Source organism: Marinobacter bohaiensis (assembly GCF_003258515.1).
In the GTDB taxonomy this organism is placed as follows: domain Bacteria; phylum Pseudomonadota; class Gammaproteobacteria; order Pseudomonadales; family Oleiphilaceae; genus Marinobacter_A; species Marinobacter_A bohaiensis.
Window position 1 is genome coordinate 1534094 of the sequence record NZ_QGEH01000001.1, and the last position, 115343, is coordinate 1649436.

A 115343-nucleotide genomic window follows, 5' to 3' on the forward strand; every position below is an offset into this window, starting at 1 on the left:
TGAACGTGTGCGAGGAAATCTGCGATCGCCACGCCGACGACCCGGGCCGGATCGGTTTGCGTTACGAGCGGGCTGACGGCACGGCCGGGGAAGTCAGCTTCGCCGAGCTGCAACGGCGGGCGGCGCAGTTTGCCGGTTTTTTGCAGGCACAGGGCATTGGTCGGGGGGACCGCGTGGCCTGCCTGCTGCCGCGCACGCCGGAACTGCTGGTATGCGTATTGGGCACCCTGCGCGCCGGTGCGGTTTACCAGCCGCTGTTCACGGCGTTCGGTTCCGGCGCCATCGAGTACCGGCTGGAGAAGGCCCAGTCGAAGCTGATCGTTACCAACCCAGCCCAGTGGCCGAAGCTGGCCGATGTGAATGGATTGCCGAAAACCATGCTGGTGGCGGAGAGCGCCGAGGCGGTCGAGGGCCAGCCGGACTTCCTGTTCCGCGAGGAGATGGCCAGGCAGCCGGACGCCTTTGAGCCGATCAGGCTGGGGCCGGACGCGCCGTTCCTGCAGATGTTCACCTCCGGCACTACGGGCAAGTCGAAAGGCGTGGCGGTCCCGGTTCGTGCACTGCCGGCGTTCTGGATGTACATGCGTTACGCGGTGGGCCTGCGCGAGGCGGATAATTTCTGGAACGTGGCGGACCCGGGCTGGGCTTACGGTCTCTACTACGCCATCGTCGGGCCGCTTTTACTGGGTTGTACCACGCACTTTAACGAAGCGGGATTTACCGCGGAAAACACCTTCGAGTTCCTGCGCAAGTACCGCATTACCAATCTGGCGGCGGCACCCACCGCCTATCGTCTGCTGAAGGCCAACGAACCGCTGTTGAAGGACTATCCGGGCATCGAGCTGCGGGTGGCCAGCAGCGCCGGCGAGCCGCTGAATCCGGAAGTCATCGACTGGGTCGCGCGGGCGCTCGACTGCACGGTGTGCGATCACTACGGCCAGACCGAAACCGGCATGACCTCCGCCAATTTCCACGGGCTGGAACACCCTCATCGCGATGCCAGTATGGGCTACCCGATTCCGGGATACCGACTGGTCGCATTGGACGCCCAGGGCAACGAAGTGGCGCCGGGGGAGACCGGCGAGCTGGCGGTGGATCGCGAGCAATCCCCGCTGTTCTTCTTCCAGGGATACACCTGGAACGAGAAAGACCCGTTCCGCGGTCGGTACTACCTGACCGGGGATGTGGTGGTCAGCAACGATGACGGCTCCCACTCCTACACCGGTCGCGACGACGACATCATCGCCTCCGCCGGCTACCGCATCGGTCCGGCCGAAGTGGAGAGCTGTCTGCTGGAGCACGAGGCCGTCGTGGAAAGCGCGGTGGTTGGCAAGCCGGATGAGAAGCGCGGCGCCATCGTCAAAGCCTACGTGGTGACCCGGCCGGAATTCGACGGCGTGGACGATCTGGCCGAGCAACTGCAGCAGCACGTGCGCCGGCGGCTGTCGACCCACGCCTACCCGCGTGAGGTGGATTTCGTCACTGAACTGCCAAAAACCTCCAGCGGCAAGATCCAGCGCTTCCTGTTGCGCAAGCAGGCGGAGGAAGAGGCAACCGCCTGAAACATCGGCTGCGCTTTACTGCAGCAGCGGGATGACGTCCTGCGCGTCGGCGGCCCGGGCCCGATCCAGGGCTGTCTGACCGTCGGCATCCACCGCGTCCCGGTCGGCGCCGGCCAGCAGCAGTCGTTCCACCAGCGTCCGGCGGTTGTGCTCCGCCGCGACCATCAACACCGTCTTGGCCCCTTCGGGCCGACTGTTCGCGTCGGCCCCTTTTTCCAACAGCGCGTCCACCAGCGCTTCGTTGTCCTGGTCCACAGCGACCCGCAACGGCGTTTTCCCGTCGTGGTTGGCGAGGTTGGGATCGGCCTTGCTGTCGAGCAGCAGTTTCACCGTCTCCACATGACCGCCGCCGACGGCGAGCATCAGCAGACTGTCGCCGTCGCGGGTGCGCAGGCCCACCGGAACGCCGGCGTGGAGGAGGGTGGCGAGCATGCCGGCACCGCCATTGCGGGCCAGCTCGAACAGGCCCTCGGCGAAGGCGACGGCGTCCTCATCCTTGTTGTTGTCGGGTTGTTGCGGTTGATCGCTCATCGGGGTAGCTCCTGAATCGGCGGTGCGGCTGCAAAGGTGGACACGGGCGATGGATTGTCCAGCGATGTCGGCAACGGTGCAAGGTGTTCGCTGCTTTGCCGTCCGTCGACGTCAGGCGCTGTTCAGGTAACGCTCCAGCTCCGGCCGGAAGGCCGCCTGCACGCCCAGTCGCTTCATCATCCAGTAGTGGCCGGCGATCATGCGGTCGATGAACAGGCTCTCCACCGGCGGCTGGAAGTAGTCCAGGTACTTGAAGACCGTCGGAGTCTTGGCCGCGACGTCCTTGTGGATCTCCGACTCGGCGAAATCGTAGGGGGCGTCCGTGGCGAAGGGTTTGATCAGGATGTCCCGCCACATGGCGTAGTAGGCATCGTCCACCGCCGGCTGGCTTTGTACCCGGGCGCCCAGGTCAATCAGGTGCCGGTCCAGCGCCTCGTAGTCCTCTTCCAGCGCCGCGATCAGGGCCTTGCGATAGGACTCGACAATGGCGGGTTTGAGTTTCTTGACGCAGCCGAAGTCGTACATGATCAGGGTGCCGTCCGGCCGGAAGGCGAAGTTGCCGGCGTGGGGGTCGCCGTGGATGGCGTTAAAGCGGAATAACTGGTCCGCCATGGTGCGGAAGATGCGGTTGCCGATGTCGTTGAGGGTGGCCTGGTCGTAGTGCTCGGCGGTCACCTCGCTGATGTGGTCGCCTTCCACCAGTTCCAGCGTGAGCACCCGGCGGGTGGAGTGGCTGTCGATCACCGCCGGGATGACCACTTTGGCGTCGTCCCGGTGGAATTCGCCGAACTGGCGCAGGTTGCGGGCTTCGTTCTCGTAGTCCAGCTCTTCCTGCAGGCGTTCGCGGATCTCGCCGAAAAGCTGGTCCACGCTCTCTTTCGGCATTTTGAGCAGCCCGCCGAGGCGTAGCGCGGTGCGCAGCTGTCGCAGGTCCGAATCGCAGGATTCGTCCACCCCCGGGTACTGCACCTTGACGATCACGTCCTCGCCGCTGTGCAGGCGGCCTCGATGGACCTGGCCGATCGAGGCCGCAGCGTAGGGTGCTTCCTGCAGGTAATCGAAGGCCTCCCCCAAAGGCTTGCCCAGCTCGGTTTCGATCTGCTCGACGATGACCTCGAACGGCATCGGCGGCGCTTCTTTCTGCAGCTTCTGCAGGGCGTCGGAAAACTCCTGGGGCAGGAAGTCCTGGGTCTGGGAGGCGATCTGGCCGACCTTCATGACCGCGCCCTTGAGTTCGCCCAGGGTGTCGGCGATCTGGCCCGCCATGCGGGTGTAATGCTCGCTGCGGGCCTGTTCGTCCTCTTCCCGGCGAAGCAGGCGACGCGCCCGTTGTCCGGCGTACTGGCCGGCCACCGAAGCCGTCATGCCGGCGAGTTTGAAAAAACGTCCCCCTCGGGTCGTTACCGGTTTCCTGGCCATACTGGTCACCCAAACCCTCGTTGCAGCCGCTCGGGTGCGGCTGGTCGGTCCCTGTCTATACGGCGATTTCGGAGTCCGAGTTTAACCCCGTCGCCGTGCGAGGGCGACGGGAAGCGTCACATCCTTGCCGCGGCTGCGTCGGACCCAGCAGTCAACGGCTGACCTGGGTCTCCACCATCAGGCTCTCGTTCAGGGCCAGGCTCAGCTTCTGGCCGGGATAGAGCGGACCAACGCCTTCCGGCGTGCCGGTGAGCACCACATCGCCCGGCATCAGGGTGAAATGCTCGCTCATGTGCGCGATCAGCGGCACCAGCGGGAACAGCATGTCGCGGGTGCTGCCGGTCTGCTGACGGTGGTCGTCGATGTCGAGGGAGAAGGCGATGGGATCGCCATGATCCAGCGCCTCAGCGGGTACGAAGGGCGACAGCGGGCAGGCGCCGTCGAAGGCCTTGGCGCGTTCCCAGGGCTGCCCTTTTGCCTTGAGCTGGCTTTGTACATCGCGCAGGGTCAGGTCCAGTGCCAGGCCGTAGCCCAGGATGGCCTCTCGGACGTCGGCTTCGGTGGCGTTGGTGAGCGGGTTGCCGATCAGTACGGCCAGCTCGGTTTCAAAATGAACCTCGCCACGCCCCTGGGGCAGCTGGATGGATTGCTCCATGGCTGTGGCGGCGGTCGCCGGCTTGATAAACAGCAAGGGGGTATCGGGAATCGGGTTGTTCAGCTCCCTGGCGTGGGCGGCGTAGTTACGGCCGACGCAGACGATCTTGCCAAGGGGCAGTTCAATGGGGTTTCCGGTGTGCCAGAGATGTTGATAGGCGTGCATGACAGGTGCTGTCCTTCAATTGCACATTGAGGACAGCACAGTGCCACCACCCGAGTCGGGAATCAATTGTCTGAAATCAATCCCCGGCGAATTCGCACACGGTGTAGACGTTGAGGCCCTCATCCCGCAGCTTGGCGGAGCCTCCCAGGTCGGGCAGATCGATCATGGCCGCCGCCTCGAAGATCTCCGCGCCGATGCGGCGGATCAGCCGGGAGGCCGCCAGCATGGTGCCGCCGGTGGCGATCAGATCGTCCACCAGCACCACCTTGTCGCCAGGCTTGAAGGCGTCCTTGTGCAGCTCCACGGACGCCGTGCCGTATTCCAGCTGGTAGTCTTCCACCAGGGTGTCGAACGGCAGCTTGCCTTTCTTGCGCACCAGCACCAGGCCGGCGTTGAGTTCATACGCCAGCGCTGAACCGATGATGAAGCCGCGCGCGTCCACGGCCGCAATGGCGTCGATTTCCTGGCCGTGGTAGCGGTGCACAAAGGCGTCGATCAGTTTGCGGAAAGCGGTGCGATCCTGCAGAACCGTGGTGATGTCGCGGAACTGGACGCCGGGTTCGGGCCAGTCCGGCACGGTGCGGATGGCTTGCTTGATGCTTTCGGAAAAGTAGTCCATGGGATTGACCTTTGGCCGGGCGGGCGCAGCGCGGGCTGCGCCCTGCGCCGGTTTATTCGCTCAGGAAAATGAATTTCAGGATGAAGATAATGGCGATGATCACCACACTGGCGTTCAGATGGGACCAGCGTCCGCTCAGGGCCTTGATCAGGGCGTAGGTGATGAAGCCCATGGCGATGCCGTTGGCGATGGAGAAGGTCAGCGGCATCACCAGCGCGGTAACGACCGCGGGCGCTGCATCGGTGACGTCGTCCCACTCGATCAGCTTCAGGCCGCTGGTCATCAACACGGCGACATAAAGCAGGGCCGGTGCGGTGGCGTAGGCCGGGATGATGCTGGCAATCGGCGACAGCAGCAGGCACGCCAGGAACAGGATGGCCACCACCACGGCGGTCAGGCCGGTGCGGCCACCGGCGGAGATGCCGGCGGTCGACTCGATGTAGCTGGTGGTGGTGGAGGTGCCCAGCGCCGCGCCGGACATGGTGGCCACGGAGTCGGACATCAACGCCCGGCCCAGGCGCGGCAGCTTGCCGTCCTTGTCCAGCAGGCCGCCGCGCTGGGCGGCGCCGATGAGCGTGCCGGAGGTATCGAACAGGTCCACGAACAGGAACGCGAAGACGATGCTCACCAGACCCACGTTCAGGGCGCCGGCGATGTCCAGCTGCATGAGGGTGGGCGCCAGGCTGGGCGGGGCGGACACGAAGCCGTCGAACTCGACCAGACCCAGCATCATGGCTACGACCGTGACGGCGATGATGCCGATCATCACGGCGCCGGTAATCTGGCGGTAGGACAGGGCGCAGATCAACAGAAAGCCGCCGGCGAAAAGCAGGGTTTCCGGCGTTTTGACGTCGCCCAGACCCACCAGGGTGGCCGGGTTATCGACGACGATGCCGGCGTTTTTCAGGGCGATCAGGGCCAGGAAGAAACCGATGCCGGCGGAGATGCCGAAGCGCAGGGACATGGGGATGCTGTTGATGATCCATTCCCGGATGCGGAATACGCTCAGCAGGAAGAAAATAAAGCCGGACAGGAACACCGCGCCCAGCGCCACCTGCCAGCTGTAACCCATGCTGCCGACCACCGTGAAGGAGAAGAAGGCGTTCAGGCCCATGCCCGGCGCGAGGGCAATCGGATAGTTGGCCCACAGACCCATGATCAGTGTGCCGATGGCGGCTGCCAGACAGGTGGCCACGAATACGGCACCGAAGTCCATGCCACTGCCGGACAGGATGCTGGGGTTGACGACGATGATGTAGGCCATCGTCAGGAAGGTGGTGATACCGGCGATGACCTCACGACGCACATCGGTGCCATGGGCCTTGAGCTGGAACAGTCTTTCGAGCATGGGTCTGCCTTGGAATGGTGAATGAAAGCTTGATTAAGGCTCCGCTCCGGGAGCCGGTCGGGACAATCCTTTCCGCGTCAGTCGGAACGGAAATCTTAGCCGCCGTCCCGGGTTATGGCCAAAAACGCGTCTACGTTTCACGGTATCCGTCAGTGGGTTCTGGCATCCCGTTGCAGGCGGATGTCGAAACGCACCGCCAGCAGGCGGACCGCCACAATGAACAGCAGGCCGATGCCCAGGGCCAGGGTTTCGTTCTGCAAGGCCCACAGGCAGGCGAAGTAGACCCAGCAGCCGGCAAAGGCAATGGAGGCGTAGATCTGGTCCTTGCGGAAGATAAACGGCACTTCGTTGCACAAGGTGTCTCGCAGGGCTCCGCCGAAGGTTCCGGTCATCACGCCCAGCAGCGAGGCGATAAAGAAGGAGTGACCTAGGTCCAATGCCAACTGCGCGCCAAGGATGGAAAAAACGGCCAGGCCGATGGCGTCCGGCAGCAGGATAAAGGATTCGCGGATGCGGGCCAGTCGCTGGTAGTAGCTGAACACCACCGCCATGAGCAGGATCAGGATGGGCATCTCCTCGTGGCGAATCCAGTACACCGGGTGGTTGTCCATGATCAGGTCGCGCAGGGTGCCGCCGCCCAGCGCGGTGACGAAGGCGATGGTGAAGATCCCCACCGGGTCCATATTGGCTTTGCGTGCGGCGATCATGCCGGAAATGGCAAAGGCGATGATCCCGATGGTTTCGAGAAAATAAAGAATATCAGGTAGATGCATCTCTAAAACCGGTCGTTCTGAGTCGGCGCGTCCTGGCGGGTTTGGACCGTTTGGTCAGTTCCTGAGCAGAAGGGCGCGCAGGATACAGGAAATCGCGGAGCGCTTCACCCCGAGTGGGTACTGAATTTCCGCAGGTCAATCTGGAGGGCGGGTGATCCGGATCCAGCTTTGCGGGGTAGGAATGGCAAGGCGTCCTGAAACATCCCACCACAGGAGACCGTAATGGCATTGATTCGCCTCGCCTACGCCAGTAAGGCCAATTTCCACCCCCGGCCGGACAGCCAGGGTGTCGAGCCGCATGTGGCGAGAATTCTTATGGCCTCTCGTCGTAATAACCCACGTCAGGGACTGGTGGGCGGTCTGTACTTCGGCGACGGTTTCTTCTTCCAGTGCCTGGAAGGCGAATCGGACAAGGTCCACGAGCTGTTCAACCGGCTGCGTGACGACGAGCGCCATCGCGAGGTGACCCTGCTGATGGAGGAACCCATCAAGCGCCGCTCCTTCATCGACTGGTCCATGAAATACGTCCCCATCGACGCTGAGGTCAACCACCTGTTGGAGCAGGCCGGAATGGAGCGGTTCAACCCCTTCGTGTTTGACGGGGCGCTGGTCCAGTCGATGATCGACCTGCTGCGTGACGGGCGCGAGGGGCTGCCCGGGACCGAGCGCAAATCCGGATCGTTCGAGCGCTTCGGGCTGGTGCTGGCGGGCGCGGTGATCGTGGTCGGCGCGCTGGCGTCGGCCGCGATCCTGTGGTGATCGTCAGCGTCCGCTGAACGCCCGCAGTTGACGGTCGTGCCACCGGCTCAGGGTGAGCAGGGCCACGATGGCGCCGCTCAGGCACCAGAGCATGTCCGACTGGGTGTCCCAGACGTAGCCCTGGGTCCCCAGGAAGGCTTCCGCGTCCTGGCCGCTGGCCAGCGCCACCCACCATTCGATCAGTTCGTAGAACGCGCTCAGGGCCAGGGCGAAGCAGACGGTGAAGAAGTTCGTCCAGGCGCCGGGGCGAATCACCTCCAGCCGCAACACGATTTCCCGGGCAATCATGACTGGCACGAAACCCTGGGCAAAATGCCCGAGCTTGTCGTAATTGTTGCGTTCCCAGCCGAACAGGTCGCCGAGCCAGTCGAACAGCGGCACGTTGGCGTAGGTGTAGTGGCCGCCCACGATCAGGATCACGCAGTGGGCCAGGATCAGGACATAGAGCAGCGGCGTCAGGGGAAAGCGCGACCGTGTCACCGCCAGGGCCAGTGCGCCCAGCACGGCGGGCAGGACTTCCAGCACCCAGGTCAGCCGGTCAAACGGCTCGATCCCCGACCACAGCAGTACAGCGGCGAAGAGCCCGCTCCAGACGTAAACCATCGTCCTCTCCTTAGATCCGCATAAATACTGTTTATGCGGAAGAATAACTGATATTGATTTGCCTCATCCTGACAATCGCATTAGCTTGACCGCATCCATTCGCCGAATCAATCACAACAAGAGGGCATGCCATGCGCGCCATTCTGTGTAAGGAATACGGCCCGGCGGAAACGCTGGTGATCGAGGATGTGGCTTCACCGGAGGCCAAGGCCAGTGGTGTCAAAGTCCGCGTCAAGGCGGCCGGTCTCAACTTTCCGGACACGCTGATTATCGAAGGCAAGTATCAGCTCAAGCCGACCATGCCGTTCTCTCCGGGCGGTGAAATGGCCGGTGAAGTACTCGAGGTGGGCGAGAAGGTCACCCGCTTCAAGCCGGGCGACCGGGTCATGGGGCTGACTGGCTTCGGCGCTTTCGCCGAGGAAATCGTCGCCGCCGAAGCCAACCTGCTGCCGGTGCCGGATGGCATGAGCGATGAAGAAGCCGCGGCCTTTACCATGGTCTACGGCACCTCCTATCACGCCCTCAAGCAGCGCGCCAACATCCAGCCGGGTGAGACCCTGCTGGTGCTGGGCGCTAGCGGCGGTGTGGGGCTGGCGACGGTGGAACTGGGCAAGGCCATGGGCGCTCACGTGATTGCCGCGGCCAGCAGCGCCGAGAAGCTGGCCATCGCCAAAGAGGCCGGCGCCGACGAATTGATTAACTATTCCGAAGAGCCGCTGAAAGAGACGATCAAGAAGCTGACCAGCAACAAGGGCGTGGATGTGATCTACGACCCGGTCGGCGGCGACTTCACCGAGCAGGCCCTGCGCGCCATGGCGTGGAACGGGCGTCACCTGGTCATCGGTTTCGCGGCCGGCGACATCCCCAAGGTGCCTGCCAACCTGACCCTGCTGAAAGGCTGTGCGCTGATCGGCGTCTTCTGGGGCAACTTCACCCGCATGGAACCGGAGGTCAGCGCCCAGAACATGATGGATCTGCTCAAGCTGTATGGCGAGGGCAAGATCAAGCCGAAGATCAGCGAGACGTTTGCGTTTGAGGATTACGTAGGGGCGCTGAATGCGCTGACCGGGCGCAAGGCGACGGGCAAGGTGGTGTTGAAAGTCGGCTGAGCTGTGAGGTTGTGATCGTATCGCTCGACCTGCGGTCACGATCTTTAATGTAGCCGACGCTTCAGCTTCGGAGGGCCCGTCAGGGCCCCGGGTCTATCGGGCAGGCCTGCGGCCTGCTCGGAAGCTGAAGCGTCCGCTACATTGTTTGGCGAACGCCAGTGTTGTCGCCTTTTAAAAAGGGATCTCCCCACCCTCAATCCGTTTCACCAACGCCTCATCGACCTGCGTGTAGCCCGTCTCCCTCGGCAGCCAGGCATACACCCGCTCACCCGGCCGATCCACGGAATACCCGGCGGTCTTCAGATCCGCTTTCTTGTACTTGAACGTCCCGGTCTTCTCGATAGCGGACGTCACCCGAACAAACACCGGAATGGCGTAGGGTGGCAGGTTATCCTGCAGGTAGCGAAACAGGGCATCGACGTCGAAATCGTCGACGCCGCCCTGCTGGGGTACCAGGGTCACCATCCCGGCTTTGCCGTTGGTGCCGGGAATGTCCACGCCGTAGACGATCGCTTCTTCCACCATTCCGGACTCGTCGATGATGTTTTCCACCTCCGTGGTGGAGACGTTCTCGCCCTTCCAGCGGAAGGTGTCGCCCATGCGGTCGACGAACTGCAGGTGGCGCCAGCCGATTTCCTTGAGTACGTCGCCGGTATTGAACCAGGCGTCGCCCTTTTTGAACACGTCACGCAGGATGGATTTCTCCGTGGCGTCTTTCTGGGTATAGCCCTCGAACGCCCACTTGGCGGTGATTTCCCCCAGCAGCAGGCCCGGTTCGCCCGCTTTGACCTTTTCCATGCGGCCTTTTGCATTGCGCACCGGGTCGCGGGTGCCCTCGTGGTATTTCACCAGGGCATAGGGCGCGGTGGTGAAACCGACGGTGTTTTCCATATTGAAGAAGTTGCTGAAGCCGATGTTGCCTTCACTGGAGGCGTAGAGTTCGGCCACGGTTTCGATGCCGAAACGTTCCTTGAACGGCTTCCAGATCGACGGGCGCAGGCCGTTGCCGATCATCTTGGTCAGGCCGTGATGCCGGTCGTTGGGGCTGGGTGGCTGGTTGAGCAGGTAGCGACAAAGCTCGCCCACATAGCCGAACGTGCTGGCACCGTAGCGGCGCACATCGTCCCAGAAGGCGGATGCGGAAAACCGGCGGCGCAGGGCAATGGCCGAGCCACCGGATAGCACCGAGCCCCAGCACACCAGCAGCGCCGTCGCGTGATACAGCGGCAGAGTGCAGTAGAGCACGTCGTTGGGCCCCATGTTCAGGGTCATCAGACCGAACCCGCCGTAGGCTTTGATGAACTTGCGATGGGAGCCCGGCGCGGCCTTGGGCAGCCCGGTGGTGCCCGACGTGTAGATGTAGACCGCGGTGTCGCCGAGCGTGGGCGGGGTCTTCACCGTGGGGTTGTTGCCGCGATAGCCGCTGATCATTTGCGCCAGGTTGATGTACCCGTCCGGTGTGGCGCCAGAATCCCGCAATGAGTCGGTGTCGGGCATGAACAGGCAGGGTGACGGGTGGCCCAGCGTGACCTGGTGGCGGACGCCCTCGAAGACTGACGCCAGCTCCTCGCCGACCACGATCATCTGCGGTTCGATCAGGTTGATGCTATGGGCCAGCACCTTGCCCTTCTGGGAGGTGTTGAGCATGGCGCAGGCGACACCAATCTTGGCGGCGCCGACCACGGTGGCCAGCAGTTCCGGTCGGTTCTCCAGCAGCACTGCGATGCTGTCGCCTTTTTTCAGGCCCTGGGCGTGCAGGTAGTGGGCAATGCGGTTGGCCCAGGCGTTGAATTCGGCGTAGCTGATGCGGCGGTCGTCGGCCAGGATGGCGGGCCGGGTGCCGTACTTTACGGCATTGTGCTCCACCAGGGTGCCCAGGGTCAGGGGCTTGCTGTCGTTCTTCAGGGAGTAGTAGTACAGCCCCTTGGCAATCGACGGTGCCCGGCGCACCACGCCGGGCAGTTGTCGGGCAATGTCGCGTACGGAGATGGTGTCTTGGCTCATGCGTCGTTCCGTGTGTCTTGTTATCGTCTATTCGACCCCGGAACCATCGCCCGGAGCTTTAATCGAGAAACAGGTCCGGCAGCAGCGGCTTATCACCGGGGGCGTAGCGATAGCCCTCGAAATCCGTCACGCCGGCCTGGCGCAGCACGTCCTCATCAATCAGCGCCTGCCCGGTCAGAGCGTCGGCATCCTGATTGAGAATGGCCACCGCGGCATCGGCCATGATGTCCGGCTTGCGGCCCTGGGCCATCATCGCGGCACCGCCCACTTCGAACTCAATGGCGGCGGTCGAGATCAGCGTTTTCGGCCACAGGGCGTTCACCGCGATGCCGTAAGACCGGAATTCCTCGGCCATGCCGAGCGTCAGCATCGTCATGGCGTATTTGGTCGTTGTGTAGGGGCCGTATTGTGCAAACCATTTCGGCGCCAGGTTGATCGGTGGCGACAGGCTCAGGATATGCCCGCGCTCCGACTGTTTCAGCCAGGGCAGAGCGGCCTGTGAGCAATTGAACACCGCTCGCGCGTTGACCTCATGCATCAGGTCGTAGCGTTTGACCGGAAGCTTTTCCACGCCCTGCAGGCGAATCGCCCCGGCGTTGTTGATCAGGGCGTCGATGCCCCCGAAATGTTCGCCCGCCTCGTCGATCCGTTCCCGGACCAGCGTCTCATCGCGCACGTCCAGCACCAGCGGCAACGCCCGGCCGCCGGCGGCTTCGATTTCCTCGGCGACGCTGTGAATCGTGCCCGGCAGCTTCGGGTGCGGTTGGTCCGACTTGGCGCCGATGACAACGTTGGCGCCGTCCCTGGCGCAGGCCAGGGCAATGGCCCGGCCGATACCCCGACTGCCGCCGGTAATAAATACGGTTTTGCCCTGCATGCTCATGCCGTTGCTCCTTCGTTGGATGCGTCGTCGCTGGCGAGTTCGACCAGCAACTGGCGACGTTTGACCTGGTTACCCGCGCTGACGTGGACTACGGCAATCTCGCCGTCCCGTTCCGCCACCAGCGGGTGCTCCATCTTCATGGCTTCCAGTACCACCAGCGTATCACCCCGTTTGACCGTCTGACCGGCTTCCGCGCGCACGTCGATGATGGCGCCGTCCATGGAGGCCAGAACCCGGTCCGACGCGCTGCCCTCAAGAGCAGAGGCAGGCGCGTGGGTGACGTCGCGAAGGCAGACGCTCCGGCTGAGCTGCTGCCAATATAGGTGATCCCCATCACGCAGGTATTGGCAACGCTGACGAACGCCATTGTCGATATAGTCCAGCTCGGATTCGGAGATGGAAACGATCTGGAGAGGGATGCGACGTTCGCCCTGAACGACGTCAACGCCGCTGTGGTGCCAGTGCAGGGCAATCTCATGGTGCGCGTCGCCCGCCGCCAGACAAAACGGCAGCGGCGTGGGCAGGCTATTGCTCCAACGGCTCCCGGTCTCGCCAGACTGGTGGGCAAAGACGATCGCCGCCAGACCCAAGTCAGTCAGGGACGGCTCGGCTGGCTGGAGGCTCTCGTCATCGGCGAAAGCCTGCTCCAGAAACGCCGTGGTTGCATCGCCGTTCACGAAAGTCGGGTGGCCCAGAATGCGACTCAGGAAGGCGCGGTTGGTGGTCACGCCCATGACGCGCATGTCCTCCAGGGCCCGACGCAGCCGGCGAATGGCATCGGCGCGGGTGCTGCCGTAGGCGATCACCTTGGCCAGCATGGGATCGTAGAAAGGCGTGACAGTATCGCCGGTCTGCACGCCGCTGTCGTAGCGAACGCCGTCGACGGGGGCCGGCGCGTAGTCGGCCAGCGTCCCGGTCTGCGGCATGAACTGGTCGGCGGGATCCTCGGCGTACAGCCGGACCTCCACGGCGTGGCCGGTGAGCGCGACATCCTCCTGGCGCAGAGGCAGCTCAGCGCCTTCGGCGATCTGTACCTGCCAGTGCACCAGATCCTGGCCGGTGACCAACTCGGTGACGGGGTGTTCGACCTGCAGTCGTGTGTTCATTTCCAGGAAGTAGAAGTTCCGCTCCCGGTCCACCAGGAACTCGACGGTACCGGCGCCCACGTAGTGGCAGGCTTTCGCGGCTTTGACCGCCGCTTCGCCCATGGCCGCCCGCAGTTCCGGGGTCATGAAGGGAGAGGGGGCCTCTTCCACCACTTTCTGGTGGCGGCGCTGGATGGAGCAGTCGCGTTCGCCGAGGTGAATGACGTTGCCTTGGGTGTCGGCGAAGACCTGGATTTCGATGTGGCGCGGCTCGATCACGGCTTTTTCGAGGATCAGCTCGTCGTCGCCGAAAGCGTTTTGGGCTTCCGAGCGGGCCCGCTGGATCTGGTCGGCCAGTTCGTCGGGTTTGCGGACGAGGCGCATCCCCCGGCCGCCGCCGCCGGCTGACGCCTTGATCATCACCGGGAAGCCGACGGATTCGGCCGCCTGCTGGAGTGCGTCATCGCTGGCGCCGGCTTCCTCGAATCCGGGTACGACGGGCACGCCGGCTTCCTGCATGGTCACTTTGGAGCGGCGTTTGCTGCCCATCAGCTCAATGGCGGAGGCGGGCGGACCAATAAAGATCAGGCCCGCTTCGGCGCAGGCCTCGGCAAACCTGGCGTTCTCCGAGAGAAAGCCGTATCCCGGATGGATGGCATCCGCGCCTGTGCGGGCGGCGGCGTCCAGAATCGCGTCGGCATTGAGATAGGATGCATTGACGGTGGCCGGCCCGAGGCGCACCGCTTCGTCGGCGAGACGAACGTGCAGGGCGTTGGCGTCGGCATCGCTGTAGACCGCGACCGTTCGGTACCCCTGGGCGTTGGCGGTGCGCAGGATCCGCACGGCGATTTCGCCACGGTTGGCGATCAGGATCTTGTGGATCATGGCCGATTCCTCATGGCGTGTCGTCGGTTGTTGCCCAGGCGGGCGGCCGCTTTTGCATGAAGGCCGTCGTGCCTTCGGCGCCTTCCTCCCCCCGGACCGCATCGGCGAACTGTTGCGCGGCGTCGTCCAGCAGGGACGGCATCGGCTCGTGGCCGACCCGGTGCAACAGGGCTTTGGTGGCCGCCGTAGCGTGTGGCGCACAGCGGATCAGGCTGGCGAGGGCGTCATCGAGCGCACCGGTCAGGGCCTCTTCGCTGTCGTGCACGGCATGCGCGAGACCCAGGCGGCACGCCTCGTGGCCATCGACCTTCAGTCCCAGCAGGGCCAGCCGACGGGCCTGGGTCAGGCCGATGCGCTCCACCACGAACGGCGCAATCTGGGCTGGAATGATGCCCAGGCTGGTTTCCGGCATGGCGAACTTTGCGGTATCCCGGGCCAGGGCCAGGTCGCTCACGCAGGCCAGCCCGAAGCCGCCGCCCATCACAGCGCCCTCAAGAATGGCAATGACCATCTGAGGAGCCGTGTTGACGGTCTCGATCAACCGACCAAAGGCCCGGTTCAGGTCGCGGAAGGGATCGTTGTACGCCGTGGCCTTCTGGGAGCGGGCAGCCGCCATATCGCGGATATCGCCGCCGGCACAGAAATGGCCGCCGGCGCCGCGCAGAACCACGCAGCGGATAGCGGCATCGGAGGCGATGGCCTCGAACACCGCCGCCATCTCCCGGACCATCGCCAGGCTCATGGCGTTTCGGGCGTCCGGCCGGTTCAGGGTCAGATGCAGAATCGGGCCACGCTGTTCCAGGGCCAGGGTGTCGCAATCGGGCAGTGTCGTCATGGGATCAGTCCTTGCGCTTGCCGGGCAGGATGCCCATCAGCTTGCAGATGATGCCCAGCATGATCTCGTCGGCGCCGCCGCCGATGGACACCAGCCGCACATCGCGGTAGGCGCGGGACAGCGGGTTGTCCCACATGTAACCCATGCCGCCCCAGTATTGCAGGCAGCTGTCGGTGACTTCTCGGCCCAGCCGGCCGGCCTTGAGCTTGGCCATGGACGCCAGGCGGGTGACGTCCTTGCCCTGGATATGCAGCTCGCACGCCTGATAGGTAAGGGCGCGCAGCGCTTCCACTTCGGTCTGCAGTTCGGCGAGGCGGAAGTGGATGGACTGGTTGTCGATCAGCGGCTGGCCGAAGGTCTGGCGCTCCCGGCAGTAGTCGATGGTGACCTCGATGCAGTGCTCCAGCGCCTTGATCACATTGGCGGCGCCCCACATGCGCTCTTCCTGGAACTGCACCATCTGCATCATGAAGCCGGTGCCTTCCGCGCCGATGCGGTTGCGCTGCGGCACCCGCACGTCGTCGAAGAACACCTGGGCGGTTTCGGAGGAACGCATGCCCAGCTTGTTCAGGTGCGGCGAGAAGGAGATGCCCGGCGTGTTCATCGGCACCATGATCAGCGACTTGTTCTTGTGGGGCTTGTCGTCCGAGGTGTTGGCCAGCAGGCAGATGAAATCGGCGCTGGGGGAGTTGGTGATCCACATCTTGGCGCCGTTGATCACGTAATCGTCGCCATCCTTGCGGGCGGTGGTTTTCATGCCGGCCACGTCGGACCCGGCGCCCACTTCGCTGACGCCGATGCAGCCGACCATGTCACCCGCGATGGCCGGGGCCAGGAATTCCCGCTTGAGTTCGTCGGAGCCGAACCGGGCGAGAGCGGGCGTGCACATGTCGGTTTGCACGCCGACGGCCAGCGGCACGCCGCCACAGTGCGCGGTGCCCAGCTCTTCCGCGACCACCAGGTTGTAGCTGTAGTCCAGCCCCATGCCGCCGAATTCCTCGGGCTTGTGAATGCCCAGTAGGCCCAGTTTGCCGAGCTTGCCGAATACATCATGGATGGGGAACGTGCCGGCCTCTTCCCATTCGTCGCAATGGGGGTTGATCTCCTTTTCGACAAAGTCGCGGACGGTTTTGCGCAGAGCGTCGTGTTCTTCGGTGAATAGCATGTGGATCCCCTTTGTTCTTGTGCCTGTGGTTGGCTGTTGTTCTTTGTGTTCTGTTTCTTTGTTTCTTGTGTAGCCGACGCTTTAGCTTCGGAGGCGCCGAAGGTGCCTGCTTTGTCCCCGGGGCGTGAAACCAATGGGCATCATCGCTTCCGCCGCCCTAGAGGGCCATCCCTGGCCCGCTATTGCGGTCAAGGACGTCCGTGTCCTCTTCTCCAGCGATGATACCCATTGGTTTCGATCTGACCTTTCGGTAAATCGCCGGGGCCCTGGAGGGCCCTCCGAAGCTAAAGCATCGGCTACATTGTTCGTGCTGTCCTGTTACAACCGTGCCACGCCGAAGCTGTTGGGGCGCAGTTCCCGTTGTTCCGCCTCGCGACAGACCGACAGCACCATCGCCAGTACTTTGCGAGTGTCGCGCGGATCGATCAGGCCATCGTCCCAGAGCCGGGCGGTGCCGAAGAGGGCGGTTGAGCCGTCTTCCAGCTTCTTGGCCGTCGCCTGCTCCAGGAAATCGAGCGTTTTTTCTTCCGGCTCCAGACCGTTGCGCCGTTGCTTTTCCTCGGCCACGATCCGCATGACTTTGCCGGCCTGGGCCGGGCCCATAACGGCGGTGCGGCTGTTGGGCCAGGCGAAGATGAAACGCGGATCCAATCCCCGACCGCACATCGCGTAGTTGCCGGCCCCGTAAGAACCGCCCACGACCACCGCCAGTTTCGGCACCCGGCAGTTGGCCACCGCTTGGATCATTTTCGACCCGTGCTTGATGATGCCGTGCTGCTCGGCGTGGGTGCCCACCATGAAGCCGGTGGTGTTGTGCAGGAACAGGATGGGCGTGCCCGCCTGGTCGCAGAGCTGGATGAACTGCGCCGCCTTGGTGGCGCCTGCCGGCGTGATCGGGCCGTTGTTGCCGATGATGCCGACGTGATGCCCGCAGATGCGGATCGTGCCGCAGACGGTCTGGTCGTCGTAGCCGGCCTTGAAGTCCTGGAAACGGGAGCCGTCGGCGATGCGCGCGAGGATCTCACGGACGTCGTAGGGCTTCTTGGGATCGGCCGGGATCACGCCGGTCAGTTCGACGGGCGAATAGAGCGGCTCTTCCCAGTCCGGAGATTGGGCCGGTGGCCGATGTTCGTTCCAGGCCAGGGCGTCCAGCACGTCGCGGGCGTGGCGGATGCCGTCGGCGTCGTTCTCGGCCAGGTATTCGGCGGTGCCGGCGATGTCGGCGTGCATTTCCGCGCCGCCCAACTCCTCGTCCGTGGCGATCTCGCCGGTGGCGGCTTTGAGCAGCGGCGGTCCGGCCAGGAACATCTTGGCTTTGTTGCGCACCACGATGACGTAGTCGGACAACCCGGGCTGGTAGGCGCCGCCGGCGGTGGCGTTGCCGTGAACCACCGTCACCTGCGGAATGCCGGCGGCGGACATCCGGGCCTGGTTGGCAAAGCCCCGGGCGCCCAGCACGAAGATGTCGGTCGCGTAGTTCAGGTTGGCCCCGCCGCTTTCCGACAGGGAGACCACCGGCAGCTTGTTTTCCATCGCGATCTGCTGCAGGCGCAGGGTCTTGTCCAGACCGGCCGGCGTAATCGTGCCGCCCTTGATGGCGCAGTTGCTGGCGACCACCAGGCAGCGAATGCCGCTGACGGTGCCAATGCCGGCGATGATGCCGCCCCCGGCCAGGCTCCCGTCCTTGTCGTCGTACATCTTGTAGCCGGCCAGGGAGCACAGCTCAAGAAAGGCGGTGCCGCGATCCAGCAGGCGGTTGATGCGGTCGCGGGGCAGCAGCTTGTCTTTCTTGGTGAACTTCTCGCGGGCGGATTCGGCCAGCGCAAGCACCTGCTTCTCGACGTCGCGGAATGTCTCGATGTGCTGCTGCATCGCTGCGGCGTTCTCGGCGAATTCTTCGGACTGGGGATCAATGGCCGATTCGAGGATCTGCATACACGACTCCCTCAGTCTTCACTGAAAATCTTGGGGGTGACGGCGCGGTGGAAGCCGTTGAAGGTCGCCACGTTCTTCGCCTTGGGCAGCGGCCAGACGCGGCCGCCCTGGGAGGCGGCGCCGTCGATGCGCAGCGTGTCCCCGCTGATGAAGGCCGCCGCCGGGCTCAGCAGGAAGCAGATCGCGGCACTGACTTCGGATTCGGTGCCGAGGCGTCGGCTGGGCACCGCATCGGCCAGGCCGCGGATCCAGGCCTTCATCTGTTCCGGATAGGTGTCCATGCCGCTGGAGGCGATCCAGCCCGGGGCCACGGCGTTGACCCGCACACCGGTCGCGGCCCATTCCACGGCAGCGGTCTGGGTGAAGTTGACCATGCCCGCGCGGGCTGCGCCCGAGTGCCCCATGCCGGGCATGCCGCCCCACATGTCGGCCACGATGTTGACGATGGCGCCGCCGGTCTGGCTCAGGGACTGGTTGTAGAGTTCCCTTGCCATCAGGAAGCCGCCGGTGAGGTTGGTGCGCACGACCGTTTCCCAGCCTTTCTGGCTGATGCCGGCCAGGGGGGAGGGAAACTGCCCGCCGGCGTTGTTGACCAGTCCGCTTACCGGGCCATGATCGGCGAGGATCTGTTTGACGGTGGTGGCCACGATCTCTTCATCCCGAATGTCGCAGGGATGGGCCGACGCGCTGCCGCCGTCCTCGACGATCTCGCTCCGGACGGTATCCAGTTTTTCCGGCTTGCGACCGACCAGTGCCACGTGGGCGCCCAGGGACGCCAGTTCGTGGGCCGTGCAGCGGCCGATGCCGGAGCCGCCACCGGTGACGACGAGGGTCTGGCCGTCAAACAGGCCGGGGCGGAGTACGGATTGGTAGCTCATGATCGGGTTCCTTTCAGCACGGCTTGGGAGATGGGGATGGGCATGTCCAGCAACTGCTGGGCAAATGCCTTGCCCTGGGGGTCGATGCGAAGACTGGCGACGCCGCCGCCTCCGAGGCTGTGTTCCAGCAGGAAATTGAACGCGTGGAAGCCGGGCAGGGCCCAGCGTGTCACGCGGCCGCTTTGTGGGTTCAGGACATGGCCCATCCAATGGGCCACGGCGTCTTCGGTCAGGGCGGCCGCCAGGTAGGGCACGTATTCCGGGTGTCGGGCGATCACGCCGATGTTGCTGTGGTCGCCCTTGTCGCCGCTGCGGGCCCAGGCCAGTTCGATCAGCGGGACGGTGGTGTCCGTATCGCTGATGGTCGGGAAGGGCGTCGTGTCCTCGCCATCGTCGATGTCGGAGGCACCGTTGGCGCGGGCTGCGACGGGCGTTGTCTCGCCGGCCATGTCCACGCTCACCGCGACCTGATCCTTCGGCACCAGGCAGGAGAACAGGCGGATCTTGGGCCAGACCGTGGGGCGGCCGCCGACAATGCCGGTCAGGCCGGGCGCCATGCCGGTCGCCGCCTGGGCGATTTCGCGCGAGAACAGCACCAGCGCTTCTTTTTTGGGGTGAGCCGCGCTGATCTTGACGACCACTTCCCGTGTTTGCCCGGCGCGGCTGTGCGGTCCGTAGGTAGCTTCGGTACCCAGCAGTTCCACGCTGGTTTCGGTGTAGGGCGGCAGGCCGCGTTCCTCGAACAGTCGACTGGTCTTGTCGAGGATGGCATCGGCCACGCATTGGGCCTTTTTCGGGGCATCGATGCCGCCGATCAGGAAGGTCACCGTGCATTTGTGGCCATCGGGCCAGGTGCCGGAGACCTTGTAGCGGTTGGTGGGCGCGCGGCCGGTGGCGCCGGAGACGGCAACGCGGTCCTGGCCAAGATCGTCGAGATGGACCTGGGTGAAATCGCAGGCCACGTCCGGCAGCAGATAGGCGCGCGGGTCGCCGATTTCATAGACGAGTTGCTCGGCGACGGTGCCGACGCTGACCCGGCCGCCGGTGCCTTCCGGCTTGGTGATCACGAAGTCGCCGCTTTCCTCGACCTCGACGATAGGAAAGCCCATATCCGCGAATCCGTCCGCCACGCTTTCCCAGTCGGTGAAATTGCCGCCGGTGGCCTGGGCGCCGCATTCGATCAGGTGGCCGGCCAGGCTGCCCTGGGCCAGCTTGTCGTAGTCGTCCCAGGCCCAGCCGAATTCATGCACCAGTGGCGCCAGGACCAGGGCGCTGTCGGTCACGCGGCCGGTGATGACGATGTCGGCGCCGGCTTCCAGGGCAGTCACAATGCCGGGAGCCCCCAAGTAGGCGTTCATGCTGACCATCATCGGCGGCATCGGGTCGCCGGTGGTCATCTCGCGGATGCCCTGCTCGTCGAGCTGTTGCTTCTGTGGCAGCAGGTTGTCGCCCAGGACGAGTGCGATTTTCAGATCAACGCCCTGTTCCTCACACAGTGCCTGGAGGGCGTCACGGCAGGATTCGGGATTCACGCCTCCGGCGTTGCTGACGACCCGGATGCCCTGGTTTTTGATGTCCTTCAGCAGCGGTCCCATGACCGTCTGCACGAAATCCCGGGCGTAGCCCGCCTTCGGGTCTTTCATGCGCTGGCCGGCCATGATCGACATCGTGATTTCGGCCAGGTAATCGGAGACCAGGTAGTCCAGGTTGCCCTGGCTCACCAGCTGGCGGGCGGCGGTTTCCGTGTCGCCCCAGAAGGCGGCGGAGCAGCCGATGCGCAGGGTGCGGGATGGGTCTGCCATGGGGTGTCCTCTCACTGTCTGTTGTGTCTACGCGCTGTTGTGTCTGCGCGACACGCTTGCCGGTTCGTCCGGTTGTTTTTATGGATGATTCGAAAACTGATTTAACGCCTTTTCACGCTGCCAAGCAAGCGCTTGGTTTGTAAATGAGGTGGTTGCGGGTACACTGGCCCGAGCAGACATCGGCTCCCGCAGGAGCCGATGTATCGGATTCATTCCAGCAACCACAGGAAGCAACCCTTGACGCCACAATCCATCCAGGCCGAACTGGTCGCGAACGGGACGATTTCCGACCCGCTCGGGGCCCGGGGGCGGCTGCTGCACGAAGCGGCGCGCCTGTTCCGGGAAAAGGGCTATGAGCGGACGACGGTTCGAGACCTCGCCGCGGCCGTGGGCATTCAGTCCGGCAGCCTGTTCCACCATTTCCGCTCCAAGGAAGACATTCTCAAGGCGGTGATGGAGGAAACCATCATCCTCAACACGGAGCTGATGCGGCACGCCCTGAGGCAGGCCGCGACGCCCCGGGAACGACTGCGGGCGCTGATCCGGTGCGAGCTGGAATCGATCAACGGCCAGACCGGCGAAGCCATGGCGGTGCTGGTGTTTGAGTGGCGCAGCCTGTCAGCCACCTCCCAGCAGGATGTCCTGCATTTGCGGGACGTCTATGAGGCGATGTGGCTGGAAGTCCTGGGGGAGCTCAAAGCCAACGGTGCCACTGCCGCCGATCCTTTCCTGACCCGGCGCATGCTGACCGGCGCACTGAGCTGGACAGTGACCTGGTATCGCCCCGACGGGCCGCGCAGTCTCGATGACCTGGCTGATGATGTGATGGCCATGCTGGGGCTGGCCGGTGAGTAAATGGCTGATGGGCATAGCCTTTCAGGCCGGGTGTGGCGCGGGTGGTGTGTTGTGTATTGGCCTGATTGGCCAATTTCCACGGCAGTCCGGTCATTCACTAAGTGCGACCCAGGTCGCATCCTTTTCTCAAACCGGGGAGTAGACCGAGTGTCTGGCGCCTGGCCAGACGGATCGGTGCACTCCATCGCACAACAATAATCAGAGAAAGGATCCGGCATGAAAGCTTTCGTCATCCCTGGCCTGACCCGCTCGGGCCACACGTCCCGACTCCTGCTCACCTTCGGCATGATCGCCCTGTTGGCCGGTTGTGGTTACAACCCGGTCTACCAGACCACCGGTGCGGTGTTTGCCGGCTATTCGGAATCCGAGGCCACGCCTTACGTCCTGCAAATGGGGGACGCGGATATGGCCTGCGATCTGGGCCGGTCGCTGGATCCGCTGGTCTACTCGTTCTCGCGGGTCACCGACCGGCCCGATACCACCGGCTCGCTGCTGCAGTTGCTGGCGGCCAACTGCTCCGAGCAGCAGGCCTGGGAGCAGGAACTGCGCTACGAGCGCGCCATCTTCAACGACGACGTGCCCGAAGCCAAAGACGCGCGCACCGCGGCCAAGCGCTGGCATGAGCTGACCGCCAAGCGTCGGCTGGAAGCCTTCAACCGGGCCATGCGCGCCTACGAGTACGATCCGACGGATCCCGAAGCGGAATGCCCCTTCCTCTACGCCGACCAGGACGAACTGACCTTCCTGCTGGGGCTGCTGACCGGCCTGCAGGCCATCATCAACGACACCAATTCCGGCGGCGCCGCGGGCGTGCCCAAGGACATCGCGCCCCAGGCGGAACGCGCCGCCCAGTGCCTGGACAACGAGAAGTGGGGCGGTCTGCCCAACGCCATCCGGGCCAACGTGTGGCTGCTGCTGCCGGACACTCGCCCGATGATGTCGCCGGATCCCTGGCGACTGCTGAAGAACAGCTCCGAGCTGGGGGTTGAGGCCGGTTTCCGGGCTTCCATGGCCCTGGAGGCCGTGGCCGGTGAAACCGCCGGGCGCCGGGACGTGATCGAAGACGTCATTCGTCGCTTCGACGCGGCCGAGAGCACCATTCAGGTGAGCGAGGATTATCGCCTGGTGGACCAGGTGGGCCGCAATGTGATCACGCATGTGTCCGACAAGCTCTGGACCCGTGAATACGGCTATCGGACTCCGGCCGCCTATTTTGGGCAACTGAGTCCGGAGAGCTCCTCGGACACTGAGACCATGGACCTGGACGACCTGCTCTGATCCAGCGCTCCTGAGGGACCGGCGCCGCTGAGGGGAAAGAGCGGTGCCCGGTTCGCACCCTGATTTGACGTTCAACAATCACAAGAAGTCACTTTGGAGGTTTCCAATGTTCCGCAAAACCACCGCAGCTCTGTTGATGACAATGGCCGTGGCGCCCATGGCGCAGGCGAAGAGCGCCAGCATGTGCGTGTTCGACGTCATCGGCGCCAATGGCGATGTTTACAACCTGATGAAGGACTATGCCCTGGAAATGAAGGGCCACGGTCTGGATATCCAGCTCAAACCCTACACCGATGAAGGTGTGGCGCTCGGCGACTTCCAGTCCGGTCAGTGCGACATCCTGGCGGCGACCGACCTGCGCACACGTCGGTTCAATCGTTTCACGGGTTCCATCAGCGCCGTGGGTGCCATTCCCACCTACGACAACCTCAAGACCGTCCTGGCGACCCTGGCCCAGCCCAAGGCCGCCAAGTTCATGAAGGAAGGGGACTATGAGGTCCTGGGCATCGCGCCGGCGGGGGCGGGCTACCTGTTCGTCAACGACCGTTCCATCGACACCGCCGGTGAACTGGCGGGCAAGCGCATGGCCACGCTGGATTACCAGAAAGACGCGATCCACATGGTCAATTACGTCAAGGCCACGGTGGTGCCCTCGGACATCACCAACTTCGCCGGCAAGTTCAACAACGGCTCGGTGGATACCGCCTACGCGCCGGCCTTCGCCTACGAGGCGCTGGAGCTGTACAAGGGCGTCGGCGACGACGGCGGCATCGTGGACTACCCGTTGGCCCAGCTCACGGTGCAGATGGTGGCTCGGGACGAACTGCTGAATGACGACGAGGCGCAGCAGGCGCGGGAAGTGGCGTGGGCGATGTATCCCCAGGCCATGGCGCTGGTGAAGAGGAGCGAGAAGAACATCCCGGACGACCAGTGGATCAATATTCCCGACGAGGATATCCAGGGCTACCAGGAAATGTTCCGGGAGAACCGCCTGGAGCTGCGCGACGGCAAGAACGGGGCGCCCAGCGTCTACGATCCCAAGATGCTGCACCTGCTGAGCAAGGTCCGCTGCGCCAGCAATCCCGGCGCGTCCGAGTGCACCGCTGGCAACCGCGAATAAGGCAGGTCTGGCACGATGAACTGGCGCGCTCTTTCGGCCAGCCGGGTCACCACTCAGTACCCCGTGCACCGGTTGCACGGGGTCATTCTGCTGGCCCTGTTGGTGTTTACCCTGCTGCTGGGTATGGGCAACTCGCTGCATTCACGCATGTTGTGGATCGGCGAGCAGACCTGGCCCAATTACTATCTGCTGGACCCCTGGGCCAGCGAGCCTTCCTGCAACCTCGATATGGACGTCGAGGCGGCGGTCCAGAAACGGATGGACGCCTACAAGCCGGACCCGGACGAGTTGTTCTCCTCGCCGCCGGACCCGGACAAGCTTCGCGAGAGCTTCCGCAAGAACCTCGAGCTCTGCCAGAAAAAACACGCCATGTTCGCGGCCAATCAGGAGCATGTCACGCCCGCGCTGACGGCCTTCAAGGTCGTGGAGCAGGGCATTGCCCACTGGTTGCTGGATAACATCGATCTGACGAAGTTTCTGTTCCTGGGGCTGTTCGCGCTGGCGGCTTTGATCGCGGCGTTCGATACCGATCACATCGCCCTGCGCCTGCCGCGTAACCGGGGTGAGTGGAAGCTGTCCCAGACGTTCCAATTGGTGGTCAACGGGCTGATGACCTATTCGCTGGTGTCCTACGCCGGCCGTCTGGGCGCTTCACCGTCATCCGAAACCCAGTTGGAACTTCAGTACGCCTGGGCAGCGGTGTTCGCGGTGTTCATGGTGATCAACGTCTACCGGCTCACCAACGTGCCGGAGCGGATGCGCGCGGGCGGGCTGACGCCGTCCTCGTTCCTGGTGATTCCGCTGTATTGCCAGATGGGCCTGATCGCCATGGCCTACTTCTTCTTCGTGGACGGTTACAGCGCCGGCCTGGCGATCTATTTCGGGCAGTTGACCAACCTGGCGTCCATGTTCATCAACATCGGCCTGTACGTGCTGGTGGGGATGATCCTCAAGCAGACGCGGCTGCCGGACCTGCTGCTCAACGTGATCCAGCCGTTCCACCTGCCGGCACCGGCCCTGGCGTCGTTGATGATCTTCGCCACGGCTTTCCCCACGGCGTTCACCGGGGCGTCGGGCATCTTCATCCTGGCTGTGGGCGGCGTGATCTACGATGAGCTGCGCAAGGCTGGCGCCGGGCGGCAGCTGTCCCTGGCCACGACCGCCATGTCCGGCAGCATGGGGGTGGTGCTCAATCCCTGTCTGCTGATCGTCGTGGTGGCGGCGCTCAACAAGGAAGTGACCACCGACGAACTCTATGGCTGGGGCTTCTGGATCTTCCTGATGTCGGCGAGCATCTTCAGCTTGCTGGTGTGCAGGACCCAGGGCAACTGGCGGCCGCGGCCCCAGGCCGGCGCCTTTGCCGAAGCCGGCCGCCGTCTTGGACCGCTGGTACCGTATATCCTGACTGCGGCGGTGGTCGTCGGCCTGGTCTGGTTCCTGTTGGGCCTGGGCTTCAACGAATACAGCGCGCCGCTGATCCTGCCTCTGGTGATGCTGGCGCTGGTGTTCATGGATTCCGGTGCTGGCAATCGCGAGGCGGGTGAGAGCCGCTGGTCGGCCTTTTTCAGCCGCAGCGCGGCGGCGGCCAGTGATTCGGCGGTGCATATCGGCGCACTGCTGGCGTTGATGGGCTTCTCGGTCTGCCTGGGCGGTATTCTGGAACGCTCGGACGTGGTCCACGCCATCTTCCCGGAGAGCCTGACCAATCCCTGGCTGGTGATGGCGGTGATTGTGGTGATGCTCACCTTTATCGGCATGATCATGGATCCGTTCGGGGCCGTGATCCTGGTATCGGCCACCATCGCCCAGGCGGCCATCAATCTGGGGATCGACCCGCTGCATTTCTGGATGGTGTGCCTGGTGGCGTTTGAGCTGGGTTATCTGAGTCCGCCGGTGGCGCTCAATCACTTGCTGACGCGGCAGGTGGTAGGCGAGACCGAGGTGCTGGCGGCCGAGCGCACCGGCAGCTTCTGGCACCGCTACGAGCGCCTGCTGCTGCCCCTCGTGGTGATGGGCACAACCCTGTTGATCGTGGCATTTGTGCCGATGTTCTTCTACAACTGATCAGGCGAGATCGTGAACCGTCGTTCGCAGTCGCGGGCGGCGGTTTTTTATGGGCGTTCCCAAAGTGGGTTGGCGATGTCGTACCCGCCTGGCAGGGTTGTATCCAAAAGGAGGTCGGTTTGCTGGAAGGTTCTGAAAAACCTCGTCTGGGGGCGCTGCTGATCGCGTTGACTCTGGCCGGTTGCGGCGGAGGAGGTGGAGGAGGCAGTGACGACGACGACCGGGTCAGTGGCGTGATCGAGATTGAATCCCGCACGCGCATCGATGCCGATACCGCCGATGATTTCTTCAACGGCAGCGCGGTGCGCAACGATACGGACGCCCAGTCGCTCCCCAGCCCGGTGATCCTGGCCGGCTACCTGAGTGTCGGGTCCGGGATCTACAGCGGCCGCCCCACGGATTATTTCCAGGACCAGCGCGATCGCTATCAACTGACCCTGGCGGAGGACCAGATCCTGACGATCCGGGCGTTTGCGGTGAATGGGGCCAGCGCCGCAGGAACGCCGACGGCCGAAGTGGCCCTGGACGGTCGGCAGATCGACACCCTGACGCCCGCCGCCGCGCTGACCCTGGCGCCGGACGCCGGCGAGGGGCTCTATGAGCTGGACTTGCGGGCCATGACCGGCGGGCCGATGCGGTATGTGGTCTATGTCAGCGCCATGGGGTCCGGTACCACGGTCACCCTGGCGCAGTCGGAGCCGGACTGGGTGCCCGGCGAGGCCATTGTCACCATGGCGTCGCCCGCCGATGTCCAGGCCCTGTCGACTTCCGCCGATGCCATGGGCAGCGGCCAGCGGCGGGAGCTCGCCCGTGGTATCTGGCATTTCCGCCAGGGCGAAACCAGCGCTCTGCGTTCCCTGTCGACAACCGACCAGCGCAAGGGGCAAACGCTGGACTGGATCCGCGAACTGCGCGAGACGCCCGGTGTCCTCGCGGCCGAGCCCAACTACCGCTATCGGGCACAGGTGGTCAACACCCTCAATGATCCGCTCTACCCCTCGCAACAGTGGCATTACCAGGCGATCAACCTGCCCACCGCCTGGCAGGCACTGGGCAACCCGGGCCTGGGTGCCCGTGTGGCGGTGCTCGACACCGGGCTGTTCAGCGAAACCCCGGCGGTCGGCGGCAACTGGCACCCGGATCTGGACAATGGCAGCGGCCAGAACGTGGAGGTGCTGGCGCAATCCGATTTTGTGTCGGACGATGACGACAACGAAAGCGGCCCCGACGGTAACCCGGCCACGCCCGGCAATGACGACGGGCCCAGCTTTCACGGCACCCACGTGGCGGGCACCATCGCCGCCCTGGACAACAACCTGGGTGGCGTCGGCGTTGCGCCGCAGGCCACGTTGCTGCCGATCCGCGTTCTCGATAGCAGCGGGGCCGGCACCTCGCAGGACCTGATCAACGCCATCAGTTATCTGGCCAACCTGCCGGCGGCGCAGCGGCCGGACGTCATCAACCTCAGTCTGGCGGGGCTGGGGCCGTCGTCGGCGCTGGAATCGGTGATCAACACCGCCAGCAACCGGGGCATCCTGGTGGTGGCCGCGGCGGGCAACCAGGGGGCCAGCGAGCCGGTTTACCCGGCGGCGTTCGACCGGGTGCTGGCCGTTGGGGCGGTGGATGGCGGCAATCGGCGGGCGAGTTACTCCAGTTTCGGGAGCTGGCTCGATCTGGTGGCGCCGGGCGGTGATGTGACCCGGGACGGCAACAGTGACGGCCAGCCGGACGCCATCTACAGTGCCTGGGGCAGCCAGTCGGGCACCCGCTTCCAGCCGGCCTATGCCGGGCTTACCGGTACCTCCATGGCGGCGCCCCACGTTGCCGGCGTGCTGGCGCTGATGCGAAGTGTCGACGGGAATCTCACCCTGGACGCGGTGCGGGAGTATCTGAGACGCGGCGAACTGACCGACTCCCTGGGCAACGCCACGGAATACGGTGCCGGGCTGATCAATGCCCTGAAAGCCGTGGATGCGGCCTCCAATGGCAACCTCGGGACCTTTCTTTCCGCCTATCCCAGCGGCTTCCAGTTCGATGGTTCGGTGACCGAGGCCCGCGTGATGTTGAGCCAGGTGCCGGCGGACAGCACGGTCGACTCGATCAACGTGGATAACCCGCAGCCGGAGTGGCTGACCATCTCGGAAAACCCGGTTTCTGGAGGCGTCGAACTGGTGGCGCAGGTGACCGACTTGGCTGCTGCTGAGCAGGCCAGCGTGACGGTTAGTTACACGAGTGGGAGCGAGGATCAGTCGCTGGTCCTTCCAGTCAATGTGCAACTGGGCGATCCCGAGGCATCGCGGGACGCCGGGCGCCACTACATTCTGCTGGACGACGCCAATGACGACTCCGTCGGCTTCCAGGTGGCCGTGCAGTCGGTCAATGGCCGTTACACCTTCTCGTTTGCCGATGTACCGGATGGTGAGTACTTGCTGCGAGCCGGAACCGACATGGACAATAATGGCGTGATCTGCGAGCCGGGCGAAGCCTGTGCCGAGTACCCGACGGTGGGGCTGCCGCAGGTCATCGTCAAGCAGGGCAGCAGTGTGTCCGGACTGACCATGACCACCAGCTTCCAGCGACCGGTGCTGGGCGCGTCGGACCTGCCTCGCACCGGCTTTGACGGGTATTCCCTCAACCGCAAGACGGACGCCAGCCAGGCAACGGATGCGGCGACCAAGGAGGTGGCGCAATGAAATGGCAATCGATCGGATTGGTGATGGGACTGACCCTGGCGGGTTGCTCGGCGCATTCATCGGGGGACGGGGCCGCCCGCGTGGAAAGCCTGGCCAGCCATGCCCATTGCGGCCTGCCAGCGCCCGGTGTGATCCTGGCGCAGGACGCGGCGCACTGGGAACAGCTGCGCTCGCAGGCCGGCGTTGAGCTGCCGTCCTGGCCGGCCGACGGCGATCGCTGGCTGCTGGTGGCATCGCTGGGGCAGCAGACGACGGCCGGGCATGCCGTGACCCTGGCCCAGGCAACCCAGGATGGCGATACGCTGACGCTGCACGTGAACGTCAAACATCCTGAGCCGGGTGCAATGGCGGCACAGGTGATGACGACCCCCTGTCTGGTGACGGCGATTCCGGCGGACGGCTGGCAACAGGTCACCGTCAGTGGTGATGCGCCATTCCCGGTGACGCGCCCGCATCCATGAGAGATACGCTCTTGAGCCGGCAACAAAAGAACCGTTGATCTTTATCCCCGAATCCCTAAGCTATGGGCGGTATTCAGGAACCTTGCCCGCCGTGGCCGGCGACAGCCTGTCCGGGGCGAGGTTCGTTTCGCCCGAAGTCGTTGAGTGAGAGCCACAGCCCCCTTATGAGCCAGAAAGATTACAACGCCGACGCGATTGAAGTTCTCAGCGGTCTGGATCCGGTGCGCAAGCGCCCGGGGATGTACACGGACACGTCGCGGCCGAATCATCTGGCCCAGGAAGTCATCGACAACAGCGTGGACGAAGCGCTGGCCGGTTTCGCCAAGCGCATCGATGTGGTGCTCCACGCCGACGGTTCGCTCAGCGTTGAGGACGACGGCCGTGGTATGCCGGTAGACGTCCACAGGGAGCACGGCGTACCGGGCGTGGAGCTGATCCTGACCCGGTTGCACGCGGGCGGCAAGTTCTCCAAGGGCAACTACAATTTCTCCGGTGGTCTGCACGGGGTGGGGGTCTCGGTGGTCAACGCGCTGTCGACCCACCTGGAAGTGTCCATCAAACGCGACGGCCAGCTGCATCGCATGACCTTTGCGAACGGCGACAAGACCAGCGACCTGGCGGTTGTGGATACGGTGGGCAAACGAAACACCGGTACGCGCCTGCTGTTTACACCCGACGAAAGCTACTTCGACAGCCCCAAATTCTCGGTCAGTCGCCTGCGCCACAACCTGCGCGCCAAGGCGGTGCTGTGTCCGGGGCTGACCGTCACCTTCCGCCAGGAAAGCTCCGGCGAAAAAGACGAGTGGTGCTACGAAGACGGCCTGCGCGACTATCTGCGCTCGGCCCTGGCCGACATCGAACTGCTGCCCACCGAGCCGTTCACAGGCCGCATGTCCGGTAATACCGAAGAGGTGGACTGGGCTATCCAGTGGCTGCCGGAAGACGGCGAAGCGGTGATGGAAAGTTACGTCAACCTGATTCCCACCGCCCAGGGCGGCACTCACGTTAACGGCCTGCGCACCGGCCTGCTTGAGGCCATGCGCGAGTTCTGCGAGTTCCGCAATCTGCTGCCGAGAGGGGTGCGCCTGTCGCCGGAGGACATCTGGGACCGCTGCGCCTACGTTCTGTCCTTCAAGATGCAGGATCCGCAATTCTCCGGCCAGACCAAGGAGCGCCTGTCGTCCCGGGAAGCGGCCGCCTTTGTCTCCGGCGTGGTGAAGGACGCCTTCAGTCTCTGGCTGAACCAGCACACCGACGTCGCCGAGGCCCTGGCGGAGCTGTTTATCAGCAACGCCCAGCGCCGCCTCAAGGCCAGCCGCAAGGTGGCCCGCAAGAAGGTCACCCAGGGGCCGGCGCTGCCCGGCAAACTGGCGGACTGCGCGGGTGCTGATGCCAATCGCGCCGAACTGTTCCTGGTGGAAGGGGATTCGGCCGGTGGCTCCGCCAAGCAGGCCAGGGATCGCGAATTCCAGGCGGTGATGCCCCTGCGGGGTAAGATCCTCAACACCTGGGAAGTGGATTCCGGCGAGATCCTGGCGTCCCAGGAAGTGCACGATATCGCCGTGGCCATCGGTGTGGATCCGGGGTCCGACAAGCTCGAGGGGCTGCGCTATAACAAGATCTGCATTCTGGCGGACGCGGATTCGGACGGGCTGCACATCGCCACACTGCTGTGCGCGCTGTTCGTCAAGCACTTCCGCCCGCTGGTCGCCGCCGGCCACGTGTTCGTCGCCATGCCGCCGCTGTACCGGGTGGATCTGGGCAAGGAAACCTTCTACGCCCTGGACGAGCACGAGAAGCAGGGCATCCTCGACCGCATCGAGGCGGAGAAGCGCAGGGGCAAGATCTCCGTCACCCGCTTCAAGGGGCTGGGTGAGATGAATCCGCTGCAACTGCGTGAGACCACCATGGCGCCGGACACCCGTCGCCTGGTGATGCTGACCCTGGACGACAACGACGGCACCGATGAGCGCATGGACATGCTGCTGGGCAAGAAACGCGCGTCGGATCGTCGTTCCTGGCTGGAAACCTACGGCAATATGGCGGACGTGCCGGTCTGACGAGTGTGCGGGGAGTCGGCGGAAAGCCGACTGCTCGCAGGATATTCCCTCAATAAAGCACCCCTTGTGGGCTGCTCCGAAGCTAAAGCTTCGGCTACACTATTCTATGCTCTGACATCTATGGATGTAGCAGAAGCTCTAGCTTCTGTGGCGCCGCCCAAGCGCCAGATCCCCCGTGAGCCCTCGAACCGTTAACCCCTCAGTGCGCCAGGATATCGCAGCACAGCACCGTGGTGGTTGAACCCAGTTGGAAAGCAAGGGACAGCGTCACGCACATGTAGGCGCCGGTCACCGACAGATAAGGGCGGGTGATCTGCAGCTGTCCGGGCTGGCCCAGTGCCTGGCGCAGATAGTGCTGACGGAACCAGTCGGCGTTGGCGGTATTCTCCAGCGGGCGGAAGCGCGGGTCGAAGCACTCGATCAGGTAATCCGACCGCAGCGTATCCTCGTTCTGCACGCCCTGGTCATCGATCAGGTAGCAGCGCGATACGCTGTGGTGTCCGGTCAGGGAGCGGCAGGCGTCGGCGAAAGTCCGTCCGGCCTGGAGTTCTCCGGCGGCGGCAATGAACAGCGGTTCGAAGAAGCCGGACAGCTCATGACTCGGGTCCATCTCGTTGCGGCTGCTGCGCTTGTAGTCGGTCAGCAGTTCGTCCAGATCGGTGGCGGAGCGAATCACCTCGTCCAGCTCCAGGTCCGGCCGCCGGAAGTAGAAACCCTGCACGAAATCCGCGCCGGCATCGATGGCGATCAGTGCCTGGCTGCGGGTTTCCACGCCTTCCAGCAGTACCAGGCAGCCTGACTGGTGCAGCAGGGAGACGATGCCCTTGAGTATCTGCCGTGCGCGCTTGTCGTCGGTGGCCCGGGCCAGGAGCTGTCGATCCAGCTTGACGATGTCCGGGGACAGGTTCCAGATCCTTTCGAAATTGGAGTGGCCGGCGCCGAAGTCGTCGATGGCAGTCAGGCAGCCGAGCTGTTTGTAGTAGTTGACGGTTTCCCGTAGCTGGTCGGCATCGTCGGTGGGCTGCTCGACGATTTCCACCACGACGCGGTGCGAGGGGAAACCGATGCGCGAGAGCAACTGGCCGAAGAAGGAATCCCGGCGCCGGCCGGCCACCACCTGGGGGGAGACGTTGAGGAACAGCCAGTTCACGTCGTCGGGCAGGGCGGCGAAGTTACGGATATGCAGGTAGCGGCAGAGCCGGTCGAGCAGTACGTTCTCGGGGGCGTTATCCGGCAATTGGAACAGGTGCAGCGGCAGCACGCTGGCGTTGTCCGTGTCGAAGGCGCGGATCAGGGCTTCGTAGCCGACAATGCGTTTGTGGGAAATGCTGAAAATCGGCTGCAGCGCGGTGCGCAGCGTGAGTCCCTGGAATTCCGCTGTCCAGCCGTCGGGCTGCTGGGAAAGCATGGGAGTCAGGAAGTCCAGCTCCGGCTCGGTGCTGGTGTGGGGTACGCTCGTCGACATCGAATCTACTGCACGAGTTAAAAACAGCCGGTACCAGCGACGATCAGGACCGAAACGCCTTTATTCGATCCCTGGTACGGGCGGCTTCTGAACAAATAAAGATGACCATTTGTTCAGGTACAGAAGAATGCCAAAGAACGTCAGGCGTTACCAGAGGCAAACGCAAAATGCGATTAAACAGTCAGCCTGCGAACCATTAGCGGGCCGCGATGACTTCAGCCATAAGAGGCTGCCACGATCGGGTCCGGTGTCGGACCGTCAATCAGTTGTTGCTCGGGATGACGATATCTTCGTCGAACTCGACTTCCATGATAAGTGCTCCTGGGTGCGTCTCGGCCCTGCCTGACGGCAGGATGTCAATAGAGCTTTACTATCCTGTTAATGAGCGTAGGCAACAATCAGTAGAACCCGTATTCGACGATGGTGGAGTGCCCGTGGCACAAGGCGTCAGCGGTGGATCGCCCGGACTGCTTATTCAAAAAATCTGATGGAGGCGTGCAGAAGATTTTAGTTGGCCGAAGACGTTGAGCTACCTAGACTTGGAGAAATCAAGTTCGGCGGTGATCTGGGTGAAGACGCCGCCGGCGCAAACGGATTTGATGGAGACGGCAAGGTCATGGCAGTACCGATGAAGAACAGCCCGGAGCGTTTCGGCTGGGTGACGATTCTGATGCACTGGATTGTTGCCGTTGCGGTTTTCGGGTTGTTCGGGCTGGGGCTGTATATGGTTGACCTGACCTACTACGATGCCTGGTACCGGGAAGCGCCTCATATCCACAAGAGCATCGGCATCCTGCTGTTTGCCCTGATGCTGGTGCGGGCCTTCTGGAGTCTGCTTTCTCCGCCGCCACACAGCCTGCCTTCGCACAAGCGCTGGGAAAAGGTCAGCGCGCACGCTGCCCACATCCTGATGTACCTGCTGGTCTTCACGGTTCTGGTGACGGGTTACCTGATTCCCACGGCGGACGGGTCCGGTATCGATGTCTTCAACTGGTTTACCGTGCCCTCGATCACGGGGCAGCAAAAAGGACTGGAAGATGTGGCCGGCAGCATCCACTACTGGGCAGCCTGGGCGCTGGTGGTCCTGGCGGCCGTGCATGCTCTGGGCGCCGTCAAGCATCATGTCATTGACCGGGATGCAACGTTGAAACGCATGCTGGGGCAGGGCTGACGCTCGCCGGTGGTCCGCAATTCAGATTCAAGCAAGCCAATAAAGCGCCCTGCGGGGCAAGACAAGGAGAGACTCTATGTTCAAGAAACTGGCGATTTCATCAGCGGTGTCCATGGCGGTGCTGGCCGGAGGCGTGCAGGCCGCGGAGGAAGACGGCACCTACGCGTTCGATACCAAGGGCGCACACCAGTTCATCATGTTCAAGATTTCGCACCTGGGCTACAGCCACCTGTACGGTCGTTTCAACGATTTTGACGGACAGTTCACCTACGACAGCGCCAACCCCGCCAACAGTTCCGTGGAAGTGACCATCGATACCGCCAGCGTTGATTCCAACCATGCCGAGCGGGACAAGCACCTGCGCAGCGATGACTTCCTGTCGGTCGACGACTTCCCGCAGGCGACGTTCAAGAGCAAACGCATCGTCATGGATGATGACGACAAGGGCGAGGCTGACATCGTGGGTGACCTGACCCTGCGCGGCGTGACCAGGGAAATCACCCTGGATGCCGAGATGATCGGCCACGGTGAGGACCCATGGGGCGGCTACCGTATGGGTTTCGAGGCCGAGACTGAGTTGCGCCTGAAGGACTTCGGTATCCCGATGGATCTGGGGCCTCAGTCCAGCACCGTCGACATCATCATCTCGGTGGAAGGCATTCGCCAGTAACCCCGGAAATGAGTGCCGAGACCCCCTCGCGCCACGGGGATACGAGGGGGTAGATGACAAAACATCGCCTGGTTTATGATGGCGATGTTTTGTCACTTTCAGGGTACCGCTATGGAGCGCGCGAGGCGCAATCGATCACTCCGGTTCATCACGCTCAGCATGTCTCTGCTCCTGTTGGCGCTGACGGTTGCCAACACCTACGGCATCGCCACCTGAGCCGGTTCCCGTCAGTCTCTCACACCCGATAGCGTCCGACCTGCGTATTCAGGGTCTGGGCGTGTCCCGCCAGAAGTTCGCTGATCTGGTTGATCTCCACCGAGCGCTCGTCGCTGTTCTGCGCCAGATCGTGGATGCGCGTGATGCTGCGATTGATCTCGTCCACTACCTGGGTCTGTTCCTCGGTGGCCGACGCCACACTGGCGTTGATGTCGCTGATGCTGTTCATGGCCGTGAGGATGGAGCCCAGTTCGTTTTCCGCCTCGGTGGAGAGCTTCACTGTCTGCTCCGCCTGCTGATTGCCGGTTTCCATCACTGAGACAATGTCCGCCACGCCGTTCTGCAGCGTGCTGATCATGGTCTGGATGTCAGAAGTGGACTCCTGGGTGCGTTGGGCCAGCGTGCGCACTTCGTCGGCGACGACCGCAAAGCCCCGCCCCTGCTCGCCGGCCCGGGCCGCTTCGATGGCAGCATTGAGGGCCAGCAGGTTGGTCTGCTCGGCGATGCCGCGGATCACATCCAGCACCGAGGTGATGTTGTCCGAATCCGAGGACAGCTTGCGGATAACGCCGACCGCCGTCTCGATCTGATCGGACAGACGATTCACCTCCTCCGACGCATTCTTGATGATGCGCGCGCCGGATTCTGTGTTGCTCTGGGCGCTGCGCGTCACGTCGGCGGCGTTACCGGCGTTGCCAGCCACTTCCTCGATGGCACTCTGCATCTGGTTGATGGCGGTGGCCACCTGGGTAATGGCGTCGGTTTGCTGGGTGATGCCCTCGCGGTTTTCCGAAGCGGCCTTGTCCAGTTTCTCCGCGCCTTCGCGGAGATCCGTGGACAATGACTTGATCTCGCGAACCATGCCTTGAAGGTTACTGATGACGGCGTTGAAACTGGTGGCCAGGCGGCCGAGGTCGTCGTCCAGCTCGACTGGCACGCGATTGGAGAGATCGCCTTCGCCTTCGGCGATGTCATCGAGCCGGGTGCGGAGCTGATTGATGGAGCCGATGATCAGTCGTGTGGCCACGAAGAAAATCAGCGCGCTGATGGCCAATACCGCCAGCGTCACCACGACGGTGGCGGTCATGCTCTGGTAGCCTTCTGCGGTGGCTTCCTCGGCGGTCAGGACCGCGTTCTGGTCGGCAAAGGCGCCGGCGACGTCGTAATAGGTACGCAGGGATTCAAATAAGGGCAGGACCTGCTCGGCCATGGCGCTGCGTGCCGCCTGCAACTGGCCCTGTTCCACCATCGAGTTCACGGCATCGGCTTCGGCCTTCCAGTCGCGATAGGCGGCTTCGAAGCCCTGCAGCTCCTGGTCGACGCCGTCCTCGGCCAACAGCTCGCGGACGGTGCCCATGCGCTCGATGGCCTGAGTGGCGTTCTCCTCGAAGCCCGCCAGGAACCCGCTGATATCGTCTCCGGCCTGGGCGGCGAAGATCAGGTTCTGTTGCGCGGTGTAGGCCTGGTAAAGGTCGCGGTCCGCGTTCAGGGCGGCGCTGACCGAAGGAACGTAGTTATGGGCAACGCGATCCGTGTCGTTGACCAGTCCTTGTGTTGTCATCAGGTTAACAACGCCAAGGACCACAATGGCGATGGCTGTCAGCGCAAAAGGCAATACGATCTTGGTCTTCAGACCAAGTTTACGGATCAGGTTCATTCTTGTTCTCCCCGTCACTGCTGGTGGGACTCAATGTCAGGATAGCAGCTGCCCGGAGAGGTGCGGGGGATTGAGGCGGGGAAGGGCGTTAAGAAGGTGCGACGGCGTCGACTCAGTGGTTCTGTGCACGCTGGCACTGGCAAAGACGATACTGGCGAAACAGCTGCCCGCTCAGGACAACCAGCCAGATCAGCAGGCCCGCGTACAGGTAGGCGTCGGCCAGGTGCCAGTCGCCGCTGATGGCGAACTCGACCAGGAGCATCAGCATCATGGCCAGCGCCGCATTGACGGTTGCTGCCAGGATGGAGCGGCCCAGGGCCCGGAGTGCCAGTTTCAGCGTTTGTGTCTGCATAGAATGACGAACACCTTCTCTAGTAGACGACGCGTCCGCTGCGCCCGATGTGTTGGGGGATCACGGTGTCGGGGGATCACATCGCCCGTTCCGGTCGGTGGCCATGCCCGTGATCGGAACAGCTCGACGCCAACCACGAACCGAGAATAAAGAGCACCCCGCACCCCCTCCATTCGTGGATTCCGCTATTCCATCTGCGGATTGGCAAGCAAAATGGGGCAGGGGTTGGTGTGTGAGGCGCGGCCTTTCTATAATGGCCGCTTGCTGTAGGGAAGGGCCGGCACCGGATCCGGAAATTCCCGTATCAGGCCGTCTCAGCAGACCGGCCTGACCGAAAAACTTCCAGGAAAAGGGGCCAATATGGCTGAATTTCAGACGACCGACGAAGGGTTCGAGCGCGTTTCGCTGCGGGATTACACCGAAAAGGCGTATCTCGACTATTCCATGTACGTCATTCTCGATCGCGCACTGCCGCACGTGGGCGACGGTCTGAAGCCGGTCCAGCGCCGCATTATTTACGCCATGTCCGAGTTGGGACTGAAGGCGACGGCCAAGTACAAGAAGTCCGCCCGAACCGTCGGCGACGTGCTGGGTAAATTCCACCCGCACGGTGACAGCGCCTGCTACGAAGCCATGGTGCTGATGGCGCAGCCATTTTCCTATCGCTATCCGCTGATCGACGGCCAGGGCAACTGGGGCTCACCGGACGACCCCAAATCCTTCGCCGCGATGCGATACACCGAATCCCGTCTGGCGCCGTTCTCCGAAGTGCTGCTCAGTGAGCTGGGCCAGGGGACCGTGGACTGGGTACCCAACTTTGACGGCACCCTGGACGAACCGGCCAGCCTGCCGGCGCGCCTGCCCCACGTGCTGCTCAACGGCACCACCGGCATCGCCGTCGGCATGGCCACGGACATTCCGCCGCATAATGTGCGCGAGGTCACCGCGGCCTGTATCCGCCTGCTGGATGCGCCGGAGACGACGATCGAGCAGCTCGGCGAGCACATCAAGGGGCCGGATTTCCCGACCCGTGCGGAGATCATCACGCCGCGCAGCGACATCCGGAAGATGTACGAGACCGGTCGCGGCTCCCTGCGTATGCGGGCCAGGTGGTCCCGGGAAAACGGCGAGATCGTGGTGACGGAGCTGCCGCACCAGGTGTCCGGCGCCCGGGTGCTGGAACAGATCGCCCAGCAGATGCAGGGTAAGAAGCTGCCCATGGTGGCGGACCTGCGTGATGAGTCCGATCACGAGAACCCGACGCGGCTGGTGATCGTGCCTCGTTCCAACCGGGTCGACCTGGACGGCCTGATGACGCACCTGTTCGCCAGTACCGACCTGGAGAAGACCTACCGGGTCAACCTCAACATGATCGGTATCGACGGTCGCCCGCAGGTCAAGGATCTGCGCACGCTGCTGACCGAGTGGCTGAGCTATCGCACCACGACGGTCCGGCGCCGGCTGCAGCACCGCCTCGACAAGGTGCTGTCGCGCCTGCATATCCTGGAAGGCCTGCTGGTCGCGTTCCTGAACATCGATGAAGTCATCGAGATTATCCGCTACGAGGACAAGCCCAAGGACGAACTGATCCGGCGCTTTGGCCTGAGTCCCGAGCAGGCTGAAGCCATCCTCGAACTGAAACTGCGCCACCTGGCCAAGCTCGAGGAAATGAAGATCAAGGGCGAGCAGGAGGAACTGTCCCAGGAGCGGGATCACCTGCAGTCCATCCTGGGCTCGGAGGACAAGTTGCGCGACCTGATCAAGTCCGAACTCCAGGCCGACGCCGAGACCTTTGGCGATGAGCGCCGTTCGCCCATCGTCGAGCGCGAGGAAGCCCGGGCCTTCAGTGACGTGGATCTGGTGTCCAACGACCCGGTGACCGTTGTCCTGTCCGAGAAAGGCTGGGTGCGGGCTGCCAAAGGGCACGACATTGACCCCAACGGGCTCAGCTTCAAGGCCGGCGATCGCTTTGCCCTGGCTGCCCGGGGGCGCAACAACGAGCAGGCGGTGTTCCTGGATTCCACCGGGCGGGCCTATGCGTTGCTGGCTCATACGCTGCCATCCGCCCGGGGGCAGGGCGAGCCATTGACGGGGCGTATCAACCCGCCGTCCGGCGCGGGTTTTGCGGGCCTGTTGATGGGGGATCCGAAGCAGCGGGTGCTGTTTGTCACCGACGGTGGCTACGGTTTCGTCAGCCAGTTGGAAAACCTGATCAGCAAGAACCGCAACGGTAAGGCGGTGGTCTCGGTGCCCAAGGGCGCGCGGATCATGCCGCCGGTGGAGGTGCCGGAAGGGGATGATCTGCACCTTGCAGCGATCACCAACGAAGGGCGGATGCTGGTCTTCCCGCTCGAAGAACTGCCGGAGCTGGCCAAGGGCAAGGGCAACAAGATCATCAGCATACCGTCCGCGCGCGTACAGACGCGTGAGGAACTGGTGGTCGCCGTGGGCGTGTTCTCGCCGGCCGATCAGCTGGTGATCCAGGCGGGCAAGCGCAAGATGACCCTGCAGTTCGGCGACCTCGAACATTACCAGGGCGAACGTGGCCGGCGTGGGCACAAGCTGCCGCGCGGGCTGCAACGGGTTGAGTCCCTGGAAGTCGTTCGCGCCACGCCGGATGCCCCGGCTGGCGACGAGCAAGGAGCCGACGACAGTGAGTGAGCTGGTCCTGATCAATGTGTCCGGCCGTGACAAGCCGGGGCTGACCTCCGAGATTACCGGGATCATGGGGCGCTACGACGTACGCATCCTGGATATCGGTCAGGCGGTGATCCACGATCACCTGACCTGGGGGATCCTGGCGGAGATTCCCGAGGAGGCGAACGCGCCTCACGTGATCCGCGACCTGTTGTTCCGGCTTCACGCGCTGGACCTGCAGGTGCATTTCGCGCCGATCACCGAAGAGGAATACCAGCAGTGGGCGGCGGGCCGTAACCGGGCCTGTTACATCGTCACGCTGCTGGCGCGCGACATCCAGGCGGAGCATATCGCCCGGGTTTCGGAGATCACCGCGCGGCACGGTCTCAACATCGACAACATCAGTCGCCTGTCGGCGCGCCCGTCGTTGAACCGGGCGGACAATCGTCTGGCTTGCGTTGAGTTCTCGGTCCGCGGCACGCCCAGCGATCTGGAGGCGTTGCGTACGGACTTCCTCAAGATTGCCGGCGAGCTGAATGTTGATATCGCGTTCCAGGAGGATTCCATTTTCCGCCGCAACCGTCGTCTGGTGGTGTTCGATATGGACTCCACTCTGATCGAGGCGGAGGTCATCGACGAACTGGCCCGGGAAGCCGGCGTTGGCGATCAGGTGGCCGAGATCACCGAGCGGGCCATGCGTGGCGAACTGGACTTCAGCGAGAGCTTTGCTGAGCGTCTGGCGCTGTTGAAGGGGCTGGACGAGGCGGTGCTGGAAGGCATCGCCGCGCGCCTGAAAATGACCGAGGGCGCAGAGCACCTGATCCGTACGCTCAAAGCCCTGGGATACCGCACCGCCATCCTGTCCGGTGGCTTTACCTACTTCGCCCGGTTCCTGCAGGCGCGATTGGGGATCGACTTCGTTCACGCCAACGAGCTGGCTATCGAGAACGGGAAGGTGACCGGAGAGGTATCGGGCCAGATCGTGGATGGCAAGCGTAAGGCGGAGCTGCTGCTGGAAATCGCCGAACGGGAAGGGGTGTCGCCGGAACAGGTGATTGCCGTTGGAGACGGCGCCAACGACCTGCCGATGCTGAGTCAGGCCGGTCTGGGCGTGGCGTTCCGCGCCAAGCCGCTGGTGAAGGAATCGGCGCGCCATTCGATTTCGACGCTGGGACTGGATGCGATTCTCTACCTGATCGGCTTCCGCGAAAGCGATACGGTGCACGCGGTTAAGGCATCGGGCTCCTAGGTCAGACGGGTCAACCCCAATAAAAAGGCCGCCGAAACGTCCGTTTCGGCGGCCTTTGCGATGCGAACCGGGGGATCTGGCTAGATCCAGGCGCCGGTCGCAATGCGGGGACTTCTACTGGTCCCCGAAGTCGTAATCCATTTCCGGAACCGGCGCCTGCAGGTAGTAACCCTGGATGTAGTTCACACCTGCCTGCCACAGGGTGGCCAGCACCGAGGCGTTCTCCACCAGCGGGATGATGGTCAGCTTGCCGCTGCTCTGCAGGGAGGCAACCATTTCCTTGACCTCTTCCTTCACGTCCTCGTTCTTCTGGATTTCCTCGGTGAAGGAGCCGTCGATCTTCACGTAGTCCACGTCCACGTGCTTGAGCGTGTTGAACGGGTTCAGCGCGCAGCCGAACTGGCAGATCGAGACCTTGCAGTGCAGCTCGCGCAGGGACTTGGCAAACTCCCGCGCCGGCTTCATGTAATTGTTGGCGTCGCCTTCGCGGATCTGGAAGATCAGCGAGTCGCCCGGCAGGCGTGCGGCCTTGAGGGCGACACTGAGCCAGGGCGTAAACGTCCTGTCCTGGATGGTTTCGGCGGTCACGTTCAGGAACAGCCGCGTGTCGTGGCCCTTGGAGCGATGGCTGGCCAGGTGCTTGATGGTCTTGAGGATCACCCAGCGATCGATCTTGCTGGCCATGTCGGACGGGCCGGCTGGTGGCAGGAAGTCGTAGGGGGAGACTTCCCCGTCGTCCTTGTCGAGCATGCGCACGAACGCTTCGTAGTGCTCTTCGCCTTCGCCGCGCAGGTTGATGATCGGCTGGAACAGCAGGCGGAAGCGGTCCTCTTCCAGGGCCTTCTGGATGGCTTCCACTGAATTGTTGTCGTTGAGCGACTCGTACACGGCCGGGTTGTAGACCAGCACGCCGTTACCGTTCTCGTGTCCTTCCAGCTTGCGCACTTCCGACGATGCGGTGTGGGCCCGGCCCAGCAGGTCCGGCGCCTTGGGCGCGTTCTCGGTGATGGCCGCAATACCGATGCTGACGGTGACCTGGACCGTTTTGCCGGAGACTTCGAACAGGTGGTCTTCGATGGCCTTGCGGATGGATTCGCAGATTTCCGCCATGCGGGTTTCCTGGCAGGGCAGGGCCAGCAGGCAGAAGGCGTCGTCGCTGAGCCGCGCGAGGGTCATCTCGTCGTCCACCTTGTCACGCAGCATGCTGGCCACGTCGCCCAGCATCAGGTCGGCACCGGCGATGCCCACCTGGCTGCGTACCTGCATGAAGTTGTCCAGGGCAATGTAGGCCAGTCCGCCGGTCTCGTTGGTTTCACCGGCGGTGACGATCACCCGGCCCAACTCGTCCATCAGGTGCTGACGGTTGTAGAGGCCGGTCAGCAGATCCTGGGTGCTGATCTGCTTGAGCTTTTCTTCCAGCTCGGCGTTGTCCTGTTCCGGCTGTACCACGATCTGGGTACAGGGCTCGCCGTCGTATGTGGCTGCGGACACCTTCATGACAATCTTCAGTTCGGTGCCGTCACTGCGCTTGGCGATGCAGTTCAGGGCCATGCCGTCTTCCTTGTGCTCGGCGAAGGCCTTCATGAAAATCTTGTAGTCCTCGTGACTGGACGACGCCAGTGTGTCGAGGGCCGGAATGCAGATCATCTCGTCGATGTCGTCGTAGCCAAAGAAGTCCATGTAGGACTGGTTGGCATAGATGTGCATGCCGTCGTTGATGTAAGCGATGGCGTCTTTGGAGCTTTCCAGCAGTAGTTGGCAGCGCTGCTCGGACTCGCGCAGGTGCGATTCCAGAACCCGCCGCTGGCGGCGCGCTTCCAGGCTGGCCAGCTCCCGGTTCACCGTCAGCATGATCATTTCCCGATGACCTTCCGGCACGGCGGCCTGGGCGCCCATCCTCATGACGGCGACTGTCCGGTCGTGGTCCGGCTCCGGCGAGATCAGAATGCAGGGAATGTCCTTGTCGAGGCGTTTGACCAGGGCCAGCGCCGAGTCCGGGGAGACTTCCTGCTCAATGTCCCGGGCCAGCATCAGATCCCAGTTGCTGGTGCGCAGCGCTTCTTCGAGGTCTTCCTCGGAGGTGACCCGATGGGCCCGCGTGGCGTGTCCGGAGTTTCTCAGCAGGCTAACCAGGGTTTCGGCGTCGTTCTGGGAAGGGTCGAGGATCAGCAGATGAACCGTCGCTTTCTTCTTCTGCATTCGTAAACCATCTCGCACAGCTCATCCTCCCACAGCGGAAAGCGGGAGGATTGGAATGGATTCGGGTGTCGCATCGCTATTATGCCTGAATCAGAGTCAGAGCATAGCGATGCGGGCATCCGATTTGCCAGTTTAGACCGGCGTCACAGACTGTGAAGCTTACAGGGAAGGCCAGAGAGAGTCGAATTCATCCTCGCTGGTGCCGGACGCGGGGCCTGACGACGAACGCGGCTCCGATGGGGTGTTCGGTGTCTGCAGGCGCAGCTCGAACTGGCTGATGCTCCCGGTCGCGGACACCCGCTTCGACAGCTGCCCATTGTCCTCGCGATCACCCTGGCGCAGCACGATGCGGCTACCCTGCTGGAACGGCAGGCGTGGCGTGACCAGTGTCGGTGGCTGGCCGATGACCGCGACTTCCGGCAGCAGCAGGCCGCGCAGGAATTCGCTGCTGTTGCCAACCTTCTGGATCAGCCGGACGCCGCAGGGAGTGGCGCTCGGTGCCAGCAGTTCAATCCCGATCTGGGTGCCTTGCTGACGCAGCTGTCGAATCCAGCGAACCACCGCCACGCTCCAGGGGTGCTTGGGTTGCTCGCGGATGGCGAGCAGCTCACCGGCCTGGAGGGATGGCGGCATGTCGCCCGACCAACTGATGCAGTATCCGCCGGGGCTGGTGTTGACCAGCGGGGTCCGATAGGTGCGGGGGCGCTTGCTGGCTTCTTCGGTCTCCCGGGAACCGCCGGCGCCGCGGAAGGTGATGGGGGCGTCGGAGGCAGAGCGGAAATCGCCGGACGGGGACGCGTCATGGGCGTCTGCCCAGGCGTCGTTACGTCGTCGCGCCTGGCGGAGGAAATAGTTGTGGGCATCGTCCGACGGGCTTTCGCCGGTGGCTACGAACGTTTTGAACGACACTTCACCGGCGATGTAGTAATGGGCCGCGGAAAGACCCACGGCGACTTCCAGCTCGCCCTTGGTCTCAATGCGTTTGTAGTTGCGCTTGGTCAGCACGCCAAAGGCCTGGGAAAGGTGCGTCAGCAGGTTGTCCGACACGGCCGCCGGCAGGGGGAGGTTCGCTTCGGTCGTCTTGTTCTTGCTGCTGCGGTTGTGCAGGACCTCGTTGATCTCTTCCGACAGGGCGACGGTATCCAGGCCGTAGCAATCGTCGGTGATGTCGTTGGCATCGACCAGGCTGGTGTAGATGGGGGCCGCGTCGCGTTCCATGTTGATCAGGAACTGGTTGCCGGCAACGTCGGATGAGCTTAGTTGTACCCGGTCCGCCCACGACTCGAACAGCTCGAAAACCTGGGTCAGCTCGCTCTGGCGTAACTGGTTGGCACGAGCGCAGCCCAGCAGCAGCAGTCGGGTGTAGGCTTCGGCCACCGTGCTGCCATCGTGGTGCTTCAGGGTGTCGTCGCCGACGGCGATATCGTGCAGGCGATGGGTCCGGCTGAAACGGAACACGCGATGGCACTCGAGCCAGCTGCGGGCCGGGCTCGGGCAGTAAAGCTGGTGCGCCCGCAGTATCGTGTACCCCAGGTCGCTGATAATGCGATGGCAGGCGGTGGCAACGGTCTGGCGATTCCGGTCGAGGGCTCCAGCGTCTACCAGTTCGGTCAGGGTGGTCTTGTAACCGTTGGCCAGGTGGAGCTGCAGTGCCTGGGACAGGTTGGCAATCTTGCGCTGTTTGTCCGGCAGGGCGATGGCCAGGCCGAGATAGTGCCGCGACAGTTCCTGGCACACGAAGTTGATGCGCGGCCGGATCTGCTCCAGCAACTGGAGTCGCTGCTGGGGCGGAATGATCAACTGATTCAGCTCAATGATGGCGTGATAGAGCTGGCGCGACGTTTCACCAATGTTGGCAACCGGCAAGGCGCGGACCCACCGCCCGAACGCCTTGGGCGTCGCATCACAGAAAGACAGGTTGGCTATTTTCTGCTCGGGCAATGTCAGTTCGGGTTTTGACGTCATACCGTCTGTCCGGCTCCCTGCCTCGGGCGGTTGTTGTTTTTCAGCATCCCTGGTGGCGTCTTGGCGCTGGCGTTTGCTCTTCGATGAGCGACGCGAAAAAGGACGAAAAGTCATATCTTTATACACCTCGCCCTGACTTTAAAATAGCAAAGGCTTTGCAGAAAGCCAGAATGTCCCAAGTTGACATTGTTTGACAAAAAAGTGGCGTTCGGTGTCCCGGAATGGCTTTTTCTGGCCCGTCATGACGTATTTCTTGACGCTTTTGCCGATCCGGGCATTTTAGCCCGGATCGGCAAAAAGGGGCGTCGCTGACTACAGGTCAAGGGGCGTTTTGCTCGTTTTTCCGGGAATCTCACGGACCAGTTTCGGCACGAGAAATCCGGGCAGTCTCTCCAGTAGCTCACGGGCAATCTGGCGCGCGCGCTCGTCGCTGACGTCGAAGTGGGCGGCACCGGCGACCGGATCAAAGGCATGCAGATAGTAGGGCAGGATGCCGGCATCGAACAGGGTTTCACTGAGCTCGGCGAGAATTTCCGGGCGGTCGTTGACGCCTTGCAGAATGACGCTCTGGTTGAGCAGCGTTACACCGATATCGCGCAGTCGCGCCATGGCATCCCGCACGGCATCGTCGATTTCCCGCGGGTGGTTGATGTGGACCACCATCACGGTTTGCAGGCGCGTCCGTGACAGCCACTCGAGCAGGCGATCATCAACCCGTTGTGGAATCACCACCGGTAGCCGGGAATGGATGCGCAGCCGGCGCAGGTGGGGGATGGCCGTCAGGTCGTCGGCCCAGGCGGCAAGTCGATTGTCGTTGACCGCCAGCGGATCGCCGCCGCTGAAGATGACTTCGTTGATCTCCGGGCTCTCGCGCAGACTGGTCAGCGCTTCGACGCGGGCGTCCGGCGACAATCGGTTCTCGCCGTAGGGGAAATGGCGACGGAAACAGTAGCGGCAATTAATGGCACAGGTGCCGGTTACCATCAGCAGGGCGCGGCTTTGGTATTTGCGAATCAACCCCTGCTGTTGCATGTGGCTGGATTCGTCCAGGGGGTCGCTGACGAAACCGTCCCGCGAATGGATTTCCGCTTCCAGTGGCAGCACCTGGCGCAGCAACGGATCGTCCGGATTGCCGTATTCGATCCGTGACAGATAAGGGCGCGGCACGCGCAGCCCGAACAGTCGGTCGCCGGCGTGAGCGCCGGGGAGCAGGTCGCCGGGTAGCCCCAGTTCCTGCAACAGCGCCTGGGGATTATTGACCGCCCGGGCCAGCTCCTGTTGCCAGGTCAAAGTGGGTTGCCGAAGATCACGGGCTTCTACCGGGGTGGGGGTTCGCTGTATCATGAGCCCCTTTGATTTCCCAACAGCACTATTTCAGGTGAGATTTTCATGGCTTCGTATTCTACCAATGAATTCCGCGGTGGTCTTAAGGTTTTGCTGGATGGCGATCCCTGCATCATGCTCGAGAATGAGTTCGTCAAGCCGGGCAAAGGTCAGGCCTTCAACCGCGTCAAGCTCCGCAACCTTATGACCAACCGGGTCTGGGAGCGCACCTTCAAATCCGGTGAGAGCCTCGAAGCGGCGGACGTCATGGACCAGGAGATGGAGTATCTCTACACCGACGGCGAATTCTGGCACTTCATGGCCACCGACGGCTCCTTCGAACAGCATCCGGCGGACGAGAAAGCCGTTGGCGATACGTTGAAATGGCTCAAGGAGCAGGACGTCTACACGGTTACCCTGTACAACGGCGCGCCGCTGACCGTGACCCCGCCCAATTTTGTCGAGCTGGAAGTGGTCGATACCGATCCGGGCATGAAAGGCGACACCGCTCAGGGCGGCTCCAAGCCGGCGACCCTGTCCACGGGCGCGGTTGTGAACGTTCCTCTGTTCATCACCATTGGCGAAGTACTCAAGGTCGATACCCGCAGTGGTGAGTACGTCAGCCGGGTCAAAACCAACTGATCCGCCCTGTCGGCGCATGCGGTTTCCTGCGGGAAGCCGCGTCGCCGGTTGATCTCAGACCTTCCTCGAATCTTGAACCCGCACGACATGACTGATTCCCCATCCTGGCCACCGACCGCGTCCCTGCGGGCGCTGCGCGAGCGTGCGCGACTGCTGGCTCATGTCCGCCAGTTCTTCGCCGAGCGCGCTGTGCTGGAAGTGGAGACCCCCGTGTTGGCCCGCCACGGCGTGTCCGACCTGCATCTCGATTGCGTCACCGCCCGATTGTTGCCGGTAGCCGGCTGTGGTGGCGGCGAGGCTTTTTTGCAGACCTCGCCCGAGTACCACATGAAACGCCTGCTGGCGGCGGGGAGCGGGCCGATCTACCAGGTTTTCCGGGCGTTTCGCGACGGTGAGCGGGGGGTGCGTCACAATCCCGAGTTCTCGTTGCTGGAGTGGTATCGCCCGGATTTCGATGATCAGGCCCTGATGGATGAGGTAGCGGCTCTGGTGTGCGGCTGGCTCGACCTGCCGGAGCCGGAACGCCTGACCTACCGCGAGGCCTTCCTGCGTTATGCGGGGCTGGATCCGTTTACCGTGAGCCTGATCGAACTTCGGGGCCGGGTGGCGGCGTTGGCGGGTGACGCGGCATTCGCCGACTCACTGGATCGCGACGCCTGCCTCGATGTGATCATGACGCACCAGGTGGAACCTGCACTGGAAAGCGTGCCGGCGGTGTTCATTCACGATTATCCGGCCAGTCAGGCGGCCCTGGCGCGGGTGCGGGACGTGGACGGTCATCGGGTGGCGCATCGTTTCGAGCTTTACCTGGATGGCCTTGAATTGTGTAACGGCTATTGGGAACTGACCGACGCCGACGAGCAGCGCCGGCGTTTCGAGGCGGACAACGCTTTGCGCCGGCAGCATGGCAAGCCGGAGATGGCTCTGGATGAGGCGCTGCTGGCGGCGCTGGCGGCGGGTATGCCGGATTGTGCCGGGGTGGCGCTGGGGCTGGATCGTCTGCTGATGCGGGCCCTGGGGGCCCGCGATATCAGTGATGTGCTGGCGTTTCCGATCGAGCGGGCCTGAGTCGCCCGCCCGATCAGTCGTCGCGCTGGCCGATGGGGCGTCCCATACGCAGGACGGTTTCGGCCTGCAGGTTATCCGACCAGCTCATGCTGTTTTTGGGCATCAGCAGGACGACGGTTGAGCCCAGGCGGAAACGGCCCATTTCCTCGCCCTTTTCGAATCGGATCGGCTCTTCCGCCGAATAGTCCACGCTGCTGACCTTGCCGGTGCCGGGCGCGACGACGCCCGCCCAGGTGGTTTCCACGCTACCAACAATCATGGCGCCCACCAGCACCATCGCCATCGGCCCCCATTCGGTATCGAAAATCGCCGCCACGCGCTCGTTGCGGGCGAACAGGTTGGGCACGTTGGCGGCGGTGACCGGGTTGACCGAGAACAGGCGGCCGGGCACGTACACCATTTCCCGCAGCGTGCCTGCCAGCGGCATGTGGATGCGATGGTAATCCTTGGGAGCCAGATAGATGGTGGCAAACTGGCCGTCCTCGAACGGGGCGGCGCGCTCGGCATCGCCGCCGAGCAGCTCGTTCAGGCTGAAGGTCTGTCCCTTGGCCTGGAATACCCGCCCGTCGGCGATCGTGCCCAGTTGGCTAATGGCGCCGTCCACCGGGCTGGTCATCACGCTCGCATCGTCATCCACCGGGCGCAGGCCGGGCTTGAGCGCGCGGGTAAAGAAGTCATTGAAGCTGGCGTAGGCGGCTGGGTCGGCATCGACCGCCTCGGACATGTCCACGCCATAGCGCTCGATGAACCAGCGCACGACCCGGTCCTTGAGTGCCGGAACCCGGTCGTTGTCTGCCAGGCGTCCGGCCAGCCGGGACAGGCCGAGCTGGGGCGCCAGGTACTGGCTCATGACAAAGAGCTTTTCTTGCATCGGGATTACGTCTCCACGGGAGTATCGGGGTGGTTGCCCCATTCGGCCCAGGATCCGGCGTAGGCGCGGACCTTCGGGTAACCGAGGTATTTGGCAACCAGGTAAGTCAGGCCGGACCGGTGGTGGGTCTGGCAGTGAGTGATCAGTGTTCGGGATGGCTTGAAGCCGTGCTGTTCCAGCAGTTCACGCAGTTCGGCATCGGGCTTGAGTCGCAACTCCCGGGTGGTGTCCATCAACTGGGTCCACTCCAGGTTGTGCGCACCCGGTATGTGTCCCGCCTTGGCGGCGGCGATGCGCTGACCGTAGTATTCCCCGGGCGAGCGCGCGTCCCAGATGACCTGGTCCGGGGAGTCGAGTCCCTTGAGTACTTCGTCCAGCGTGGCCGTTGGTTCCGGGCGGATGATGATCGGGTAGTGGCCAGGCTGCGGATCCGGTACGTCGGTGGTCAGCTCGCGCTCCTCCGCCTGCCAGGCCAGCCAGCCACCGTTCAGGTAGCTGGCGTGCTCGTGACCGATGCAGTCCAGCAGCCAGATAAAACGACCGGCCCAGCCACCGCCTTCGTCGTCGTACACCACCACGGGTTTGTCGGGCGTCAGGCCGATCCGGGCGGTCAGTTCCTGCAGGGCTTCCACCGTGGGCAGCTTGCCCGGCGCCGGCGGGTAGCCCAGCAGCGTTTCCTGGGGATGCACATAGACCGCACCCGGAATGTGGCCGCTGGCGTAGCGCTCCGGATGGCACAGGTCGATGATGAGGATGTCCTCCTCGTTATCGATCAGTGACGCCAGGGTGTCTGTTTCAATCACCAGGGGCAGGTCGGGCATGGTTGCTCTCGCAGTCCGTATCGTTGGTCAGTGATGCGGCATCTTAACAGATTGGCGACGAGTCGCGGGGGGAGGATAGACCGGGTTGTGCAGGGGCGCATTTTTCGCGCTCAATGCCGGCTCTTGCTATGATTCTGAAAAATTTCCGGTCCAACGGACGCTCAAGCTGGCGCCGTTCGTGCCGATATGCAGGAAAGTGCTGGAATGGCTCCGGAATCTTTTTCGACATTCCGGGGGCTCCTCAACAGGCGCCAGGGCACGACCGGTGTCAGCGGGGCCGGCGTTCACCTTTCCCGTCAAATCGTATCCGCGTGCCAGGGGCTGAATCCCGGCAGTACCGGCTATCGGGCCGGGCGGGCAGGCTAGTAATAGAGGCAGTTAGCAGCAAATGGCATTAATCCTCGGTGCAATCATAGTCGCGGCCAGTGTGCTGGGCGGTTTTGTGCTGTCCAAGGGGCAGCTGATGGCCCTGTGGCAGCCGCTCGAAGTGCTGATCATCTTCGGCGCGGCCATCGGCGCCTTCATCATTTCCAACCCGATGCACACCATCAAGGAAACGATTTCCGGGATGCTGCGGTTGCTGACCGGTTCGCCCTTCAACAAGGCCTTCTACCTGGATCTGCTCAGTCTGCTCTACGACCTGTTCGACAAGTCGCGCAAGCAGGGCGTAATGGCCATCGAAGAAGACATCGATAATCCCGGTGAAAGCCAGATCTTCACCAGCTATCCGGCGGTGATGAAGTCGAAGAAACTACTGAATTTCATTACCGACTACATGCGCATCATCAGCTCCGGCAACATGGCGCCCCACGAACTCGAAGGGTTGATGGACAAGGAGCTGGACAATCGCGAGCATGAGTTGCACGAGCCGTCCCACGCCGTCGCCAAGGTGGCGGACGCCCTGCCAGGGCTGGGGATCGTGGCGGCCGTGCTGGGCATCGTGATCACCATGAGTCTGCTGGGCGGTCCGCCGGAGATGATCGGTCAGAAGGTGGCCGCGGCGCTCGTCGGTACCTTCCTGGGGATCTGGATGGGCTATGGCTTTGTCGGGCCCACCTCCACCGCTATGGAACACCAGGCCCAATACGAACTGCGCGCCTACGAATGCGCCAAATCCGCCATCCTGGCGACGGTCGCCGGGCAGGCGCCGCAGATGGCCATCGAGTTTGGCCGTAAGGCGCTGCCCAGTGACAAACGGCCGGAGTTCCAGGAGCTCAACGATCATGTCCGCTCCAAGTAAGCCGCTGGCTGGTTACTGAGGTTCGCCGTGGAAGAACAGCCGATCATCGTCAAACGGGTCAAGAAGGTTTCCGGCGGCCATCACGGTGGCTCCTGGAAGGTAGCCTTTGCCGACTTCGCGACGGCCATGATGGCCTTCTTCATGGTGATGTGGCTCACCATGACCGCGACGCCGGAAGAGAAACAGGCCATTTCCGGCTACTTCAAGGATCCGGTGGGTTTCACCGAGGCGGCCAGTCGCAATCCCATCGATCTGGGCGGCAGTGCGTCTGTGGTTGATGCGTCCACGGCCGATGTCGCCGACTCCGAGATTCGTCTGGAAGACCAGACCATCGAGGAGTTGGCGGATACCCTGGAGCAGCGCCAGATGCAGGAACTCTTCCAGGATCTCCAGGAGCAGATCGAGAGCAGCGAGACCCTGCAGAAGTTCAAGGATCAGCTGCTGATCGATATCACCGACGAAGGGCTGCGAATCCAGATCGTCGACCGCTCCCAGCGTCCCATGTTCGACAGTGGCAGTGCGCGCCTGAAGTACTACTCGCAGGATATCCTGTTCGAACTGGCCAAGCCGCTGGGCCAGGTCCAGAACAAGCTCAGCATCACCGGTCACACGGACGCCACACCGTTTGTGGGTCGTCCCGGCTACACCAACTGGGAGCTGTCGGCCGATCGCGCCAACACTGCCCGGCGCGCGCTGGTGGCCGGCGGTGTGCGCTCCGAGCAGATCGGGCGGGTGGTCGGGCTGAGCGATTCGGTGCTGTTCGACAAGGACAAGCCGCGGGCGCCGGTCAATCGCCGCATCGCGATCATCGTCCTCAACAACAAGACAGTGCAGGAAATGCAGTCGGATTCCGGTGCCGATGCGCAGCCGGTCATCGACCTGACCGAGCCGTCCGAAGCCGAGTCCGACGCGGCCCTGGACCAGCTCAGGTCAGGCGATTGGTACGATCCCCAGCCCGAGGCCGATCCCGACGAGGTGAACTGGTAGTCAGCCGGGCTGCTGCCAGTCCGAATTCTCCATTTCCGTATAGATGCGGCGGAAGCTCTGCATACGCTCCGGGCTGATGTCGCCCCTGGCTTCGGCTTCCAGCAGGGCGCAGCCGGGTTCGGCCTGATGCCGGCAGTTGCGGAAGCGGCAGGTGCCGATCAGCGGCCGGATTTCCCGGAAGCCGTACTCCAGGTGCTCCGGATCCATATGCCAGAGACCAAACTCGCGGATGCCCGGTGAGTCGATCAGGTCGCCGTTGTCCAGGTGAAACAGGCGGGCGGTGGTCGTGGTGTGTACGCCCTTGCCGGTGCTTTCGGACACGTCGCCCACGCGAATGCTGTTGTCCTGCAGCAGACGGCGAATGATGGACGATTTCCCCACGCCCGACTGGCCGACGAACACGCTGGTTCGGTCCTTCAGCAGACGCTCAATGGTGGAATCCTCTTCCGGGGCATGGTGCACCGAAGTCTGCTCGACCTGGTAGCCCAGTCCCCGATAGCGCTCCAGCAGGGCATTGATCGCCGAGCGATTGTCGTCGCTGAGCAGGTCCGTCTTGTTGAGCAGCAGGACGGGGGTGATGTCGCAGTTCTCCGCCGCCACCAGATAGCGGTCGACCAGGTTGTCGTGCGGCTCCGGTTCCGGCGCGATGACCAGGATGATGTGATCGATGTTGGCGGCGACGGGCTTGAGCTGGCCAAATTTGTCAGGGCGTTGCAGCAGGCTGTCCCGGTCCTGGAGCGCGACGATAACGCCCAGGTCGTCGGCACCGGGGCGCCAGATCACGCGGTCGCCGGTGACCAGCGGGCCCAGATTGGTGCGCACGTGGCAGCGGGTGATCTCGCCGCGCTGCTCGCCTTCAAGCACTTCCACGTCGATCTGTTTGCCGAAGTGAGCAATGATCAGCCCGCTTTGCTCGTCCCCCAGCTCGCCCGACTGCAGTTTGCGGTCAATGTCCCGTTCCCTTCGTGAAGCGCGGGCGGCGCGCTCTTTCTGGATTTTCTCGATGCGCCATTTCTGCTGCTTGTTGAGCCGACGTTTTGCCATGGGTCGTGTCTTTGCCTGCTGGAGTTTCTGCCTGTCTGGCTAAATGTGCCATCATTGGCAGCCTGGTTGGCGCCGATTATACGGGGCCAGCGCCCGGCAATCACACCGTATTACCCAAATCTGCAGGAGTAACCATCATGGCCGCAGCCGATCGACTGGTCTGGATCGATCTGGAAATGACCGGGCTCGACCCGGATCAGGAACGGATCATCGAAATCGCCACCATCGTGACCGATTCCGACCTCAATACGATCGCCGAGGGACCGGTGCTGGCCATTAACCAGCCGGACAGCCTGCTCGACAGCATGGATGAGTGGTGCACGCGGACGCACGGCGAAAGCGGTCTGACCCAGCGGGTCAAGGAAAGCGATCTGTCGGAGGCGGACGCCGAGCGCCAGACGATTGATTTCCTTGAGCAGCACCTCGAAGCGGGTCAATCCCCCCTGTGCGGCAATAGCATCGGCCAGGACCGCCGCTTCCTGGTGCGCTACATGCCGGCCCTGGAGGCTTTTTTCCACTATCGCAACCTGGACGTGAGCACCATCAAGGAGCTGGCCCGCCGCTGGCGTCCGGACGTCCTGGCGGGGGTGAAAAAGAAGGGGACTCACCTGGCCCTGGATGACATCCGCGACTCCATTGACGAGCTGCGGCATTATCGTGAACAGTTCTTCCGTCTGGAACCGTAATCGACGTCAGCGGCGCCTCAGTCAGCAACCCCATGCCGCCTGAGCGCCCAGTGCACATGCTCCCGAACCAGTTCCGAGGGATGGCTGGCCCTGTGTTTCAGCGCCTCGATCACCGGAATGGTTGACGGGGCGTTGCCCAGCCCCACCGCCAGGTTGCGCAGCCAGCCCTCGTAGCCCGTGCGGCGGATGGCCGAGCCTTCGGTGCGCTTGAGGAAATCCGCCTCGGTCCACAGGAACAGTTCTGCCAGCTCGCTGTTGTCCAGGTGGTGTCGGGGCTGGAAGTCGTCCTTGTCGCTGGGCTTGCTGAACTTGTTCCAGGGGCAGACCAGTTGGCAGTCGTCGCAGCCGAATACGCGGTTGCCCATCAGCGGGCGCAGTTCTTCCGGGATGGATCCTTTCAGCTCGATCGTCAGATAGCTGATGCAGCGTCGGGCATCCAGTTGGTGCGGGCCGACGAAGGCGTCCGTAGGGCAGACCTGGAGGCAGGCGGAGCAGCTGCCGCAGTGTTCGGTCGCAAACGGTGGGTCCACCGGCAGGGGCGCGCTGGTAAAGATCTCGCCAAGAAAGAAAAACGAGCCCGCCTTGGGATTGATCAGCATCGTGTTCTTGCCGATCCAGCCCAGACCCGCGCGCTGTGCCAGAGCGCGTTCCAGTACCGGGGCGCTGTCGACGAAGGCGCGATGCTGGTGACCTTCCAGGGCGTCGTCGATACGCTTGGCGAGTTGCGCCAGGCGTTTGCGAATCAGCTTGTGGTAGTCGCGCCCGAGGGTGTAGCGGGACAGATAGGCCTTTTCCGGATTCTTCAGGATCCGGGCGGGGCTGTCCGGTGATGGCAGGTAATCCATGCGCAGGGAAATCACCCGTGCGGTGCCCGGTACCAGCTCCGCGGGGGTATAGCGCTTGCGGCCATGGTCGGCCATATAGCTCATTTCGCCGTGACGCCCCGCCGCCAGCCAGCGCTGCAGGTGCGCGCCATGCTCGCCGGTTTCCGGGTGGGTGATGCCCACGGCCTGGAAGCCGAGTTCGTTCGCCCAGTCATGTATTTGCCGGGCGAGGCTGTCGAGACTTTCGGTTAACATTGATTAAGTTATGACCTTTTGAATCGTTTTGCTATGCTTAACAGTCATCTGGCCCGATGACTTCAACCGGATTCTGTCCCGGGGCGCACAGAAATCCCGGCGGCCGCATTGACGACCCAAGGAAAGAGGCCCATGAGCGCGACGGCTACCGCCAGTTTACCAGACAGACTCTACGCTGCGGATGGTGTACAGGCTCTGGATCGCTGTGCCATCGACGAGCATGGGGTGCCCGGTTACGACCTGATGCAGCGTGCGGCCCGCAGCGCCTTTCGTCAGTTGGTCCGGCACTGGCCGCTGGCCCGCTCGGTACTGGTGTTGTGCGGCGCCGGCAACAACGGCGGCGACGGTTACCTCGTCGCTGACGCGGCGCACCGCCAGGGGTTTTCGGTTCGCTGCGTGGCGGTCTCCGATCCGGCGCGCCTGAAAGGCGACGCGCGCACGGCCTTCGAATCCGCCACCGCCAACGGCGTTAGCCTGACTCAGTGGGGGCGGGACGCTGACGCCGACCAACTGGACGACTGGCTGAAGCAGGCGGACGTGACGGTGGATGCCCTGTTGGGTACGGGTATTACCGGTCCCTTGCGGGCGCCCTTCGATCAGGTGATCGCCTGCGTTCGCCGCAGCGGTTGCGCGGTCCTCGCGGTGGACGTGCCGTCCGGCCTGGATGCCACCAGCGGCTGGATTGAGACCGATGCGGTGGAAGCAACGGCGACCGTCACCTTTATCGGACTCAAGGCGGGGCTGCTGACCGGTCGAGGGCCGGACGTCTGCGGCGACCTGGTTTTTGATGATCTGGGGGTTCCCGGGGCCATCTATGATGCGGTGCCGGCCATCGCGCAGCGGGTGGACTGGAACCGGGTCGCCGGTCATTTGCCCGCCCGGCGACGGGGCGCCCACAAGGGGGATTGCGGCCGCCTTCTGGTGGTGGCCGGGGATCAGGGCTTTGGCGGGGCAGGCCTGCTCGCGGCCGAGGCTGCGGCCCGCACCGGAGCTGGTCTGGTGACGCTGGCAACCCGCGCCGACTATGTGGGCGCAGCCCTGGCTCGCTGCCCCTCGCTGATGGTTCGAGGGGTGGAGCACGGCAACGAACTGGCGCTGCTGGTTTCCGGTGCCGATGTCATTGTGTTCGGACCGGGTGCCGGTCAGGGTGCCTGGGGCCAGCAGATGCTGCAGCAGGTACTGACTTTCGATGGCCCGCTGCTGGTGGACGCCGATGGCCTGAACCTGATGGCCAGTCGCGCCGTCGAGCCACGTGACAACTGGATTCTGACGCCACATCCGGGGGAAGCGGCCCGGCTGCTGGAGTGCGATAACCGCGCCATTGGCTGCGATCGCCTGGCGGCGGTCAACGCGCTACAGGCGCGCTATGGCGGCGTTGCGTTGCTCAAGGGGGCCGGCACGCTGGTCCAGGCCGATGCCTTGGATCTTCCGGTGTTGGTACAGGGTGGTAATCCGGGTATGGCCACCGGCGGGATGGGTGACGTGCTTTCCGGTATCATTGGCGCCCTGGTGGCTCAGGGGGTGCCTGCCGCGCAGGCTACGGTGCTCGGCGCCAGCCTGCACGCCGAGGCGGCGGACCGTGCTGCCCTGGAAAAAGGGTTCATGGGCCTGTTGCCGATGGACCTGATCGACCGACTGCCGTCGGTGTTGGGCGAAGCCGAGGGCGTGCTGCTTCCGCTGGGTTATCAGTAGCCGGGAGTAGCCGGATGCCAGTGGCTGGATCGGCGACGCGAAACGAATGATTATCAACGTTGACGAAGAGGGCCGGGCAGGCCGAAGAGGTTGAATGGCTGTGACAGGGGTGGACAAGACACCCGCCGGTGAGGCGGTCGTAACCGTCCGTCTGGCGGACGAGGCGGCGACACAGCGTCTGGGTGCTTTGATGGCCGGAATCATCGGCGCGTCCGGCGAGGGCTGCGTGTTGCACCTGAGCGGCACGCTGGGGGCGGGCAAAACCACCTTCAGTCGAGGCTTTATTCAGGCCATGGGCCATGAAGGCGCGGTGAAGAGCCCGACCTACACGCTGGTGGAGCCCTACGACACCCTGCAGCCGCCTGTTTATCACTTCGATCTGTATCGGCTGGGTGACCCCGAAGAGCTTGAGTACATGGGGATCCGGGACTACCTGCGGGATCAGGTGATCTGCCTGATCGAATGGCCCGAGCAGGGTGAAGGCGTGCTGCCGGCGGCGGATTGCGCCATCAGCCTGGCGGTAGCGGGTAGCGGCCGGGAAGCGAAACTGGTGGCGGCGTCGGCCCGTGGCCGACGCCTGCTTGAGGCTGTCGGCGGAGCAATCTCCGCACACCGGCCCGACTGACCGAACGACAAGGAACGCAGCAGAGTGAAGACTGAAATGCGGCACATCCTCGACAGGACGGTTCCATGGCTACTGGCCGGGCTGCTGAGCCTGGCCGGCACCGCTCAGGCGCAGACCCGCGTGGAAGGCGTTCGCATCTGGCCGGCGCCCGACCATACGCGGCTGGTGCTCGATATGGGCGGCGAGGTGGATCATTCCATCTTTTCGCTGGCGAATCCGTCTCGCCTGGTGATTGACATCAAGAACACCCGACTGGAAACCAGCTTCGGCAAGCTGGACCTGTCCGGTAGCCCGATCCAGCGCATTCGCAGTGCCCCACGCCATGGTGATGACCTGCGCGTGGTGCTGGACCTCAAGCGCGACGTCAAACCACGCAGCTTCCAGTTGGAGCCCAACGCCGAGTACGGAAACCGCCTGGTAGTGGACCTGATCCAGGAAGGCGCCGAACGCAACGAGCCGTCCAAGCCGGTGTTGTCGGAGAACCGTGATGGCAAGCGCGATATCATCGTCATGATCGACGCCGGCCACGGCGGGGAGGATCCCGGCGCGAGCGGCCCCAGCGGCACCCACGAGAAGGATGTGGTCCTTCCCCTGGCGCGCAAGCTCAAGGCGATTATCGATGCCCAGCCGGGCTTCACCGCACGTCTGACCCGGGATGGCGACTACTACATTGGGCTGCGTCAGCGGATCTTGCTGGCCCGCAAGCAGAATGCCGACCTGTTCGTGTCGATCCACGCCGATGCGTTCCGTACGCCGCAACCGCGTGGGGCCTCGGTGTTTGCTTTGTCCCGCCGTGGCGCCACCAGTGAAACCGCACGCTGGCTGGCCCGCAACGAGAACCGTTCCGACCTGATCGGCGGGGTTGGCGGCGTATCGCTGGACGACAAGAACGAGGTTCTGGCCGGTGTGCTGCTGGACCTGTCCATGACCGCCAGCATCAATGCCAGCGTCGGGGTGGGGGACCACGTCCTGAAGAATCTGGGGCATGTGGCCAGGCTGCACAAGCATGGCGTTGAACAGGCGGCGTTCGTGGTGCTCAAGTCGCCTGACATCCCGTCGATCCTGGTGGAAGCCGGGTTTATTTCCAACCCGCAGGAAGAGCGCAACCTGAAGTCGGCGGCCTATCGCAGCAAGCTGGCCCACGCGATCTGGGAAGGCGTTGACTCCTATTTCCGCGATACGCCGCCGCCTGGGACACTGCTGGCCTGGGAGAAGCGGAACGGGCAGGGGATGGCGTCCTATCGCATCCAGCGGGGCGATACCCTCTCCGCCGTGGCGCGCCGCAACGCCACGACGGTCAACCGCATCAAGGAGTTGAATAACCTGTCCAGCGATCAGGTGATGGTCGGTCAGACGATCAAGATCCCGGCGTCCTGAAGCGGGATCTCCGCGCCCCGCATCGAGACCCTGAGACAGGACGCCCGTCTCTGTTATCATGACGCGCTTACGCCACCGACCCATGCCACTGACAGAGGCGCCGCGTCCCCATGTCCGAAATCCGACTGCTCAGTCCCCGTCTCGCAAACCAGATCGCCGCCGGTGAGGTCGTCGAACGTCCGGCGTCGGTGGTCAAGGAGCTGGTTGAGAACGCCCTGGACGCGGGAGCCGACCGTGTCGAGGTTGAAGTGGAGCAGGGCGGCGTCAAGCTGATCCGCGTGCGCGATACGGGTGTTGGTATTGCCGAGGCAGAGCTGCCGCTGGCGTTGAGCCGGCACGCCACCAGCAAGATCGCTGACCTGGACGATCTGGAAGCGGTGGCGTCGCTGGGTTTTCGCGGTGAGGCACTGGCCAGTATCAGTTCGGTCTCCAGGCTGTCGCTGACGTCGCGTACGGTGGATACCGAAGCCGCGTGCCGGGTGGAAGTCGAAGGGCGTGATATGGATGCCCGGGTATCGCCGGCCGCCCATCCCGTGGGCACCACTGTCGAGGTGCGGGATCTTTTCTTCAACACACCGGCGCGACGCAAGTTCCTGCGGACCGAAAAGACCGAGTTCGGGCATATCGAGGAGTGCGTCCGCCGTCAGGCGCTGGCGCGCTTCGAGACCGGTTTCACCCTGCGTCATAACCAGCGCGGCATTCAGAGCCTGCGCCCGGCCATGACGCCGCTGGACCGTGAGCGCCGGATCGGCTCCCTGTGCGGTCAGCAGTTTATCGACAACGCCGTGGTCATCGACGCCGAGGCGTCCGGGCTGCGTCTGTGGGGGTGGGTGGCGCTGCCCACCTTTTCCCGCAGTCAATCGGACTTGCAGTATTTCTTCGTCAACCATCGGGTGATCCGCGACCGGCTGGTGGCCCACGCGGTGCGCCAGGCCTACCGGGACGTGCTCTACAACAACCGGCACCCGGCGTTCGTGCTTTATCTGGAACTGGATCCGGCCAACGTGGACGTCAACGTCCATCCCACCAAACATGAGGTGCGCTTCCGTGATGGCCGGCTGGTGCACGACTTTATCTTCCGCACGCTGCATCGGGCGCTGGGTGAAGTTAAACCACAGGATCATATGCATGGCGCGGTCGCCCAGTCGTTGAGCCGCGAGGCGACCTATGGCGGTGCCGCTCCTGCTGGCGGCGAAGGCGCTGCAGCGCCGGTAAGTCATTCCCCGGCCGGATTCGGTGGCAATGGCAACGAGGGCATTGGCTACCACGCCGGTCAGCAACGGCCGGTGGGCTGGCAGTCGGACGACCAGATGGCGTTCTACCAGTCCCTGAACGGTGGCGGCGGCATGACGTCGGCGACGCCCGCCGAGGCAGGCGTCCAGGCCAGCGTTGCCGAGGCGCCCGCACCGTTCACGGCGCAGCCAGCGCCGACGCCACCGCAATCCGATGGCACCGAACCACCGTTGGGCTACGCCATTGCCCAGTTGCACGGCATCTACATCCTGGCGCAGACCAGCCAGGGCATGATCGTGGTGGATATGCACGCCGCCCACGAGCGGATTACCTACGAGCGCATGAAAATCGCGCTGGACGCGCAGGATCTCAAGAGCCAGCCGCTGCTGGTGCCGCTGACCCTGGCCGTAAGCCAGCGCGAGGCCAGCATCGCCGAATCGCACGTCGACGAGCTGCAAGCGGTGGGGCTGCAGATAGAGCGCATGGGACCGGAAACCCTGGTGGTGCGCCAGATCCCGGCGCTGCTGCGGGGCGCGGACACCGAGCAACTGGTGCGGGATGTGGTGTCGGACCTGGTGGAGCACGGCCAGTCGGATCGGGTCAAGGCCGTGACCAACGAACTGCTGGGGACCATGGCCTGTCACGGTTCGGTGCGGGCCAATCGCCAACTGACCATTCCCGAGATGAACACCCTGCTGCGCGACATGGAGGCCACGGAACGCAGTGGCCAGTGTAACCACGGTCGTCCGACCTGGACCCTGGTCACCCTGGGTGAGCTGGACAAGCTCTTCCTGCGCGGACGCTGACCCATGCCGACTGACCCATCGCTACCCCCGGCGATTTCCCTGATGGGGCCGACGGCGGCCGGCAAGACCGACCTTGCCCTGGCCCTCTGCCAGGTTCTCCCGTGCGAGATCATCAGTGTCGACTCGGCCATGATCTACCGCGGCATGGATATTGGCACGGCCAAACCCAGCACCGAGGAACTGGCGCAGGCGCCGCATCGCCTGATTGATATCTGCGATCCGGCCGATACCTATTCGGCCGCCGACTTTCGCACCGATGCCCTGCGCGAGATGGATGAGATCACGGCCCGGGGCCGCATTCCACTGCTGGTGGGCGGCACCATGATGTATTTCAAGGCGCTGCTGCACGGGATGTCCGATCTGCCGTCAGCGGACCCGGCGCTGCGGCGTCAACTTGAGGCGCGGGCCGAAAGCGAGGGCTGGGCGGCTCTGCATGAGGAACTTCGTCAGAAAGACCCGGTCGCAGCAGAGGCGATTCATCCGAATAACCGGCAGCGGGTCTTGCGCGCGTTGGAGGTGGTGCTGCTCACCGGGCAACCCATTTCCGCCGCCTGGGCCGCCGACCGTGGTACGTCCGGGGACGTGGATTACCCGTATTTAACGCGTTGGCAGGCAGACGATTCAGGGGCGCTTCCGTATAATGTTATCCAGCTATCGATTGCGCCGGGCAATCGATCGGTGCTGCACGAGCGAATCCGGTTGCGCTTCGGCAAGATGCTGGATATGGGGTTTGCTGATGAGGTGAGAGCGCTCAGGCGCCGGCCGGATCTGCACCCCGGGTTGCCGTCCATTCGCTGTGTCGGTTATCGCCAGGCCTGGGCCTGGCTGGATGGGGAGGTGGATTACGACACCTTTGTCGAAAAAGGCGTCGCCGCCACCCGGCAGTTGGCCAAGCGTCAACTGACCTGGCTGCGCAAATGGCCGGATGTGGCCTGGATCGACAGTGAGGCGTCAGGTTCTTTGAAGCGCGCCTTGAAAATCCTCGAATCCCGCACCACATTGATTAAGTGACCGGCGCTCAATGAGCTCCGTTCGCCCAGCCGGCTTCGAAACAGCCGGCGCCCATTGATCAGCCCCGACAGGAAGCGTGCCGACAGTCGGGATTGATCGGGAGTCCGCCGGCAGGTGGTTTTCGCAACGGAACTCCGCTTCTTCTAATACCAGACGATCTGCGATTAAAAAAACAGGAGAATTAACATGTCAAAAGGGCATTCTTTACAAGACCCTTACCTCAATGCACTGCGCAAGGAGCGCATTCCGGTTTCCATCTTCCTCGTCAACGGGATCAAGCTTCAGGGCCAGATCGAGTCATTCGATCAGTTCGTGATCCTGCTGAAGAATACGGTAAGCCAGATGGTGTACAAGCATGCCATTTCCACGGTCGTGCCTGCCCGTAATGTTCGTATTCCGCAACAAAGTGCCGTTGGCGAGGGTGAAGGCGAAGCCTGATCCCCTCGACCAATGCGACGGCAGCCGGCATGCCTGATGGTGCCGGCTGCCTTCCTTATATGCCCGCAATCTGCCACAGTGGGCCTCCCGGCCCAGGCTGGGCTATCCTAATTGCAAATCTTTCCGGAGAACCATCTCCTTGTTTGAGCGTCCTGACGTCGGTGAGCGCGCTGTCATCGTTCACGTCGAATTTTCATCACACAACGAATCCGAGGATCTGGGAGAATTTACCGAACTGGTACGGTCGGCCGGCGTCGAGACGGTCGACACGGTAACCGGCTCCCGCAATCAACCCAGCCCGCGCCTGTTTGTCGGTGAAGGCAAGCTCGACGAGATTCGTGCGGCCATTCACGGCGCCGAGGCGGACGTTGTTCTGTTTAATCATGCCCTCAGCCCCAGCCAGGAGCGTAACCTGGAGCGGGAACTCAAGTGCCGTGTGCTGGACCGCACTGGCGTGATTCTCGATATCTTTGCCCAGCGTGCCCGCACCCATGAAGGCAAGCTGCAGGTGGAGCTGGCGCAACTGGATCACATGGCCACCCGGCTGGTTCGGGGCTGGACTCACCTGGAGCGACAGAAAGGCGGTATCGGCCTGCGCGGTCCGGGTGAAACCCAGCTGGAAACCGACCGTCGACTGCTGCGCGCGCGCATCAAGGCGATCCACAAGCGCCTCGACAAGGTTCGTCGCCAGCGTAACCAGGGGCGTCGTGCGCGCAAACGGGCGGATATTCCAACCGTCTCCCTGGTGGGCTACACCAACGCCGGCAAGTCCACGCTGTTCAACCACATCACCACCGCGTCGGTTTATGCCGCGGACCAGTTGTTCGCCACGCTTGACCCGACCCTGCGTCGCCTTGAACTGCCGGATATCGGGCCGGTGGTCATGGCCGACACGGTGGGTTTCATTCGCCACCTGCCACACAAGCTGGTCGAAGCCTTCCGGGCGACCCTTGAGGAAACCACCGAAGCGTCGTTGCTGCTGCATGTTATTGATTGCGCAGACGAACGTCGGGATGAGAATATCGAGCAAGTGGAAGATGTCCTGCTGGAAATCGGTGCTCATGAGGTCCCGGTGCTCCAGGTCTTCAACAAGATCGATCTGCTGGACGATTTCACGCCGCGTGTCGACCGCAACGAGGATGGCGTACCGGTTCGTGTCTGGGTATCGGCCATGACCGGCGCCGGCATCGAGCAACTGTTCGATGCGGTGGTCGAGCGCCTGGCGGAGGATATCCTGCAGTTCTCGATACTGCTGGGACCGCGGGATGGTAAGCTGCGGGCACTGCTACACGAGGCCGGCAGCGTACTCAGTGAAGAGTACCTGGACAACGGCGACGCCCAGGTTGAAGCACGCCTTGAATCCCGGGACTGGCATCAGCTGCTGAGTCGGGCCGGTGTCAGCCCGGACGAGATTCGCTATGCCTCGGTCGACTGATCGCCGTATATAACGAATTATCGCGAATAACGGACACAGCCTAGAAAAGACAACGTACAAGTAGGGGAGCCGCAGCGTAAAAGCCGCGAGGTTCCGGGCTGTTGGTGTTGCCCGGGGCCGCATTAATCCCTAGTATTTGCAGCCATTCGATGAGATTGCGAACGGAGAGCATTATGGCCTGGAATGAACCGGGTGGTAACCGGAATGACAACGATCCCTGGGGCAGCGGGGGCCGGCGCGGTGGCGACCAGGGGCCACCCGACCTGGACGAAGCGCTGCGCAAGGGGCTGGACAAGCTCAATAAGCTGCTTGGTGGCAAGAAGGGCGGCGGCATGTCCGGCGGTTCCGGCAACGGCGGAAGCAGCAGCGGCTTTGGTGCCGTGCTGGCGATTCTGGGCATCCTGATCGTCGGCTACGTGGTTTACCAGTCGTTCTACACGGTCGACGAGCAGGAGCGGGCTGTTGTGCTGCGCTTCGGCAAGTACCACACCACCGAAAACCCGGGCCTGCGTTTCAAGGTCCCCGTCATTGATAACGTCACCAAAGTCCGCGTCACCAACGTCCGGACAGCCGAATCCCAGGGGCAGATGCTGACCCAGGACGAGAACCTGGTGTCCGTTGACCTGCAGGTCCAGTACCGGGTGGAGAACGCCCGCGATTACGTGCTGAACGTGCGCGATTCCAACCAGGCTCTGGCGTTTGCGACCGACAGTGCCCTGCGCCACGAAGTGGGCAGTGCCGGCCTGGACGAAGTCCTGACCGAGGGGCGTGCCGCTCTGGCGATTAACGTCGAACAACGCCTGCAGAACTTCCTGCAGAGCTACGGTACCGGCCTGCAGATCGTCAAGGTGAACGTCGAGAGCACCCAGCCGCCGTCCGCGGTCCAGGAAGCTTTCCGCGAGGTACAGCGGGCCAAGGAAGACGAGCAACGTCTTGTCGAGGAAGCGGAAACCTACCGCAACAAGGTGGTTCCCGAGGCTCGCGGTCGCGCCCAGCGCATGATCGAGGAGGCCAATGCCTACAAGGAAGAAGTGATCGAGAAGGCCAATGGTGAGACTGCCCGCTTTGTGCAATTGCTGAACGTCTACCAGCGGTCACCTTCGGTCACCCGTGATCGTATGTACCTTGATACCATGCAGAACGTGTTCGCCAATACCAGCAAGGTGCTGGTCAACACCGAGAACAGCAACAACATGATGTACCTGCCGTTGGACCGTCTGGTTGGCCAGCGCAGCAACACTGACAGCAGCAGCGCCGCCAGCTCGTCCGATGTATCCGGTTCCAATACCGATATCGACCAGCTGACTGATCAGGTGCTGGATGAGATCCGGCTGCGTAGCAACAACTCAAGTGTGCGGAGGGGGCGTTAATCATGAGTCCTAAAGCTGTTCTCGGACTGGCCGGCGCGCTGATTGTTGTGCTGATCGTGTCGTCCAGTGTGTACATCATCCCGGAAACCCATCGCGGCGTGCTGCTGCGTTTCGGGGAGCTGATTGAAACCGACATTCCGGCAGGCCTGCACTTCAAGGTGCCGGTGATCGACCAGGTGCGGGAATTCGACGTGCGGGTCATGACCAATGACCTGCCGGCGCGTCAATACCTGACCATCGAGAAAAAACCGCTGGACGTGGATTCCTACATCGCCTGGCGCATCCAGGACGTGGACCAGTACTACCGCGCGACCGGCGGCGATGAGCTGAACGCCATTTCCCTGCTGTCTTCACGGGTCGACAACGGCCTGCGTGACGAGTTCGGTGTGCGTACGATGCACGAAGTGGTGTCCGGCCAGCGTGATGAGCTGATGGAGAAGCTGGTCACCCGCATCGACGAGACCCTGATCGACGAACTGGGCGTCAAGGTTCTGGACATTCGGGTCAAGGCCATCGAGCTGCCGCAGTCGGTCAGCGAAAACGTCTACCGCCGCATGCGCACCGAGCGCGAGAAGCTGGCGCAGGAGTTCCGCTCCCGCGGTCGCGAGCTGGCCGAAGGCATCCGCGCCGACGCCGACCGCCAGCGTACCGTGGTGCTGGCGGAGGCCTATTCCAAGGCGGAAACCACTCGTGGTGAAGGCGATGGCGAGGCGGCGAGCATCTACGCCGATGCCTATCAGGCGGACGAAGAGTTCTACCGTTTCTATCGCAGCCTGACGGCCTACGAGAAGACGTTTACCAACAAGGATGACATCATGGTCATCGACTCCAACAGCGATTTCATGCGCTATATGGAGAACCTGCAGGGTACCGGGGCTAACCGGTAAGCCTGAGGTCGATATGAAAACCGGAGTGCCAGTGCGCGCTCCGGTTTTTTTGTGCCCGGCAAATGTGTAGAATTGCCGGGTTTTGTGGTCCTTTTCCTGTAAGGCCCATCGACATCCTGCTGCGACCCGCCTGATGGCTGGACAGAGCGGCAGGACCCCCTAAATTCTGTAGCCTGTACCTGCGGGCAAAAAGAACGGATTTTTAGCGACTCATGACAGCATCCGACCGCTGGTTACTGCCTGATGGTGTGGAGGATATCCTGCCGCCACTGGCGGGCAGAATCGAATCCCTGCGTCGAGAGCTCATGGATACGTACCAGCGCTGGGGTTTCCAGCTGGTCATCCCGCCTCTGATCGAGTATCTCGAATCCCTCTTCACCGGAACCGGCAACGACCTGGCCCTCCAGACCTTCAAACTGACGGATCAACTGACCGGGCGTATGATGGGTGTACGTGCCGATATGACGCCCCAGGCTGCGCGTATTGATGCGCATACCCTGCGTCAGGACGGCGTGACACGCTTATGCTATGCCGGGCATGTCCTGCACACGCGTCCGCAGCACATGCTGACCGGTCGCACGCCAATCCAGGCCGGTTGTGAATTGTTCGGCAGTGCCACGGCCGCGGCGGACGAAGAAGTCATCCGCCTGATGCTGGAGACCTTGCGTATTGCGGGTATTCCGAAGGTACACCTGGATCTGGCGCACGTGGCGATCTATCAGTCACTGATTTCCGATGCGGATCTGGACCGGGACACCGAACGTGCCATTTTCGACGCCATGCGTCGCAAGTCCATTCCTGAGCTGGACGAGCTGTTGGGCGATAGCCAGGGCGGCACGCCGGCGGCTCGCTTGCGCGCCCTGGCCCGGCTGAGTGGCGGCGTTGAGGTGCTGGACGAGGCGCGGACGGTGCTGAGCGGTGCCTCCGAGGCAGTCCTGCACGCGCTGGATGAGTTGACTCGTATGGCCGATGCGCTGGCAGCTGCGTTCCCGGAAGTCGAATTGGGCTTCGATTTCTGTGAACTGCGGGGATACAACTATCACACCGGGCTGGTGTTCGCGGCCTACGCGCCGGGGCACGGTCAGGCGGTGGCCCAGGGCGGGCGTTATGACGCCATCGGCCGCGATTTCGGCCGGCCGCGCCCGGCTACCGGCTTCAGTGCCGACGTCCGGGCCCTTGTGGCCTTGGGGCAGCGTGCCGATCGGGGCGAGCGCGACGTGATCTGGGCACCGGTCAGCGACGATCCGGAGCTTGCCACGGCAGTCGCCGAGTTGCGCCGGACCGAGACAGTGCTGCAGGCGCTGCCGGACGATTCAGACGCGTCTCCGGCAGCCCGTGGCTGTCGCCGACAGTTGGTAAAACGTGACGGCCAGTGGGTCGTCGAGTCTTTAAACGGATAAGGGCGTCCGCGTCAGCCGGACGAAATGAGAGAGCATCATGGGTAAGAACGTCGTCGTACTCGGCACCCAGTGGGGTGATGAAGGCAAGGGCAAGATCGTGGACCTGCTCACGGACCAGGCGGCCGCGGTGGCCCGCTTCCAGGGCGGACACAATGCCGGCCACACGCTGGTCATCGAAGGCAAGAAGACGGCACTGCACCTGATTCCTTCCGGTATCCTGCGCGAACACGTCACCTGCCTGATCGGCAACGGCGTGGTGCTGTCGCCGGAAGCGCTGCTCAAGGAAGTTCGCGAGCTGGAAGACAGCGGTGTCGACGTACGCAGCCGGTTGCGCGTGAGTCTGGCGTGTCCGCTGATCCTGCCGACCCATATCCGCATTGACCTGGCTCGTGAAAAAGCCCGCGGTAACGACAAGATCGGCACCACTGGGCGTGGTATCGGGCCGGCCTACGAAGACAAGGTGTCCCGCCGTGGTCTGCGCGTCGGCGACCTGTGTGATCCGGCCAAGTTTGAAGCCAAATTGCGCGAGATCATGAAGTTCCATAACTTCGTGCTGACCGAATACTACGGCGAGGAGCCGGTGGACGTGGACCAGGCCCTGCAGGACCAGCTCAGGATGGGCGAGGAAATCCTGCCGATGGCCGCCGATGTCACCGATATCCTGCACGACCTGCGCAAGAAGGGTGAGCACATCATGTTCGAGGGCGCCCAGGGCTCCCTGCTGGACATTGATCTCGGCACCTACCCGTATGTCACTTCATCCAATACCACCGCGGGCGGTACCGCCACCGGCAGTGGTTTCGGTCCGCTGTTCCTGGACTACGTCCTGGGGATCACCAAGGCCTACACCACCCGCGTTGGTGCCGGCCCGTTCCCGACCGAGCTGTTCGACGACTTCGGTCGTCACCTGGCGGAGAAGGGCAACGAGTTTGGCACCACCACCGGTCGCGCCCGTCGCTGTGGCTGGTTCGATGCCGTGGCCCTGCGCCATGCTATCCAGATTAACAGCGTGTCCGGCATCTGCCTGACCAAGCTGGACGTGCTCGATGGCCTGGACACCGTCAAGGTGTGCGTCGGCTACAAGACCCCGAACGGCGAGATCCAGCGTCCGCCCATCGGCTGCGACGACTTTGCCGGTATTGAGGCGGTCTACGAGGAGCTGCCGGGCTGGAAGGAGAGCACTGTTGGGCTGACCAGCCTTGACCAGCTGCCGGAGAACGCCAAGGCCTACATCCGCTTCCTGGAACAGCAGATTGAGGCGCCCATCGACATCATCTCCACCGGTCCGGACCGCGTTGAGACCATCGTGATGCGTCATCCGTTCGGCGATAACTAAGGCGTCATTGGTGCCCTGCGGGGTACTGGAGTCACAACGAAAAAAGGCGAAGCGTTCTTGGCGCTTCGCCTTTTTTGTGTCCGCCAGACTGTGCCTGCCGGTCGGGGCTAACCCTTGCGGGCGACGATGGTAGCGCGCTTGGGTCCCGGGTACCCTTCCACTGTCAGGCTGGGGTCGTCCGGGTCGAGGAAATCCTGCAGTGACTGGAAACGCATCCAGTCGGTTGAGCGCTGCTCGTCGGTCGTGGTGACAGTGACATCCACCACCCGGGCGTCGCGGAAACCGGTGCGATCCAGCCAGCGCAACAAGGTGTCGCAACTGGGCAGGAACCAGACATTGCGCATCATTCCGTAACGATCCTCCGGCATCAGGCTGTAACCTTCCGGGCCGTCCACCACCAGGGTTTCCAGCACCAGCTCGCCGTTCGGGCGCAGCGTATCGCGCAGCTCCACCAGGTGATCCAGGGGAGCGCGGCGGTGATAGAGCACGCCCATGGAGAAGGTGGTGTCGAAGTATTCCAGTTTGCCGGGCAGGTCCTCCAGCCGGGCGGGCAGCATGTGCACGTCGGCGGCTTCCAGGTAGTTCTTGACGCTGAAGAACTGCATCAGGAACAGCAGTCCGGGGTCGACGCCAATGACCTGCTCGGCGCCTTCGCCGGCCATGCGCCAGCAGTGGTAACCGGAGCCGCAGCCCACGTCCAGCACCCGGCGGCCTTCCAGGTTGCTCAGGTAGGGCGCCACGCGGTCCCACTTCCAGTCCGAGCGCCATTCCGTATCAATACCCACGCTGAAAAAATCGAAGGGCCCCTTACGCCAGGGCATCAGTCCGCGCAAGCCGGCTTCGAGATCCTTCTGCTGGGTGGGATTCAATGGCCCGTCGGTCTTGAGTGTGACCGCCGGTGCATTGAGGTCGGCTTCCACGTTATGCAGGACCGGCAGCTGTGACAACGCGTCGTTCCAGCGTGCCAGATCGCCGTGAGGGTTGGTCTCGAAGCGTCGGTGCAGTTGATCGGCAATGCGGTTGGCCCAGTCCTCCTGGCCGCCGGATTCCAGGTCGGCAAGCAGAGGCTGAAAGCGATGTTTCCAGTCAAACACAGAGGGTTCTCCTAGCTCAGGGCGCCTTGAGCGCCAGCAGGGACACGAAATTGAAGCATTGATACCAGAGGGTGACCCGGTCGAAACCGGCGTCCAACAGGCGTTCGCGGTGCGTGGTGATGGTCTCTGGAATCAGCACCTGCTCGATGGCCGTGCGTTTCTGGCTGATTTCCAGGTCGGAGTAGCCGTTGGCGCGCTTGAAGTCGTGGTGCAGGTCCGTTTGCAGGGCCTGTTCCCAGTCCATCTCGAAGCGGATTTTCTCCGACAGGATCAGGGCGCCGCCGGGGCGCGTGGCGTTGGCGATGCGTTGCAGCAGGGCCGGGCGTCGCTCTGGCTCGACGAACTGCAAGGTGAAGTTGAGAGTGGTGACCGAGGCGTTTTCCAGCTCGCTCTCAAGAATGTCCTCGCAGCGCAGGTCCACCGGCGCGGGGTGGTCATCCAGGGCGATGAAGTGCTGCCCGCGCTCAATCATGTCGGCGGAGTTGTCGACCCCGATCACGCGGCAGCGGCGATCGCCGACGCCGTGGCGCATGGCCAGCGTGGAGGCGCCCAGCGAGCAGCCCAGGTCGTAACAGTGGCTGTCGTCCTGGGCGAAGCGCTCGGTGATGATGCCGATCATCGGGATGATCGTCGTGTAGCCGGGCACCGAGCGCCGGATCATGTCGGGAAAAACCCGCGCCACGGCGGCATCAAAGCGGAAGTCGCCGCCCTCGGAGCGGGCGTCGGTATAGATGCGGTCGGTTTCGAACAGCGGTTTTTGCTCCGGCTGGTCTGACTTACTCATCGCTGTTTCCGGCGGCGGTGCCGGTCTCCTTGGCTGGGGTGTCCGGGCGCGGCGCGGGATTGCAGTGAATGCCGCGATTCCTGTAATCCACCAGGACGCCTTTGAGGGTTGCGTCGGTGTCCGAGGCCACGGCCAGGTAGCCGCCGTGACATTCGGCGTGCAGCTGAGACGGTTTGGGCGACATGCGGTAGTCCTCCCTGGGGCCCACGTAGATCGCCTCGAATTCGCCCACCGGCACCCGCGCCTTGTCGTCGCTGTGCACGATCCGGCCGCTGAACTCCAGCGCCAGCACGGTCCCGAGGATGGATAGAGCCGCGACGACCAGCAGTGCACGAATGCTGAAGCGGCGTTCGTCGGCGGGCATGATCAGAAGGCTCCGGGCAGGCTGATGGCCGGCGCCTGGAGCGCGGCCAACTGCTCGCGCAGGGCGAGGATCTGATCGGACCAGAAACGCGGCTGACCGAACCAGGGGAAGAATTTCGGGAATGCGGGATCGTCCCAGCGGCGTGCCAGCCAGGCGGCGTGACCGATCTGGCGGTAACAGCGCAGCGGCTCGATCAGGAAGCGTTCCCGACGGTTGAAATCGCGGAAGGTTTCGTAGCCTTCCAGTAGCTCGCCGAACTGCAGGGACTGCTCGCGTTCGTCGCCGTTGAGCAGCAGCCACAGGTCCTGGATGGCCGGACCCTGGCGGCAGTCGTCCATGTCCACGAACAGCATCTGCTCGTCGCGCACCAGGATGTTGCCGGCGTGGCAGTCGCCGTGCAGGCGCAGCGTGTCCACCGGGCCGGCTTCGTCAATGCGGGCGCGGCAGGCGGCCATCAGGTCGGGAATCAGGGAGTCCCAGGCCGGGCGCAGGTCGTTGGGAATCAGGCCGCTTCCGGTCAGATAGGCGCTTTTTTCCTCCAGGCCCTGCAGGATATCCAGTGTCGGGCGTGACTCGAAGTCGCATCGGGTGCCTACATTGTGCAGTTGGCCCAGCCACTGGCCCAGACGCCAGAGCATGTCCGGTTCGCTGGTATCCGGGGCCTGTCCGCCCCGCTGCGGGAACACGGCGAAGAGGAAGCCGTTATGCTCTGCCAGCGTCTTGCCGTTGGCCAGCTCTAGTGGGGCGACGATCGGCACCTCCGCTTCGACCAGTTCACACGAAAAGCGGTGTTCTTCCTCGATCTGCGCGCGGGTCCAGCGCCCGGGACGATAGAACTTGGCCACCACCGAGGGGGCGTCCTCGACACCCACCTGGTAGACGCGGTTTTCGTAGCTGTTAAGCGGGAAAATCCGGCCGTTGATCCAGAAACCGGCTTCCTCCATGGCGTCCAGCAGGACGTCAGGCGTCAGGTCGTCGTAGGGGTGTCCGGATGCAGGTGATCCACTGTCAGACATAGTTCCAGCCGCTTGGGATTCAGGGAGCGCAATATACCACAGCTCCCCGCTTCACTCAGCCCGTGGCGATTCAGTGGATGAGGGGCTCGTCGCGGTGCATTCGCTGGAGGTGATACCAGTTTTTGTCGAGTTCCCAGCGAATCCGGTCAACGCGGCTGTCGGCCAGGACCAGATTTCCGGCATGGGCCTGAAGATGGGCAAATTCCCGCTCGGCGCGTTGCCAGTCCCGGTGATTGTCGCCCAGGGCTCGCATGCCGGGAAACAGGGTACGTAAGGCTTCCTGGGTGCTGACCTCGAAGGAACGCGGCGAGCTCATGATGGCGGTATCGCCATCCACCCGCAGCACGCGGAATAGGTAGGGGTAGCTGTTGAGCTTGGGATCCGCCTGCAGGTGGTTGTTCAGTGAAATGACCTCCATGCCGCGCCAGCCCAGCCAACCGACGAATATCGCCGCCACCAGCATCACGATCAGGAACTGTTTGCTGTCCGACATAGGTACTGCAACTCCCTGCAAGGTACGCCTTCGGAGGCGAGGTCAACGCCGATTCTGGCCCCAGTATAACCGCTTTGCGGAAACCTGCGAATGCGACTTATCGCGTCAGCCGATCCGCCACCGCTTCCGTGCGCGACCGCCGGGACGCCGCCACCAGCCCCGCCAGCACCAGGACGCCACCGGCCAGATGATAGGACTCGATGCTCTCGCCCAGGGCCGGCACGGCAATCAGCGCCGCGAAAACCGGGATCAGGTAGGCGAAAAGCCCGGCAACCCCCGGACCCAGCGTGCGAACCCCGTTATTCCACATGAAATACGCCGCAACCGAGGGCAGCGTGCCGACGTAGAGCAGCGCCAACAGGTTGCCGGTGCTCAGGGCAAAGCCGCCCTTGTCATGGACTTCCCACAGGTAGAACGGCAGGATCATCGGTGTACCCAGGGTGATCAGCACGCAGAGCAGTGGAAATAGCGGGACCGATAGCGGCCAGCGCTTGAGCAGCACCGAGTAGAGTGCCCAGCTGCTGATCGACAGGATCATCAGCAGGTCGCCGGGGTTGAAGTCCAGGCCCAGCAGGGTATCCAGGTTGGCGCGTGTGAGGATCGTTAGCACGCCGCAGAAAGCGAGGATCAACCCCGTCAGTTGCATCCGGTGGGGCAGGGTGCGCAGGATCAGTGCCGAGAACAGCACGATCATCAGGGGCATGGTAGAGCTGACCAGCGCGATGTTGATGGCCCCGGTGCTTTGTGCCGCCAGGTACAGGATGGTGTTGTAGGCGCCGACGCTGAAAAAGGCGAGGGCGATTACCTTGGGCCAGTTGGCAAGCAGTTCCTGCCGGTAGCGGAGCACAGCCTGTATCGTGAACGGCAGCAGATAGACGGTGGGAATCATCCAGCGCCAGAACGACAGGGCGAACGGCGGAATGCTTTCGGACGTTCCCCGGGCGACCAGCGCGTTACCGGCCCAGAAGAACGTCGTCATAACCAGGCCGGCGATGGCCAACTGGCGGGATGAAGGTTGCACGGATCCTCCTTGTATTATGTCCTTGTAGGAAGACCGAGCATGGTAGCACTCTCCAGGGGTTGCGCCGACAATCGGGTAGCCGTTGTATGGAATGGTCACAGAGGTGCCGGGTGGAACAATGACAGAAGACGTCTTTTCGGTTGATGCCGTCGTGATCGGTGCCGGGGTGATCGGCCTGGCCTGCGCACGGGAGTTGGCACAGGCGGGGCAGGAGGTGGTGCTGCTCGAAGCCGGTCCGCACTGGGGGGAAGGCACGTCCTCGCGCAACAGCGAGGTGATTCACGCCGGTCTGTACTATCCGCCGCAATCGCTCAAGGCCGCTACCTGCATCGCCGGTAAGCAGGCGTTGTACGACTATTGCGCGTCCCGCCGGATCCCGCATCGCCGTACCGGCAAGTGGATCATTGCCACCGCGCCGGAGCAGGAGGCGGCGCTGGAGGCCATCGTCCGGCGGGCGCAGGCGTGCGATGTGCCCCTGGAAACCGCTGATAGCGGGCAGGTTCACAGCGCCCTGCCGGACGTGCGGGCAAGCGCCGGACTGTTCTCGCCTACCACGGGTATCGTCGACAGCCATCAGTTGATGCTGGCGCTGCTGGCGGATTTTGAAGCGGCCGGTGGCATGCTGGTGTGCCGGGCACCGGTCGAGTCGGTGACGTCTGATCGCGATTGCGGTCCTCATCGGGTGGCGGTGTGTGGCGAATCGCCCACGATACTGTCCGCACCGCGCGTGGTGAACGCCGCCGGGCTGGACGCGATTGATCTCCTGGCGCGCTGGTCCGGGTATCCGGAGGCGGTGAGCCCGGCCCAGTACTACGCCCGGGGCGTCTATTTCAGCTACAGCGGGCGTCACCCGTTCGATACGCTGGTCTACCCGGTGCCGGAGCCGGGCGGGCTGGGGGTGCACCTGACGCTGGATCTGGCTGGTCAGGCCCGTTTTGGTCCGGACGTCGAATGGATCGGTTCGGTGGATTATGGGGTGGATCCGGCCCGTGCGTCGGCTTTCGTCCGCTCGATTCAGGGCTGGTGGCCGGGCCTTGAACCGGAACGGTTGCAACCGGCCTACGCGGGCATTCGCCCCAAACTGGGGCCGGCTGACTCGGGTTTTCACGATTTCCTGATCCAGGACGAAAGCACCCACGGGTTATCCGGTGTGGTCCACCTGCTGGGGATCGAATCGCCGGGGCTGACTGCCAGCCTGGCCCTGGCTCGCCGCGTGGGTGAGCGTCTTAACGTGTCGCCAGCGGGGTGACCGGCGTCCGCGCCAGGGCCCAGACCTCAACCGTCTCCACGCCGGCGCGTTTCAGGATGCGGGCAATCTCCTCGATGGTGGCGCCGGTGGTCACCACGTCGTCCACCACGGCGACATGCGCGGGCAGGCTGCCCTGAACCCGGAAGGCGCCGCGCAGGTTGCGTTGGCGCTGCCGCCGTGACAGAGCGGATTGCGGGTTGGCTTGCCGGGTGCGGGTCAGGCTGTTCCTGCGAACCGGAATCGTCAGCCGATCCGAAAGCCAGAGGGCAATTTCCTCCGCCTGATTAAAACCCCGCTGGCGTTGCCGCTCGGCATGCATGGGAACGGGGAGCAGACAGTCTGGATAGCAGGTGCCGGTATTGGCCAGCTGCTCGGCCAGCATTTCCGCGAGCGGCCTTCCGTATACACGTTCCCCCCGATACTTGAAACGGCCGATCAGGCGGTTCACCGGGAACGCGTACAGCCAGGGCGTGCGGACCCGATCGAAGGCCGGAGGGTTGGCCAGGCAGCGCCCGCAACGTTGGGCTCCGGCTTGGCACGTTGCCGTATCCATGGGCAGTGCGCACTGCACGCAGGCGGTTGTGTTCACATCGAGGTCGGCCGTGCAGCCGCAACACAGACCGGGCCCGCTAGTGGGACTCAGGCAGGTGGGGCAGGGATGTTTCGAGGTCCATGCGCCGTTAACCTTTCGTCCAAGTCTGGTTGACAGCTCCCGCAGTGTCCTTATCATGTGCTCAATCCTTGAACAGAAGAAGCGCCGGAGCCGAGTTCCGGCCGCTGACCAAGAACCATACAGGACTTTCCCACATGACCGCATCCGCCATCCGCCACGACTGGACGCTGGCCGAAATCCGCCACTTGCTCGACCTGCCTTTCAACGATCTCGTCTTCAAGGCGCAAAGCGTGCACCGGGAGCATTTCGATCCCAACGAGGTCCAGGTAAGCACCCTGTTGTCGATCAAGACCGGTGCCTGTCCGGAAGACTGCAAGTACTGCCCGCAAAGCGGCCACTACAACACCGGCCTGGAAAAGGAAAAGCTGCTGGAAATCGAGAAGGTGGTGGCCGAAGCCAAGGCGGCGCGGGAAAAAGGGGCGTCGCGTTTCTGCATGGGCGCTGCGTGGCGCAGTCCGTCCAAAAAAGACATGCCTTACGTGCTGGACATGGTGCGCCAGGTCAAGTCCTTGGGCCTGGAAACCTGCATGACCCTGGGCATGCTCAACGAGTCCGAGGCCGGTGAGCTGGCCGACGCGGGGCTGGACTACTACAACCACAACCTCGATACCTCCGAGAAGTACTACAACCACATCATCACCACCCGGACCTATCAGGACCGACTGGTGACCCTGGACAACGTGCGCAAAGCCGGCATGAAGGTCTGTTGCGGCGGCATCATGGGCATGGGCGAGGACGAAGACGACCGTGCCGGGCTGATCCTGCAGCTGGCCAACCTGCCGCAGCATCCGGAGAGCGTGCCCATCAACATGCTGGTCAAGGTTGCCGGTACGCCGCTGGAAGACGTGGAGGATCTGGATCCGTTCGAGTTCGTGCGCACCATCGCGGTGGCGCGGATCGTGATGCCCAAGTCCCACGTGCGCCTGTCCGCCGGTCGCGAGAACATGAACGACCAGATGCAGGCCCTGTGCTTCCTGGCTGGCGCGAATTCCATTTTCTACGGCGAAAAACTGCTGACCACCAACAATCCGGAAGCGGATCACGATCGCCTGCTGTTCAAGCGCCTGGGCATCCGTCCCGAACAGCGCAGCGAGGCCCACACCGACGAGGAACGCGAAGCGGGCCTGATCGACGAGATGGAAAAGGAACGCAACCGGCATCTGTTCTACGATGCCGCCGAACGCCAGTCTGCCTGAGGTCGTCGTGCGGGACTTTCGCGCTGAACTGGAACAACGCCGCCAGGATGGCCTCTATCGCACCCGTCGAGTGGTGGACACGCCACAACAGCCGGACATGGTGGTTGACGGGCAGGGCATGCTGTCGTTCTGCAGCAACGACTATCTGGGGCTGGCCAACCATCCAGAGGCGGTTGCAGCCGCCCGTAACGCCCTGGGCGACACCGGGCTGGGCGGTGGCGCCTCGCACCTGATCTGTGGCCACCACCGTGCCCACCATGAGCTGGAAACGGCGTTGGCGCGCTTTGCCGGCTACGAAGAGGCGATGTTCTTCTCCACCGGCTACATGGCCAATATGGGTGTGATCAGCGCCCTGGCCGGCCGTGGTGATACGATCTTTTCCGACCGTCTGAACCACGCGTCGCTGATCGACGGCTGTATTCTGAGCCGCGCCCGGGTCCGGCGTTACCCGCATTCCGACGTGTCGGCGCTGGCGGCCATGCTGGTGGAGACCGACGGCCACAAGCTGGTGGTGACCGACGGGGTGTTCAGTATGGACGGCGACGTGGCGCCCCTGCCGGAGCTAGTCGCGCTGTGCCGCGAGCACGACGCCCTGCTGGTGGTGGACGACGCCCACGGTTTCGGCTGCCTGGGGCCTCAGGGGCGCGGCAGCGTGGCGCATTTCGGGTTGAGCCCTGAGGATGTGCCGGTCGTTATCGGCACGCTTGGCAAGGGCGTCGGAACCAGTGGCGCGTTTGTGGCATCGTCCGCGCTGATGGTCGACTACCTGGTCCAGAAAGCCCGCACCTACATCTACACGACGGCCATGCCGCCGGCCGTCGCCCGTGCCACCTCCACCAGCCTGCGTCTGGTGGAGCAGGGCGACGACCGACGTGCTCATCTGGGCCGCCTGGTGGCCCGTTTTCGCCGGGAAGCCCGCGCCATGGGCTACACCCTGATGCCGTCCGAAACCCCCATCCAACCCATCCTGCTGGGTGACGCCTGGTCCGCCATGGCGCTGAGCCGTGAACTGGAAGCGCGGGGCATCTGGGTCACGGCCATCCGTCCGCCGACGGTGCCGGAAGGTGAATGCCGCCTGCGCGTCACCTTCAGCGCCGCCCATACCGAGGCTCATCTGGATCGCCTGTTGGGGGCCTTGTCCGACTGCCGTCAACTGCTGTCCGGTTCGGCCGCATGAGGTCCGGAACACGTCCGCTGATGTTGATCAGCGGCTGGGGCGCCCCCGTGTCCATGATCGAGCCCTGGGTGGATGGCAGCACCTACGATGTCACGTCCGTCAGCCTGGATACCTCATCCGTGGGCCCATCCGCGAACGTGGATGAACTGGCCGATCGTTTAATGGAGGGTCGTGATGATCGTCCGTTACTGGTGGGCTGGTCCCTGGGCGGCCTGGTCGCCATGGCGATGGCCCGGCGGGCCCCCGATCGTATTCGCGGTGTGATCACCGTGGCTTCGACCCCCTGTTTCGTGGCCCGTGACGATTGGCCGACCGCCATGCCGCCGGATACCTTCGATCGTTTTCGGCAGGGCCTGGCGCAGAACGCGTCCAGGCAGTGGCGTCGCTTCCTGGGGTTGATGGTCCATGGTCTGGCGGACGACAAAGCCGCTCGTCAGTCGCTTCGACCCTGGCTCGACGCGGGGCCCCAGACCGACGACGTCACGCTGGGGCAGACCCTGGAATGGCTGGCGGACACCGACCAGCGTGACGACTGGGCGAACCCGGCGGTGTCTACCCGGCATCTGTTCGGTGAGCGGGACGCTCTGGTGCCGCCGGCCTGTGCGTCGGCCTTCGGCGGCAACGGAGGGCAGGTGATCCGCAGTATGGCGCATTGGCCGACCGGGCCGGCGTTGTCGCAGGTGGTCCAGGAAATCGAGGAGTTCGATCATGAACATGCCCGTCAGTGATCCGATGGTTAGCCCCTCCGGGTCTGCACTGCGCGGCCGGAAGAGCGTCATCGCCCGGGATTTTGGTGACGCGGCCGCGAGCTATGACCAGGCGGCCCGGTTGCAGAGGGCGATGGGGCAGGCACTGATCGATCGGCTGCCGCCCGACGCCGTCGGGTGTGGCCGGGTGCTGGACCTGGGATGCGGTACCGGGTATTTCCTGCCCGTCCTACAGGCGCATCTGCACCCGCAGCGGCTGACCGGTATTGATCTGTCGCCGGGGATGCTCGAGTACGCCCGGCGCCACCGCAGCGTCGAGGCTGACTGGCTGCTGGCGGATGCCGAATCCGTCCCGCTGCCGGACGCCAGCCAGGACGTCGTTTTCTCCAACCTCATGATTCAGTGGTGTGCCGACCCGGAGCCGGTGTTGCGCGAATGTCGCCGGCTGTTGCGGCCGGGCGGCTGGCTGCTGTGTTCGACACTGCTCGACGGCACCCTGGCGGAGCTGGCCCATGCCTGGGAAACCGTCGATCCGGGGCAGCCCCATGTGAACGATTTCGAGTCGGCGACGGACCTCCGATCGAAGCTCGCGGCCGTCTTCCCCCATGGCGAGCTGCACCAGCGCACGCTGCGCCTGGACTACGCCCATCCCGCCGACCTGCTGCGTGAACTCAAGGCCCTGGGGGCGCACCACAAGGCGCCGGGACGCCGCACGTCGATGACGGGGGCGACCCGCATCCGGCAACTCTACCAACACTACCCCCGGGCATCGGACGGGACCGCGCCAGCCAGCTACGAGGCTGGGTTTCTGGTGGCTCGTCGCGGCCGGGATTGATTGAAAGGAACCCGTCAGACCATGGCAAAGCACTCTTTCTTCGTGACCGGCACGGACACCGGCGTCGGCAAAACGCTGGTGTCGGCGACCCTGCTGCACGCAGCCGCACAGGCCGGACTCCGGACGCTCGCGATGAAGCCCATCGCATCGGGCTGCGAGACCACGCCGGATGGCCTGCGCAACGAGGACGCCCTGGCGCTGCAGGCGGCGATGACCGAATCCCTGCCGTACGACCAGGTGAACCCCATCGCCCTGGAGCCCGCCATTGCGCCCCACATCGCCGCCCAGCAGGCGGGGCGGCAGTTGACCGCGCAACGCCTGGTCGGCCTTTGTCGGGGCCTGCAAATGCGTCCGGCCGACCTGATGCTGATCGAAGGGGCGGGTGGTTGGCGTGTCCCGCTCAACGATCGTGAAACCTATGCCCGGGTGCCGCAGGAGCTGGGTGTGCCGGTTATTCTGGTGGTCCCGCTGCAATTGGGGTGTATTAACCACGCGCTGCTGAGTGTGGAGGCCATTCACCGCGACGGACTCAAGGTCGCGGGCTGGGTGGCCAACCGGATCTCACCGGAGCCCATGTCCATGGAGCCCGAGAATCTGGACTACCTGAAAAGCCACATGCCGGCACCGCTTCTCGGGGAGCTGCCATGGCAGGAAGAGCCCGATGCCCGGGCCCTGGCGAAATGTATACATTTGCAAAACCTGATTGAAATCTGACCAGTGTTTTGCTTGAATGCTGGCATGGTCTAAACCGTGGTAGCCATGATGATCAACAACAGTTTTGCAATCGGTATACAGGGCATTCAGGACGGCATGATGGGCGTGGATACCTCCGCGCGCAAAATTGCCCGTGCCGGTACCGACGGCCCCCAAGGCACCAACGCCGAAGCCAGCAACAGCCTGGCGGAGCCGATCGTCGATATGCAGCTGTATGCCCGGAGTGTCGAAGCATCAGCCCAGGTCGTGAAGACTGCGGATGAAACCGTAGGGACCCTCCTCGACGTCATGGCCTGACCCGCACTGCCAGAGGAGCTGCTGCGGTGTCCATTGCACTCAGTGCCAATCCAGCATTCCCGGTCGGTGCGGCGTCGCCCCAGACGCCCGCCGCCGCAGCACGCGGTCCTGAGTCCTCGCGCGACCCTGACTCGTCAGCTTCTTCCGATTCATCGCCATCCCGGCGGGATGCGGCTCCCCGTGGCGAGCAGGCGCAGGCCCGCAACGGACAGCGCCTGGATGAAGCCGAACTCGCCGAACTGAAAGATCTCAAGGCCCGTGATCGCGAAGTGAGGGCCCATGAGGCTGCCCACCAGTCCGTTGGCGGCCAGCATGCCGGCGCGGCCAGCTTCACCTATTCTCGAGGCCCTGACGGCGTGAACTACGCCGTCGGCGGTGAAGTGCCCATCGACACCGCGCCGGTCCCCAACAACCCCCAGGCCACCATCGACAAGATGCGCACGGTGCGCGCGGCGGCCCTGGCACCGGCTGAACCCTCCTCACAGGATCGCCAGGTTGCGGCCGAGGCCATGCAAACCCTGATGCAGGCCCGGGCGGAGTTGTCGGCCAAATCGTCCGATTCCGAGCAGGATGCGGCCTCGTCTGACAGCGCGTCGGAGTCGGAAGGCAACGCGCGCCAGCAACGCGAAGCCGATACGGCGTACCGTTCGGTCGCCCGTCTGGACGACGCTCGCGAAGCCGCCGACGGCGAATCGCCCCAGTCCCCGGCCTTCCTGGCCTCCGCCTGATTTCCCGCACCTCGCGCTGCAACCCCGGATAACCGCGTTGTCTCCCACCGAGGGCCTCTTTTATGACGTTGCCCGGCTCATTCGGTTCGCCACAAATTGCGTAACTAAGTCTTGACACATCCGCTGCTGCAAACGTATGTTTCAAACAACTGTTTAATTGATGGGTAATGCCAGTGTCATTGCCCGCGAGTAAAACCAGGCTGGTGATCCGTCGCATCGCTGGCGGACACGACTGATAACCGAGGTGGAACCCATGCCCGAGTACAAAGCGCCCCTGCGTGACATTAAATTTGTGATGTCCGAGCTTCTGGACAGCGAACAACATTACGCCAACCTGGAAGGTGCTGAAGACGCGACTCCGGATATGGTCGACGCGATTATCCAGGAAGGCTCCAAGTTCTGTGAGCAGGTTCTGTCGCCGCTGAACCAGGTGGGTGATCAGGAAGGCTGTACCTGGAGCGAAGACGGCGTGAAGACGCCGACCGGCTTCAAGGAAGCCTACCAGCAGTATGTGGAAGGCGGCTGGCCCTCCATGACCGCGGATCCCAACTACGGCGGCCAGGGTCTGCCGAGCTCCATCGGCATCGTCATGAGCGAGATGGTCGGTACGTCCAACTGGTCCTGGGGCATGTACCCGGGCCTGAGCCACGGCGCCATCAACACCATTGAGCAGCATGGCTCCGATGAGCAGAAAGACGTCTACCTGACCAAGCTGACCAGCGGTGAATGGACCGGCACCATGTGCCTGACCGAGCCGCACTGTGGTTCTGACCTGGGCATCCTTCGTTCCAAGGCCGAGCCGAATGCCGACGGTTCCTACAACATTACCGGCACCAAGATCTTTATCTCGGCCGGCGAACACGACATGGCCGAGAACATCGTCCACATCGTGCTGGCCCGCCTGCCGGGCGCGCCGGAAGGCACCAAGGGCATCTCCCTGTTCATCGTGCCCAAGTTCCTGCCCAGCGAAGACGGCTCCGTGGGCGAGCGCAACGCGGTGTCCTGTGGCTCCCTGGAGCACAAGATGGGCATCCACGGCAACGCCACCTGCGTGATGAACTTCGACGGCGCCCAGGGTTGGTTGATTGGTCCGGAAAACAAGGGCCTGAACTGCATGTTCACCTTCATGAACACCGCCCGCATCGGTACCGCCATCCAGGGGCTGGGTGCTGCCGAGCTGGGCTTCCAGGGCTCGCTGGCCTACGCCAAAGAGCGTCTGGCGATGCGTTCGCTGAACGGTGCCAAGAACCCGGACGGCCCGGCGGATCCGATCATCGTCCACCCGGACGTGCGTCGCATGCTGCTGACCCAGAAGTCCGTCGCGGAAGCGGCCCGTGCCCTGATCTACCTGGCGGCGCAGCAGGCTGACATCGTGCACCAGGGCAAGACCGAGGAAGAGCGTAAGGCCGCCGACGCCATGCTGGGCTTCCTGACGCCGATCGCCAAGGCCTTCCTGACCGAGATTGGCTATGAGTCCGCTAACCTGGGTATGCAGGTCTTCGGCGGTCACGGTTTCATCTCCGAGTGGGGCATGGAACAGAACGTCCGCGACGCGCGGATCGGTATGATCTACGAGGGCACCACCGGCATCCAGGCGCTTGACCTGTTGGGTCGTAAAGTGCTGATGTCTCAGGGCGAGTCGCTGAAAGGCTTCACCAAGCAGGTTCACGTCTTCTGCAAGGAAAACGCCGACAACGAACAGCTCAAGGAGTTCGTCGAACCGCTGCAGGCGCTCAACAAGGAGTGGGGCGACCTGACCATGAAGGTCGGTATGACCGCCATGAAGAACCGTGACGAAGTCGGAGCGGCCTCGGTCGACTACCTGATGTACTCCGGTTACGCGGTCTTCGCTTACCTGTGGGCGCGCATGGCCAAGGTGGCTCTGGACGCAATGGCGGAGGGCACCAGCGAGGAAGCCTTCTACACCGCCAAGGTGCAGACCGCACGCTTCTACTTCAAGCGCCTGCTGCCGCGCACCAAAGGCCACGCCGAAGCCATGCTGGCCGGCGCTGACAGCCTGATGGATATGCCGGAAGACAACTTCGCGTTCTAAAGGACGCCGGCGACTGAGGCATGGAAAGCCCGCTCTCCCGGGGAGGCGGGCTTTCTGCGTCCAGGTGGTCCAGTGGACGTGACTCCAACGAAGAACAACGAGGGGTCGGGGTTAACAGGCCCGGCCCCGACAACATAAGATCAGAATACGCTCGCACAGAGAGGAATTCATCGATGGCAGATTATCAGGCGCCGTTGCGCGATATCCGTTTTGTCTTGAATGAAGTGTTCGACGCGCCGTCCCTGTGGGCGTCGATGCCCCGCCTGGCGGAGAACGTGGATGCCGACACCGCCGACGCCATCCTGGAAGAGGCCGGCAAGATTGCCGGCGGTGTCCTGGCGCCGCTTAACCGGGAAGCCGACGAGCAGGGGTGTCAGTGGCAGGACGGCGAGGTCACTACGCCGGAAGGGTTCCGTGAAGCCTACCAGACGCTGCTCGAAGGGGGCTGGATCGGCCTGGGCGGCAACCCGGAGTTCGGCGGCATGGGAATGCCCAAGACCCTGGTCGCCCAGTACGAGGAAATGACCCAGGGTGCCAACATGGCGTTCGGCCTCGCCCCGATGCTGACCGCCGGGGCCTGCCTGGCGCTGGACGCCCACGGCAGCCAGGAGTTGAAAGAAAAATACCTGCCGAACATGTACTCCGGTGTCTGGTCCGGCGCCATGGACCTGACCGAACCCCACGCCGGCACCGATCTGGGCATCATCCGCACCAAGGCGGAGCCCAACGACGACGGTTCCTACAACGTCACCGGCACCAAGATCTTCATCACTTGGGGCGAGCACGACATGGCGGAGAACATCGTCCACCTCGTGCTGGCCAAGCTGCCGGACGCCCCCAAAGGCCCGAAAGGCATTTCCCTGTTCCTGGTACCCAAGTTCCTGGTCAACGAGGACGGGTCGCTGGGTGACCGCAACTCTCTGGCGTGCGGTTCCCTCGAGAAGAAAATGGGCATCAAGGCCTCCGCCACCTGCGTGATGAACTTCGACGGCGCCAGGGGCTGGCTCGTGGGTGAGCCCAACAAGGGCCTGGCGGCCATGTTCACCATGATGAACTATGAGCGCCTGGGCGTGGGCATCCAGGGTCTGGGCGCCATGGAAGCATCCCTGCAGAGCGCCCGGGAATACGCCCTGGAGCGCCTGCAGAGTCGTGCACCGACCGGCAAGCAGGCCCCCGAGAAGGCGGCCGATCCGATCATCGTTCATCCGGACGTGCGCCGGATGCTGCTGACCATGAAAGGCTTCGTCGAGGGCGGTCGTGCCTTCTCCACCTACGTGGCGCAGTGGCTGGACATGGCCAAGTACAGCGACGACGACGCCGACCGGGCGAAAGCCGACGCCATGGTGGCGCTGCTGACGCCGGTGGCCAAGGCTTTCCTGACCGACCGGGGCCTGGATGCCTGTGTGACCGGCCAGCAGGTATTCGGTGGCCACGGCTACATCCGCGAATGGGGGCAGGAGCAACTGGTCCGCGACGTGCGTATCACCCAGATCTACGAAGGGGCGAACGGCATCCAGGCCCTGGACCTGATGGGGCGTAAGATCGTCGCCAACGAGGGCCGCTTCTTCGAGCTGTTTGCCGAGGACGTGGCCGCGTTTATCGAGGCCAATCAGGGCGATGCCGCGCTGGCGCCTTACCTGGAGCCGCTGGCGGCCTCGCTGGAGCGCCTGGCTGACGTGACCGAAGCCGTGATCGAGGCTGCCGTCGATGATCCCAACGAAGTCGGGGCGGCATCGGTCGAGTACCTGGATCTGTTCGGGCTGACCGCGCTGGCCTACATGTGGGTGCGTATCGTCAAGGCGGCGGCGCCGAAGGCCGAAGGCGACACCTCCGGCTTCTACACCGGCAAGCTCAAGACGGCACGCTTCTACTTCGAGCGGTTGCTGCCCAGGACGGTTTCCCTGGCAGAGGGTATCCGCAGTGGCAGCGAGGCGATGATGGATCTCACGGCCGACGAGTTCTGATGAGTTCTCTCTTGTCCGCGGGATGAACGAGCCGCCTGGAAACAGGCGGCTTTTTTGTGGCTGTCGATTCGCTGGCAGGCGAGAGCCGGGAAGACCCGTCTTGCTCCGGACTAGCTCTTCAGCCGGTCGCGGATGCGCTGATAGCCCTGCTTCAGATCTTCGCCCACGTCATGGGCGGTCCGGTAGGCTTCCTCGCCGGCATCGGATGCATCGTGCAGGATGTCGTCCATTTTCTGACGGAAGCGCTCCCAGTATTGCTCCATGTCGTCCCACTCGTCGCGGACATCCTGGCGTGCCAGGTGGAGCTGAAGCTTCAGTTCGTCGCGCTGCTGCTTGACGGATTCCGAGAGTTTGTGGAGGTCGTCTTTCCAGCTCATGGCGATGGGTCTCCTGTCGAGGTGATCTCGCTTAGAAGAACGATGCGCCCGAATTCGGGAAGCTGTCAACCGGAGATTGTCGCGGGCGGAGACAGGTGCCCGGCTCAGCGCCGGGCTGCCAGCTCGTTGGTGAGGGTGCGCAGGTGGTGCCAGGGTGGCAGGTCGCCGTAGCCCTTGGCGCTGCGGTCGATGTCGCTGCAGCGTACCAGGGCAGCGCGGATCTGCGGCGGTCGCAAGCGGCGTGCCGCCTGTTCCAGTTGTCGTATGCGCTGGGGCTGGCGAATGTTGTTGGAGCGGAAGAAGTCCTTGGCGGTATCGCCTCGCTGCAGCGCCTGCTGCAGGCGGCCGGTCATGCGCAGGTCGCGGCTGAGGATGGCCAGCAGGCCCAGTGGGCTGTCCTCTTCCTGCTGCAGGATGCCGATAATGCGCTGAGCCTGCTCCGCCTTGCCCATCAGGATGTCGCCGACCAGTTCGAACACGTTGAAGCGTGCGCTGTCGAGCACCACCTGGTTGACGATCTCCTCGTCAACGGTCTTGTCCGGCGCCAGCAGAGCCAGGCGATCGAGTTCCTGGCTGGCGGCCAGCAGGTTACCTTCCAGACGCTCACCCAGCTCTTCCAGGGCGCCCTGCGTCAGCTTGAGGCCGCGCGTCTTGGCGCGCTGCTGCAGCCAGCCCGGGAACTTGTCGGGATCGATGCCCCAGATGGGCACGTGAACGCCCTTGTCCTGTAGCTGCTTGTACCACTTACGCCGGGTTTCGGCAGCGTCCAGGCGTGCGCTGATCAGGATCAGGATGATGTCATCCGGCGGCGAGGCCAGGGTCTGTTCCAGCACCTTGCGGCCGTCGCCCAGCTTGCCGGTGGGCAGGTGGATTTCGATGCGCCGCTTTTCGGCGAACAGGGACAGCGCGTTCAGCTCCTCGCCCACCTGGTTCCAGTCCAGGTTGCGATCGGCGTGGAAAATCTGCCGGTCGTTGAAACCGGCTTCCCGCGCCTTGGCCCGAATGCTGTCGCAGGATTCCTGGACCAGCAGCGGCTCGTCGCCGGACACCAGGTAGACCGGTGCCAGCCCGCGGGACAGCACCTGGTCCAGCTGTGCCGGCGTCGTCTTCATGGTGTCTCCGGAGCCGCTTTTTCGGCCTCGGACTGGGCTTCCCGGTACTCGGCGCGGATGGCTTCCAGACGCTCCGGCGTCAACGGCGCCATGCGGAACAGGACCTGTTGCGCGAGGCGCTGGTAGAGCGTGTTGCGGATCTCGTCTTCCTCACGACGCTTGGCCAGGACGTTGGTGTCGTCGTAGCTGTAGAACTCGCTGGTGCGCACTTCCGCATTGGCGACCACGGGCACCGCATCGTCACTGACCACGTTGACACGCAGGCTTTGGCGCAGATCGTACTCCGCCGCAGAGGCATCCAATTGGATGGCGCTGGCCCGACGGGTCTCGGAGAAGCGCCCCAACTGCAACTGGTAGGCGGCGTTCTCCGGTTCCGCCGTCTGGATATCACCCTGGTCCAGCTGCGTTTTCACCGCTTCGCAGAGCTCGAACGGTACGCTGTTGTCGCAGGCGACGCTCAACGGCTGGAGCGCGCTGGACACGGGCGGTGCCCCGCGCAGCTGAAAGCCGCAGCCGCCGAGCAGTACGCTCAGCGACAACAGCAGGGCGGCCCTGGCGGCGGTCCGGTAATGAGGTTTCAATGCCATGACGTCTCCCGGCCTGGCGGTGAATCAGGGGTTCGATCAGTTGGCGACGATGTTGACCAGCTTGCCGGGCACGACGATGACCTTGCGGACCGTCTTGCCTTCGGTGAAGCGCAGGACGTTCTCGTCTTCCAGCGCCAGCTTTTCGACCTCGTCCTTGGCGATGTCAGCGGGCACGTCCACCTTGGCGCGCACCTTGCCGTTGACCTGCAGCACCATCTGGATGCTGGAGCGGACCATAGCGGACTTGTCGGCTTCCGGCCAGCGGGCATCGACCACCGCTTCCTCGTGGCCCAGCTTTTCCCACAGCGTGTGGCAAACGTGGGGCACGATCGGAGACAGCAGCAGGACGGCGGTTTCCAGGGCTTCCTGGACCACGGCCCGGTCGGCCTCGGTCTGCGCGTCCAGCTTGCCCACCTCGTTGAGCATTTCCATGACCGCCGCGATGGCGGTATTGAAAGTGAGGCGGCGGCTGACGTCATCGCTGACCTTGGCGATGGTTTCGTGGGTCTTGCGTCGCACGTCGCGCTGGGCGTCGTTCAGGTTGTCGGCGTCCACGGCCGGTGCATTGCCGCTGGCTACGTGCTCGCTGACCATCCGCCAGAGGCGCTTGATGAAGCGATGGGCGCCTTCCACGCCGCTGTCGGACCACTCCAGGGACTGTTCCGGCGGTGCGGCGAACATCATGAACAGGCGCACGGTGTCCGCGCCGAACTCGTCGATGATGGCCTGTGGGTCGATGCCATTGTTCTTGGACTTGGACATCTTGGACATGCCGCCGGATTCCACCGACTCGCCGTCGCTCTTGAGGCGGGCGGTGACCACCTGGCCTTTATCGTCCCGTTCGATTTCGACATCGGCCGGAGAGATCCACTCCTTGCCGCCGTTGGCGTCGTCGCGGAAGTAGGTCTCAGCCAGTACCATGCCCTGGCACAGCAGGCGCTTGAACGGCTCATCGCTGTTCACCAGGCCCACGTCACGCAACAGCTTATGGAAGAAACGGGCGTAGAGCAGGTGCAGGATGGCGTGCTCGATGCCGCCGATGTACTGGTCCACGGGCAGCCAGTAGTTGGCGGCGTCCGGATTCAGCATGCCCTCCTCGTAGTTGGGGCAGGCGAAGCGGGCGTAGTACCAGGAGGACTCCATGAAGGTGTCGAAGGTGTCGGTTTCCAGCGTGGCCGGCTGGCCGTTGTAGACCGTTTTGGCCCATTCCGGGTCTGCCTTGATGGGCGATTTTACGCCGTCCATTTCCACGTCTTCGGGCAGCCGTACGGGCAGTTGGTCCTCGGGTACCGGCATCTCGGTGCCGTCTTCCAGGGTCATCATGGGAATCGGCGCGCCCCAGTACCGCTGACGGGAAACGCCCCAGTCGCGCAGACGATAGTTGACCTGACGCTCACCGATGCCGGACTGTTCGAGGTAGTCGGCGATTTCCTCGAAGGCTTCCTCGCTGGTCAGACCGTTGTACTTGCCGGAGTTGACCAGAAAACCCTTGTCCGTGAAGGCGGCTTCCTGAATATCGATATCCCGGTCTTTGGCGGAGATGACCTGGCGGATCGGCAGGCGGTATTTGACGGCGAATTCGTGGTCGCGCTCGTCGTGGCCGGGCACCGCCATCAGGGCGCCGGTGCCGTATTCCATGAGCACGAAGTTGGCAACGTAGACCGGGATCTGTTCCTGGGTCAGCGGGTTGGTCGCCTTGAAGCCGGTGTCGATGCCGCGCTTCTCCATGGTCGCCATTTCCGCTTCGGCGACCTTGCTGGTGCGGCAGCTCTCCACGAATTCGGCGACTTCGCGGTTGCGCTCGGCGGCGGCCAGGGCCAGCGGGTGCTCGGCGGCCACCGCCATGTAGGTGGCGCCCATCAGGGTGTCCGGGCGGGTGGTGTAGACGCGCAGACCGCCCTCACGCTCGTGCAGCGGGAAGGTCAGCTCGACCCCGGTGGACTTGCCGATCCAGTTGCGCTGCATGGTGCGCACCTGCTCCGGCCACTCGTCCATCTGGTCCAGGTCGCTGAGCAGTTCCTCGGCGTAATCGGTAATCTTGATGAACCACTGGGGAATCTTCTTCTGCTCGACGACGGCGCCGGAGCGCCAGCCGCGGCCGTCCACCACCTGCTCGTTGGCGAGCACGGTCTGGTCCACGGGGTCCCAGTTAACGGTGGCCATTTTTTTGTAGACCAGGCCCTTTTCGTAGAGCTTGGTGAAGAACCATTGCTCCCACTTGTAATAGTCCGGTGAGCAGGTGGCCAGTTCACGCTTCCAGTCGTAGCCAAAGCCCAGCTGACGCAACTGGTCTTTCATGTATTCGATGTTGGCGTAGGTCCACTTGGCGGGAGCGGTCCTGTTCTTGACCGCGGCATTCTCGGCGGGCAGGCCGAACGCGTCCCAGCCCATGGGCTGCATGACGTTCTTGCCCTGCATGCGCTGGTAGCGGCTGATCACGTCGCCGATGGTGTAGTTGCGAACGTGCCCCATGTGCAGCTTGCCGCTGGGGTAGGGGAACATGGACAGGCAGTAGTACTTGGGTTTTCCGGGCTCTTCCTTCACCGAAAAGGTGTCGTTGGTTTCCCAGAACTGTTGGGCCTTTTTCTCGATGTCCTGCGGGCGATATTGCTCGTCCATTCCTGCCATTACTGAGGTTACCCTGTTGTCGATTGGCGTGGCGGTCCGGCATCGAACCGGCACACCCTCAATTCACGTTCGTGACGCCTGTGGATTGGCATCACCGGGAGATGGCGCATTTTAACGCACACGGGGCTTTACAGGTAGCCTGTCCCGCGACGCGGTGGTGAGCGGGGCCATCGGCACGCGGGGCCAGACTGTGCCAAACTGCAATCAGGCAGTATGTTGATGTCAGGCGGTCCACGCGAGGAGGTCGTCCATGAACGAGAAACAGAAGCCGGAATTCACCGGCCAGGCGCTGAAAGTCTACAACCGGATGCTGGAACGGGTTGTTGCGCGGCTCAATCAGGTCGAGCGCAAGAGCTGGGACACCCTGCGTGAAAGCGTGGACGAGGCGGTCGAGTTCGAAAACGAACTGGAGGAGATGACCCGCGAAGAGGTCGACCTGCTGGCCGCCTACGTCAAGCGGGACGTTGGGCACCTGATGCATTTCGTGGAAGAGACCGGGGAGGGCGTCGGCGAGTGGCTGCGGCTGGATCTGGCGCTTATCGAGCGCCAGTTGCTCGACTTGTTGTTTTCGGTGGCGGACAGGACGCGCCTGGACACCCTGGAACTGGACCACAAGCTGCACCACGATCCCGGCCAGTACATCTCGGGTGAAATCGCGACGGCCGGCGTGCTGCGCTGCGTGGCCTGCGGGCACATGGTGTGCCTGGTGGAAACCAGCCACATCCAGCCCTGTGACGCCTGCAACTCCCATTACTTCGAGCGAGTCACCGCCCGCTGGCCGCACGAGCCGGAAGTCAGCGGTGAGGCGGCGGGGCCGGAATAGGCCCGCCGTCCCGCATCCCGAACCGATCTACCCGGCGTGGGTCTGTCGACTTGGCTGGGCCAGTCGCCGCGGCCGGGCAAACACGATCAGGATCAGCGCCAGGGTCAGCGCCGGCCAGGAGCCGGCTGCCATGTAGGGTGTCTTGCCGGTCACGGTATAGACTTCGCCCCGCATGACGGTCTTTTCGAACTGGGGAATTCGCTCCGTAATCTGGCCCTGGTCGTCGATAATCGCGGTCACGCCGTTGTTGGTGCCGCGCAGCAGGAAACGGCCGGTTTCCAGAGCCCGCATGCGGGCGATCTGCAGGTGCTGCAGCGGCCCGATGGAGTGCCCGAACCAGCCGTCGTTGCTGATGGTGATCAACAGATCGGTGTTCCAGGCGTTGCGGGCCACGAAATCCGGGTAGGCGATCTCGTAGCAGATGAACGGCATCACCTTGTGGCTGCCAGCGGTCAGCGGGGCCTGATCGGACGGCCCCGGCGAAAAGCTGGACATGGGCAGATTGAAAAAGCCAATCAGTCCGCGCAGATACTGCTGCAGAGGCACGTACTCGCCGAAGGGCACCAGCTTCTGCTTGTAGTACATGCCCGTGCCGTTACCGATCGCCATGATGCTGTTGCGGAAGGTGTAATCCTCCAGCGCATCGCTGAAACCGTACCAGGGAATGCCGGTGATCAGCGTGCTGTCCGGGCCGAGCTTGCCGGCGATGTTTTCGATCAGCGGTCCGGCCTGGTCCTGGGTGACGGGGATGGCGGTTTCCGGCCACAGAATCAGGTCCTGGTTCCAGTCCCCGGCGGTCAGGCCCAGGTAGGTTTCGATTTGCTGTTTCAGGAACTCCGGGTCCCACTTGATCAATTGCGGCACATTGCCCTGGACGGCCGTGATGCTCATGGGCTCGGCGTCCCGCTTAGTCCAGTGGACGGATTGGAGCAGCGGGCCGGCGAACCAGGGCAGTACCGCCAGAAGCGTGAGGGCCGCGGCGCCTGCCCGGCTCTGGCGGCGGAACAGCATGACGCCGCCGTAGAGTGCAGTGGCGGACGCGACCAGCAACAGGGTAACGCCGTGAACGCCGGTGATCGGCGCAAACCCGGCCAGCGGTCCATCCACCTGCGCGGTGCCCAGGTAGAGCCAGGGGAAGCCGGTAAGCAGCCAGGAACGCACCCAGTCACCGATGATCCAGACACCGGGGAACAGGATCAGGCGATGCAGAGCCCGCTCGCCGGCGAGTTTGCCCCAGCCCCAGAGGGTGAGGGCCGGAAACAGCGCCAGTCCGGCGGCAAAGATCGCGGTCATGACCGCGGCCAGCGGCGCCGAAGTGTTGCCGTACTCGCTGATAGAGATGTACACCCAGGACGCGCCGCTGCCGAACAGGCCCAGCCCGAACAACCAGCCGTAGAAAAACAGCCGGGCCGACGGGCGGGGCATGACGATCGCGAGCAGCAGCAGGACCGATACCGGACCCAGCCAGGTGAAGCCGAACGGGGAGAAGGTCAGGGTTTGCAGAACCCCGGCCAGGACCAGGGCGGAACCGCGCAGGAGTCGGGTCTGTTTGCTGTCAGGACTCACGGCGGCGGACCTGAATCAGTCGAATAACACGATTGTCCGCATTCAGGATGGTAACCAGGAAACCGCCAAACTCGACTTCCTCGCCGCGACGCGGCAGATGCCCGAACTCCTTCAGCACGACCCCTCCGATGGTGTCGAATTCCTCTTCGTCCAGCTCGCAGTCGAAGAATTCGTTGAAATCCTCGACCGGCGTCATCGCCTTGACCGCGTAGCTGCCGTCGGCGCGTCCCTTGATGTGGGTTTCCTCATCGAAGTCGTGTTCGTCCTCGATCTCGCCGACGATCTGCTCCAGAACGTCCTCAATGGTGATCAGGCCGGCGGTACCGCCGTACTCGTCCACCACGATGGCCATGTGGTTGCGGGTTTCCTTGAATTCCTTGAGCAGCTGGTTGAGCCGCTTGCTCTCCGGAACGAACGTGGGCGGGCGCAGGATTTCCTTGATCTTGTTCCAGTTGAGCTCGTTGTTGAGCGCCAGGGGAAGCAGGTCCTTGGCCAGCAGAACGCCAATGACGTCGTCCTGGTTGTCGCCGATCACGGGAAAGCGGCTGTGGGCCGACTCCATGATGTCGTTGAGGAAGGTTTTCGGTTCGGAACTCGCCTTGACGGTGACCATTTGCGAGCGCGGAATCATGATTTCGTCGACGCGCATGTCGGTGACCTGCATGGCGCCCTCGATGATGCTCATGGCATCGGCGTCGATGATGTTCTCGGATTCAGCGCTGCGCAGGAGTTCCAGGATGTCGTTGACTGATTCCGGCTCGTTGGAGAAAGCCTGGGAAATGCGTTCCAGCCAGGACTTGCCGCCCTGACTGCGACTCGAGTGATCGTCGCTCATGAGTCTTGGTCCGTGTCCTCTGCAAGATAGGGGTTGCTGAAGCCCAGCTCCGCAAGTAGGCGGATTTCAAGGGTTTCCATGATTTCAGCATCCCGGTCATCGATATGATCATACCCCTGAAGGTGGAGCATGCCATGAATCACCATGTGTGCCCAGTGGGCCGACAGGGTTTTGCCCTGCTCGTGCGCTTCCCGGGCGACCACCGGCGCGCAGATCACCAGATCCCCGGCCAGTGGGAGCGTTATGCCTTCCGGTTGTTCGAAGGGAAAGGACAGGACGTTGGTGGGGCGGTCTTTCTGCCGGTACTGGCCGTTCAGGGCCGCGCTCTCGTCCTCGTCGACGATCCTCAGGGTGACTTCGGAGTGCTCGTCACCCTGCCAGCCCTTTGCGGCCCAGGTCGCCAGGTTGTCGTCGTCCGGCAGCCCGGCAGCAGCCGAGGCGTGCTGGATATCCACCGCCAGGTCGGTCACGGCTGGTTGGCCCCGCTCGAGATGTCTTCGTCGTGATCGTCATAGGCCTCGACGATGCGCTGTACCAGCGGATGGCGCACCACGTCCCGGGCGTCGAAACGGGTAAAGCCGATACCGGCCACCTCACGCAGCACATTGGCGGCGTGCACCAGACCGGAATGCTGCCCGCGGGGCAGGTCGACCTGTGTGGTATCGCCGGTGATCACGGCGGTGGAACCGAAGCCGATCCGGGTCAGGAACATCTTCATCTGCTCGCGGGTGGTGTTCTGGCTTTCGTCGAGAATGATGAAGGCATTATTCAGGGTTCGCCCGCGCATGAAAGCCAGCGGCGCGATCTCGATCACGCTCTTCTCGATCAGTTTGGTGACCTGTTCGAAGCCGAGCATCTCGTAGAGTGCGTCGTACAGCGGGCGCAGGTAAGGGTCCACCTTTTGCGCCAGGTCGCCGGGCAGGAAACCCAGCTTTTCGCCGGCCTCGACAGCCGGGCGGACCAGCAGGATGCGTTTGACCTGTTCATCCTTCAGTGCCTCCACCGCGCAGGCCACCGCCAGCCAGGTCTTCCCGGTACCGGCCGGGCCGATGCCGAAGTTGACGTCGTGGGTGCGGATGTTGTGCACGTACTTCTGCTGGTTCGTGCCGCGCGGCCTGGCCTGCAGCTTGGGCGTCTTGATGATGATCTGGCTGCCGTCAAAGGGCTGGTCGTCGGGCAGGCGCTCAAAACCGGATTCGCGGATGTAGAGATGCACCATGTCCGGCGAGATGTCGTCCAGGGCCTGGGTTTCCCGGTACAGATGGCGCAGGACTTCGGCGGCGGCATTGGCGTGTTCGGCTTCGCCGTCCACACGGAAATGGTGGCCGCGGTAGCCGATCCGCACGCTCATGCGTTTCTCGATGTGCTTGAGGTGTTCGTCAAACTGGCCGCACAGGGCGGCCAGCCGGCGGGGATCGGCGGGCGTCAGGTCAAACTGTTTGGCTTCGTGGCTGTTCAAGCAGTCCTCACGGAAAATCAGTGGATGACCGCGCCCCGGGACCGGAACGCGGAACAATCAAACGATCAGTGGAGCCGGTCGTCGATCGGCATACCCCTCAATGAATTGGGGAGTGCTTCGACGATTTCAACGTCAATGAAGTTCCCCACCACATCGGGATTGTCGGTGCGGAAATTGACGATGCGATTGTTCTCGGTGCGCCCGGCGTATTCGCCCGGGTCTTTCTTGGACAGCCCTGTGACCAGGATGCGCTGGGTGGAACCCACCATCCGGCGGCTGATCTCGTGAGCCTGCTGGTTGATACGCTGCTGCAGGATGCTCAGGCGCTGTTTCTTGACGTCCATCGGCGTCTCGTCCGGCAGGTCCGACGCCGGGGTGCCCGGACGCGGGCTGTAGACGAAGCTGAAGGAGACGTCGAAGCCGATGTCGTTGATCAGCTTCATGGTGGCCTCGAAATCCCGTTCGGTTTCGCCTGGAAAGCCGATGATGAAGTCCGACGAGAAGCTGATGTCCGGACGGATCTTGCGCAGACGACGCAGCTTGGATTTGTACTCCAGCGCTGTGTGGCCGCGCTTCATCGCCGCCAGGATGCGGTCGGAGCCGCTCTGGACCGGCAGGTGCAGGTGGCTGACCAGCTCCGGCACCTGCTCGTAGACGTCGATCAGGGCGTCGGAGAATTCCACCGGGTGCGACGTGGTGAAGCGGATCCGGTCGATGCCGTCGATGGTGGCAATCATGGTGATCAGCTCGGCCAGGTCGACGGTGTCGCCGTCGTGGGTTTCGCCCTGGTAGGCGTTGACGTTCTGGCCCAGCAGGTTGACCTCGCGTACGCCCTGGTTGGCCAGGTGCGCCACTTCGGCGATCACGTCGTCCAGCGGGCGGCTGACTTCCTCGCCGCGGGTGTAGGGCACCACACAGAAGGTGCAGTACTTGCTGCAGCCCTCCATGATGGAGACGAACGCCGACGCGCCTTCGGCTCCCGGGGACGGCAGGTTGTCGAACTTCTCGATCTCCGGGAAGCTGACGTCGACCACGCCCACGCCGCCGTGACGGGATTCCTGGATCAGGTCCGGCAGCCGGTGCAGGGTCTGCGGGCCGAACACCATGTCCACGTAGGGCGCGCGGTCGATGATGGCCTGGCCTTCCTGGCTGGCGACACAGCCGCCGACGCCAATGACCAGTTCCGGCTTGCGCGATTTGAGCTGCTTCCAGCGACCGAGCTGGTGAAAGACCTTCTCCTGCGCTTTTTCGCGGATGGAGCAGGTGTTCAGCAGCAGAATGTCTGCGTCTTCCGGGGAGTCTGTCATTTCAACGTCTTCGCCGGCTTTCAGCAGGTCGGCCATGCGCGATGAATCGTATTCGTTCATCTGGCAGCCATGGGTCTTGATAAACAGCTTTTTGGTCATGGAACTCAGTGGGTCGTTGGTCAGTGAATCGTTGGATAAAGGGTAACGGGCTATTATAACGGCCTGATCAATCCGCAACCAGAGGCTGACTGCCCTTGTTGCCCGGTCGTGCTACCATACGCGGCCTTGTTTTTCGTGTCCCTCTCGCCGGTGGAGCTTGTTTCCGGGCCGGGGAGTGGGCTGGACGTTCGCTGGAGTTGCCGGAATGGTTGCCAAGAAGTGTTACAAGATCATTTTCTACAATCAGGACGATGTTTTCGAAATCTACGCCGGGCATGTCTATCCCAGCGAAATGTTCGGCTTCCTGGAGGTTGAGGCGCTGACCTTCGGCGAACGCAGCCAGGTGTTGGTGGACCCGTCCCAGGAAAAGCTGCGCGGCGAGTTCGAAGGGGTGCAGCGCACCTACATCCCGATGAATGCGATCGTCCGCATCGATGAAATGGAACCGAACGAGGCGGAGCGTCCCATGGGGCGCGTTAAAAGCCCGGTGACGCCGTTCCCCGGTAATCCCGGCCAGAACCGCAACAAGGACTGAGATCCACGGGAACGCCTATGACGCCGGAAAGACTCGCTCGCATCAAGCAGACCCTGGATCGCCGTCAGCCGGATCTGCACGTGCTGACCGACCAGATCCACAAACCCCGCAACATTTCCGCGATCATCCGCACCTGCGACGCCTTCGCCGTGGCCAATATGCACGCGGTCTGGCCGAAGGAAGGTTATCGCGCCTTCCGCAAGACCGCCGGCGGCAGTCATAACTGGGTCACCACCCACACCCATCCGGACATGCATGGCGCCATCGATGAATTGCGCGGCCAGGGCCGTCGGATCTACGCCGCGCAGTTTTCGGAGCGGGCGGTGGACTACCGCGATGTGGATTACACCGGGCCCTGCGCCATCGTGCTGGGCAACGAACTTGACGGTGTTTCGGCGGAAGCGGCGGACCGCGCCGACGAGCACATTATTGTGCCCATGATGGGCATGGTGGAATCGCTCAACGTGTCGTCCGCCTGCGCCATCATCCTGGCGGAGGCCCAGCGTCAGCGCACCGCAGCGGGGTTGTTCGACCGCCGCCGGTTGTCGGATGCGGAGTACGAGCGTCTGCTGTTCCGCTGGTGCCAGCCCCAGATCACCCGCTACTGCGATGACCGCAACCTGCCGTATCCGCCGTTCGATGTGGCAACCGGTGAGCTGATCGACGGCGTAAGCTGGATGAACGACGTGCGCGAAGTGCGTCGCAACCGCGAGCGGGCCCGCCCTGAAGATTTCGTCGAGCCCGCTCGCGAAGACTGATCGTCAACCCTGCTCGGTTTTGCTCTCCAGGTAGCGCTGCAGCTGCTCGCGCAGCGCCTTGGGCAGGCGTGTGATGGTCAGGGCGTCCTGGTCCTTGTCGTAGTACACCGCCTGGTTCATCAGGTCGGATGAGAACGACAGGCTCATGCCGCCGCCGGAGCCGGCAATCCGCACCAGTTTCTTGACCTTGCGATGATCCGGGTGCAGCACGCCGTTTTCGGGCAGTTCCTCTTTTTCCGAGGCGAACTGGCGAAAACGGTCCGGCTGGTCCTCGTCCAGATAGCCGGACAGCGCCTCGATCGCCACCGGTTCGCCCAGGGCGTGCTGTTCCTTGCAGAACTCGTAGGCCCGGGCGCGCACCTGGCCGGCCTTTTCCGGTTCCTCGGTCTGCGAGGCGAAAGCCTCCACCGCGTTGAGGAAGGTCAGGGTTTCTTTCTCCACGTCCACCTGGTTGGTAAATCCGCACAGGCGAATGAAAAGCTCGCCGGGTTCGCCGGTACCGCGGGCGTGAACCAGGGTCAGGCAGTTTTCGCTGGGCTGGTCGCCGAGCCAGTCGTCCACTTCGAGACGCAGTGCCAGATTCAGGCGGGACAGGCTCAGTACGTCCATGGCGTCGAGTTTCTGCTCGTGATCCAGGCGCAGGGCGCTGTCGCTTTCCAGGGCGAACAGGTAGATGACTTCGCCGTCGGCCAGCGCTTCGTGTACCAGCATCAGGTGGCCGATGTACTCTTCCTGGCAGCCGGTGAGAAGCTCCTGCCATTGGCCGTACAGCTTGTCGGTCAGGGTTTCGAAGGTCTGCTTGCCTTCCAGGTAATCCCGGAACCAGGCGCTGGCCGGGCTCTCGCCGATGTCGTCGGAAAAGCGTCCGTACTTCTTGCCGGGTTTGGCGTTGAACAGGCGCTTGAGCTGCTTGTGGAGTCCTTCGTAGTCGCCGCCGGGTTCCGGCAGGGTCGGGCCTGGGCGGACCTGGGCTTCGTGTCCCGGTTGCATCTGGCTGGCAAAAGTAACGCGCAGCTGTTTGATGGCCATGATTGTCCTCTTCTAGAAACAAACCGCTAAAAAGCAAACGGCCACAACCCGCGCGAACGGGTTATGGCCGTGTTTGCCATTATGGCGGATATTGCCATAAATGTGCGGGGGAGCTTATCAGATCCGCTTCTTGCCGATCAGCTCCTGCACGATGCGGTCGGCCACCTCGGCGACGTTATCGTCGGCGTTGGCGGTGGCCGTGGCGCCGGCGATGTCGTCACCGATGTTGACGGCAACGGCGATCAGGCCGTGGGCGGTGAGCAGCTGCGCGCCCCGGCGGCGGTCGTCGGCGTTGCCCGCAGTGTCCTCGTTGAGGACCACGCTGGTGCGGTTCAGGTCGAACAGTTTGCGTTCCACCGCACGCGCCAGTTCCGGCGCCTGGGTCCCTGCACAGCCGATGATGATCGGCTTCTGGGCCAACCGACGCTCGCGTTCTTCCGGAGTGACCGGCTGCAGGCTGTCACCGCTGTCCCTGGCCAGGCCGGCGATCATGCCGGCGCCAATGGTGACGTTGGTCAGGCGGTCGACGATGATGAATGCACCGGTCGCCCGGTTGCGCGGGTACGGGTCGAACGCCACCGGCTGGTTCAGTGTGACTTCGCACAGGCCGATCTCGTTCAGATCCAGGTGATCCCGATCAGCGGCCTCATCCAGTGTGTTGACGTCGATCTGGTTGTGGATCGCCGTGATCGAGCCGGAGGTGAAGTTGGGGCCCAGCTTGATGTCGTAGAGGCGATCCTTGGCCATCGGGCTGTCGATCATCCACACGACGTGGGCGTCGAACTTGTTGCTCACCAGCGGCTCGTCGCCCGGCTTGACCAGCATGTCGCCACGGCTGACGTCGATCTCGTCTTCCAGGGTCAGGGTGACCGCCTGGTCGATGTAGGCGCTGTCCAGGTTGCCGTCGAAAGTGACGACTTCCTTGACCTTGCTGGTGCGGCGCGATGGCAGGGCCATGATGTCATCGCCCGGGCGAATCACGCCGGAGGCGATGGTGCCGCTGAAGCCCCGGAAGTTCAGGTTGGGGCGGTTGACGTACTGCACCGGCAGACGGAAGTGCTCCAGGTTCTTGTCGCGGGCCACTTCCACCGACTCCAGGATTTCCATCATCGGCTGGCCGGTGAACCAGGGAGTGTTCTCGCTGCGGTTGACGACGTTGTCGCCCTCCAGTGCGGAAATCGGCACGAAGCGGATGTCCTGCAGGCCCAGCTTCTCGGCGAACTTCAGATAATCCTGCTTGATGTCTTCGAAGCGCTCTTCGCTGAAGTCCACCAGGTCCATCTTGTTGACCGCCACCACGATGTGCTTGATGCCCAGCAGGGACGCGATGAAGGTGTGGCGCCGGGTCTGGGTCAGGACGCCGTGGCGGGCGTCGATCATCATGATCGCCAATTGTGCAGTGGACGCACCGGTGGCCATGTTGCGCGTGTACTGCTCATGGCCCGGGGTGTCGGCGATGATGAACTTGCGCTTGTCGGTGGAGAAGTAGCGGTAGGCCACGTCGATGGTGATGCCTTGCTCCCGCTCCGCCTGCAGGCCGTCGACCAGCAGGGCCAGGTCCAGCTTTTCGCCGGTGGTGCCCAGCTTTTCGCTGTCGGCTTTGAGGCTGGCCATATGATCTTCATAGATCATCTTGGTGTCGTGCAGCAGGCGGCCAATCAGGGTGCTCTTGCCGTCGTCGACGCTGCCGCAGGTCAGCAGGCGCAGCAGCTCTTTCTCTTCGTGTTGTTTCAGATACGCGTGAATGTCTTCTGCGATCAAATCGGACTGGTGTGACATGATTCTGTTCCCGTAGATGCTGTCTGGCTGTCGGCGTTCGGCTTAGAAGTAACCTTCACGTTTCTTCTGCTCCATGGAGCCGGCGGAATCGTGATCGATTACGCGGCCCTGGCGTTCGGAGCTCTTCGCCAGCAGCATTTCCTGGATGATATCGGTCAGGGTGTCGGCCTTGGATTCGATGGCGCCGGTCAGCGGATAGCAGCCCAGGGTCCGGAAGCGCACAGATTTCATCATCGGCTTCTCGCCGTCTTCCAGCGGCATGCGGTCGTCGTCCACCATGATCAGGGTGCCATCACGCTCAACCACCGGGCGCTCGGCGGCGTAGTACAGCGGAACGATCTCGATGTTTTCGAGATAGATGTACTGCCAGATGTCCAGCTCGGTCCAGTTGGACAGCGGGAATACCCGGATGCTTTCACCCTTGTTGATCTTGCCGTTGTAGATGTTCCACAGCTCGGGGCGCTGGTTCTTGGGATCCCAGCGATGGTATTCGTCGCGGAAGGAGTAGACCCGCTCCTTGGCGCGCGACTTTTCTTCGTCCCTGCGGGCGCCCCCGAAGGCGGCGTCGAACTTGTACTTGTTCAATGCCTGCTTGAGCGACTGGGTTTTCATGACGTCGGTGTGCTTGGCGCTGCCGTGAGTAAACGGGCCAATGCCGGCGTCCACGCCTTCCTGGTTGATGTGGACAATCAGGTCCAGGTCGTATTTCTCGGCCTGGCGGTCCCGGAACTCGATCATTTCCTTGAACTTCCAGGTCGTGTCCACATGCATCAGCTTGAACGGGATCTTGCCCGGGTAGAAGGCCTTGCGGGCCAGATGCAGCATGACGGAAGAGTCTTTGCCGATGGAGTAGAGCATGACGGGGTTGTCGAACTCCGCGGCCACTTCCCGAATGATGTGGATGCTTTCAGCTTCCAGTTGCTTGAGATGCGTCAGGTTATACGTGGTCATGATCCAGTTACCGGTTGCATGGGATGCATATTGATTATAAGTGATCGAAACAGTCGTCGACTGGAGCCGCCCTGAGCCGGGAGTGTCACAGACGGTGCGGGCTCGGAATATGGGACGAGACTATATCAGAGATGCCCGCGCTATAAGAAGGCGAGGGACTATAGTTTAGCGGCATAACAATATGCCCGAATGCGTTGTTTTCGGGCGGGTATTCGGGCGTGAAGGGTGCCTGTCTATTGATTGAGTTCGCGGGCTACGAACTGGTCCACGTAATCGTGGCCGTTGCCCTCGAACTGACTGAACTGCAGACCCAGGTGATACATCCTGCGGGATACCCTGCGAATATGCACGACGTAGCAGCGCGCCTCGACAGTGACCGACTGGACCGTAACCACCGGGATGGAGAAGCGGACGTCGAGTTCCACCGGGTCCTTGGGGGCAATGTTGCGTTTATCGGCAATCAGCGTGTCGAGCCGTTCGCTTTCGCATTCCACCATCATGCCGGCGCGGGACAGGTTGGCGGTGTGACAGGTCAGCGTATTGCCTTCACGATCGCTGACGATGACCTCAAGGCGGGTCGCGATGCGTTGCTGTTGACGTAGATTGGGTTTGCCGCCCATGGCTTTAAGGCCACTCCGAAGTGACGGTAGCGAAGAAAGTGCACTGCCCATAAGTATTATCTGATTATTTCCGTGAGATATCACTGACCGGTCTGGAGCCGGTTTGGTGAGCCCGGTTTAACAACTCGTCGCTAACGGCTTGAAAGCATAGACCTAAGTGAAAATTGGAGCAAGCGGTCTGTCGTTGTTGTCGTCGGATTTGTGGGCGAGGTCGCACAGTTAGGGTTGAGATATATCCTACAGGGCGCACGATTCGATGACGTTGCCGGTGTCGCCGGCAGGGCCTTGCGGCAATTTAAGGCTCTAGCAAAAGGAGGGTGTCGGAACGGGGAAACGGTGAGTGACCATAAGGCACCGCGAGATGCCTTATGGTTTGCGGCCGGATCGGGTTCAGTTGTCCAGCTTTTTCTGCAGGATCTCGTTGAGCAGCTTCGGGTTGCCCTGGCCTTTGGAGGCTTTCATCAACGGGCCCATGAAGCCACCCATCAGCTTCTTGCGCTTCTTGGGATCCTCCTCCGCGCGATACTGGGCAATCTGGTCGCCCATATCCGCCAGGACGCCGTCCACCAGTTTCTCCAGCTCGCCGGTGTCGGAAACCTGCTTCAGGCCCTCACGCTCGATGATGGCATCAACATCTGCATCGTCGCCGTTCCAGAGCAGCTCGAACACCTTCTTGGCACCGGAAGACGACAGGGTGTTGTCGGCAATGCGCTGCACCAGGGCGCCCAGGCGCTCTGCGGGCAGGGGGCTGTCCTTGATGTTCAGTTCCGCGGCGTTGAGGCGTGCGCTCAGTTCGCCGAGGATCCAGTTGGCTGCCAGCTTGGCGTCGCCGCCGGACTTGGCAGTGGTCTCGAAATAGAGGGCCGTGGCGGCGTTGTTGCTCAGCAGGCCAGCGTCGTAGTCGGACAGGCCGTAGTCGGCCTTGAAGCGGGCTTCCTTGGCGTCCGGCAGTTCCGGCATGGCAGCGCGGATGCTGTCGATGAAAGTGTCGTCGATTTCCACCGGCAGCAAATCGGGGCAGGGGAAGTAGCGGTAGTCGTTGGCTTCTTCCTTGGTTCGCATGGAGCGGCTTTCGTCCCGTTCACCGTTGTAGAGGCGGGTTTCCTGAACGATTTCGCCGCCGTCTTCGAGGATGTCGATCTGGCGTTCGACTTCCCGGTGAATGGCGGCCTCCATGAACCGGAACGAGTTCAGGTTCTTGGTCTCGGTGCGGGTGCCCAGTTGCTCGGTGCCTTCCGGGCGGACGGAGATGTTCACGTCGAAACGCATGGAGCCCTGGGACATGTCGCCGTCGCAGATGCCCAGTGAGGACACCAGACCGTGCAGCTTGCGGGCGAACGCCACGGCTTCCTCGGCGCTGCGCATGTCCGGTTCGGTGACGATCTCGATCAGCGGCGTGCCGGCCCGGTTGAGGTCGATGCCGGTCATGCCGTGATAGTCCTCGTGCAGGGACTTGCCGGCGTCTTCCTCCAGATGGGCGTGGTGGATGCGCACGCGCTTCTCGGCACCGTTGTCCAGGCGTATATCCACGTGGCCCGGGCCGACAATCGGCTCGGCCAGTTGGGTGGTCTGGTAGCCCTTGGGTAGATCCGGATAGAAATAGTTCTTGCGCTCGAACACGGAGCGCCGGTTGATCTCCGCGTCGATAGCCAGGCCGAACATGGTGGCGTAGCGGAACGCCTGCTCATTGGCCACCGGCAGGGTGCCGGGCATCGCCAGGTCAACCGCGCTGGCCTGGGTGTTGGGCTCCGCACCGTAGGCGGTACTGGTGCCGGAAAAGATCTTGGTCTGGGTGGCGAGCTGAACGTGGATTTCCAGCCCGATCACAACTTCCCATTGCATGATGTGTCGTCCTTCCTTCTGGTTCAGCCCGCGGGCGTCAGTGTGTGCCAGTCTGTGGCTTGCTGGAACTGGTGGGCGGCGTTGAGCAGGCGCGCCTCATCGAAGTAGTTGCCAATCAACTGCAGGCCTACCGGCAGCCCGTCGATCTGACCCGCCGGCACGGACATGGCCGGAACCCCCGCCAGGTTGATGGCGATGGTGTAGATGTCTTCCAGGTACATTTTGACCGGATCGTCGGTCTTGGAGCCCAGGCCGAACGCCGGGGTCGGTGCGGCCGGGCCCATGATGATGTCCACGGACTTGAACGCCTCGACGAAGTCCTGCTGGATCAGTCGGCGGACTTTCTGGGCCTTGAGGTAGTAAGCGTCGAAGTAGCCGGCGGAGAGTGCGTAGGTGCCCACCAGGATGCGGCGCTTGACCTCTTCGCCAAAGCCTTCGGCGCGGGTGCGGGTGTACAGGTCCATCAAATCCTGCGGGTTCTCGCAGCGGTGGCCGTAGCGCACGCCGTCAAAGCGTGACAGGTTCGCGGAGGCCTCGGCCGGCGCGATGATGTAGTAGGCGGCGATGGCCAGGTGTGTGTTGGGCAGGGAGATCTCCTGCACCGTGGCGCCCAGCTTCTCGTACTCGGTGATGGCCGCGCGGACCTGCTCGGCCATACGGCCGTCCAGCTGGTTGGTGAAGTATTCCTTGGGCAGGCCGACTTTCAGCCCTTTGAGGGGCTCATTCAGGGTGGTGGTGTAATCCGGCACCTTGTGGTCGACGCTGGTAGAGTCTTTTGGATCGAAACCGGCCATGACGTTGAGCATCAGGGCGTTGTCCTCGGCCGTGCGCGCCATGGTACCGCCCTGGTCGAGGCTGGAGGCAAAGGCGATCATGCCGTAGCGCGACACCCGGCCGTAGGTTGGCTTGAGACCGGTGATGCCGCACATGGCGGCCGGCTGGCGGATGGAGCCGCCGGTGTCCGTACCGGTCGCCGCCGGCACCAGCCGCGCGGCAACCGCTGCGGCGGAGCCGCCGGACGACCCGCCGGGTACGAGCTGATCGCCCCAGGGGTTGACGGTTGCACCGAAATAGCTGCTCTCGGTGGAGGAGCCCATGGCGAACTCGTCCATGTTGGTTTTACCCAGGCATACCGCGCCGGCGTCGCGGAAACGGGCGCTGACGGTGGCGTCGTAGGGCGGAACGAAGTTCTCCAGCATGCGCGAGCCACAGGTGGTGCGCACGCCGTTGGTGCAGAAGATGTCCTTGTGGGCGAAGGGAATGCCGGTCCAGGGTGTGGCGTTACCCTGGGCGCGTCGCTCGTCCGCGGCGCGGGCGTCGCGCAGGGCCTCTTCCCCGGTCACCGTAATAAAGCTGTTGGTCGACTTGTCTTCGGTGCGGATGCGGTCGAGGAAGTGCTGGGTCAGTTCGACGCTGGAAACGGTGCCCTGCTCCAGGTCGCGGGCCAGTTCAGCTACAGTCTTGTCGTGCATAATGCGTGTCCGTAACAGTGCAGTTCGTCAGTAGGCGAGGGCGGTGCGTCGTATCACTCGATGACGCGGGGGACCAGGTACAAACCATCCTCGGTGGCCGGGGCGATAGCCTGGAAGGCCTCGCGCTGGTTCTGTTCGGTCACTTCGTCGGCCCGCAGGCGCTGAGTGGCGTCCAGCGGGTGCGCCAGCGGCTCCACCGATGACGTGTCGGCGGCCTGGAGCTGATCCACCAGGTTCAGGATGTTGCTGACGTCCCGTTCCAGGGACGCTGCCTGACCGTCTTCCAGACGAATGCGCGCCAGCAGGGCGACTTTTTCGATCTCATCGCGGGATATGGCCACGTGAACTCTCCACTTACCATGTACTTGATGGCGCAGTATGGTAACAGATTGCGCTGTCATCGGGAGGTTTTGGGGAACGGAAAAGCGGTCTGGCAGTCACAGTCGGTCGCGCGTCAACGCCGTCGGCGTCTGGTCCAGACATGGCGCCGTTCCTGGCCCGTATTAGCCTTGCCTGACCTCGGGCCCACTGCTAAAGTTGCCGCATTCATTTTTGCGACTGCACTCCTCAGGTTGAAAATACGCTAATGCTCATCAAGAAAATTCGTGGTCTTTTTTCCAGTGACTTGTCCATCGACCTGGGAACGGCCAATACCCTTATTTATGTTCGTGACCGCGGCATCGTGCTGAATGAGCCGTCTGTTGTAGCGATTCGCACCAATAATGCCCAGAAAATGGTCGCCGCCGTTGGGGGAGAGGCCAAGCGTATGCTCGGTCGTACGCCGGGCAATATTACCGCGATCCGTCCGATGAAAGACGGTGTGATTGCCGATTTCGTTGTGACCGAGAAAATGCTGCAGCACTTCATCCACAAGGTGCACGAGAACAGCTTTATTTCACCGAGCCCGCGTGTTCTGGTGTGTGTGCCGAGCAAATCGACGCAGGTCGAGCGCAAGGCCATCCGCGAATCAGCCATGGGTGCGGGCGCGCGCGAAGTGTTCCTGATCGAGGAGCCAATGGCAGCGGCGATCGGTGCCGGTCTGCCGGTGGAAGAAGCCAGTGGTTCCATGATCGTCGATATCGGTGGTGGCACCACCGAGATCGCCATTATTTCCCTGAACGGGATTGTCTACGCCGAGTCGGTGCGCGTTGGTGGCGACAAGTTCGATGAGGCCATTGTGACCTACGTGCGTCGCAACTATGGCAGCCTGATCGGCGATTCCACCGCCGAGCGCATCAAGCACGAAATCGGCTGTGCCTATGAAGGCATCGAGATCCGCGAAATCGACGTGCGCGGCCGTAACCTGGCCGAGGGCGTGCCCCGGGCCTTCACCCTGAACAGCGAAGAGATCCTCGAGGCGCTGCAGGAATCCCTGGCCCAGATCGTCCAGACCGTCAAGAGCGCCCTTGAGCAGTCGCCCCCCGAGCTGGCGTCTGATATCGCCGAGCGAGGCATCGTGCTGACCGGCGGTGGCGCCCTGTTGCGAGGCCTGGACAAGCTGATCAGCGAGGAGACCGGCCTGCCGGTGATTGTCGCCGAGGACCCGCTCACCTGTGTGGCCCGCGGTGGTGGCAAGGCGCTGGAGGTGATTGACCGCGGCGGCATTGGCATGTTCTCGCACGAAGGCTGATCGGCCTGTCAGTACAGAACCAGACGGCGCGCTCGGACGCGCCGCATTTATGGCCGCCGCTGACGACTTGTCGCAGCGGCGGTTGTCGTTTTATGGGGGAGAACTGAGCTATCAAGACACTGTTTGCAAGAGGTCCCATCCCGGGAATCCGGCTGTTTCTCGTGGTGGTGCTGTCTCTGGTGCTGGTGGTTCTCGATTCCCGTTTCGAACGGGTGGACGAGGTACGCAGCTGGCTGGGATCGGCCCTGACGCCCGTCATCTGGCTCGGCCATGTTCCGGAGAGCCTGAGCGAGTGGAGTGAAGACGTCTTCACCAGCCGCGATGAGCTGCTTGAGGAAAACGAATCCCTGAAGGCGCGCCTGCTGATTCTTGAGCGTCGTTCGATCAAGTATGCCTCCCTGGCGGCGGACAACATCGAGCTGCGCCGTCTCAACGACGTGTCGGCCCAGTTGGACGAGAGCGTGGTGGTGGCGGATGTCATCGGCGTGTCCCCGGATCCGTTTTCCCACGAAGTGATCATCAACAAAGGCCAGCGCGACGGCGTCACCGAAGGTCAGGCGATTCTCGATGCCAACGGCCTGATGGGGCAGGTGATCCAGACCAGCCGGTTTACCTCGCGGGTGCTGCTGGTGTCCGACAGCAGCCACGCGGTGCCGGTGGAAGTGCTTCGCAGCGGTGTGCGTGCCATCCTCCTGGGTACAGGCAGCGCCAATACCCTGGATTTGGTGCACGTGCCGGATACCGCCGACATCCGCGAAGGCGATGAGCTGGTCAGTTCCGGCCTCGGCGGCCGTTTCCCCAAAGGTTATCCGGTGGCCACCGTCATCCGGATCCACAGTGAGCCCGGCGAGCCCTTCGCCAGCATCCAGGCGGAGCCGGCGGCGCAGCTTAACCAGAGTGACCAGGTACTGGTGGTGTTCCAGCCCACTAACCGCCGGCAGTTGCAGGCGTGCGAAGACGGCGCCAGCGACATCGACTGTCCGCCGGCGGATCCTGTCGCCGAAGAGACGGCCGCCGAAGAAGCCGCCGAAGGAGAGGCACCATGATTCTGTCGGTTATCAGTTATCCGGTGTTTGCCGTCAGCGCCCTGGTGGCTCTGGTGTTGTCCATCTCGCTGTTCCCGGCGGACTGGCTGATCCTGCGCCCCGAGTGGGTGGGGCTGATCGTCTTCTATTGGACCTTCCGCGCGCCCAACCGTTTTGGCGTGTTGGTGGCCTGGGTCCTGGGGCTGCTGCTGGACGTGCTGGAATCGAGCACGCTGGGCATCAATGCCTTCTCAATGGCGCTGGTCGCCTTCCTGGTGTTGACCACGCACCAGCGGCTGCGGATGTTCCCGCTGCCCCAGCAGTGCCTGATGGTGTTCCTGCTGCTGGGCATTAACCAGATGTGCGTGCATTTTGCCAACCAGTTGCTGGGCGCGGACAACCCGGGCTTCACCTATTTGCTGCCCGCCCTCACCAGTGCTGTTGTCTGGCCGGTCGTGTGCGCTATTCTCGACCGTTTGAACCTGAAACTGGCCTGATCCGAGGAGACCTGGAACATCATGCGGTCTGTTGTATTGGCCTCCGCCTCCCCGCGTCGCCGGGAACTGCTTGAACAGATGGGACTCTCATTTACCGTGCAACCGGTTGATATCGATGAGTCCCCGCGCCCTGATGAGCGCCCCGAGATCTACGTGGAGCGTCTGGCTCGCGAGAAAGCCGAGGCGGGACTGGCCCGGCTCGGGGATCCTTCAGCGCTGGTGCTGGGCTCCGACACCACGGTGGTCTGCGATGACCGTATTATGGGCAAGCCCGTCAATGAGCGGGACGCGGCTGACATGCTGCGCCTGTTGTCCGGTCGCACCCACAAGGTGATGACGGCGGTGGCGCTGGCCGGTGATTTCGGGTGCTATGCGCGCCTGGTGGTTACCGAAGTGCGCTTCCGGTCCCTCGATGAGGCTGAGATCGCGGCCTACTGGCAGACCGGAGAGCCCCGGGACAAGGCGGGCGGCTACGGTATCCAGGGCAAGGGCGGGATCTTCGTCGATGGGCTCTGGGGCAGTTACAGTGCGGTGGTGGGCCTGCCTTTGCAGGAAACCGCCGAGCTGTTCGAGGAAGCGGGGCAGCCCGTGTGGCAGTGCTGGTCGTCCACTATGGAGAAGTCGGTATGAGTGAGGAAATCCTGATCAACGTGACCCCCGTCGAGACCCGTGTGGCGCTCGTGGAGAATGGCATGTTGCAGGAAACCTACGTCGAGCGGACCAGCCGCAAGGGCATCGTCGGCAACATCTACAAGGGTAAGGTGGTACGGGTGCTGCCCGGTATGGAAGCGGCGTTTGTGGATATCGGTCTGGAGCGCGCGGCGTTCATTCACGCTTCCGACGTCATGGTGGTGGGTAACAACAACGACACCGAGGCCGACACACCGAAGACCGTGCCCGATATCCGCTCGCTCCTGCGCGAGGGCCAGTCGCTCGTGGTCCAGGTCACCAAGGATCCGATTGGCACCAAGGGCGCCCGCCTGACCACCCAGCTGTCCATTCCGTCCCGCTATCTGGTGTTCATGCCGGAGGTCCAGCACATCGGGATCTCCCAGCGCATCGAGGATGAGACCGAACGCAACCGGCTCAAGGCGCTGGTCGAGCAGAGCGCCGAAGAGCTGGGCGCCAGCAGCGGCGGCTACATCATCCGCACAGCCGCCGAAGGCGCGTCACCAGAGGATTTGCTGGGGGACATGCGTTACCTGCACCGGCTCTACCAGTCGGTGATCGAGCGCAATGCCACCGGCAAGGCGCCGGCGGTGGTCTACCAGGATCTCCCGCTGTTTATCCGCACCATCCGCGACCTGATCCGGCCGCAGACCGAGAAAATCCGGATCGATTCGCGGGAGAGCTACCAGCGAGTAATCGAATTCGTCGAAGAGTTCGTGTCTGAGTTTTCCGACAAGGTGGAGTATTACCCGGGAGAGCGCCCGATCTTTGACCTGTACAGCGTCGAGGACGAGATCCAGAAAGCGCTGAGCCGCAAGGTACAGCTCAAGTCTGGTGGCTACGTCATCATCGATCAGACCGAGGCGATGACGACCATCGACATCAACACCGGCGCGTTCGTGGGCCACCGTAACCTCGAGGAAACCATCTTCAAGACCAACCTGGAGGCGGCGCGGGCCATCAGCCGGCAACTGCGCCTGCGCAACCTGGGTGGCATCATCATCATCGATTTCATCGACATGGAGGATTCCGAGCATCAACGCCAGGTGCACCGCATGCTGGAGAAGATGCTGGAGCGGGATCACGCCAAGACCAAGATCACCGGCGTATCCGAACTGGGCCTGGTGGAGATGACCCGCAAACGGACCACTGAGAGCCTGGGGCAGGTGCTGTGCGAGCCCTGTCCGATCTGTGACGGACGCGGCTTCCTCAAGACCAGCGAGACCGTATGCTACGAGATCCTGCGGGAAATCATGCGGGTCAACCGTGCCTACGAGTCCGAGAGTTACCTCGTGATGGCATCGCAATCCGTCGTCGACCGCTTGCTGGATGAGGAATCCGACAATGTCGCCGATCTGGAAACCTTCATCGGCAAGAGCATCCGCTTCCAGGTGGAGCCCCTGTACAGCCAGGAGCAATACGATGTGGTTCTCCTCTGACGGCGCCGGGGTGGCACTCCCATCTTCCTTGCCCGGAACAACACCCCGCCGGGCACCCGGCCGGCCTGTTCACGGCTAGTATGGCGGTAGGTGCATGGACGTTCCGGGTCATACCGAAAAGGCAATGAAACACACCCTGTTGCGCTGGTTGTCGCGCCTGGCCACCGTGGTTTGGGGGCTGGTGCTGCTGATCCTGATCCTGGCTGCGCTCTACGTGGTGGCCGGGCGCCAGCTGATGGGCTCCATCGAGAGCTATCGTCAGACGGTTGAGTCGGAGCTTTCCGCGCGCCTGGGGCAATCGGTGCGCATCAATCACCTGGTCGGGCGCTGGGAGGGGCTGGATCCGGAATTGACGGTGTCCGGGCTCAGCGTCCTGGCCCCCGGGGACGGCGCCTCCGTGGTGGCCCGGGTCGATCAGGTCAATATCCGTCTCGACTCGTTAACGTCCCTGGCCCGTCAGCGTCTGGTGTTCAGCGACCTGGTGGCCAGCGGCCTCGACCTGACGCTGGAGCAGACCAGCGACGGATCGGTGCGTCTGGAAGGGGTTTCCCTGGCGGCGGCCGAAGACGCTCAGCCCGACGCCGGCGCACTGGACTTGCAGGTCTGGATCGAGCGGCTCGGTGAGGTCTTGTCGGACCCCTACGTGCAGCTGAATCAGGTGCGCCTGGGGCTGGCCGTACCCGGAGAGGAGCGCCGCACCTTTTTTATCCCACAGGTGGACCTGAGTTACGAGCAGGGTGTTTTCGCCGCCTCCGGTCGCGCCATGCAGCCCGATGCCAACACCCAACTGGCGAGCTTCTATCTTGAGGGCAAGCATTTCTTCCGTGGGGATTTCGACGGCACGCTGTTTGTCGATGTGGATTCCGGGCGCCTGTTCGACGCGTTGATCCGGCGTTACCAGTGGGAGCAGCGAGCCATCGAGAGTTTCGAGGCGGGCGGCCAGGGCTGGCTGCATTTCCGGGGAGGGCAGATCATCTCCGTCAACGCCCGGGTCGCTATCCCGCACCTGCGGTTCAAGTCCGAAGGCGAAAGCCGGGCGCCTATCGAGGACCTGAGTGCCCACGTGGGTTGGCGCCGTACCGACGATGCGGGCTGGGCGCTGGCGGTCCGCGACATGGGCTGGTCCTGGGCCGGCGAGCGCGCGTCCGGTATCGATCTGGACCTGGTTCGCGGCGATCAGTGGAAGGCCCGGGCCAACCGCATCCCGCTCGGCATACTCTCGGACATGGCCCAGGCCATTGCCCCCCTGGACGCGCGGATCACCCGGGCTCTGGCCAACTACCAACCCGCCGGAACGCTGGATAACGCGACCCTGACGGCCGACACCCTCAGATCCTTCCGCCTCCGCGCAAATCTCGACGATGTCTCGATCAGCGCCTACGACGGAGCACCCGGCGCCAAGGGGCTGGACGGCCAGCTGGAGATGACGCCGGATGAAGGTCATGTGCTGGTGGATAGCGCGGATGCGGAAGTGGGCTTCCCGCAGCTGTTTCGTGCGCCCTGGACGCTGGACCGTTTCAAGACCCGGGTGAACTGGCGGATCGATGGCGGTCGCAAATGGGTCTGGTCGGACCACATCGAGATGCAGTACCAGGGAGATACCCGCATTGAAGGCGCCTTTGAGCTGGAACTGAACGACCCGGGCGCCGATACCCTGTCCATGCGCGTGGAAAGCCGGAACATGACCGCGCAGATGATTGCCGACTTTGTGCCGGTCCATGAAGTGGACCCGGAATTCTACCAGTGGTTGACCGGCGCGGTTGAGGAAGCGGACATCGAGCAGGGCGTTTTCTACGGCCACGGGCAGGTGAACCCGGGGTCACCGCCGGGCAGTTTCACGACGTCCATGGCGTACCGGTTCCGTGATGCACGCATCCGCTACGATGACCAGTGGCCGGAGGTCACCGGCGCCAGCGGTCGGGTTGAGGTGCAGGGTGCCCAGGCCGACATCACGCTGGATGCCGGTGTCACCGGCGGCCTGCAACTGGAGCCCAGTCGCGTGCAGGTGGACGGGGACGCGAGTCCCGCCCGGCTGTCGGTGCAGACAGCCGCCGCCTTCAGCGGCGAACGGGTGCCGTACTGGTTGGAGAATTCCCCCCTGGGCGGTTTGGCCGGAGACGCGGTCAGCGGCGTCAGCGTCGCGGGAGACTACCATCTGGACCTGGGGCTGGGGCTGGGGCTCGCCCTGGATGACGATGACAGCACCGACGCCGATCTGGACCTAGCCCTCAAGGTGGCCGATGGTCGCGTTACCTACGACAGCCTGGACCTGGCCTGGGAGCAGATCAACGGAGCCCTCCGCTATCGCAGCGGCAGCGGTTTTTCCGGCGATGCGCTGAATGCGCGCTTCCTGGGGCGGCCGGTGGAGTTGTCGCTGGTGCAGGACGGTGGCGACGCGCCGCTGCAGGTTCGTCAGCGTGGTCGATTTGATGTGAACGACCTGGCCGAACGCGTTGGCATGGAGACGCTGCCCGGCGTGGAAGGTCGTGCCAGTTACCTGGCAACGCTCGGACTGGGTGCCGACGGCGCCTCGATGCTCGGTATCGAGTCGTCGCTCTCCAACCTCTCCATCGACTGGCCCGAACCGCTGGGCAAGGCCATGGGTCAGCCGGCGCCTCTGTCAGTGATCGTCAGTTGGGGACAGGAAGGCGGATACCAGGTTTCGGGACACTGGGAAGATCGGGTGGCCTATCGCCTGCGCTGGCAGGAAGGGCAGCTTCAGCGGGGGCGCCTGGAGCTTGGTACCGACTCGACATCGCTGTCCGGTGAGCCGGGACTGGAGATCATCGGCCACCTGCCGCGGGTCAATGTGGCCGAGTGGTCGTCAGCCTGGGACCGCCACGCACTCTCACAGCGGGTTGGGGATGCCGGCGTCGGTTCCGCGCCCGCCTGGCTGCAGCGGATAGCGTTGACTGCGGGGCGGGTGGAGGCCGCGGGACAAGGCTTCGAGGACGTCATCGTGACCGCTCGGGCCGATCAGGATGACTGGTTGATCTGGCTGGGTGGGCCGGATGTGACCGGGCAGGTTCGTCTGCCGGCCGACAGCAGGCCAATCAGCGTGGACCTGGACCAGTTGAGTCTCGCCCGGGAGAACAACACGGATGCCGATCAGGATCGGGAGGAGGCCGCGTCGGGGTTCCGGGAAAGGGGCGTTGCCGACTGGCCGGACGTGGATGTGAATATTGATTCGGTGGTCCTCAACGACCGCGATTACGGCGGTTGGTCGTTCAGGGTGCGCCCCGCGGCCCAGGCGCTGCAACTGGAAGACCTGCATGGGCAGGTGGGCTCTCTGGCCCTGGATGGCAACCTCATCTGGAGCGCGGGGTCGGCGGATTCGCCGGAGACCACGCACGTCAATGGCGTGCTGGAGGGTGAGAACCTGGCGGACCTCAGCGACTGGATCGAGGGGGAAGTGCCGCTCAAGAACAACAAGACGCGCGTGGACATCGACCTGCAGTGGCCGGGCGGTCCGGACCGGGCGTCGTTGAAGTCGGTCCGGGGCAGCCTCGCATTCCGGCTCGATGATGGCGTCATTCTCGAACGTAACAACATGGCCCAGATCTTCCGGATCTTCGGCGTGCTCAACTCGGATACCCTGCTGCGTCGTCTGCGCCTGGATTTCTCGGATCTCTACGAGGCCGGTGTCGCCTTCGATGCGATCTCCGGGACCGCCAACCTCAGGGACGGCACCCTGACCCTGGATCCCGAACTCCAGGTGGTGGGGCCATCGGGCGCGTTCAAGATCACCGGGACCACCGACATGATTCGCGAAACCCTGGATATGCGCCTGGTCGTGGTATTGCCACTGACCCAGAACCTGCCCCTGGCCGCGTTGTTGATGGGCGCGGCGGCGCCGGTGGGCGGTGCCCTCTTTGTGCTCGACAAAGTGCTGGGTGAGCCCCTGAGTCGTCTGACCAGTGCGACCTACAGTGTGCAGGGCCCCTGGAACGATCCTCAGGTGGATCTGCGCAACGTATTTGATACCGGCGACTGAGACACCGGCGACCCCAGCAGCAGATGCCGTGTGTATTCGACGTTCGCGCTTGACGCCGGCCCCGCTTTCGCTGTTTATTCAGAGTCTCCCTGGAAGACACCCGATTACCCGAAGAAACCCAGGCAAAATGGACAGGACCCGACCAGCGGATGGCGGGTCGCGTCAGGAGGTTGAGCGATGACTCAAACGGTTGCTGTATTGCAGATGGTCAGTGGTCACGACCTGGAGAAGAACCTGTCGGATGCCCGGGATCTGCTGGAGGCGGCGGCCCGGAAGGGGGCGACCGCGGCGGTGCTGCCCGAGAACTTTGCCGTACTCAAGACCCGTCAGATGCTGGAACAGGGTCTCAAGGAACGTGAACCGTCGGGGCCTATCCGTCAGTTCCTGGCGACCGAAGCCCGGCGTCTGGGGCTCTGGATTATCGGCGGCTCCATGCCCATCGCCGCCCGCCCGGATGGAACTCCCCTGGACGCGCGCGTTCGTGCGGCGTGTGTGGTGGTCAATCCGGATGGGGACGAGGTGGCGCGTTACGACAAGATCCACCTGTTCGATGCTCAGGTGGAAGACGCCCAGGGCCGCTACCGCGAGTCGGATACCTTCGAGCCCGGCGACGAGGTCGTGGTGGTCGACACGCCGCTTGGCAAGCTGGGGCTCGCGATCTGCTACGACCTGCGCTTTCCGGAACTGTTCCGCCAGCTGCGGGCCAAGGGGGCCGACTGGGTGAGCCTGCCCAGCGCTTTCACCTACCAGACCGGGGCGGCCCACTGGCACCCGCTGCTGCGGGCCCGGGCCATCGAGAACCAGGTGTGGATGGTCGCCGCGGGGCAGGGCGGACAGCACGATGAGAAGCGTCGTACCTACGGCCATTCCATGGTGGTCGATCCCTGGGGAGCGATGGTGGTGGAAGTCAGTGAGGGCATGACACTGGCGACCGCCAACCTGGATTCGCAAAGGCTGACGGTCACTCGCGACCGGATGCCGGTCTGGTCGCATCGCCGACTGTAATAACCGTTTCTGTCACTCTAGCCGGGGCGGTGTGAGGCGACCAAACGTCTACGCGCCGCCCGGGTTTTCCTGATCGTCGATGCATTCGCGCAGATAGCGGAACAGCTTCTTCGACTGGCCGGTATTCTTCTCCTTGGCGACATCCCGCCGGGCATTGCGTGCCAGGTTGCGCAAATGCTGCATGTCGGAGGCGGGGCAGTAGTCAAAGAACTCGCCGACGACGCTATCGCCTTCCTGAATCATGCGGTCGCGCCAGCGCTCAGCCAGGTGCTGGCGCCGGGTATGCTCGTCGCTGCCGGCATTCTGGGCCTCCAGCGCGCGCACCACCTCATCCAGGTGCTCCTCGTTGCGCATTACCTTGCCGACGTACTGAAGATGGCGGCGCTTGGCCTCGTTCTGGCGGATGCGGCGAGATTCCTCAATGGCGGCTCGCAGCGTGTCG

At 63.3% G+C, this 115343-nt stretch carries 99 protein-coding genes (2 of these 99 running past the window's edge); 50 read left to right on the top strand and 49 right to left on the bottom strand.

Annotated elements, in window-relative coordinates:
• A protein-coding gene (locus DKK67_RS06865; RefSeq protein ID WP_111495645.1) for an AMP-binding protein crosses the window boundary here: on the top strand, positions 1-1562 show its 3' portion. It extends 88 nt beyond the left edge of the window; the window shows 1562 of its 1650 coding nt (coding positions 89-1650); its start codon lies off the left edge, out of view; its stop codon occupies positions 1560-1562.
• A 15-nt stretch (positions 1563-1577) separates the two neighbouring features.
• Here the strand turns inward: DKK67_RS06865 and DKK67_RS06870 are convergent, their stop codons facing one another.
• The 6 genes from DKK67_RS06870 to DKK67_RS06895 all read right to left on the bottom strand — a co-directional run bounded on the left by DKK67_RS06870 (position 1578) and on the right by DKK67_RS06895 (position 7072).
• A complete protein-coding gene (locus DKK67_RS06870; protein ID WP_111495646.1) occupies positions 1578-2093 on the bottom strand; it encodes an ankyrin repeat domain-containing protein in 516 nt (171 codons plus the stop codon).
• A gap of 111 nt (positions 2094-2204) precedes the next feature.
• On the bottom strand, positions 2205-3512 hold the full coding sequence (locus tag DKK67_RS06875; protein ID WP_111495647.1) for an ABC1 kinase family protein: 1308 nt from the start codon (positions 3510-3512) through the stop codon (positions 2205-2207).
• Between the two features lie 151 nt (positions 3513-3663).
• A complete protein-coding gene (locus DKK67_RS06880; protein ID WP_111495648.1) occupies positions 3664-4332 on the bottom strand; it encodes a fumarylacetoacetate hydrolase family protein in 669 nt (222 codons plus the stop codon).
• A 76-nt stretch (positions 4333-4408) separates the two neighbouring features.
• Entirely contained in the window at positions 4409-4951 is a 543-nt protein-coding gene (locus DKK67_RS06885) for an adenine phosphoribosyltransferase (RefSeq protein ID WP_111495649.1), read from the bottom strand.
• A 52-nt stretch (positions 4952-5003) separates the two neighbouring features.
• Positions 5004-6299 carry an NCS2 family permease gene (locus DKK67_RS06890; protein WP_111495650.1) on the bottom strand — a complete coding sequence of 432 codons (1296 nt, stop codon included), beginning with the start codon at positions 6297-6299 and terminating at the stop codon, positions 5004-5006.
• 149 nt (positions 6300-6448) lie between these two features.
• On the bottom strand, positions 6449-7072 hold the full coding sequence (locus DKK67_RS06895; RefSeq protein WP_111495651.1) for a trimeric intracellular cation channel family protein: 624 nt from the start codon (positions 7070-7072) through the stop codon (positions 6449-6451).
• Between the two features lie 222 nt (positions 7073-7294).
• On the opposite strand from DKK67_RS06895, the gene DKK67_RS06900 reads away from it, so the two are divergent.
• Positions 7295-7831, top strand: a complete 537-nt coding sequence (locus DKK67_RS06900; RefSeq protein WP_111495652.1) for a BLUF domain-containing protein — start codon at positions 7295-7297, stop codon at positions 7829-7831.
• 3 nt (positions 7832-7834) lie between these two features.
• Here the strand turns inward: DKK67_RS06900 and DKK67_RS06905 are convergent, their stop codons facing one another.
• Positions 7835-8434, bottom strand: a complete 600-nt coding sequence (locus DKK67_RS06905; RefSeq protein WP_111495653.1) for a DUF2238 domain-containing protein — start codon at positions 8432-8434, stop codon at positions 7835-7837.
• Between the two features lie 131 nt (positions 8435-8565).
• On the opposite strand from DKK67_RS06905, the gene DKK67_RS06910 reads away from it, so the two are divergent.
• The gene (locus DKK67_RS06910) at positions 8566-9543 is read left to right on the top strand and encodes an NADPH:quinone oxidoreductase family protein (RefSeq protein WP_111495654.1); all 978 of its coding nucleotides are present in this window, start codon (positions 8566-8568) and stop codon (positions 9541-9543) included.
• A gap of 171 nt (positions 9544-9714) precedes the next feature.
• Here the strand turns inward: DKK67_RS06910 and DKK67_RS06915 are convergent, their stop codons facing one another.
• The 8 genes from DKK67_RS06915 to DKK67_RS06950 form a co-directional block, all read right to left on the bottom strand.
• Entirely contained in the window at positions 9715-11547 is a 1833-nt protein-coding gene (locus tag DKK67_RS06915) for a long-chain-acyl-CoA synthetase (protein WP_111495655.1), read from the bottom strand.
• A gap of 58 nt (positions 11548-11605) precedes the next feature.
• Positions 11606-12430 (bottom strand): SDR family oxidoreductase, encoded by an 825-nt coding sequence (locus DKK67_RS06920; protein WP_111495656.1) that lies wholly within the window; start codon positions 12428-12430, stop codon positions 11606-11608.
• Entirely contained in the window at positions 12427-14400 is a 1974-nt protein-coding gene (locus DKK67_RS06925; RefSeq protein ID WP_111495657.1) for an acetyl/propionyl/methylcrotonyl-CoA carboxylase subunit alpha, read from the bottom strand. Before DKK67_RS06925 ends, DKK67_RS06920 begins: the two co-directional genes overlap by 4 nt.
• Positions 14401-14410: 10 nt before the next feature.
• A complete protein-coding gene (locus DKK67_RS06930; protein ID WP_111495658.1) occupies positions 14411-15235 on the bottom strand; it encodes an enoyl-CoA hydratase/isomerase family protein in 825 nt (274 codons plus the stop codon).
• A 4-nt stretch (positions 15236-15239) separates the two neighbouring features.
• Positions 15240-16400, bottom strand: a complete 1161-nt coding sequence (gene atuD, locus DKK67_RS06935; protein ID WP_111495659.1) for a citronellyl-CoA dehydrogenase — start codon at positions 16398-16400, stop codon at positions 15240-15242.
• Between the two features lie 318 nt (positions 16401-16718).
• Positions 16719-18335 (bottom strand): acyl-CoA carboxylase subunit beta, encoded by a 1617-nt coding sequence (locus tag DKK67_RS06940; RefSeq protein WP_111495660.1) that lies wholly within the window; start codon positions 18333-18335, stop codon positions 16719-16721.
• 11 nt (positions 18336-18346) lie between these two features.
• Positions 18347-19213, bottom strand: a complete 867-nt coding sequence (locus DKK67_RS06945) for an SDR family oxidoreductase (RefSeq protein ID WP_111495661.1) — start codon at positions 19211-19213, stop codon at positions 18347-18349.
• A complete protein-coding gene (locus DKK67_RS06950) occupies positions 19210-21015 on the bottom strand; it encodes an acyclic terpene utilization AtuA family protein (protein ID WP_111495662.1) in 1806 nt (601 codons plus the stop codon). The genes DKK67_RS06945 and DKK67_RS06950 overlap by 4 nt, the downstream gene beginning before the upstream one ends.
• Positions 21016-21213: 198 nt before the next feature.
• Between DKK67_RS06950 and DKK67_RS06955 the strand changes: the two genes are divergently transcribed.
• The 7 genes from DKK67_RS06955 to parE all read left to right on the top strand — a co-directional run bounded on the left by DKK67_RS06955 (position 21214) and on the right by parE (position 31546).
• On the top strand, positions 21214-21870 hold the full coding sequence (locus tag DKK67_RS06955) for a TetR/AcrR family transcriptional regulator (RefSeq protein ID WP_111495663.1): 657 nt from the start codon (positions 21214-21216) through the stop codon (positions 21868-21870).
• Positions 21871-22086: 216 nt separating this feature from the next.
• Positions 22087-23148, top strand: a complete 1062-nt coding sequence (locus tag DKK67_RS06960) for a hypothetical protein (RefSeq protein WP_111495664.1) — start codon at positions 22087-22089, stop codon at positions 23146-23148.
• Between the two features lie 106 nt (positions 23149-23254).
• Positions 23255-24268 carry a putative solute-binding protein gene (locus DKK67_RS06965; RefSeq protein ID WP_111495665.1) on the top strand — a complete coding sequence of 338 codons (1014 nt, stop codon included), beginning with the start codon at positions 23255-23257 and terminating at the stop codon, positions 24266-24268.
• A 15-nt stretch (positions 24269-24283) separates the two neighbouring features.
• On the top strand, positions 24284-26332 hold the full coding sequence (locus DKK67_RS06970; protein ID WP_111495666.1) for a TRAP transporter large permease subunit: 2049 nt from the start codon (positions 24284-24286) through the stop codon (positions 26330-26332).
• Between the two features lie 119 nt (positions 26333-26451).
• Positions 26452-29025 carry a S8 family peptidase gene (locus tag DKK67_RS06975; protein ID WP_111495667.1) on the top strand — a complete coding sequence of 858 codons (2574 nt, stop codon included), beginning with the start codon at positions 26452-26454 and terminating at the stop codon, positions 29023-29025.
• Positions 29022-29486, top strand: a complete 465-nt coding sequence (locus DKK67_RS06980) for a protease complex subunit PrcB family protein (protein WP_111495668.1) — start codon at positions 29022-29024, stop codon at positions 29484-29486. Before DKK67_RS06975 ends, DKK67_RS06980 begins: the two co-directional genes overlap by 4 nt.
• A 164-nt stretch (positions 29487-29650) precedes the next feature.
• Positions 29651-31546, top strand: coding sequence for a DNA topoisomerase IV subunit B (gene parE / locus DKK67_RS06985; protein WP_111495669.1), 1896 nt, complete (start codon positions 29651-29653; stop codon positions 31544-31546).
• Between the two features lie 199 nt (positions 31547-31745).
• Here the strand turns inward: parE and DKK67_RS06990 are convergent, their stop codons facing one another.
• Positions 31746-33011 (bottom strand): EAL domain-containing protein, encoded by a 1266-nt coding sequence (locus DKK67_RS06990; protein WP_111495670.1) that lies wholly within the window; start codon positions 33009-33011, stop codon positions 31746-31748.
• A 616-nt stretch (positions 33012-33627) separates the two neighbouring features.
• Here DKK67_RS06990 and DKK67_RS06995 point away from each other — a divergent pair.
• Together DKK67_RS06995 and DKK67_RS07000 are read left to right on the top strand one after the other, a co-directional pair.
• Positions 33628-34182, top strand: coding sequence for a cytochrome b (locus DKK67_RS06995; protein WP_111495671.1), 555 nt, complete (start codon positions 33628-33630; stop codon positions 34180-34182).
• A 76-nt stretch (positions 34183-34258) separates the two neighbouring features.
• Positions 34259-34852 carry a YceI family protein gene (locus DKK67_RS07000; RefSeq protein ID WP_111495672.1) on the top strand — a complete coding sequence of 198 codons (594 nt, stop codon included), beginning with the start codon at positions 34259-34261 and terminating at the stop codon, positions 34850-34852.
• A 235-nt stretch (positions 34853-35087) separates the two neighbouring features.
• Here DKK67_RS07000 and DKK67_RS07005 read toward each other — a convergent pair whose 3' ends face one another.
• Both DKK67_RS07005 and DKK67_RS07010 read right to left on the bottom strand, forming a co-directional pair.
• Positions 35088-36725 (bottom strand): methyl-accepting chemotaxis protein, encoded by a 1638-nt coding sequence (locus tag DKK67_RS07005; protein ID WP_111495673.1) that lies wholly within the window; start codon positions 36723-36725, stop codon positions 35088-35090.
• Positions 36726-36837: 112 nt separating this feature from the next.
• Positions 36838-37077, bottom strand: a complete 240-nt coding sequence (locus DKK67_RS07010) for a hypothetical protein (protein WP_228160530.1) — start codon at positions 37075-37077, stop codon at positions 36838-36840.
• A gap of 360 nt (positions 37078-37437) precedes the next feature.
• On the opposite strand from DKK67_RS07010, the gene parC reads away from it, so the two are divergent.
• Positions 37438-39738 (top strand): DNA topoisomerase IV subunit A, encoded by a 2301-nt coding sequence (gene parC, locus DKK67_RS07015; RefSeq protein WP_111495674.1) that lies wholly within the window; start codon positions 37438-37440, stop codon positions 39736-39738.
• On the top strand, positions 39731-40963 hold the full coding sequence (serB, locus tag DKK67_RS07020) for a phosphoserine phosphatase SerB (protein ID WP_111495675.1): 1233 nt from the start codon (positions 39731-39733) through the stop codon (positions 40961-40963). The genes parC and serB overlap by 8 nt, the downstream gene beginning before the upstream one ends.
• Before the next feature lie 114 nt (positions 40964-41077).
• Here serB and DKK67_RS07025 read toward each other — a convergent pair whose 3' ends face one another.
• The 3 genes from DKK67_RS07025 to epmB all read right to left on the bottom strand — a co-directional run bounded on the left by DKK67_RS07025 (position 41078) and on the right by epmB (position 46471).
• Positions 41078-43162, bottom strand: a complete 2085-nt coding sequence (locus tag DKK67_RS07025) for an EAL domain-containing response regulator (RefSeq protein WP_111495676.1) — start codon at positions 43160-43162, stop codon at positions 41078-41080.
• A gap of 159 nt (positions 43163-43321) precedes the next feature.
• The gene (locus DKK67_RS07030; RefSeq protein ID WP_111495677.1) at positions 43322-45127 is read right to left on the bottom strand and encodes a GTPase; all 1806 of its coding nucleotides are present in this window, start codon (positions 45125-45127) and stop codon (positions 43322-43324) included.
• Between the two features lie 312 nt (positions 45128-45439).
• A complete protein-coding gene (gene epmB, locus DKK67_RS07035; RefSeq protein WP_111495678.1) occupies positions 45440-46471 on the bottom strand; it encodes an EF-P beta-lysylation protein EpmB in 1032 nt (343 codons plus the stop codon).
• 45 nt (positions 46472-46516) lie between these two features.
• Here epmB and efp point away from each other — a divergent pair, with 45 nt between their 5' ends.
• Complete coding sequence (gene efp, locus DKK67_RS07040) at positions 46517-47092, top strand: elongation factor P (RefSeq protein WP_111495679.1); 576 nt, start codon at positions 46517-46519, stop codon at positions 47090-47092.
• Positions 47093-47179: 87 nt separating this feature from the next.
• Positions 47180-48160: an EF-P lysine aminoacylase EpmA gene (gene epmA / locus DKK67_RS07045; RefSeq protein WP_111495680.1), complete on the top strand. Its 981-nt coding sequence runs from the start codon at positions 47180-47182 to the stop codon at positions 48158-48160.
• Between the two features lie 13 nt (positions 48161-48173).
• Here epmA and asd read toward each other — a convergent pair whose 3' ends face one another.
• Positions 48174-49031 carry an archaetidylserine decarboxylase gene (gene asd, locus DKK67_RS07050; protein ID WP_111495681.1) on the bottom strand — a complete coding sequence of 286 codons (858 nt, stop codon included), beginning with the start codon at positions 49029-49031 and terminating at the stop codon, positions 48174-48176.
• A 5-nt stretch (positions 49032-49036) separates the two neighbouring features.
• The gene (locus DKK67_RS07055) at positions 49037-49852 is read right to left on the bottom strand and encodes a sulfurtransferase (RefSeq protein ID WP_111495682.1); all 816 of its coding nucleotides are present in this window, start codon (positions 49850-49852) and stop codon (positions 49037-49039) included.
• 388 nt (positions 49853-50240) lie between these two features.
• Between DKK67_RS07055 and motA the strand changes: the two genes are divergently transcribed.
• Complete coding sequence (gene motA / locus DKK67_RS07060) at positions 50241-51092, top strand: flagellar motor stator protein MotA (protein WP_111495683.1); 852 nt, start codon at positions 50241-50243, stop codon at positions 51090-51092.
• Between the two features lie 27 nt (positions 51093-51119).
• Positions 51120-52079, top strand: coding sequence for a flagellar motor protein MotB (gene motB / locus DKK67_RS07065; RefSeq protein ID WP_111495684.1), 960 nt, complete (start codon positions 51120-51122; stop codon positions 52077-52079).
• Here the strand turns inward: motB and rsgA are convergent, their stop codons facing one another.
• Complete coding sequence (gene rsgA / locus DKK67_RS07070; protein WP_111495685.1) at positions 52080-53123, bottom strand: small ribosomal subunit biogenesis GTPase RsgA; 1044 nt, start codon at positions 53121-53123, stop codon at positions 52080-52082.
• Positions 53124-53260: 137 nt separating this feature from the next.
• On the opposite strand from rsgA, the gene orn reads away from it, so the two are divergent.
• Positions 53261-53809 carry an oligoribonuclease gene (gene orn, locus DKK67_RS07075; protein WP_111495686.1) on the top strand — a complete coding sequence of 183 codons (549 nt, stop codon included), beginning with the start codon at positions 53261-53263 and terminating at the stop codon, positions 53807-53809.
• Between the two features lie 17 nt (positions 53810-53826).
• Here the strand turns inward: orn and queG are convergent, their stop codons facing one another.
• Positions 53827-54888, bottom strand: a complete 1062-nt coding sequence (gene queG, locus DKK67_RS07080; RefSeq protein ID WP_111495687.1) for a tRNA epoxyqueuosine(34) reductase QueG — start codon at positions 54886-54888, stop codon at positions 53827-53829.
• Positions 54889-55020: 132 nt separating this feature from the next.
• On the opposite strand from queG, the gene DKK67_RS07085 reads away from it, so the two are divergent.
• The 11 genes from DKK67_RS07085 to DKK67_RS07135 all read left to right on the top strand — a co-directional run bounded on the left by DKK67_RS07085 (position 55021) and on the right by DKK67_RS07135 (position 68498).
• On the top strand, positions 55021-56580 hold the full coding sequence (locus DKK67_RS07085; RefSeq protein WP_111495688.1) for an NAD(P)H-hydrate dehydratase: 1560 nt from the start codon (positions 55021-55023) through the stop codon (positions 56578-56580).
• A gap of 94 nt (positions 56581-56674) precedes the next feature.
• The gene (gene tsaE / locus DKK67_RS07090) at positions 56675-57205 is read left to right on the top strand and encodes a tRNA (adenosine(37)-N6)-threonylcarbamoyltransferase complex ATPase subunit type 1 TsaE (RefSeq protein WP_111495689.1); all 531 of its coding nucleotides are present in this window, start codon (positions 56675-56677) and stop codon (positions 57203-57205) included.
• Positions 57206-57241: 36 nt separating this feature from the next.
• Positions 57242-58582, top strand: a complete 1341-nt coding sequence (locus tag DKK67_RS07095) for an N-acetylmuramoyl-L-alanine amidase (protein WP_111495690.1) — start codon at positions 57242-57244, stop codon at positions 58580-58582.
• A 110-nt stretch (positions 58583-58692) separates the two neighbouring features.
• On the top strand, positions 58693-60621 hold the full coding sequence (mutL, locus tag DKK67_RS07100; protein WP_111495691.1) for a DNA mismatch repair endonuclease MutL: 1929 nt from the start codon (positions 58693-58695) through the stop codon (positions 60619-60621).
• A gap of 42 nt (positions 60622-60663) precedes the next feature.
• The gene (miaA, locus tag DKK67_RS07105) at positions 60664-61632 is read left to right on the top strand and encodes a tRNA (adenosine(37)-N6)-dimethylallyltransferase MiaA (protein ID WP_265735504.1); all 969 of its coding nucleotides are present in this window, start codon (positions 60664-60666) and stop codon (positions 61630-61632) included.
• A 186-nt stretch (positions 61633-61818) separates the two neighbouring features.
• On the top strand, positions 61819-62070 hold the full coding sequence (hfq, locus tag DKK67_RS07110) for an RNA chaperone Hfq (RefSeq protein ID WP_111495693.1): 252 nt from the start codon (positions 61819-61821) through the stop codon (positions 62068-62070).
• A gap of 139 nt (positions 62071-62209) precedes the next feature.
• Entirely contained in the window at positions 62210-63505 is a 1296-nt protein-coding gene (gene hflX / locus DKK67_RS07115; RefSeq protein WP_111495694.1) for a ribosome rescue GTPase HflX, read from the top strand.
• Positions 63506-63678: 173 nt separating this feature from the next.
• Positions 63679-64875, top strand: a complete 1197-nt coding sequence (gene hflK, locus DKK67_RS07120) for an FtsH protease activity modulator HflK (RefSeq protein ID WP_111495695.1) — start codon at positions 63679-63681, stop codon at positions 64873-64875.
• A gap of 2 nt (positions 64876-64877) precedes the next feature.
• Entirely contained in the window at positions 64878-65762 is an 885-nt protein-coding gene (gene hflC / locus DKK67_RS07125; protein WP_111495696.1) for a protease modulator HflC, read from the top strand.
• A gap of 212 nt (positions 65763-65974) precedes the next feature.
• A complete protein-coding gene (locus DKK67_RS07130) occupies positions 65975-67162 on the top strand; it encodes an ATP phosphoribosyltransferase regulatory subunit (RefSeq protein ID WP_111495697.1) in 1188 nt (395 codons plus the stop codon).
• A 37-nt stretch (positions 67163-67199) separates the two neighbouring features.
• Positions 67200-68498: an adenylosuccinate synthase gene (locus DKK67_RS07135; RefSeq protein ID WP_111495698.1), complete on the top strand. Its 1299-nt coding sequence runs from the start codon at positions 67200-67202 to the stop codon at positions 68496-68498.
• A 107-nt stretch (positions 68499-68605) separates the two neighbouring features.
• Here the strand turns inward: DKK67_RS07135 and cmoB are convergent, their stop codons facing one another.
• The 6 genes from cmoB to DKK67_RS07165 all read right to left on the bottom strand — a co-directional run bounded on the left by cmoB (position 68606) and on the right by DKK67_RS07165 (position 73270).
• A complete protein-coding gene (cmoB, locus tag DKK67_RS07140; protein ID WP_111495699.1) occupies positions 68606-69592 on the bottom strand; it encodes a tRNA 5-methoxyuridine(34)/uridine 5-oxyacetic acid(34) synthase CmoB in 987 nt (328 codons plus the stop codon).
• Between the two features lie 16 nt (positions 69593-69608).
• Complete coding sequence (cmoA, locus tag DKK67_RS07145; protein WP_111495700.1) at positions 69609-70376, bottom strand: carboxy-S-adenosyl-L-methionine synthase CmoA; 768 nt, start codon at positions 70374-70376, stop codon at positions 69609-69611.
• On the bottom strand, positions 70369-70740 hold the full coding sequence (locus DKK67_RS07150) for a kinase (RefSeq protein ID WP_111495701.1): 372 nt from the start codon (positions 70738-70740) through the stop codon (positions 70369-70371). The genes cmoA and DKK67_RS07150 overlap by 8 nt, the downstream gene beginning before the upstream one ends.
• Before the next feature lie 2 nt (positions 70741-70742).
• On the bottom strand, positions 70743-71756 hold the full coding sequence (locus DKK67_RS07155; protein WP_111495702.1) for a serine/threonine protein kinase: 1014 nt from the start codon (positions 71754-71756) through the stop codon (positions 70743-70745).
• 70 nt (positions 71757-71826) lie between these two features.
• The gene (locus tag DKK67_RS07160; RefSeq protein WP_111495703.1) at positions 71827-72249 is read right to left on the bottom strand and encodes a hypothetical protein; all 423 of its coding nucleotides are present in this window, start codon (positions 72247-72249) and stop codon (positions 71827-71829) included.
• A gap of 97 nt (positions 72250-72346) precedes the next feature.
• Positions 72347-73270 (bottom strand): DMT family transporter, encoded by a 924-nt coding sequence (locus tag DKK67_RS07165; RefSeq protein ID WP_162628773.1) that lies wholly within the window; start codon positions 73268-73270, stop codon positions 72347-72349.
• A 118-nt stretch (positions 73271-73388) separates the two neighbouring features.
• On the opposite strand from DKK67_RS07165, the gene DKK67_RS07170 reads away from it, so the two are divergent.
• Positions 73389-74519, top strand: a complete 1131-nt coding sequence (locus tag DKK67_RS07170; RefSeq protein WP_111495705.1) for an NAD(P)/FAD-dependent oxidoreductase — start codon at positions 73389-73391, stop codon at positions 74517-74519.
• Here the strand turns inward: DKK67_RS07170 and DKK67_RS07175 are convergent.
• Positions 74497-75108 (bottom strand): ComF family protein, encoded by a 612-nt coding sequence (locus tag DKK67_RS07175; RefSeq protein ID WP_162628774.1) that lies wholly within the window; start codon positions 75106-75108, stop codon positions 74497-74499. The two genes, DKK67_RS07170 and DKK67_RS07175, sit on opposite strands and share 23 nt — an antisense overlap.
• A 218-nt stretch (positions 75109-75326) precedes the next feature.
• On the opposite strand from DKK67_RS07175, the gene bioB reads away from it, so the two are divergent.
• The 9 genes from bioB to DKK67_RS07220 all read left to right on the top strand — a co-directional run bounded on the left by bioB (position 75327) and on the right by DKK67_RS07220 (position 84863).
• Positions 75327-76388: a biotin synthase BioB gene (gene bioB / locus DKK67_RS07180; RefSeq protein WP_111495707.1), complete on the top strand. Its 1062-nt coding sequence runs from the start codon at positions 75327-75329 to the stop codon at positions 76386-76388.
• 7 nt (positions 76389-76395) lie between these two features.
• A complete protein-coding gene (gene bioF, locus DKK67_RS07185) occupies positions 76396-77565 on the top strand; it encodes an 8-amino-7-oxononanoate synthase (RefSeq protein WP_111496799.1) in 1170 nt (389 codons plus the stop codon).
• Positions 77562-78293 (top strand): alpha/beta fold hydrolase, encoded by a 732-nt coding sequence (locus DKK67_RS07190; protein WP_162628775.1) that lies wholly within the window; start codon positions 77562-77564, stop codon positions 78291-78293. Before bioF ends, DKK67_RS07190 begins: the two co-directional genes overlap by 4 nt.
• Positions 78274-79107 carry a malonyl-ACP O-methyltransferase BioC gene (gene bioC / locus DKK67_RS07195; protein WP_228160531.1) on the top strand — a complete coding sequence of 278 codons (834 nt, stop codon included), beginning with the start codon at positions 78274-78276 and terminating at the stop codon, positions 79105-79107. Before DKK67_RS07190 ends, bioC begins: the two co-directional genes overlap by 20 nt.
• Positions 79108-79128: 21 nt before the next feature.
• Positions 79129-79821 carry a dethiobiotin synthase gene (bioD, locus tag DKK67_RS07200; RefSeq protein WP_111495709.1) on the top strand — a complete coding sequence of 231 codons (693 nt, stop codon included), beginning with the start codon at positions 79129-79131 and terminating at the stop codon, positions 79819-79821.
• Positions 79822-79869: 48 nt separating this feature from the next.
• Positions 79870-80118, top strand: a complete 249-nt coding sequence (locus tag DKK67_RS07205) for a flagellar basal body rod C-terminal domain-containing protein (protein WP_111496801.1) — start codon at positions 79870-79872, stop codon at positions 80116-80118.
• A 26-nt stretch (positions 80119-80144) separates the two neighbouring features.
• Complete coding sequence (locus DKK67_RS07210) at positions 80145-80846, top strand: putative metalloprotease CJM1_0395 family protein (protein WP_204355746.1); 702 nt, start codon at positions 80145-80147, stop codon at positions 80844-80846.
• Between the two features lie 253 nt (positions 80847-81099).
• A complete protein-coding gene (locus tag DKK67_RS07215; RefSeq protein WP_111496803.1) occupies positions 81100-82899 on the top strand; it encodes an acyl-CoA dehydrogenase C-terminal domain-containing protein in 1800 nt (599 codons plus the stop codon).
• A gap of 173 nt (positions 82900-83072) precedes the next feature.
• Positions 83073-84863 (top strand): acyl-CoA dehydrogenase C-terminal domain-containing protein, encoded by a 1791-nt coding sequence (locus tag DKK67_RS07220; protein ID WP_111495710.1) that lies wholly within the window; start codon positions 83073-83075, stop codon positions 84861-84863.
• A 110-nt stretch (positions 84864-84973) separates the two neighbouring features.
• Here DKK67_RS07220 and DKK67_RS07225 read toward each other — a convergent pair whose 3' ends face one another.
• From DKK67_RS07225 to leuS, 4 genes are all read right to left on the bottom strand, one after another.
• On the bottom strand, positions 84974-85240 hold the full coding sequence (locus DKK67_RS07225; protein ID WP_111495711.1) for a hypothetical protein: 267 nt from the start codon (positions 85238-85240) through the stop codon (positions 84974-84976).
• Positions 85241-85344: 104 nt separating this feature from the next.
• Complete coding sequence (gene holA, locus DKK67_RS07230; protein WP_111495712.1) at positions 85345-86352, bottom strand: DNA polymerase III subunit delta; 1008 nt, start codon at positions 86350-86352, stop codon at positions 85345-85347.
• Positions 86349-86939 carry an LPS-assembly lipoprotein LptE gene (locus DKK67_RS07235; protein WP_111495713.1) on the bottom strand — a complete coding sequence of 197 codons (591 nt, stop codon included), beginning with the start codon at positions 86937-86939 and terminating at the stop codon, positions 86349-86351. The genes holA and DKK67_RS07235 overlap by 4 nt, the downstream gene beginning before the upstream one ends.
• Before the next feature lie 36 nt (positions 86940-86975).
• Positions 86976-89558 (bottom strand): leucine--tRNA ligase, encoded by a 2583-nt coding sequence (leuS, locus tag DKK67_RS07240; protein ID WP_111495714.1) that lies wholly within the window; start codon positions 89556-89558, stop codon positions 86976-86978.
• A gap of 259 nt (positions 89559-89817) precedes the next feature.
• Between leuS and DKK67_RS07245 the strand changes: the two genes are divergently transcribed.
• Complete coding sequence (locus tag DKK67_RS07245) at positions 89818-90390, top strand: zinc ribbon-containing protein (protein WP_111495715.1); 573 nt, start codon at positions 89818-89820, stop codon at positions 90388-90390.
• Positions 90391-90417: 27 nt separating this feature from the next.
• Here the strand turns inward: DKK67_RS07245 and lnt are convergent, their stop codons facing one another.
• The 5 genes from lnt to miaB all read right to left on the bottom strand — a co-directional run bounded on the left by lnt (position 90418) and on the right by miaB (position 95656).
• Entirely contained in the window at positions 90418-91956 is a 1539-nt protein-coding gene (gene lnt / locus DKK67_RS07250; RefSeq protein WP_111495716.1) for an apolipoprotein N-acyltransferase, read from the bottom strand.
• Positions 91946-92791, bottom strand: coding sequence for an HlyC/CorC family transporter (locus DKK67_RS07255; RefSeq protein WP_111495717.1), 846 nt, complete (start codon positions 92789-92791; stop codon positions 91946-91948). Before DKK67_RS07255 ends, lnt begins: the two co-directional genes overlap by 11 nt.
• On the bottom strand, positions 92788-93261 hold the full coding sequence (ybeY, locus tag DKK67_RS07260) for an rRNA maturation RNase YbeY (protein WP_111495718.1): 474 nt from the start codon (positions 93259-93261) through the stop codon (positions 92788-92790). Before ybeY ends, DKK67_RS07255 begins: the two co-directional genes overlap by 4 nt.
• The gene (locus DKK67_RS07265) at positions 93258-94250 is read right to left on the bottom strand and encodes a PhoH family protein (RefSeq protein WP_111496804.1); all 993 of its coding nucleotides are present in this window, start codon (positions 94248-94250) and stop codon (positions 93258-93260) included. Before DKK67_RS07265 ends, ybeY begins: the two co-directional genes overlap by 4 nt.
• A 65-nt stretch (positions 94251-94315) precedes the next feature.
• Positions 94316-95656, bottom strand: coding sequence for a tRNA (N6-isopentenyl adenosine(37)-C2)-methylthiotransferase MiaB (gene miaB, locus DKK67_RS07270; RefSeq protein ID WP_111495719.1), 1341 nt, complete (start codon positions 95654-95656; stop codon positions 94316-94318).
• A 205-nt stretch (positions 95657-95861) separates the two neighbouring features.
• Between miaB and DKK67_RS07275 the strand changes: the two genes are divergently transcribed.
• Positions 95862-96191 (top strand): DUF1820 family protein, encoded by a 330-nt coding sequence (locus DKK67_RS07275; RefSeq protein WP_111495720.1) that lies wholly within the window; start codon positions 95862-95864, stop codon positions 96189-96191.
• A 17-nt stretch (positions 96192-96208) separates the two neighbouring features.
• Positions 96209-96949 (top strand): tRNA (guanosine(18)-2'-O)-methyltransferase TrmH, encoded by a 741-nt coding sequence (trmH, locus tag DKK67_RS07280; protein ID WP_111495721.1) that lies wholly within the window; start codon positions 96209-96211, stop codon positions 96947-96949.
• 3 nt (positions 96950-96952) lie between these two features.
• On the opposite strand, the gene DKK67_RS07285 is transcribed toward trmH, so the two are convergent.
• The 7 genes from DKK67_RS07285 to gatC form a co-directional block, all read right to left on the bottom strand.
• Complete coding sequence (locus DKK67_RS07285; protein ID WP_111495722.1) at positions 96953-97978, bottom strand: nucleoid-associated protein; 1026 nt, start codon at positions 97976-97978, stop codon at positions 96953-96955.
• Positions 97979-98095: 117 nt separating this feature from the next.
• Positions 98096-99757 carry a sulfate adenylyltransferase subunit CysN gene (gene cysN, locus DKK67_RS07290; RefSeq protein ID WP_111495723.1) on the bottom strand — a complete coding sequence of 554 codons (1662 nt, stop codon included), beginning with the start codon at positions 99755-99757 and terminating at the stop codon, positions 98096-98098.
• Between the two features lie 42 nt (positions 99758-99799).
• A complete protein-coding gene (gene cysD, locus DKK67_RS07295; protein ID WP_111495724.1) occupies positions 99800-100708 on the bottom strand; it encodes a sulfate adenylyltransferase subunit CysD in 909 nt (302 codons plus the stop codon).
• Between the two features lie 233 nt (positions 100709-100941).
• Positions 100942-101328, bottom strand: a complete 387-nt coding sequence (locus tag DKK67_RS07300; RefSeq protein ID WP_228160532.1) for a PilZ domain-containing protein — start codon at positions 101326-101328, stop codon at positions 100942-100944.
• 390 nt (positions 101329-101718) lie between these two features.
• Positions 101719-103170: an Asp-tRNA(Asn)/Glu-tRNA(Gln) amidotransferase subunit GatB gene (gatB, locus tag DKK67_RS07305; protein ID WP_111495726.1), complete on the bottom strand. Its 1452-nt coding sequence runs from the start codon at positions 103168-103170 to the stop codon at positions 101719-101721.
• 23 nt (positions 103171-103193) lie between these two features.
• The gene (gene gatA / locus DKK67_RS07310; protein WP_111495727.1) at positions 103194-104642 is read right to left on the bottom strand and encodes an Asp-tRNA(Asn)/Glu-tRNA(Gln) amidotransferase subunit GatA; all 1449 of its coding nucleotides are present in this window, start codon (positions 104640-104642) and stop codon (positions 103194-103196) included.
• A gap of 53 nt (positions 104643-104695) precedes the next feature.
• A complete protein-coding gene (gene gatC / locus DKK67_RS07315) occupies positions 104696-104983 on the bottom strand; it encodes an Asp-tRNA(Asn)/Glu-tRNA(Gln) amidotransferase subunit GatC (RefSeq protein WP_111495728.1) in 288 nt (95 codons plus the stop codon).
• Between the two features lie 245 nt (positions 104984-105228).
• On the opposite strand from gatC, the gene DKK67_RS07320 reads away from it, so the two are divergent.
• The 7 genes from DKK67_RS07320 (at position 105229) to DKK67_RS07350 (ending at position 114901) form a co-directional block, all read left to right on the top strand.
• Positions 105229-106272, top strand: coding sequence for a rod shape-determining protein (locus tag DKK67_RS07320; RefSeq protein ID WP_111495729.1), 1044 nt, complete (start codon positions 105229-105231; stop codon positions 106270-106272).
• Positions 106273-106382: 110 nt separating this feature from the next.
• Positions 106383-107318, top strand: coding sequence for a rod shape-determining protein MreC (mreC, locus tag DKK67_RS07325; RefSeq protein ID WP_407657831.1), 936 nt, complete (start codon positions 106383-106385; stop codon positions 107316-107318).
• Entirely contained in the window at positions 107318-107794 is a 477-nt protein-coding gene (gene mreD, locus DKK67_RS07330; RefSeq protein ID WP_111496805.1) for a rod shape-determining protein MreD, read from the top strand. The genes mreC and mreD overlap by 1 nt, the downstream gene beginning before the upstream one ends.
• A 21-nt stretch (positions 107795-107815) precedes the next feature.
• Complete coding sequence (locus DKK67_RS07335; RefSeq protein ID WP_111495731.1) at positions 107816-108424, top strand: Maf family protein; 609 nt, start codon at positions 107816-107818, stop codon at positions 108422-108424.
• A complete protein-coding gene (rng, locus tag DKK67_RS07340; RefSeq protein ID WP_111495732.1) occupies positions 108421-109902 on the top strand; it encodes a ribonuclease G in 1482 nt (493 codons plus the stop codon). The genes DKK67_RS07335 and rng overlap by 4 nt, the downstream gene beginning before the upstream one ends.
• Before the next feature lie 124 nt (positions 109903-110026).
• Entirely contained in the window at positions 110027-113896 is a 3870-nt protein-coding gene (locus tag DKK67_RS07345; RefSeq protein WP_162628776.1) for a YhdP family protein, read from the top strand.
• A gap of 177 nt (positions 113897-114073) precedes the next feature.
• Positions 114074-114901 carry a carbon-nitrogen hydrolase family protein gene (locus DKK67_RS07350; protein ID WP_111495734.1) on the top strand — a complete coding sequence of 276 codons (828 nt, stop codon included), beginning with the start codon at positions 114074-114076 and terminating at the stop codon, positions 114899-114901.
• Between the two features lie 48 nt (positions 114902-114949).
• On the opposite strand, the gene yjgA is transcribed toward DKK67_RS07350, so the two are convergent.
• A protein-coding gene (gene yjgA, locus DKK67_RS07355) for a ribosome biogenesis factor YjgA (protein WP_111495735.1) crosses the window boundary here: on the bottom strand, positions 114950-115343 show its 3' portion. Its footprint extends 146 nt past the window's final position; the window shows 394 of its 540 coding nt (coding positions 147-540); the start codon falls outside the window, past its right edge; it ends in the stop codon at positions 114950-114952.

Bases quoted from the DNA above. Each gene is read 5' to 3' on its own strand.
- DKK67_RS07170 (WP_111495705.1), top strand. From the start codon at position 73,389: ATGACAGAAGACGTCTTTTCGGTTGATGCCGTCGTGATCGGTGCCGGG.
- DKK67_RS06925 (WP_111495657.1), bottom strand. From the start codon at position 14,400: ATGATCCACAAGATCCTGATCGCCAACCGTGGCGAAATCGCCGTGCGG.
- DKK67_RS06970 (WP_111495666.1), top strand. From the start codon at position 24,284: ATGAACTGGCGCGCTCTTTCGGCCAGCCGGGTCACCACTCAGTACCCC.
- bioB (WP_111495707.1), top strand. From the start codon at position 75,327: ATGACCGCATCCGCCATCCGCCACGACTGGACGCTGGCCGAAATCCGC.
- bioD (WP_111495709.1), top strand. From the start codon at position 79,129: ATGGCAAAGCACTCTTTCTTCGTGACCGGCACGGACACCGGCGTCGGC.
- DKK67_RS06930 (WP_111495658.1), bottom strand. From the start codon at position 15,235: ATGACGACACTGCCCGATTGCGACACCCTGGCCCTGGAACAGCGTGGC.
- DKK67_RS06920 (WP_111495656.1), bottom strand. From the start codon at position 12,430: ATGAGCATGCAGGGCAAAACCGTATTTATTACCGGCGGCAGTCGGGGT.
- trmH (WP_111495721.1), top strand. From the start codon at position 96,209: ATGACGCCGGAAAGACTCGCTCGCATCAAGCAGACCCTGGATCGCCGT.
- DKK67_RS07135 (WP_111495698.1), top strand. From the start codon at position 67,200: ATGGGTAAGAACGTCGTCGTACTCGGCACCCAGTGGGGTGATGAAGGC.
- motA (WP_111495683.1), top strand. From the start codon at position 50,241: ATGGCATTAATCCTCGGTGCAATCATAGTCGCGGCCAGTGTGCTGGGC.
- DKK67_RS07030 (WP_111495677.1), bottom strand. From the start codon at position 45,127: ATGACGTCAAAACCCGAACTGACATTGCCCGAGCAGAAAATAGCCAAC.
- DKK67_RS07225 (WP_111495711.1), bottom strand. From the start codon at position 85,240: ATGAGCTGGAAAGACGACCTCCACAAACTCTCGGAATCCGTCAAGCAG.
- mutL (WP_111495691.1), top strand. From the start codon at position 58,693: ATGTCCGAAATCCGACTGCTCAGTCCCCGTCTCGCAAACCAGATCGCC.
- asd (WP_111495681.1), bottom strand. From the start codon at position 49,031: ATGCAAGAAAAGCTCTTTGTCATGAGCCAGTACCTGGCGCCCCAGCTC.
- DKK67_RS07010 (WP_228160530.1), bottom strand. From the start codon at position 37,077: ATGCAGACACAAACGCTGAAACTGGCACTCCGGGCCCTGGGCCGCTCC.
- DKK67_RS06870 (WP_111495646.1), bottom strand. From the start codon at position 2,093: ATGAGCGATCAACCGCAACAACCCGACAACAACAAGGATGAGGACGCC.
- DKK67_RS07275 (WP_111495720.1), top strand. From the start codon at position 95,862: ATGGTTGCCAAGAAGTGTTACAAGATCATTTTCTACAATCAGGACGAT.
- DKK67_RS06990 (WP_111495670.1), bottom strand. From the start codon at position 33,011: ATGTCGACGAGCGTACCCCACACCAGCACCGAGCCGGAGCTGGACTTC.
- DKK67_RS07190 (WP_162628775.1), top strand. From the start codon at position 77,562: ATGAGGTCCGGAACACGTCCGCTGATGTTGATCAGCGGCTGGGGCGCC.
- queG (WP_111495687.1), bottom strand. From the start codon at position 54,888: ATGTTAACCGAAAGTCTCGACAGCCTCGCCCGGCAAATACATGACTGG.
- cysN (WP_111495723.1), bottom strand. From the start codon at position 99,757: ATGTCACACCAGTCCGATTTGATCGCAGAAGACATTCACGCGTATCTG.
- DKK67_RS07255 (WP_111495717.1), bottom strand. From the start codon at position 92,791: ATGAGCGACGATCACTCGAGTCGCAGTCAGGGCGGCAAGTCCTGGCTG.
- tsaE (WP_111495689.1), top strand. From the start codon at position 56,675: ATGGCTGTGACAGGGGTGGACAAGACACCCGCCGGTGAGGCGGTCGTA.
- miaA (WP_265735504.1), top strand. From the start codon at position 60,664: ATGGGGCCGACGGCGGCCGGCAAGACCGACCTTGCCCTGGCCCTCTGC.
- orn (WP_111495686.1), top strand. From the start codon at position 53,261: ATGGCCGCAGCCGATCGACTGGTCTGGATCGATCTGGAAATGACCGGG.
- DKK67_RS06955 (WP_111495663.1), top strand. From the start codon at position 21,214: ATGTATCGGATTCATTCCAGCAACCACAGGAAGCAACCCTTGACGCCA.
- DKK67_RS07160 (WP_111495703.1), bottom strand. From the start codon at position 72,249: ATGTCGGACAGCAAACAGTTCCTGATCGTGATGCTGGTGGCGGCGATA.
- DKK67_RS06900 (WP_111495652.1), top strand. From the start codon at position 7,295: ATGGCATTGATTCGCCTCGCCTACGCCAGTAAGGCCAATTTCCACCCC.
- DKK67_RS06910 (WP_111495654.1), top strand. From the start codon at position 8,566: ATGCGCGCCATTCTGTGTAAGGAATACGGCCCGGCGGAAACGCTGGTG.
- DKK67_RS07025 (WP_111495676.1), bottom strand. From the start codon at position 43,162: ATGCAGAAGAAGAAAGCGACGGTTCATCTGCTGATCCTCGACCCTTCC.
- DKK67_RS07215 (WP_111496803.1), top strand. From the start codon at position 81,100: ATGCCCGAGTACAAAGCGCCCCTGCGTGACATTAAATTTGTGATGTCC.
- miaB (WP_111495719.1), bottom strand. From the start codon at position 95,656: ATGACCAAAAAGCTGTTTATCAAGACCCATGGCTGCCAGATGAACGAA.
- DKK67_RS06950 (WP_111495662.1), bottom strand. From the start codon at position 21,015: ATGGCAGACCCATCCCGCACCCTGCGCATCGGCTGCTCCGCCGCCTTC.
- DKK67_RS07345 (WP_162628776.1), top strand. From the start codon at position 110,027: ATGAAACACACCCTGTTGCGCTGGTTGTCGCGCCTGGCCACCGTGGTT.
- rng (WP_111495732.1), top strand. From the start codon at position 108,421: ATGAGTGAGGAAATCCTGATCAACGTGACCCCCGTCGAGACCCGTGTG.
- DKK67_RS06995 (WP_111495671.1), top strand. From the start codon at position 33,628: ATGGCAGTACCGATGAAGAACAGCCCGGAGCGTTTCGGCTGGGTGACG.
- DKK67_RS07000 (WP_111495672.1), top strand. From the start codon at position 34,259: ATGTTCAAGAAACTGGCGATTTCATCAGCGGTGTCCATGGCGGTGCTG.
- gatB (WP_111495726.1), bottom strand. From the start codon at position 103,170: ATGCAATGGGAAGTTGTGATCGGGCTGGAAATCCACGTTCAGCTCGCC.
- parE (WP_111495669.1), top strand. From the start codon at position 29,651: ATGAGCCAGAAAGATTACAACGCCGACGCGATTGAAGTTCTCAGCGGT.
- epmA (WP_111495680.1), top strand. From the start codon at position 47,180: ATGACTGATTCCCCATCCTGGCCACCGACCGCGTCCCTGCGGGCGCTG.
- DKK67_RS06980 (WP_111495668.1), top strand. From the start codon at position 29,022: ATGAAATGGCAATCGATCGGATTGGTGATGGGACTGACCCTGGCGGGT.
- hflC (WP_111495696.1), top strand. From the start codon at position 64,878: ATGAGTCCTAAAGCTGTTCTCGGACTGGCCGGCGCGCTGATTGTTGTG.
- DKK67_RS07155 (WP_111495702.1), bottom strand. From the start codon at position 71,756: ATGTCTGACAGTGGATCACCTGCATCCGGACACCCCTACGACGACCTG.
- DKK67_RS07285 (WP_111495722.1), bottom strand. From the start codon at position 97,978: ATGGCCATCAAACAGCTGCGCGTTACTTTTGCCAGCCAGATGCAACCG.
- DKK67_RS07220 (WP_111495710.1), top strand. From the start codon at position 83,073: ATGGCAGATTATCAGGCGCCGTTGCGCGATATCCGTTTTGTCTTGAAT.
- DKK67_RS06895 (WP_111495651.1), bottom strand. From the start codon at position 7,072: ATGCATCTACCTGATATTCTTTATTTTCTCGAAACCATCGGGATCATC.
- atuD (WP_111495659.1), bottom strand. From the start codon at position 16,400: ATGCTATTCACCGAAGAACACGACGCTCTGCGCAAAACCGTCCGCGAC.
- cmoA (WP_111495700.1), bottom strand. From the start codon at position 70,376: ATGAGTAAGTCAGACCAGCCGGAGCAAAAACCGCTGTTCGAAACCGAC.
- DKK67_RS07005 (WP_111495673.1), bottom strand. From the start codon at position 36,725: ATGAACCTGATCCGTAAACTTGGTCTGAAGACCAAGATCGTATTGCCT.
- DKK67_RS06905 (WP_111495653.1), bottom strand. From the start codon at position 8,434: ATGGTTTACGTCTGGAGCGGGCTCTTCGCCGCTGTACTGCTGTGGTCG.
- epmB (WP_111495678.1), bottom strand. From the start codon at position 46,471: ATGATACAGCGAACCCCCACCCCGGTAGAAGCCCGTGATCTTCGGCAA.
- DKK67_RS07235 (WP_111495713.1), bottom strand. From the start codon at position 86,939: ATGGCATTGAAACCTCATTACCGGACCGCCGCCAGGGCCGCCCTGCTG.
- leuS (WP_111495714.1), bottom strand. From the start codon at position 89,558: ATGGACGAGCAATATCGCCCGCAGGACATCGAGAAAAAGGCCCAACAG.
- hfq (WP_111495693.1), top strand. From the start codon at position 61,819: ATGTCAAAAGGGCATTCTTTACAAGACCCTTACCTCAATGCACTGCGC.
- DKK67_RS06945 (WP_111495661.1), bottom strand. From the start codon at position 19,213: ATGAGCTACCAATCCGTACTCCGCCCCGGCCTGTTTGACGGCCAGACC.
- efp (WP_111495679.1), top strand. From the start codon at position 46,517: ATGGCTTCGTATTCTACCAATGAATTCCGCGGTGGTCTTAAGGTTTTG.
- holA (WP_111495712.1), bottom strand. From the start codon at position 86,352: ATGAAGACGACGCCGGCACAGCTGGACCAGGTGCTGTCCCGCGGGCTG.
- bioC (WP_228160531.1), top strand. From the start codon at position 78,274: ATGAACATGCCCGTCAGTGATCCGATGGTTAGCCCCTCCGGGTCTGCA.
- DKK67_RS06940 (WP_111495660.1), bottom strand. From the start codon at position 18,335: ATGCAGATCCTCGAATCGGCCATTGATCCCCAGTCCGAAGAATTCGCC.
- hflK (WP_111495695.1), top strand. From the start codon at position 63,679: ATGGCCTGGAATGAACCGGGTGGTAACCGGAATGACAACGATCCCTGG.
- DKK67_RS07095 (WP_111495690.1), top strand. From the start codon at position 57,242: ATGCGGCACATCCTCGACAGGACGGTTCCATGGCTACTGGCCGGGCTG.
- DKK67_RS06880 (WP_111495648.1), bottom strand. From the start codon at position 4,332: ATGCACGCCTATCAACATCTCTGGCACACCGGAAACCCCATTGAACTG.
- DKK67_RS06965 (WP_111495665.1), top strand. From the start codon at position 23,255: ATGTTCCGCAAAACCACCGCAGCTCTGTTGATGACAATGGCCGTGGCG.
- DKK67_RS07335 (WP_111495731.1), top strand. From the start codon at position 107,816: ATGCGGTCTGTTGTATTGGCCTCCGCCTCCCCGCGTCGCCGGGAACTG.
- DKK67_RS07245 (WP_111495715.1), top strand. From the start codon at position 89,818: ATGAACGAGAAACAGAAGCCGGAATTCACCGGCCAGGCGCTGAAAGTC.
- DKK67_RS07300 (WP_228160532.1), bottom strand. From the start codon at position 101,328: ATGGGCGGCAAACCCAATCTACGTCAACAGCAACGCATCGCGACCCGC.
- DKK67_RS07350 (WP_111495734.1), top strand. From the start codon at position 114,074: ATGACTCAAACGGTTGCTGTATTGCAGATGGTCAGTGGTCACGACCTG.
- rsgA (WP_111495685.1), bottom strand. From the start codon at position 53,123: ATGGCAAAACGTCGGCTCAACAAGCAGCAGAAATGGCGCATCGAGAAA.
- DKK67_RS07085 (WP_111495688.1), top strand. From the start codon at position 55,021: ATGAGCGCGACGGCTACCGCCAGTTTACCAGACAGACTCTACGCTGCG.
- parC (WP_111495674.1), top strand. From the start codon at position 37,438: ATGGCTGAATTTCAGACGACCGACGAAGGGTTCGAGCGCGTTTCGCTG.
- gatA (WP_111495727.1), bottom strand. From the start codon at position 104,642: ATGCACGACAAGACTGTAGCTGAACTGGCCCGCGACCTGGAGCAGGGC.
- DKK67_RS06885 (WP_111495649.1), bottom strand. From the start codon at position 4,951: ATGGACTACTTTTCCGAAAGCATCAAGCAAGCCATCCGCACCGTGCCG.
- DKK67_RS06915 (WP_111495655.1), bottom strand. From the start codon at position 11,547: ATGAGCCAAGACACCATCTCCGTACGCGACATTGCCCGACAACTGCCC.
- DKK67_RS06875 (WP_111495647.1), bottom strand. From the start codon at position 3,512: ATGGCCAGGAAACCGGTAACGACCCGAGGGGGACGTTTTTTCAAACTC.
- DKK67_RS07055 (WP_111495682.1), bottom strand. From the start codon at position 49,852: ATGCCCGACCTGCCCCTGGTGATTGAAACAGACACCCTGGCGTCACTG.
- cysD (WP_111495724.1), bottom strand. From the start codon at position 100,708: ATGACCACGTATAACCTGACGCATCTCAAGCAACTGGAAGCTGAAAGC.
- DKK67_RS06960 (WP_111495664.1), top strand. From the start codon at position 22,087: ATGAAAGCTTTCGTCATCCCTGGCCTGACCCGCTCGGGCCACACGTCC.
- DKK67_RS07130 (WP_111495697.1), top strand. From the start codon at position 65,975: ATGACAGCATCCGACCGCTGGTTACTGCCTGATGGTGTGGAGGATATC.
- DKK67_RS06890 (WP_111495650.1), bottom strand. From the start codon at position 6,299: ATGCTCGAAAGACTGTTCCAGCTCAAGGCCCATGGCACCGATGTGCGT.
- DKK67_RS07320 (WP_111495729.1), top strand. From the start codon at position 105,229: ATGCTCATCAAGAAAATTCGTGGTCTTTTTTCCAGTGACTTGTCCATC.
- DKK67_RS07150 (WP_111495701.1), bottom strand. From the start codon at position 70,740: ATGCCCGCCGACGAACGCCGCTTCAGCATTCGTGCACTGCTGGTCGTC.
- DKK67_RS07205 (WP_111496801.1), top strand. From the start codon at position 79,870: ATGATCAACAACAGTTTTGCAATCGGTATACAGGGCATTCAGGACGGC.